Origin of the sequence: Desulfosporosinus sp. FKB (genome assembly GCF_002196705.1) — a bacterium.
Lineage (GTDB): Bacteria > Bacillota > Desulfitobacteriia > Desulfitobacteriales > Desulfitobacteriaceae > Desulfosporosinus.
The window spans coordinates 346029-461371 of the sequence record NZ_NADJ01000040.1; the positions used below are offsets into that span (position 1 = coordinate 346029).

At 44.2% G+C, this 115343-nt stretch carries 105 protein-coding genes, 1 riboswitch and 1 other annotated feature (2 of these 107 cut by a window edge); of the genes, 18 read left to right on the forward strand and 87 right to left on the reverse strand.

Features of this window, described 5'->3' with window-relative positions:
* The 25 genes from glyS to lepA all read right to left on the reverse strand — a co-directional run.
* Positions 1-1342: the 5' portion of a glycine--tRNA ligase subunit beta gene (glyS, locus tag B5Y67_RS23170; RefSeq protein WP_088228743.1), read on the reverse strand. Its footprint begins 734 nt before the window's first position; only the first 1342 of its 2076 coding nucleotides appear in the window; its start codon is at positions 1340-1342; its stop codon lies beyond the left edge, outside the window.
* Between the two features lies 1 nt (position 1343).
* Positions 1344-2234 (reverse strand): glycine--tRNA ligase subunit alpha, encoded by an 891-nt coding sequence (glyQ, locus tag B5Y67_RS23175; RefSeq protein WP_088228744.1) that lies wholly within the window; start codon positions 2232-2234, stop codon positions 1344-1346.
* 332 nt (positions 2235-2566) lie between these two features.
* Positions 2567-3031, reverse strand: coding sequence for a DUF4342 domain-containing protein (locus B5Y67_RS23180; RefSeq protein WP_242976093.1), 465 nt, complete (start codon positions 3029-3031; stop codon positions 2567-2569).
* A complete protein-coding gene (recO, locus tag B5Y67_RS23185; RefSeq protein WP_088228745.1) occupies positions 3024-3818 on the reverse strand; it encodes a DNA repair protein RecO in 795 nt (264 codons plus the stop codon). Before recO ends, B5Y67_RS23180 begins: the two co-directional genes overlap by 8 nt.
* A gap of 226 nt (positions 3819-4044) precedes the next feature.
* Complete coding sequence (locus B5Y67_RS23190) at positions 4045-4353, reverse strand: hypothetical protein (RefSeq protein ID WP_088228746.1); 309 nt, start codon at positions 4351-4353, stop codon at positions 4045-4047.
* Positions 4354-4847: 494 nt separating this feature from the next.
* Positions 4848-5492 carry a deoxyribose-phosphate aldolase gene (deoC, locus tag B5Y67_RS23195; RefSeq protein WP_088229060.1) on the reverse strand — a complete coding sequence of 215 codons (645 nt, stop codon included), beginning with the start codon at positions 5490-5492 and terminating at the stop codon, positions 4848-4850.
* Between the two features lies 1 nt (position 5493).
* Positions 5494-6408 (reverse strand): GTPase Era, encoded by a 915-nt coding sequence (gene era, locus B5Y67_RS23200; protein WP_088228747.1) that lies wholly within the window; start codon positions 6406-6408, stop codon positions 5494-5496.
* 624 nt (positions 6409-7032) lie between these two features.
* The gene (locus B5Y67_RS23210; RefSeq protein WP_088228749.1) at positions 7033-7494 is read right to left on the reverse strand and encodes a cytidine deaminase; all 462 of its coding nucleotides are present in this window, start codon (positions 7492-7494) and stop codon (positions 7033-7035) included.
* A 105-nt stretch (positions 7495-7599) separates the two neighbouring features.
* The gene (locus B5Y67_RS23215) at positions 7600-7983 is read right to left on the reverse strand and encodes a diacylglycerol kinase family protein (RefSeq protein WP_088228750.1); all 384 of its coding nucleotides are present in this window, start codon (positions 7981-7983) and stop codon (positions 7600-7602) included.
* 36 nt (positions 7984-8019) lie between these two features.
* Positions 8020-8490, reverse strand: coding sequence for an rRNA maturation RNase YbeY (gene ybeY, locus B5Y67_RS23220; RefSeq protein WP_088228751.1), 471 nt, complete (start codon positions 8488-8490; stop codon positions 8020-8022).
* A gap of 65 nt (positions 8491-8555) precedes the next feature.
* Positions 8556-10799 carry an HDIG domain-containing metalloprotein gene (locus B5Y67_RS23225; protein WP_088229061.1) on the reverse strand — a complete coding sequence of 748 codons (2244 nt, stop codon included), beginning with the start codon at positions 10797-10799 and terminating at the stop codon, positions 8556-8558.
* 166 nt (positions 10800-10965) lie between these two features.
* The gene (locus B5Y67_RS23230; protein ID WP_088228752.1) at positions 10966-12186 is read right to left on the reverse strand and encodes a sporulation protein YqfD; all 1221 of its coding nucleotides are present in this window, start codon (positions 12184-12186) and stop codon (positions 10966-10968) included.
* Complete coding sequence (locus B5Y67_RS23235) at positions 12179-12466, reverse strand: YabP/YqfC family sporulation protein (RefSeq protein ID WP_088228753.1); 288 nt, start codon at positions 12464-12466, stop codon at positions 12179-12181. Before B5Y67_RS23235 ends, B5Y67_RS23230 begins: the two co-directional genes overlap by 8 nt.
* Positions 12467-12619: 153 nt before the next feature.
* Positions 12620-13072: a GatB/YqeY domain-containing protein gene (locus B5Y67_RS23240; RefSeq protein WP_088228754.1), complete on the reverse strand. Its 453-nt coding sequence runs from the start codon at positions 13070-13072 to the stop codon at positions 12620-12622.
* A 13-nt stretch (positions 13073-13085) separates the two neighbouring features.
* Complete coding sequence (rpsU, locus tag B5Y67_RS23245) at positions 13086-13262, reverse strand: 30S ribosomal protein S21 (protein ID WP_014828857.1); 177 nt, start codon at positions 13260-13262, stop codon at positions 13086-13088.
* 137 nt (positions 13263-13399) lie between these two features.
* Positions 13400-13750: a histidine triad nucleotide-binding protein gene (locus B5Y67_RS23250; RefSeq protein WP_088228755.1), complete on the reverse strand. Its 351-nt coding sequence runs from the start codon at positions 13748-13750 to the stop codon at positions 13400-13402.
* A gap of 198 nt (positions 13751-13948) precedes the next feature.
* Positions 13949-15310, reverse strand: coding sequence for a tRNA (N(6)-L-threonylcarbamoyladenosine(37)-C(2))-methylthiotransferase MtaB (gene mtaB / locus B5Y67_RS23255; protein WP_088228756.1), 1362 nt, complete (start codon positions 15308-15310; stop codon positions 13949-13951).
* Positions 15311-16225: 915 nt separating this feature from the next.
* The gene (locus B5Y67_RS23260) at positions 16226-16963 is read right to left on the reverse strand and encodes a 16S rRNA (uracil(1498)-N(3))-methyltransferase (RefSeq protein WP_088228757.1); all 738 of its coding nucleotides are present in this window, start codon (positions 16961-16963) and stop codon (positions 16226-16228) included.
* A complete protein-coding gene (gene prmA, locus B5Y67_RS23265; protein ID WP_088228758.1) occupies positions 16950-17891 on the reverse strand; it encodes a 50S ribosomal protein L11 methyltransferase in 942 nt (313 codons plus the stop codon). The genes B5Y67_RS23260 and prmA overlap by 14 nt, the downstream gene beginning before the upstream one ends.
* 34 nt (positions 17892-17925) lie before the next feature.
* A complete protein-coding gene (dnaJ, locus tag B5Y67_RS23270; protein ID WP_088228759.1) occupies positions 17926-19044 on the reverse strand; it encodes a molecular chaperone DnaJ in 1119 nt (372 codons plus the stop codon).
* Positions 19045-19455: 411 nt separating this feature from the next.
* The gene (gene dnaK / locus B5Y67_RS23275; RefSeq protein WP_088228760.1) at positions 19456-21294 is read right to left on the reverse strand and encodes a molecular chaperone DnaK; all 1839 of its coding nucleotides are present in this window, start codon (positions 21292-21294) and stop codon (positions 19456-19458) included.
* A 31-nt stretch (positions 21295-21325) separates the two neighbouring features.
* Positions 21326-21928: a nucleotide exchange factor GrpE gene (gene grpE / locus B5Y67_RS23280; RefSeq protein ID WP_088228761.1), complete on the reverse strand. Its 603-nt coding sequence runs from the start codon at positions 21926-21928 to the stop codon at positions 21326-21328.
* Positions 21929-21988: 60 nt separating this feature from the next.
* Positions 21989-23032, reverse strand: a complete 1044-nt coding sequence (gene hrcA / locus B5Y67_RS23285) for a heat-inducible transcriptional repressor HrcA (protein ID WP_088228762.1) — start codon at positions 23030-23032, stop codon at positions 21989-21991.
* Between the two features lie 1092 nt (positions 23033-24124).
* Positions 24125-25354: a radical SAM family heme chaperone HemW gene (gene hemW / locus B5Y67_RS23295; RefSeq protein WP_088228764.1), complete on the reverse strand. Its 1230-nt coding sequence runs from the start codon at positions 25352-25354 to the stop codon at positions 24125-24127.
* A 33-nt stretch (positions 25355-25387) separates the two neighbouring features.
* Positions 25388-27193 carry a translation elongation factor 4 gene (gene lepA, locus B5Y67_RS23300; protein ID WP_088228765.1) on the reverse strand — a complete coding sequence of 602 codons (1806 nt, stop codon included), beginning with the start codon at positions 27191-27193 and terminating at the stop codon, positions 25388-25390.
* A 195-nt stretch (positions 27194-27388) separates the two neighbouring features.
* Here lepA and B5Y67_RS23305 point away from each other — a divergent pair, with 195 nt between their 5' ends.
* Positions 27389-27739 carry a carboxymuconolactone decarboxylase family protein gene (locus tag B5Y67_RS23305; RefSeq protein ID WP_088228766.1) on the forward strand — a complete coding sequence of 117 codons (351 nt, stop codon included), beginning with the start codon at positions 27389-27391 and terminating at the stop codon, positions 27737-27739.
* A 386-nt stretch (positions 27740-28125) separates the two neighbouring features.
* Here B5Y67_RS23305 and B5Y67_RS23310 read toward each other — a convergent pair whose 3' ends face one another.
* From B5Y67_RS23310 to B5Y67_RS23355, 9 genes are all read right to left on the reverse strand, one after another.
* Complete coding sequence (locus B5Y67_RS23310; RefSeq protein WP_088228767.1) at positions 28126-29055, reverse strand: 2Fe-2S iron-sulfur cluster-binding protein; 930 nt, start codon at positions 29053-29055, stop codon at positions 28126-28128.
* A gap of 55 nt (positions 29056-29110) precedes the next feature.
* Entirely contained in the window at positions 29111-29959 is an 849-nt protein-coding gene (modD, locus tag B5Y67_RS23315; protein ID WP_088228768.1) for a ModD protein, read from the reverse strand.
* A gap of 23 nt (positions 29960-29982) precedes the next feature.
* Positions 29983-30828, reverse strand: a complete 846-nt coding sequence (modA, locus tag B5Y67_RS23320) for a molybdate ABC transporter substrate-binding protein (protein WP_088228769.1) — start codon at positions 30826-30828, stop codon at positions 29983-29985.
* Positions 30829-30867: 39 nt separating this feature from the next.
* The gene (locus B5Y67_RS23325; RefSeq protein WP_088228770.1) at positions 30868-31929 is read right to left on the reverse strand and encodes an ATP-binding cassette domain-containing protein; all 1062 of its coding nucleotides are present in this window, start codon (positions 31927-31929) and stop codon (positions 30868-30870) included.
* A gap of 1 nt (position 31930) precedes the next feature.
* On the reverse strand, positions 31931-32632 hold the full coding sequence (modB, locus tag B5Y67_RS23330) for a molybdate ABC transporter permease subunit (RefSeq protein WP_242976094.1): 702 nt from the start codon (positions 32630-32632) through the stop codon (positions 31931-31933).
* Positions 32633-32829: 197 nt separating this feature from the next.
* Positions 32830-32972: riboswitch (molybdenum cofactor riboswitch) on the reverse strand.
* Positions 32973-33072: 100 nt separating this feature from the next.
* A complete protein-coding gene (locus tag B5Y67_RS23335) occupies positions 33073-33774 on the reverse strand; it encodes an ATP-binding cassette domain-containing protein (RefSeq protein ID WP_088228771.1) in 702 nt (233 codons plus the stop codon).
* Positions 33767-34459 carry a molybdate ABC transporter permease subunit gene (gene modB, locus B5Y67_RS23340; protein ID WP_088228772.1) on the reverse strand — a complete coding sequence of 231 codons (693 nt, stop codon included), beginning with the start codon at positions 34457-34459 and terminating at the stop codon, positions 33767-33769. The genes B5Y67_RS23335 and modB (B5Y67_RS23340) overlap by 8 nt, the downstream gene beginning before the upstream one ends.
* Positions 34460-34479: 20 nt before the next feature.
* Entirely contained in the window at positions 34480-35298 is an 819-nt protein-coding gene (modA, locus tag B5Y67_RS23345) for a molybdate ABC transporter substrate-binding protein (RefSeq protein WP_088228773.1), read from the reverse strand.
* Between the two features lie 483 nt (positions 35299-35781).
* Entirely contained in the window at positions 35782-37257 is a 1476-nt protein-coding gene (locus tag B5Y67_RS23355; RefSeq protein WP_088228775.1) for an aldehyde dehydrogenase family protein, read from the reverse strand.
* 480 nt (positions 37258-37737) lie between these two features.
* Here B5Y67_RS23355 and B5Y67_RS23360 point away from each other — a divergent pair, with 480 nt between their 5' ends.
* Positions 37738-39786: a sigma-54-dependent Fis family transcriptional regulator gene (locus B5Y67_RS23360; RefSeq protein WP_088228776.1), complete on the forward strand. Its 2049-nt coding sequence runs from the start codon at positions 37738-37740 to the stop codon at positions 39784-39786.
* Here B5Y67_RS23360 and B5Y67_RS23365 read toward each other — a convergent pair.
* The 16 genes from B5Y67_RS23365 to B5Y67_RS23440 form a co-directional block, all read right to left on the reverse strand.
* The gene (locus B5Y67_RS23365) at positions 39778-40251 is read right to left on the reverse strand and encodes a GNAT family N-acetyltransferase (RefSeq protein ID WP_088228777.1); all 474 of its coding nucleotides are present in this window, start codon (positions 40249-40251) and stop codon (positions 39778-39780) included. The genes B5Y67_RS23360 and B5Y67_RS23365 overlap by 9 nt on opposite strands.
* A 106-nt stretch (positions 40252-40357) precedes the next feature.
* The gene (locus B5Y67_RS23370) at positions 40358-41473 is read right to left on the reverse strand and encodes a citramalate synthase (RefSeq protein WP_088228778.1); all 1116 of its coding nucleotides are present in this window, start codon (positions 41471-41473) and stop codon (positions 40358-40360) included.
* 21 nt (positions 41474-41494) lie between these two features.
* Positions 41495-42331, reverse strand: a complete 837-nt coding sequence (locus B5Y67_RS23375) for a radical SAM protein (protein WP_088228779.1) — start codon at positions 42329-42331, stop codon at positions 41495-41497.
* Positions 42332-42503: 172 nt separating this feature from the next.
* Complete coding sequence (locus tag B5Y67_RS23380) at positions 42504-42764, reverse strand: 4Fe-4S dicluster domain-containing protein (protein ID WP_088228780.1); 261 nt, start codon at positions 42762-42764, stop codon at positions 42504-42506.
* A complete protein-coding gene (locus B5Y67_RS23385) occupies positions 42757-43155 on the reverse strand; it encodes a NifB/NifX family molybdenum-iron cluster-binding protein (RefSeq protein WP_088229063.1) in 399 nt (132 codons plus the stop codon). Before B5Y67_RS23385 ends, B5Y67_RS23380 begins: the two co-directional genes overlap by 8 nt.
* 35 nt (positions 43156-43190) lie before the next feature.
* Entirely contained in the window at positions 43191-44516 is a 1326-nt protein-coding gene (gene nifN / locus B5Y67_RS23390) for a nitrogenase iron-molybdenum cofactor biosynthesis protein NifN (RefSeq protein ID WP_088228781.1), read from the reverse strand.
* 4 nt (positions 44517-44520) lie between these two features.
* On the reverse strand, positions 44521-45876 hold the full coding sequence (nifE, locus tag B5Y67_RS23395) for a nitrogenase iron-molybdenum cofactor biosynthesis protein NifE (protein ID WP_088228782.1): 1356 nt from the start codon (positions 45874-45876) through the stop codon (positions 44521-44523).
* 26 nt (positions 45877-45902) lie between these two features.
* Positions 45903-47330 carry a nitrogenase molybdenum-iron protein subunit beta gene (gene nifK / locus B5Y67_RS23400; RefSeq protein WP_088228783.1) on the reverse strand — a complete coding sequence of 476 codons (1428 nt, stop codon included), beginning with the start codon at positions 47328-47330 and terminating at the stop codon, positions 45903-45905.
* A 14-nt stretch (positions 47331-47344) separates the two neighbouring features.
* Positions 47345-48781: a nitrogenase molybdenum-iron protein alpha chain gene (gene nifD, locus B5Y67_RS23405; protein WP_170932788.1), complete on the reverse strand. Its 1437-nt coding sequence runs from the start codon at positions 48779-48781 to the stop codon at positions 47345-47347.
* 36 nt (positions 48782-48817) lie between these two features.
* Complete coding sequence (nifH, locus tag B5Y67_RS23410; protein ID WP_088228785.1) at positions 48818-49645, reverse strand: nitrogenase iron protein; 828 nt, start codon at positions 49643-49645, stop codon at positions 48818-48820.
* A 206-nt stretch (positions 49646-49851) separates the two neighbouring features.
* Positions 49852-50235, reverse strand: coding sequence for a P-II family nitrogen regulator (locus B5Y67_RS23415; RefSeq protein WP_088228786.1), 384 nt, complete (start codon positions 50233-50235; stop codon positions 49852-49854).
* 3 nt (positions 50236-50238) lie between these two features.
* Entirely contained in the window at positions 50239-50556 is a 318-nt protein-coding gene (locus B5Y67_RS23420; protein WP_088228787.1) for a P-II family nitrogen regulator, read from the reverse strand.
* A gap of 498 nt (positions 50557-51054) precedes the next feature.
* Positions 51055-51483: a HutP family protein gene (locus B5Y67_RS23425; protein ID WP_088228788.1), complete on the reverse strand. Its 429-nt coding sequence runs from the start codon at positions 51481-51483 to the stop codon at positions 51055-51057.
* Positions 51484-51723: 240 nt separating this feature from the next.
* On the reverse strand, positions 51724-53295 hold the full coding sequence (gene murJ, locus B5Y67_RS23430; RefSeq protein ID WP_088228789.1) for a murein biosynthesis integral membrane protein MurJ: 1572 nt from the start codon (positions 53293-53295) through the stop codon (positions 51724-51726).
* A gap of 226 nt (positions 53296-53521) precedes the next feature.
* Positions 53522-54625, reverse strand: coding sequence for a stage II sporulation protein P (locus B5Y67_RS23435; protein ID WP_088228790.1), 1104 nt, complete (start codon positions 54623-54625; stop codon positions 53522-53524).
* Between the two features lie 107 nt (positions 54626-54732).
* Positions 54733-55062 carry a phage holin family protein gene (locus B5Y67_RS23440; RefSeq protein WP_088228791.1) on the reverse strand — a complete coding sequence of 110 codons (330 nt, stop codon included), beginning with the start codon at positions 55060-55062 and terminating at the stop codon, positions 54733-54735.
* Positions 55063-55254: 192 nt separating this feature from the next.
* Here B5Y67_RS23440 and rpsT point away from each other — a divergent pair, with 192 nt between their 5' ends.
* A complete protein-coding gene (rpsT, locus tag B5Y67_RS23445; protein WP_088228792.1) occupies positions 55255-55527 on the forward strand; it encodes a 30S ribosomal protein S20 in 273 nt (90 codons plus the stop codon).
* A gap of 94 nt (positions 55528-55621) precedes the next feature.
* Here the strand turns inward: rpsT and holA are convergent, their stop codons facing one another.
* From holA to B5Y67_RS23470, 6 genes are all read right to left on the reverse strand, one after another.
* The gene (gene holA, locus B5Y67_RS23450; protein WP_088228793.1) at positions 55622-56620 is read right to left on the reverse strand and encodes a DNA polymerase III subunit delta; all 999 of its coding nucleotides are present in this window, start codon (positions 56618-56620) and stop codon (positions 55622-55624) included.
* Positions 56621-56824: 204 nt separating this feature from the next.
* Positions 56825-59329: a DNA internalization-related competence protein ComEC/Rec2 gene (locus B5Y67_RS23455; protein ID WP_088228794.1), complete on the reverse strand. Its 2505-nt coding sequence runs from the start codon at positions 59327-59329 to the stop codon at positions 56825-56827.
* Positions 59326-59985, reverse strand: coding sequence for a ComEA family DNA-binding protein (locus tag B5Y67_RS23460; RefSeq protein WP_088228795.1), 660 nt, complete (start codon positions 59983-59985; stop codon positions 59326-59328). The genes B5Y67_RS23455 and B5Y67_RS23460 overlap by 4 nt, the downstream gene beginning before the upstream one ends.
* Before the next feature lie 726 nt (positions 59986-60711).
* Complete coding sequence (locus tag B5Y67_RS25090) at positions 60712-61026, reverse strand: hypothetical protein (RefSeq protein ID WP_170932789.1); 315 nt, start codon at positions 61024-61026, stop codon at positions 60712-60714.
* Positions 60992-62317 carry a PhoH family protein gene (locus tag B5Y67_RS23465; protein WP_088229064.1) on the reverse strand — a complete coding sequence of 442 codons (1326 nt, stop codon included), beginning with the start codon at positions 62315-62317 and terminating at the stop codon, positions 60992-60994. Before B5Y67_RS23465 ends, B5Y67_RS25090 begins: the two co-directional genes overlap by 35 nt.
* Positions 62318-62536: 219 nt before the next feature.
* Positions 62537-63244: an ion channel gene (locus B5Y67_RS23470; RefSeq protein WP_088228796.1), complete on the reverse strand. Its 708-nt coding sequence runs from the start codon at positions 63242-63244 to the stop codon at positions 62537-62539.
* 119 nt (positions 63245-63363) lie between these two features.
* Between B5Y67_RS23470 and B5Y67_RS23475 the strand changes: the two genes are divergently transcribed.
* Positions 63364-63684 carry an AbrB/MazE/SpoVT family DNA-binding domain-containing protein gene (locus tag B5Y67_RS23475; RefSeq protein WP_088228797.1) on the forward strand — a complete coding sequence of 107 codons (321 nt, stop codon included), beginning with the start codon at positions 63364-63366 and terminating at the stop codon, positions 63682-63684.
* 21 nt (positions 63685-63705) lie between these two features.
* Here the strand turns inward: B5Y67_RS23475 and leuS are convergent, their stop codons facing one another.
* From leuS to B5Y67_RS23540, 12 genes are all read right to left on the reverse strand, one after another.
* Complete coding sequence (gene leuS, locus B5Y67_RS23480) at positions 63706-66210, reverse strand: leucine--tRNA ligase (protein ID WP_088228798.1); 2505 nt, start codon at positions 66208-66210, stop codon at positions 63706-63708.
* A gap of 50 nt (positions 66211-66260) precedes the next feature.
* Positions 66261-66459: a binding site (T-box leader), on the reverse strand.
* A gap of 101 nt (positions 66460-66560) precedes the next feature.
* On the reverse strand, positions 66561-66917 hold the full coding sequence (gene rsfS, locus B5Y67_RS23485; protein ID WP_088228799.1) for a ribosome silencing factor: 357 nt from the start codon (positions 66915-66917) through the stop codon (positions 66561-66563).
* The gene (yqeK, locus tag B5Y67_RS23490; RefSeq protein ID WP_170932790.1) at positions 66907-67488 is read right to left on the reverse strand and encodes a bis(5'-nucleosyl)-tetraphosphatase (symmetrical) YqeK; all 582 of its coding nucleotides are present in this window, start codon (positions 67486-67488) and stop codon (positions 66907-66909) included. The genes rsfS and yqeK overlap by 11 nt, the downstream gene beginning before the upstream one ends.
* Positions 67489-67745: 257 nt before the next feature.
* Complete coding sequence (locus B5Y67_RS23495; protein ID WP_348982318.1) at positions 67746-67994, reverse strand: RNA-binding protein; 249 nt, start codon at positions 67992-67994, stop codon at positions 67746-67748.
* A gap of 73 nt (positions 67995-68067) precedes the next feature.
* On the reverse strand, positions 68068-68670 hold the full coding sequence (gene nadD / locus B5Y67_RS23500; RefSeq protein ID WP_088228800.1) for a nicotinate-nucleotide adenylyltransferase: 603 nt from the start codon (positions 68668-68670) through the stop codon (positions 68068-68070).
* 780 nt (positions 68671-69450) lie between these two features.
* Positions 69451-71499, reverse strand: coding sequence for a cell wall-binding repeat-containing protein (locus tag B5Y67_RS23505; RefSeq protein WP_170932791.1), 2049 nt, complete (start codon positions 71497-71499; stop codon positions 69451-69453).
* 534 nt (positions 71500-72033) lie between these two features.
* Positions 72034-72459 (reverse strand): hypothetical protein, encoded by a 426-nt coding sequence (locus B5Y67_RS23510; protein WP_170932792.1) that lies wholly within the window; start codon positions 72457-72459, stop codon positions 72034-72036.
* 1024 nt (positions 72460-73483) lie between these two features.
* Positions 73484-73888 carry a hypothetical protein gene (locus B5Y67_RS23515; protein WP_088228803.1) on the reverse strand — a complete coding sequence of 135 codons (405 nt, stop codon included), beginning with the start codon at positions 73886-73888 and terminating at the stop codon, positions 73484-73486.
* Between the two features lie 229 nt (positions 73889-74117).
* On the reverse strand, positions 74118-74684 hold the full coding sequence (locus B5Y67_RS23520; RefSeq protein WP_242976096.1) for a hypothetical protein: 567 nt from the start codon (positions 74682-74684) through the stop codon (positions 74118-74120).
* 814 nt (positions 74685-75498) lie between these two features.
* Positions 75499-75942, reverse strand: coding sequence for a YcxB family protein (locus tag B5Y67_RS23530; protein ID WP_348982320.1), 444 nt, complete (start codon positions 75940-75942; stop codon positions 75499-75501).
* A gap of 406 nt (positions 75943-76348) precedes the next feature.
* Positions 76349-76744: a hypothetical protein gene (locus tag B5Y67_RS23535; protein WP_088228806.1), complete on the reverse strand. Its 396-nt coding sequence runs from the start codon at positions 76742-76744 to the stop codon at positions 76349-76351.
* Between the two features lie 107 nt (positions 76745-76851).
* Complete coding sequence (locus B5Y67_RS23540) at positions 76852-77970, reverse strand: hypothetical protein (RefSeq protein WP_088228807.1); 1119 nt, start codon at positions 77968-77970, stop codon at positions 76852-76854.
* Positions 77971-78798: 828 nt separating this feature from the next.
* Here B5Y67_RS23540 and B5Y67_RS23545 point away from each other — a divergent pair.
* The 7 genes from B5Y67_RS23545 to B5Y67_RS23575 all read left to right on the forward strand — a co-directional run bounded on the left by B5Y67_RS23545 (position 78799) and on the right by B5Y67_RS23575 (position 86180).
* Complete coding sequence (locus B5Y67_RS23545) at positions 78799-79656, forward strand: YitT family protein (RefSeq protein ID WP_088228808.1); 858 nt, start codon at positions 78799-78801, stop codon at positions 79654-79656.
* Positions 79657-79773: 117 nt separating this feature from the next.
* Positions 79774-80247, forward strand: coding sequence for an ion channel (locus B5Y67_RS23550; RefSeq protein WP_088228809.1), 474 nt, complete (start codon positions 79774-79776; stop codon positions 80245-80247).
* 213 nt (positions 80248-80460) lie between these two features.
* Positions 80461-81501: a hypothetical protein gene (locus B5Y67_RS23555; RefSeq protein WP_088228810.1), complete on the forward strand. Its 1041-nt coding sequence runs from the start codon at positions 80461-80463 to the stop codon at positions 81499-81501.
* A 337-nt stretch (positions 81502-81838) separates the two neighbouring features.
* Positions 81839-83002 carry a UDP-galactopyranose mutase gene (gene glf, locus B5Y67_RS23560; RefSeq protein ID WP_088228811.1) on the forward strand — a complete coding sequence of 388 codons (1164 nt, stop codon included), beginning with the start codon at positions 81839-81841 and terminating at the stop codon, positions 83000-83002.
* A 121-nt stretch (positions 83003-83123) separates the two neighbouring features.
* Entirely contained in the window at positions 83124-84143 is a 1020-nt protein-coding gene (locus tag B5Y67_RS23565; RefSeq protein WP_088228812.1) for a glycosyltransferase family 2 protein, read from the forward strand.
* A 45-nt stretch (positions 84144-84188) separates the two neighbouring features.
* Positions 84189-85121 (forward strand): lysylphosphatidylglycerol synthase domain-containing protein, encoded by a 933-nt coding sequence (locus B5Y67_RS23570; RefSeq protein ID WP_088228813.1) that lies wholly within the window; start codon positions 84189-84191, stop codon positions 85119-85121.
* A 69-nt stretch (positions 85122-85190) separates the two neighbouring features.
* Positions 85191-86180 (forward strand): glycosyltransferase family A protein, encoded by a 990-nt coding sequence (locus tag B5Y67_RS23575; protein WP_242976097.1) that lies wholly within the window; start codon positions 85191-85193, stop codon positions 86178-86180.
* Positions 86181-86246: 66 nt separating this feature from the next.
* On the opposite strand, the gene B5Y67_RS23580 is transcribed toward B5Y67_RS23575, so the two are convergent.
* From B5Y67_RS23580 to B5Y67_RS23620, 9 genes are all read right to left on the reverse strand, one after another.
* Positions 86247-86903, reverse strand: a complete 657-nt coding sequence (locus B5Y67_RS23580; RefSeq protein ID WP_242976098.1) for a hypothetical protein — start codon at positions 86901-86903, stop codon at positions 86247-86249.
* Positions 86904-87043: 140 nt separating this feature from the next.
* Entirely contained in the window at positions 87044-87751 is a 708-nt protein-coding gene (locus B5Y67_RS23585) for a zinc dependent phospholipase C family protein (RefSeq protein WP_088228815.1), read from the reverse strand.
* Positions 87752-87972: 221 nt separating this feature from the next.
* Positions 87973-88161, reverse strand: a complete 189-nt coding sequence (locus tag B5Y67_RS23590) for a hypothetical protein (protein ID WP_088228816.1) — start codon at positions 88159-88161, stop codon at positions 87973-87975.
* The gene (locus B5Y67_RS23595) at positions 88161-88937 is read right to left on the reverse strand and encodes a hypothetical protein (protein ID WP_088228817.1); all 777 of its coding nucleotides are present in this window, start codon (positions 88935-88937) and stop codon (positions 88161-88163) included. Before B5Y67_RS23595 ends, B5Y67_RS23590 begins: the two co-directional genes overlap by 1 nt.
* Before the next feature lie 205 nt (positions 88938-89142).
* A complete protein-coding gene (locus B5Y67_RS23600) occupies positions 89143-90240 on the reverse strand; it encodes an ABC transporter ATP-binding protein (RefSeq protein WP_088228818.1) in 1098 nt (365 codons plus the stop codon).
* A complete protein-coding gene (locus B5Y67_RS23605) occupies positions 90237-92018 on the reverse strand; it encodes an iron ABC transporter permease (protein WP_242976099.1) in 1782 nt (593 codons plus the stop codon). The genes B5Y67_RS23600 and B5Y67_RS23605 overlap by 4 nt, the downstream gene beginning before the upstream one ends.
* On the reverse strand, positions 92002-93081 hold the full coding sequence (locus tag B5Y67_RS23610; protein WP_088228820.1) for an extracellular solute-binding protein: 1080 nt from the start codon (positions 93079-93081) through the stop codon (positions 92002-92004). Before B5Y67_RS23610 ends, B5Y67_RS23605 begins: the two co-directional genes overlap by 17 nt.
* A 441-nt stretch (positions 93082-93522) precedes the next feature.
* Positions 93523-94086, reverse strand: coding sequence for a Chromate resistance protein ChrB (locus B5Y67_RS23615; protein WP_242976100.1), 564 nt, complete (start codon positions 94084-94086; stop codon positions 93523-93525).
* Between the two features lie 359 nt (positions 94087-94445).
* Entirely contained in the window at positions 94446-96203 is a 1758-nt protein-coding gene (locus tag B5Y67_RS23620) for a methyl-accepting chemotaxis protein (RefSeq protein WP_088228822.1), read from the reverse strand.
* A gap of 404 nt (positions 96204-96607) precedes the next feature.
* On the opposite strand from B5Y67_RS23620, the gene B5Y67_RS23625 reads away from it, so the two are divergent.
* Together B5Y67_RS23625 and asnB are read left to right on the forward strand one after the other, a co-directional pair.
* Positions 96608-97816 (forward strand): MFS transporter, encoded by a 1209-nt coding sequence (locus tag B5Y67_RS23625; protein ID WP_170932793.1) that lies wholly within the window; start codon positions 96608-96610, stop codon positions 97814-97816.
* A 172-nt stretch (positions 97817-97988) separates the two neighbouring features.
* Positions 97989-99908 (forward strand): asparagine synthase (glutamine-hydrolyzing), encoded by a 1920-nt coding sequence (gene asnB / locus B5Y67_RS23630; protein ID WP_088228824.1) that lies wholly within the window; start codon positions 97989-97991, stop codon positions 99906-99908.
* Positions 99909-100142: 234 nt separating this feature from the next.
* Here asnB and B5Y67_RS23635 read toward each other — a convergent pair whose 3' ends face one another.
* The 9 genes from B5Y67_RS23635 to B5Y67_RS23675 all read right to left on the reverse strand — a co-directional run bounded on the left by B5Y67_RS23635 (position 100143) and on the right by B5Y67_RS23675 (position 109963).
* Positions 100143-102797: an ABC transporter permease gene (locus tag B5Y67_RS23635; RefSeq protein WP_088228825.1), complete on the reverse strand. Its 2655-nt coding sequence runs from the start codon at positions 102795-102797 to the stop codon at positions 100143-100145.
* Positions 102791-103456 carry an ABC transporter ATP-binding protein gene (locus B5Y67_RS23640; RefSeq protein WP_088228826.1) on the reverse strand — a complete coding sequence of 222 codons (666 nt, stop codon included), beginning with the start codon at positions 103454-103456 and terminating at the stop codon, positions 102791-102793. The genes B5Y67_RS23635 and B5Y67_RS23640 overlap by 7 nt, the downstream gene beginning before the upstream one ends.
* The gene (locus B5Y67_RS23645; RefSeq protein WP_088228827.1) at positions 103449-104114 is read right to left on the reverse strand and encodes an ABC transporter ATP-binding protein; all 666 of its coding nucleotides are present in this window, start codon (positions 104112-104114) and stop codon (positions 103449-103451) included. Before B5Y67_RS23645 ends, B5Y67_RS23640 begins: the two co-directional genes overlap by 8 nt.
* Before the next feature lies 1 nt (position 104115).
* Positions 104116-104787, reverse strand: coding sequence for a PsbP-related protein (locus tag B5Y67_RS23650; RefSeq protein WP_088228828.1), 672 nt, complete (start codon positions 104785-104787; stop codon positions 104116-104118).
* Between the two features lie 261 nt (positions 104788-105048).
* Positions 105049-106461, reverse strand: a complete 1413-nt coding sequence (locus B5Y67_RS23655; RefSeq protein ID WP_088228829.1) for a HAMP domain-containing sensor histidine kinase — start codon at positions 106459-106461, stop codon at positions 105049-105051.
* On the reverse strand, positions 106439-107134 hold the full coding sequence (locus tag B5Y67_RS23660) for a response regulator transcription factor (protein ID WP_088228830.1): 696 nt from the start codon (positions 107132-107134) through the stop codon (positions 106439-106441). Before B5Y67_RS23660 ends, B5Y67_RS23655 begins: the two co-directional genes overlap by 23 nt.
* A gap of 220 nt (positions 107135-107354) precedes the next feature.
* Positions 107355-107567 carry a hypothetical protein gene (locus B5Y67_RS23665; protein ID WP_088228831.1) on the reverse strand — a complete coding sequence of 71 codons (213 nt, stop codon included), beginning with the start codon at positions 107565-107567 and terminating at the stop codon, positions 107355-107357.
* A 64-nt stretch (positions 107568-107631) separates the two neighbouring features.
* Positions 107632-108900: a hypothetical protein gene (locus B5Y67_RS23670; RefSeq protein ID WP_088228832.1), complete on the reverse strand. Its 1269-nt coding sequence runs from the start codon at positions 108898-108900 to the stop codon at positions 107632-107634.
* Between the two features lie 97 nt (positions 108901-108997).
* Positions 108998-109963 (reverse strand): phosphodiester glycosidase family protein, encoded by a 966-nt coding sequence (locus B5Y67_RS23675; protein ID WP_088228833.1) that lies wholly within the window; start codon positions 109961-109963, stop codon positions 108998-109000.
* Positions 109964-110157: 194 nt separating this feature from the next.
* On the opposite strand from B5Y67_RS23675, the gene B5Y67_RS23680 reads away from it, so the two are divergent.
* A complete protein-coding gene (locus B5Y67_RS23680) occupies positions 110158-110931 on the forward strand; it encodes a hypothetical protein (protein WP_088228834.1) in 774 nt (257 codons plus the stop codon).
* A gap of 6 nt (positions 110932-110937) precedes the next feature.
* Here B5Y67_RS23680 and B5Y67_RS23685 read toward each other — a convergent pair whose 3' ends face one another.
* Positions 110938-112155, reverse strand: a complete 1218-nt coding sequence (locus tag B5Y67_RS23685) for an ABC transporter permease (RefSeq protein ID WP_088228835.1) — start codon at positions 112153-112155, stop codon at positions 110938-110940.
* 466 nt (positions 112156-112621) lie between these two features.
* On the opposite strand from B5Y67_RS23685, the gene B5Y67_RS23690 reads away from it, so the two are divergent.
* The 4 genes from B5Y67_RS23690 to B5Y67_RS23705 all read left to right on the forward strand — a co-directional run.
* Positions 112622-113242, forward strand: a complete 621-nt coding sequence (locus B5Y67_RS23690) for a DedA family protein (protein ID WP_088228836.1) — start codon at positions 112622-112624, stop codon at positions 113240-113242.
* Between the two features lie 107 nt (positions 113243-113349).
* Entirely contained in the window at positions 113350-114228 is an 879-nt protein-coding gene (locus B5Y67_RS23695; protein ID WP_088228837.1) for a hypothetical protein, read from the forward strand.
* A gap of 90 nt (positions 114229-114318) precedes the next feature.
* Entirely contained in the window at positions 114319-115047 is a 729-nt protein-coding gene (locus B5Y67_RS23700; protein ID WP_088228838.1) for an ABC transporter ATP-binding protein, read from the forward strand.
* On the forward strand, positions 115047-115343 hold the start of the coding sequence (locus tag B5Y67_RS23705) for an ABC transporter permease subunit (RefSeq protein ID WP_088228839.1). Its footprint extends 447 nt past the window's final position; only the first 297 of its 744 coding nucleotides appear in the window; it begins with the start codon at positions 115047-115049; its stop codon lies beyond the right edge, outside the window. Before B5Y67_RS23700 ends, B5Y67_RS23705 begins: the two co-directional genes overlap by 1 nt.

Here is a 115343-nt window from a genome sequence, read left to right on the forward strand (position 1 = left end):
CAGATACCGGCAAACTGTCACCGGCAAAGCGAGGTTGATAATGTTCGAAAATTCCCTGACATACCACTGAATTCTCACCGTTCGCCCTTGCATAATCCGCGCCCATAATACCCTGAAGTTCAGGAAAATCGCTGACCATTAAGGTAACAAGGTCGGCCTTTGCCAAATAGGCCGTGCGGTCAATATCCCCCGTAAGGGGTTTGGCATAGCCTAATGTTTCGGCGATAAAACGAGACAGCCTGCGCAAACGTTCTACCCTTTGCTCGACGGTACCCAGTTTTTCATGATAGACAACTTTCTTCAGCTTAGAAACAAGCTCACTCAGCGGCACCTTCTGATCTTCTCGATAATAAAACGCGGCATCCTCCAAACGAGCTTTTAAAACTTTTTCATTGCCGGCCTTAACGACATCCAAAGCAAAAGCATCACCATTACGCACTGTAATAAAGTAAGGCAATAGTTTCCCTTCCTTGGATCGAACAGGAAAATAACGCTGATGTTCGCGCATAGGCGTCGTAATGACTGCTTCAGGCAAATGCATGTAACGATCCGCGACTTCACCCAACAAAGCGGTAGGATATTCTACGATATGGATGACTTCCTCGAGAAGCTCTTCATCGTCAGGAACCTCCCCGCCCACCTTTTCCGCAAGGGCTTTGATTTGTGTTTGTATTGTCTCTTTTCGTTCTGCAGGGTCTACAATGACATAAGCCTTGCGCAAAACCTCGCCGTAATCTGAAGCATTCTCTATTAGAACAGAGTCTTTTGCTAAAGTGCGATGTCCCCGTGTACTGCGGCCGGACTCCAGACCCACAAATTCAAAATTAACGATCTCGGTGCCATAAAGCGCCACGAGCCAGCGTATCGGACGTGCAAAACGGAAATCCAAGTCTCCCCAGCGCATAGGTTTCGGAAAATGCAGGGCATGAATCATGTCTTGAGCTAATTGAGGCAAAAGTGTCGCGGTTTCCACACCTATTTCAGACTTGCGGGCAAATACATAAGGCACACCGTTAACCTCTTGGACAAACAAATCTTCCACCGTTACACCCTGGCCTTTAGCAAAACCTTGAGCAGCTTTTGTGGAATCCCCCTTGGCATCATAGGCAGCCTTCACAGCAGGGCCTTTAACCTCTGTCAACAAATCTTCCTGCTTATCCTGAAGATCCCTTGCTAAAAGGGCCAGCCGCCGCGGTGTGGCATAAATCTCCAGTTTGCTATAGCTTAAGCGAAGTTCCTCTAAACGCTTACTTGCTTGTTCTTCTAATTGTTTCATAGCACCCGGGGAAAATTTAGCCGGGATTTCTTCTGTTCCGATTTCCAGCAAAAAGTCCTTTGCCACTTTATTTCACCTCTTTCTGGGAATTATTCTTAAGCAAAGGGAAGCCCAGTTTTTCTCGCTGTTCCACATAAGCCTGTGCACAAAGACGGGCAAGGGCTCGTACCCGCCCGATATAGCTGGTGCGCTCAGTAACACTGACGGCTCCGCGGGCATCTAAAAGATTAAAGGTATGCGAACATTTTAAAACATAGTCATAGGCAGGCAGAACCAGCCCTTTCTCCACGACTCTCTTAGCTTCACGTTCATACATATCAAACCAAGTCTGTAACGCTTCAATATCCGCCACTTCGAAATTGTAATGGGAATAATCAATCTCATTCTGCAAATAAATATCTCCATAGGTTACGTCTCCGACCCATTCGATATCGTAGACACTGTCTTTATCCTGGATATAGGTAGCCAGCCGCTCTAAGCCATAGGTGATTTCAGCACAGACAGGTTTACAGTCAATCCCCCCGCACTGCTGAAAATAGGTAAATTGGGACACTTCCATGCCGTCAAGCCAGACTTCCCAGCCCAGGCCCCAAGCACCCATAGTTGGCGACTCCCAGTTGTCCTCCACGAAACGGATATCATGTTCCTTGGGATTAACACCAATACGTTCCAGACTATTCAGGTATAACTCTTGAACATTGTCCGGCGAAGGTTTGAGAATAACTTGGTATTGAAAATAGTGTTGCAAACGATTCGGATTTTCGCCATAGCGTCCGTCCGTCGGCCGACGGGATGGCTCAACATAGGCCACATTCCAGGGTTCAGGCCCAAGGGCACGTAAGAAAGTAGAAGGGTTCATCGTGCCAGCCCCTTTTTCCACATCATAGGGCTGAGCAATAATGCAACCTTGTTCCCCCCAGAACTGATTAAGGGTCAGGATTAAATCTTGAAATTTCATAGTCCAGCCTCCTAGGTTAAGAATAAAGTTGTTAAGCTGAAGGAATTTCGGCAAATAAAAAAGCACTCACTCCCGCAGCCATAACGGCTACAGGGACGAGAGCTTGTTCCCGCGGTTCCACCCTGTTTGACCCAAGCAAAGGGTCCTCTTAATTTTCTAACGCTCAGAGCCGCCCCATTTGCCATCTCATTCGGATTCCACCATTCCCGAACTCTCTAAGGAGATTTCCGCAAACTTCCTGCCCATCATCGCATTCTCAGGTTAATTAATCATAATTATATGCTGTAAATAAAATTGTGTCAAACGTTTATGGCATTTTTTACCTAAGGATTTTAATCCTCTCTCGCTACGAAATTATAGCCTTCATCATTATAGATCGAGGGCTTGTCAACAGAATCAATTTCCAAATGAAAATGATTCAACGCTGCTCCGACAGCTCCAACAAGAGCTACCATCCGCAAACTGGGTTTTCTCCAAACCGAGTAGGCTAAAGCCACCCCCAAGGGAGCCGAAAGACTTAAAACCGTCGTGTCATTTCTCTTCAGATTAATCTTCGTCTGATTAAATTCCTTCATTTTAGCCTTAATACTATCCCACAGTTCCTCCCCGCGATCAGGAATCCCCTCACATATCTTTATCCTATCGTGTTCATGTCGTTCTCTCTCTAAAGAATCCAAGGCCTTTACCACATCACCCTGAGCCGAATTCAAAGCAGCACGGGCTTCCTCGTATCCGATGCCCATACGTTCCCGTAAAATATCCATCTTCTCAAGTTCCGACCACAACGCTTCACTCAAATTCTTTTCCTTCCTTTCCGTTAAAAGATCGGATATGACGTTCTAAGCCATCACTAATAGTGTTTCCCAATCTCCAGGATTTAAGAGGCCTTTCAAACTTATGCTCCAAATAATGCCGCAATGTCTCCAGAACCTCCTCCCTCATCCACGCAGCCCAACGCAGCCGGTCAAGCTTAGAAAGATCAACCTGAATCAACTGACGCATAAAGGCAATACTGCCCGCCCGAACCATCCGCCCGGAATAACTCTCCCTGCATCGTCCACAAAGCGTTCCACCTGCTTCAGAACTAAAAAACAAGCGTTCACCTTGTAACATCTCCCCACACTCCACACAATCACCCAAATGAGGCCGATATCCTAATATGACCATCAAACGCAGAGCATAGGCACTAAGCAAAAGAGACGTTTCATACTGTTCAAGAAGAAATAAACAAGTCAGTGTCAGGGTAAAAAGTTCAGTATTAGGCTGCCCCGAAATCGTCGAAATATCTAAAAGCTCCGCCATAACCGAAGCTGCCAAAGAACGATCCAGATCTGACCAAAGGTAAGAAAAACTTTCCTTCGGACTACACTGGCTCACCGTATCTAAGCTCTTGCCCTTATGAATTAAAAAATCCCCATATGTAAACAACTGCGCCCCAGCCCTTTGACGACTCTTAGGTTTTCTCACTCCTTTAGCAACAGCCTGAATCTTCCCCATTTCCCGGGAAAAAAGCGTGAGCACCCGATCCGATTCTCCATATTCTCGGCTCCGAATCACCAACGCGTCCGCATGATAAACGGCCACGCCCTCAACCCTTTCTATTCTTTGTTATCTCTAAGGCAACTATACATGAACACGGGGGACGGTCCTTTTGAACACGGGGGACGGTCCTTTTAACACACTAAGCCAACACCGATTGCAAGACATGACCAAGATAAACCAGCAGGGAATAGCCTCAGGATCAGAATAAACATAACTACCTTTGCAAACTGAAGGCAACTCAACTCCAACAGTGCTTGGGGAGCAGTTATCAAAATACTCCCATCTGTCCTCTGACCCAGCCTAGGATGCTGCATGACGGGAGAACCCTCCAGAAAATTCCCAATTCAGACGGTGCACACATGATGTGCCGTCTCCCTAACATCCCCGTCGTTCCCCCGACCTTAAAGCCCAGGACGCAGTATGACAAGAGAACCATCCGGTAAATCCCCAATTCAGACGGTGCCCACATGATGTGCCGTCTCCCTAACATCCCCGTCGTCCCCCCGCCCTTAAAGCCCAGGACGCTGTATGACGAGAGAACCATCCCGTAAATCCCCAATTCAGCCGGTCCCCACATTATGTGCAGCCGCCCTCACAACCCCCCCGTCCCCCCGACCTTAAAGCCCAGGACGCTGTATGACAAGAGAACCATCCGGTAAATCCCCAACTCAGACGGTGCACACATGATGTGCCGTCTCCCTCACATCCCCGTCGTTCCCCCGCCCTTAAAGCCCAGGACGCAGTATGACAAGAGAACCATCCGGTAAATCCCCAATTCAGACGGTGCACACATGATGTGCCGTCTCCCTAACATCCCCGTCGTTCCCCCGACCTTAAAGCCCAGGACGCAGTATGACAAGAGCGTGAAGTCTTTACGTAAGCAGTTAGCAAACTCCGTTCAAGCGACTGACCCCAGACACGGGGCGGCGCACAGGACGTGCGCCGCCACCATAGCGCCACGGAGGGCGCTTATGGTGGGAACCCCGCTCCCCAAAGCAGTCGCTTGAACGGCTAGTTTGCTCTGCGTCGTATGACTGAGCGCTCTGTCATACAAGTCCCTCATACAAGTCCTCACTGAAGTACCGCGCTCGTCCCCAGCCTCTCCGCGCCGGCCTCTACCAACTGAAGAGCAAACTCCTTGGTCCTTATCCCCCCGGAAGCCTTTACCTTAACATTTTCCCCAACCCAATTTTTGAGATTTCGCACATCCTCAACAGTCGCTCCCCCGCCGGCAAACCCCGTCGAAGTCTTAATATAATCAGCACCAGACCGTTTAACAATCTCCGCCACTGTTTTCTTCTCATCATCCGTTAATAAACAAGTCTCAATAATAACCTTGATTAAAAGCCCGCAGGCATGGGCGGCTTCGACAACACGAACAATATCCCGTTCAACCGCGTCCCACTTGCCGGACTTAGCCCAGCCAACATTAATAACCATATCGACCTCTTTGCCCCCATGAGCTTTAACCATATAAACTTCCGAAACCTTTGCTTCTGTAAAGGTAGCCCCCAGAGGAAAACCAACAACAGCAGCCACACCAATTCCCGTACCAAACAAAAGCTTAGCCGCTGTCTGAACATAGGAAGGATTCACACAAACCGTTGCAAACTTATGCTCCTGCGCTTCATGACATAAAGCAACAATATCTTTTTCAGCAGCCTGCGGCTTTAAAAGCGTATGATCAATCATACTCGCTAAATTAACTTCACTCATTTTATTCATCCCGCTCCTTCCCATACCCATAATTACGCAAACTATCGGTTCGATTACGCCAATCCTTCTTCACTTTAACCCAAAGCTCCAAAAACACTGGACTTCCCAGCAAAGCCTCAATGTCCTGACGGGCTAAACTTCCAATCTCCTTAAGCTGTTTTCCCTTGGCACCGATAATAATGCCTTTTTGAGATTCACGCTCAACAATGATCAAACCCCGAATCTTAACTAAAGTCTTCTTCTCATGAACCTCTTCGATCACCACAGCAATTGAATGAGGAATTTCATCACGAGTCAACTGTAAAACCTTTTCCCGAATCAATTCCGCCATAATAAACCGCTCCGGCTGATCCGTGACCTCGTCCTCAGGATAATACATCGGCCCCTTAGGCAAAAGATCAAAAATAACTTTCAACAGCTCATCCGTATTCTCCCCAGTTTTCGCTGAAATAGGAACTATTGCCTTAAACTCAGCCAAAGAAGAAAACTGCTGAATTTTTTGCAGCAATTGTTCCTTATCCAACAAATCAACCTTATTCAAAACCAGCACAACCGGTGTCTTAGTATGCTTAAGCATCTCAATAATGTACTCTTCCCCAGAACCAAACTCCGAGGAAAGATCAACCATATACAAAATAGCATCCACTTCGCGCATCGATTCCTTCGCTGCGCCGACCATATATTCCCCTAATTTATGCTTAGGCTTATGTATCCCGGGAGTATCCAGAAAAACAATTTGCCCCCGTTCCTCCGTTAAAATACATTGAATACGATTGCGTGTCGTCTGAGGCTTATCAGACATAATCAGCACCTTTTGCCCTAACAAATGATTAAGCAATGTAGATTTTCCCGCATTCGGCCTACCAATTACTGAGACGAAACCGGAACGGAATTCTTTCGAAGTTATTGAAACCAACGGTTAAGTCACTTCCCTATTCTTAAACTTTAGTTCTTTCTTCTATACTTACCATAACCCTTAGATGTAGCATCTATTCAGTTCGTGCTTTGCAATCACAAATTGTAGAATATTCCCTAAAAAGTAAATGTTCTGTTCCAAACCCAAACGGCACTGCAAGAATGCAATCCCTTAATTCATCACTCTGTTCCCAAATTCAAGGCTCAGAGCAGCACAAGCATGAGGTCTTTATGTAGCAGCCCGGGTAAAACCTTATACTAATCGACTAACTTCCTCATCTGAAAAACATCTCCATTTCAGACGGTGCACATGAAATATGCCGTCCCCCAAGCCGTCTCCCCGTTCCCAAGACCAGGACGCAGAGTGACGCAAGCGCGAGGTCTTTCCGTTAGCAGCCCAGCAAACTTCGTGAAAGCGACTGACCCCAGACACGGGGCGGCGCATAGGACGTGCGCCGCCGCCATAGCGCCATGGACGGCGCTTATGGCGCGATAATCTCCGGTGGAGATTATCGCCGTAGGCGGGTTCCTTAAAACATTGCTATCGCCGAAGGATGAACCCCGCTCCCCAAAGCCAGTCGCTTGAACGTTAGTTTGCTCTGCGAACGTACGACCGAGCGCTGTGTCACTCAAGTCCCGCTAAAAAATCCGGCCCAAACGACTCCGGCAGCAGCCTCCCTAAAGTCGTCCAGCGAGTCTCCCTCCGGCCATTGACCAAAATCACCAGACAATCCCTGGCAAATTCACGAATTACCTGCCGGCAAGCACCACAGGGAGATGGGAACTCATCAGTCGGAACTGCAACAACAATCGCCTTCAGCTCACGCTCCCCTTGAGCTGCAGCTTGAAAAACAGCATTTCTCTCAGCGCAGATTGTCAAACCATAACTGGCATTCTCAACATTACAGCCGCTGTAAATCTTTCCTGAAGAAAACAGTGCCGCCGCACCAACGGGATAATGTGAATAAGGAACATAGGCTTGTCTATAGGCTGCTTCAGCCATACTGACAAGCTCTTCTCTTACTTGAGGCGGGATACTTGATTCCTGAATTACTGACGGCTGAGATTCAAACTGATTCAAAGTCATTAACAGCTCCTCGAAAAAGAATCCTCTGTGAACTCATTCAGCTAAAAGTCTTACGATTAGATAAATGCTGAGGCGAGAACTTCCCGCCCCACACTTGGAGAAACTTTAAAAGAAATGGCTCGCCATACAAAAAAAACGCGGGCAAAAAACAATCGCCCCAATGACAATCGCTTGAATTGCTGTCACAAGGACAGCGCCCGCAGCAACATCCTTAGCCATACCGGCAAGAGGATCAAAATTAGGCTGAACCAGATCCACAACAATTTCCAGTGCAGAATTCATAACTTCTGCGCTGATAACGCTGCCAATAGCAAAAATAAGCATCATCCACTCCGAACGGGAAACCTCAATCCACCAAGCTAAACACAAAACAGAAATTCCGGCTGCAATATGAAACTGCATGTGACCCTGTGTTTTACATGTGTACCATATCCCACGTTTCGCTTGATTTAAACTGCGCCAAAACCCCGATCTTTGATATCTCCCCATGCTTTCCTCCGTCTTTTAAGCAAGCATTTTCAATGCCTATCGTTCTAAACCTATAGCAGCCATTACTTCTTCCTCTTTGGCCCGCATCTCTTGCTTGTCCGCATCATCTTCATGATCATAACCTAATAAATGCAACGTGCCATGGACCGCTAAATAGACAATTTCCCGCTCCAAGGAATGCCCATATTCTATCGCTTGTTCTCGTGCTCTCTCAACTGAGATAACAATGTCTCCAAGCATATCGTCTTCGAATTCTGCATCGGGCTCCTCATCTGTTTCCTCTTGAAGAGCAAAGGAGAGAACATCTGTTGGACGATCAACTCCTCGATAGTCTCGATTCAATTCGTGAATCCGTTGGTTATCAACCAATATCAAACTTACCTCCGCCTCTTCCGGTCCCGCGGCGGAACGTATTCCTTCCTGAATTGCCCGTTCTAACAACCCAGTTAATTTATCTCGTACTTCGACACTAACAGAGTCTTCTTCCCAAGAAATATCTAAAATCACATTTATCGGGCATCAGTCAATAATTAGTCTCATGATGCCCTTCCTCCCTCCATAAAAAACGTTAGCTACGAATTCTGCACAGGATGCTCTGGAGTTGTCTGTGGTGCTGCCTGTGATTCTTCCGGCTGTGGCTGTGGTTCTGATTCTGCCTTATCCTTAGCGACAGTTTTCTCCGAACTCTCATGTTGTTCTTGAGAAGCCCCATCTTCATTACCTTTTCCGGCTGCTTTACTGGCATCAGTCACGAGCTTCTTTGGAGAGTGATCTTTCCCCGATGGCAGTTCCGGATACTCCACCCGAGAATGGAAGATTCCGCTTAGAACTCTAACGAAGGCCATAGCGATTCGATCCAGATCCTGAAATGTTAAATCGCATTGATCAAGCTGCCCGTCATTGAGCTTGTCCTTAATTATTTTCCTGACAAAGCCTTCAACTCGTCCCGGTGTAGGATGTTTCATAGAACGCACAGCCGCTTCAACCGTATCGGCAAGACTGACCAGAGCTGATTCTTTCGTTTGTGGTCTGGGACCTTCATAATGGAAGGCTTCCTCAGGAACATCGTCTTTTTCCTCAAGAGCCTTATGATAGAAATAGCTGACTAAACCGTCCCCATGGTGCTGAGCTATAATATCCTGAATCTGCTGCGGAAGTTTATTTTCCTTGGCGAATTCCAGTCCGTCTTTAATATGGGAAATAATAATCAATGCACTTAAAGTCGGGGCGATCTTATCATGAGGATTGTCTTGGGTAAACTGATTTTCAATAAAGAAATAAGGGCGTTTTAGTTTCCCAATGTCGTGATATAACGCTGCTACCCTGACCAACGTGGCATCAGCCTGAACTGCCTCTGCAGCAGCTTCTGCCAAATTCCCTACAAGTATACTGTGATGATAAGTTCCCGGCGCCTCCATTAATAAACGTTTCAACAGTGGGCGGTTTGGATTGGATAATTCCAAAAGCCGAACCGAGGATGTAATATGAAATCCCGATTCAAACCAATGCAAGGCGCCGACGGTCAAGAATGATGACGCCAAGCCATTGACAATGCCTAAGATTAACCCCACAATCCAAACAGCTAAGCTTGCTCCAGTAGTCAAAGCTATGGAACTCACCATTAAAGCGTTAGCTGCTGAAACGAAAAGACCGGCGCGGGCCAAATCTGACCGCTGGCTTAGATGGGACACACTGTAAACTCCCACCACCCCTCCAAAAAGAGCTACGAGCCCCATTTGAAGGCCAATTGCCGTGGATAGAGTCGGATCAACTAAAATTGTTACAAAAACCGCTAAAACTACGGAAACAAGCAAGGCTACATCTGCATCAATTAATATTGCCACTGACATAGTCGCCCAGGCAACAGGGATCAGGATTCCAGCCATGGCATTAAAATCGTTTCCGCCTAAATTAATGGAAACAACACCTCTGCCCATCACCAGCACTAAAACCATCGTGAGCCCAATCAGAACCAAGCGGTTCGTCAAGCGTAAAATATCCCGCTTATATTGATACAAATACCCTATAATCGCTGCCAGGCCAAAAAACACTAACAAAGCTATCCCTGCGGCAGCCTCCCAAGTATTGCGGCTGTTAATCAACCCGTACTGAGATAATACATTGTAAATATCCTTAGTAACAATCTCACCGGGGCCCACAATTTTTTGATTAGCCTTATACTGGGTAATGTCCCGTTTAACAGACGCACGGGCAGCATTACGCAGCTTTTGTGTTGTTTGCGCATCCACAACCAGAGTCGGGCGAGTTAATTCCTGATCGATAAAGGCTTTGAAAAAGGCTTTAGCGTCATCATGCAAAGCCGACTGATCAATATCCGTTTTTGTTCGTTCGCGCAGCGGAGCAACATCTGTATCCGTACGAGCCCCGGTAACCACATTGCGGGCTCTCGTCAGGATAATATCCCCGCCGACCTGTTCTTCGGTGTCCAAAGCATCGGAGGACGTTTTGAGCAAGGATAATAAGATCCCTTGGGATAACGTATTAAAGGGCTGGGTTTGCTTTAATTTTGCAACACGGGCACTATCATCTCCTGCCACAGCCGCGGCATTATGCAGAGCTGTAAAGTCATCGCCCAGATCTCTGGTCAGACTATTAAAAAAGTCTTCATCCGGTTTATAAACCGGTTGAACAGCGTTCGCCGCAGCATCCTGGTCCTGAGCATACTTTTCTGTATCTTCAATATCTTTGGTCCATGGAGCGGTAATAAGCTGGGGGCTTGGTTCATTAACCTCCAGATGAAGCTTGGAAACAAACAAATTTGAAGATAACAAAACGGTAAACAACAGAAAATACATCACCGCAATAATGGCACGCAGCCAAAACGTGTGATGTCTAAACCAATCCAGACGGTTGGAAATCTCTCTCCAAGTCCTTTTGAATCTTTTAATCTTCAAAAACCATCATCCTTACTTTTCAGTCCATCCAGACCTCAAAGACCGAAAAATCTTATTCTGGTCACTCTTAAGGATTTGCATAAACTGCAAGATCCTCGTAAGTTTCTACTTCTACCCTGACTCGTTCAACTCCGGTATTACCGGGAAGAACTTTCACAGTTTCTTCGATTATCTGAGTCCCAGGCGAAATTTTCTTCATGACTTCACCCCGAGCAGTCTCTTCCGCTAATTGACGAGCTTCTTGAACCGACCGTTGAATATGAACGTTTTGCAGTTCCTTATAGTTGACTTGTATAACTTCGACAGGAAAACGCCAATTCCTCCAGACCTGTAAAGAATGGCTAAGGACTTCTTTATCTGCTTGTGCAAAGGGAGAATTCTGCATTGTTACCATTATGACGCGAGATCCAAATTTTATACCCCATCCGTTTGCAGCTCTTCCACTTTCTTGATTTTTATCTTCAACTAAAGGTATTATCTCCTCAGCGCTATACCATACACGTCCTCGCACAAATCCTTTGGCAGCAGATGTCGGAAGATCCGGAGTAGTACTCTTAGCAGGGTTTGGCTTGACCTTGGAAACGCTTGGCGTTGTTGGTGCGCCAAGGTTTGGGGCCTTGGCTATCAAAACTTGACCGGCTCGCACCAGTTCCCCTTCATGAACCTGAGGAACCCCTTGAATCACCATGATTTCCTTAACAAGGCCGGCATGACTGGCAACCAAATTGCCTGCCTCTTTAGGAATCGACGGCCGAATCTTTTCCGAAATCTTAATTTGGATCTCAGTTCCATTGCGTTCCAAGCCGACCCAAGCCGCATCCGGCAATTCCTCCTGCAGGGTTTTGGCAATCTTGTTTAAGTCCAATCCTTTCGAATAGGTCCAGGTTCTCAAGCCTAGTTTTTCTGCCCGCTGTATAATTTCCGAAGTCTCAATCCTTCGATTGCCTGTTACAGAGATGACAAGGACAAGCTGGGATAAAACTGTCAATCCCACAGCAATAACAGCTATCCCGGCCAGCAGCCCTTTTCTTCTCCACCAACGCGCCGCTACAAAAGGCCAGCCATATTTGGCAATAATATGCACCCTTGTATGAGTCCTCCGGGCGGCCCTTTTCAAACGCCGAAAATCATCAAGACGGACTTGAGCCCGCATTCCCCGCTCAGAGCGCTGAGTATGGTAAAGGACCACACCCTCTTGCAAGACGTAGTTGAGAAAGCGCGGCAGCTGTTCTCCCCGAGCAATAAAAAAAACTCTTCCTTGCCAAAATGCCCTCAACCGGTCAAACATTTTTTTCTGCCCCTTCCTCAAAGCTCAAAGCGTTTAATTTCCCTTCAATCCGCAGCTCCGTGGCTAAAATAGTTTTCAGGACAAACCCCTTGCCACTAAGAAAAATCTCTCCATCGGCCGTTTCCAGACGGATTTCTTCCTCTGAAAAATTAATAATGCTCTGGTAATTCTCAACTAAAATTTCTTGTCTTCCCGTTATCGTAATTTTCGGACCCTCTCCAGCTACATCCGGCGGGAAATCCAAAATATCTCCGACACTTGTTTGGATTTTTTTAAACACAAAAAGCTCCTCCCTTCTGTAAAAATCTATGAAGGGAAGAGCCAGAATAGTCCAAGCCCACGATTTATTATGCAAAGAAAACTGAAACGTCGTCTTGATAAGGCAAAAAGACCCAGAGGCTTACGCCACCGAGTCTTTTCTCATCTTCAAATATTATGCCCCGAGCACTTCACGTACAATAAGATTGACAAATTTGCCATCTGCCCGACCTTTCGTCTTTGGTGACAAAGCACCCATGACTTTGCCGAGATCCTTAGGGCCTTGCGCCCCCACTGCGGCAATGGTCTCTTGTACGAGTTGGCGAATTTCCCCTTCGGAAAGCTGTTGAGGAAGGTATTCTTTCAGGATGGCAATTTCCTCTTCCAAAGCATTTACCTTTTCAGGGCGATCCGCTTTACCAAATACTTCCAACGCATCTCGACGCAATTTTAATTCTCGTGCCAAAACTTCAACAACCTGGTCATCATTGAATTCGATGTGCTTATCAATCTCAGCATTTTTTATAGCAGCCCTGACCATTCGGATGACGGAAAGTCTTACCTTCCCCTCCTCTTTGGCCTTCATGGCAACCTTCATATCCTCAACGAGGCGATCTTTCAGGGACAATTCAAGACACTCCTTACTTGAACTTGCGTTTACGTGCAGCTTCAGACTTTTTCTTTCTTCTCACGCTCGGCTTTTCATAGGCCTCATGTTTACGAGCTTCTGCACTGACCCCTGCCTTTTGACAAGAACGCTTGAACCTGCGGAGTGCGGCATCAAGGGATTCGTTTTTACCAACTCTGACTTCACTCATTGTCTTATCCCTCCCTCCACTGGATCATCACAAATATACCTTATAATTATAATGGAATAACTGGATTGCGTCAAGCTGACTTGATGATCATAATAACAGCATTGTAATATCCTGATATCCTCGTGCGAGCAAGGCATCTAGCCGATTTTAGCCTCAAGAGCCTGCCCGCCGAGCAAATGAAAATGAATATGTCCCACGACTTGGCCACCATCAGCTCCGGTATTGGTCACAACTCGGTAGCCTGTCTCTGCTACTCCGAACTCTTGAGCTAATCGACGTATTACCCCGAAAAGATGACCGATCAGCCCCTCATACTCAGATGTAACCTCATTAACGCTGCTCAAATGATTCTTAGGAATTACTAACAAGTGTACAGGCGCTAAAGGCTGAATATCTTTAAAAGCCACCACTTGATCATCTTCGTAAATTATATCACTGGGTATTTTGCGTTGGGCAATTTTACAGAAAATACAATCGTCACTATACATTTTCTTTGCCTCCTTATCATAATCCAAAATATCCTTTTGAATACTTCCCTAACAACGACATGTTTTGGCATTAAAGGTTAAGATTTACCTCTGAGTGAACTCGTTCAGCTAAAGCTGAATATCGGGACTTCGGTGGGGGATTCTACCCCCACCGAAGCAGGGTACGAAAGCCCCACTCCCACTTAAGAAGTGGGAGTCTTACGATTGGATAAAATCTTCTTCTAAAACAACTTGAACAAATTGGCGTGAAAACCAGGGCTTACTTTGCTGTCTCGGCAAATGAACCTCAATATAATGGGGCGTGTGGCCAACAGCATTGCCCTCGGGATCAACCCGTTCCACCAGTACTTCTACCCGTTTCCCGATAAATCTGCGCATAAACGCTTCCTGACTTTCACGAGCAGCCGCCATTAACGCCTTAACCCTTTGATCCTTAACTTTCTTGAGAATTTGATCAGGATAATCAGCAGCGGGAGTACCCTGACGTTTGGAATAAGGAAACACATGCACACCCGCAAAACCACATTCCCTCACAAAATTCAACGTTGAAGCATGATCCTCCTCTGTCTCCCCCGGAAAGCCTACAATAATATCCGTCGTAACCGCAAGTCCAGGAATCCTTTGTCGTAAACGAAGCAATAACTCCCGATAATCCTGTAACGTATAAGGACGGTGCATACGGACTAACACCCTATCACTGCCGCTTTGTAAAGGCATATGTACATGAGGACAAACAATATCCGAAGAAGCAATACAATCAATCAGCTCAGGCGTATATTCCATCGGCTCAATCGAACTCAGCCGCAAACGGCGCAGCCCCGGAATTCCAACCAGCTCACGAATCAAACGCGCTAAATTCCAACCCGAGTTCAAATCCTGACCATAAAACCCCGTATGAATCCCTGTCAGAACAATTTCCGGGTAACCCTCCTCCGCCAACCTCCTGGCCTCAGCAAGAGCCTTATCCGGCTGACGGCTCCGTAAAGGACCCCGCGCATAAGGAATAATACAATATGTACAAAACTGATTGCACCCCTCCTGGATTTTCAGAAACGCCCTCGTCCTATTTTCCTCATTGAGCTGAGGAAGCTCCTCAAACTCACCCGCATCCTCAATCCCACGCACAGCATTCTGCGGCCTGCGCTCCTGCTTAACCCGCTCTATCCACTCTAAGATTTTCCCACGATCCTGAGTCCCTAGAACCAGATCCACCCCTTCAATATCAAGAACATCCCCAGGAGCAGTTTGGGCATAACACCCCGTCACCACAACAATACTCTCCGGATGGACCTTAATCATCCTGCGAATCGCCTGACGCGACTTACTGCCTCCAGTATTCGTCACAGTACAAGTATTAACAACCACCACATCCGCTTCCTCCGAGACACTTACCACATCATAATCAGCCTCACGAAAAAGCTGAGCCAACGCTTCACTTTCTGCTTGGTTCACTTTACAACCAAGGGTCAGAAAACAAACAGCGGACCGTGGTTCGTGGTTCGGAGTTCGTGATTCGAACTCAGCAGCGGTCGTTTTAACTTGTCCAATTTCTATAGCCATTAATACTCACCTTTTTCGTGGCTTATGATTCCCAGTTCCGGTCATATTCAAAATTTCCACGTTCTTCTAATTCGCAGCATATCACGAATTAACACAAATAGGCAACAGACGGTGCACATGAAATGTGCCGTCTCCCAAGAAAGGGCTCAAAATGGAACCTACCTTCTCCAAAGAACAGCCCCAACATTCCCCGAAGCCCAGAACGTAGCGTGACACGGGCCCGAGGTCTTTACGGGAGCAGCCCAGCAAACTTCCGTTCAGGAGACCGACCCCAGACGCGGGCAGCGTACAGGACGTGCCCCCCATCCCCTCAAAAGCGTGTCAAAAGGACCGTCCCCCCGTCTCGCTTATCGCCCACTACAGACGGCGCACATGAAATGTGCCGTCCCCCGGAAAAACTCAAAATGGGACCTACCTTCTCCAAAGAACAACCCCAACATCCCCCGAAGCCCAGAACGTAGCGTGACACGGGCCCGAGGTCTTTACGGGAGCAGCCCAGCAAACTTCCGCTCAGGAGACCGACCCCAGACGCGGGCAGCGCACAGGACGTGCCCCCCATCCCCTCAAAAGCGGGTCAAAAGGACCGTCCCCCCGTCTCGCTTCTCGCCCCCTACAGACGGCGCCCATGAAATGTGCCGTCCCCCGGAAAAAACTCCAAATGGGACTTACCTTCCCACCAGAGAACAGCCCCGACATCCCCCGAAGCCCCGGACGTAGCGTGACACGGGCCCGAGGCCTTTACGGGAGCAGCCCAGCAAACTTCCGTTCAGGAGACGCCCCCAGACGCGGGGCGGCGCACAGGACGGGCGCCGCCGCCATAGCGCCAGGGATGGCGCTTATGGCGGGAACCCCGCCCCCCAAAGCAGTCTCCTGAACGGTTAGTTTGCTCTGCGAACGTACGACCCGAGGGCTGGGTCACCCTACGTCCCCGAAATGCCCCAGCACCAGCGTCAACGCCGCCAACGCCGCCGTTTCCGCCCGCAAAATCCGCGGCCCCAGCGAAACGCTTTGCGCCCCCAGCTCTTCACAGGCCCTGTCCACCTCGGCCGCCTCAAACCCACCCTCCGGACCGATCAAAATAGCAATCGGCAGGTCCGGATCAAAGGTACTCAGCACAGAAGTCAAACGCCGGGTCTTCTCCTCCTCATAAGGAATCAGCCATTGAGTTCCCTCAGGCAGCTTGTCTTTCAGGTCTCCCCAATTACAAACTTCCCCGATCCGAGGCTCCTTTACCCGGTGAGACTGCTTGGAAGCTTCCCCAGCAATCTTTTGCCAGCGAACAACCCGTTCCTGAGCCTTACTTCCCTCAAGCTGCATCACTGAGCGTTTTGCCCGCAGGGGGAAAAGGCCTTTCATGCCAAGCTCTGTACCTTTTTGAATAACCCATTCCATCTTTTCCCCTTTAGAAAGTCCGGCCACCACAAAAACAGAGGTATGGGCCTCAACCTCCGGATAATCACTGCTGAGAATCCGACAAGTTACGCTTTTATCTTCGATTTTCAGAATCACACCCGTATATTCCATGCCGCTGTTATCATAGCCCAAAACCTTATCACCCGGAGTTAAGCGCAGCACACGAACCAGATGATCCCGTTCCGTTCCGCGCAGCCAAAAAGCATTTTTTCCAAGTTCCGTAATCTTAAAGCGATTCATGCTTAGCCCACCTTGCTCGAATTAGAATCCAGCCGGAATCTTCGACTCGTTCTAAGATTTCCAAACCGGCCTTTTTCATACCTTCCTCAACATCAGAAGCCCGGTGTTCAATAATTCCGGAGGCCAGAAATTCTCCTTCAGGGCTTAAGATTCTCTTGAGGTCTTCGAGCAGCATAAGGATAATATCAGCAATGATGTTGGCAATAACAACCTGGGCTTGACCGCTGAGCACTGTCCCTAAATCCCCCCGCAAGACACGAACTTTATCACTAACATGATTTAAATCCACATTTTCTTGCGCTACCCGAACAGCCACTGAATCCAGATCTACAGCCTCAACCTCAGCCCCGAGCTTGGCAGCCGCAATGGCCAAAATTCCCGAACCAGTCCCTAAATCAAAAACCTTCTGTCCCGGTTTAACAATGTTCTCCAAAGCTTTGAGGCAAAGAGTCGTTGTCGGATGAGTCCCTGTCCCAAAAGCCATGCCCGGATCAAGTTCGAGTATAATATCTTCCGGCGCCGGATCCACGTGCTCCCAGCTCGGCTTAATTAAAAACCGCCTGCCAATTCGGGCAGGCTTAAAATAAGCCTTCCAGGCCGTTGCCCAATCTTCTTCTTTTAGAGAAATCCCTTTAACTTGAACGACCCAGTTCGGAAAACGCTCCAACAAATCCCGAATTCCCCGATCAAGTCTTTGCAGTTTGGCAGAGAGTTCATTGTCCTCAGGAAAATAGCCTTTAATTACTGTAGTTCCCGTAGCTTCAACTTCACCAAAATCGTGGAAATCCCAAGCCCCCGATTCTATGTATGCCCGTAAAATTTCCGGATCATCGACACTCACACCCGGACATCCTAACTGATAAAAAAGATCGGCAACAATTTCTTCCCCTTCTGCCGAAATTGTCACCGCTACTTCACGCCAATCCATGTTATGCTCCTTTTATCTCTATTAACCAAAATTTTTAACCCATTGCATCCCGGAGGTTTTCTTTAAATTTCTCAAATAAGGACTTCTTGCCCATTTGTTGGTGATCAGGAGTAGCCTCACCAAATTGACGCAGAAGTTGTTTTTGCTTCTCATTCAGCTTTGTCGGTGTGGTCAAAATTACCCGCACATGCTGATCTCCGCGACCGTTGCCCCGGCGATAAGGAATGCCATGCCCTTTAAGACGAAAGACCGTTGAAGTCTGAGTACCCTCAGGCACCTTCATCTTCACAACTCCATCCAGGGTCGGCACATCAATTTCCGCGCCCAAAGCAGCCTGAATAAAGGTAATCGGAATTTCACAATAGACATCGTTGCCTTCACGATCAAAGAATTTATGAGGTTTAACCTGCAGAACGATATAAAGGTCTCCCGAAGGTCCGCCCTTAGCTCCAGCCTCGCCGTCTCCGCTCAGCCTTAAATTCAGGCCGTCTTCAGAACCAGCAGGAACATTGATTTTAATCGTTTTAACCTTACGAACTTTTCCTTTTCCGTGGCAAGTGGAACAGGGAGTACTGATTGTCCGGCCTTCTCCTTGACAAGTCGGACAGGTTCGTGCCGTCTGTATCTGCCCAAAGGGTGTGCGTTGGGTCATTTTGACTTGCCCGCTTCCATGACACTGAGTGCAAGTCGTCGGATGAGTACCCGGAGCTGCACCGGAGCCCTGACATTCCGTACATGTCTCGTCCCTCGGAATCTGGATTTCCTTTTCCACACCAAAAACAGCCTCTTCAAAGGTTAACGACATGGCATAACGCAAATCAGCGCCTCGCTGCGGGCCATTGCGTCGTTGTCCGCCGCCGCCTCCAAAGAACATATCAAAAATATCGCCAAAGCCTCCCATATCCCCAAAGCCTCCGCCGCCTTGGCTGGGATCAAATCCGGCATGGCCGAATTGGTCATACCGCGCTTTTTTGTCGGGATCATTTAAAACATCATAGGCCTCGGCAACTTCTTTAAACTTTTCCTCAGCAGTTTTATCGCCTGGGTTAGCATCAGGGTGATACTGACGGGCTAATTTTCGGTAGGCCTTCTTAATTTCCTGGTCATTGGCCGACCGTTCAACCCCGAGCACCTCATAGTAATCGCGTTTCATGGTTTCCTCCATCACTCCTATAGCCATTCGCACTTTCCAACCATTTTAACCTGTTTAAGAGTTTCATTATTCTCTCAGGTTTCTAAATTAACCTGTTAAAGAAATAAATACTTTAAGGCCTTTAAAGGACACCATAAAGAAAAAATTTCCCCATATTAAGGTTAAAATAAAGTCCTCTAGTATTATATGATCCTTCGTGTTTAAGCACAAGGCAATATCCTTATCTTAGAAAATCTAAATTTATCCAATACAAACAAAGGCGGGCACAAAAGTCCGGAAAACCCTTGCGCCCAATTATTTTTGCGCAGCGAACCATTCGGCTCGGCAGCCTCTCAGTCCGCTGCGCATCTATTATAAGGGGGCTGCCCGGTAATGGCTTACCCAGGATTCTGCCGCGTACCTCTCGACTCCCTATTTATCCTTATCAACCTCTGTAAATTCAGCATCTACAACATCATCGTCTTTTTTGGCGGCCCCTTCTTGGCCGGGCTGAGCTCCAGCATTTTGTGCATTAGCAGCCTGCTGTTGATACATTTTCTCAATATAAGGATGCAGAACTTTGGTCAAAGCCTCTGACTTAGCATTGATCTCAGCAACGTCTTCCGTAGCGGCTGCAGTCTTAAGTTCTTCGAGAGCTTTCTTGATACTATCAAGTTCTCCCGCATCGCCCTTACCTTCGAAATCCTTAAGGGTTTTTTCGGTTTGATAAATCATTGAATCGGCTTGGTTCTTAGCATCAATTAATTCTTTACGTTTTTTGTCCTCATCAGCATGAAGCTCGGCATCTTGTTTCATTTTTTCAATATCATCTTTGGAGAGACCTGTGGAAGACGTAATGGTAACTTTCTGCTCGTTGCCCGTTGCCATGTCTTTAGCGGAAACGTGGACGATCCCATTAGCATCAATGTCAAATTTAACTTCAACTTGAGGAATACCGCGGGGTGCAGGTGGAATACCTGTGAGCTGGAAGCGGCCTAAAGTTTTGTTATAACTGGCCATCTCACGTTCCCCTTGCAGTACATGAATATCAACAGAAGTCTGATTATCCGCTGCAGTGGAGAAGATTTGGGATTTGGTCGTCGGAATAGTCGTGTTACGGTCAATAATCCTGGTAAATACTCCGCCAAGGGTCTCAATTCCCAAGGACAGCGGGGTAACATCCAATAAGATCATGTCTTTAACTTCACCGCTGAGCACACCGCCTTGAATAGCAGCACCCATAGCAACAACTTCGTCCGGGTTAACACCTTTGTGAGGTTCTTTGCTGCTTAATTTGCGAATAGCCTCTTGGACAGAAGGAACCCGAGTCGAACCACCGACTAAAATAATTTGATCAATGTCTTTCCAACTGAGTTTAGCATCTTCAATAGCTTGACGAGTAGGTCCAAGAGTTGCTTCGACCAGATCAGCGATGATCTCTTCGAATTTAGCCCGTGAAATGTTCATATCTAAGTGCTGCGGACCTTGCTCAGTCATTGTGATAAAGGGAAGATTAACGTTAGAGGTTGTCACACCGGAAAGCTCAATTTTCGCCTTTTCAGCAGCTTCTTTTAAACGCTGCAGGGCAACACGGTCCTTCGCTAGATCAACGCCATTGGTTTTTTTATACTCGGCCACCATATAATCAATGAGACGTTGGTCGAAGTCGTCACCGCCTAAGTGGTTGTTACCGCTGGTTGCTTTAACTTCTACCATACCTTGACTTAATTCAAGGATTGAAACATCGAAGGTTCCGCCTCCAAGGTCATAGACCAAAACAGTTTGATCCTGTTCTTTATCCAAGCCATAGGCCAAAGCAGCAGCTGTCGGTTCATTAATAATCCGTAATACTTCCAGACCGGCGATAGAACCGGCATCTTTTGTCGCTTGACGCTGAGCATCTGTGAAATAGGCCGGAACAGTAATTACTGCTTTATCTACGGTTTGACCTAGGTAAGCTTCGGCATCCGTTTTGAGTTTCTGCAGAATCATTGCCGAAATTTCTTGCGGACTGTAGGGCTTATCATCAATTTTCACTTTATAGTCAGAACCCATATGACGTTTAATAGAAATAACGGTCTTCTCAGGATTTGAGACCGACTGACGTTTAGCAACTTGACCCACCAAACGTTCTCCGGTTTTAGAAAAACCCACTACTGAGGGGGTTGTACGATTTCCTTCAGCATTAGGAATAACAACAGCCTCTCCGCCTTCCATAACGGCTACGCAAGAGTTTGTAGTTCCTAAGTCAATACCAATAACTTTACTCATGACTAATTTCCTCCTTCAATTCAGTAACACACTAATTCGAAACTTTAACCATCGAGGGACGCAGTACTTTTTCTTTCAGAAAATAACCCTTTTGCAATTCTTCTACCACGGTATTTTCCGGATGATCTTCAGATTCAACTCTCATAACAGCCTCATGAAGATTAGGATCAAAAGGTTGGCCAACAGCTTCCATCGGTTTCAAACCAACTTTACTCAAAGCCGTCTGCAACTGGCGGAGAATCATATCGACACCCTGTGAAAAGACCGTTATATCAGGATTACTTTGGGCAGAACTCGTCGCCCGTTCAAAATTGTCTAGAACCGGCAGCAACTCGCTCACAAGTTGTTCAGAGGCATATTTAACAATTTCAGTCTTTTCTTTTTGAGTCCGTCTCCTATAGTTATCAAACTCCGCCTGCAAACGCAAGAATCGATCATAGTTTTCATCTGCCTTAGCTTTGGCCTGAGTAAGCTCAGCTTCCAGGGCCAAAATTTTCTCGGCAGGAGTCATTTCTTTGCTATTTGAATTATCGTTTTGAGTATCAGATTCCTTAGAACCATCTGATTCGCTGGTTGTATATTCCTCGTTCACATCGGACGTTTGATCCTTAAAAGTCTCTTCCTTCTTTTCCACTATTCACAATCACCTCACGTACTCTAAATTTTATATGGAATGAACCAAAAGGTTCAAACATCACTTATATCCGCGCGGCTTACCCCGCGCCAGCACCTCAGTCAAACTTTTCGTCATAAAATCGACAATGGCAATCACCTTACCATAATCCATTCTCGTCGGTCCCAAGACTCCCACAGCACCAATAGTCTTCCCATTCACCTTGTAAGTTGCCGAAATCACACTGCAATCCCGGAATTCCTTCAAAGTATTCTCCCCACCGATAGTAACATTTAGTCCTTCCTGACGCGGCAGCAGAAGTTTCTTCAGAGGCTCATTTTCCTCAAACACCTTGAACAAGCTTTTAACCTTATCTAAATCCCGAAATTCGGGCTGATTTAACATATTAAGAGTTCCGCCCAAATAAATAGGCTCATCTTCTTCACTGCCATCCAAGATAGCATCAAGCATTTCCAAAGCATTATCAATCAAATGCCTTTGCCGGGACAATTCACTATAGATCTCATGCAGAATACTTCGCTTAACTTGGTTTAACGAATACCCCTTCATTTTTTGATTAAAAACATCAGCAACCTTTTGCAGATCTTCCGCCGTTATAGTCTCGCCCACATCAACGATATGATTTTCAACAACACCATTTTCCTTTACAATCACCATAATAACCTGACCCGGCCGATAAGGCAGAAAATGCATCTTGCCAAAAGCACTCTTTCCCTTTTGCGGACCAAGAACTAAACTAGTCAAGCTCGTTAACTCCGAAAGTAACCTGCTGGTATGGGAAACAACCTCTTGAATCTCACAAATCTTCTTTGTACTTTCCCGTTCAATAATTTCCTTATCCTCATCACTTAGAGTTTGGGCATCCATCAAACAATCAACAAAATATCGATAACCAGCATCCGAAGGAATTCGTCCCGCCGACGTATAGGGCTGTTCAATAAAGCCCAACTCCTCCAAATCCGCCATCTCGTTGCGAATTGTAGCCGGAGAAACTCCCAAATCAAACTTTCGAGCAATAGTTCGCGAACCAACCGGTTCAGCGGTAGCAATATAATCCTGAACAATCGCTCGAAGTATTTTTCGTTTACGCTCATCCATTTGCATTCATGCTCCCCGCCTTTCACTGTTACCTCAAGTTGTTAGCACTCTCCTCTGATGAGTGCTAACATTTTATGTCTTCACATTACCACGCTCTAATATCTTTGTCAAGAATCATTTTCTCATATAATATGCCCAATTTTGAGAAACATTTTAAGCAATTCACAGTCAAAAATCAGACATCAACAAGCCTTACCCACTAAGCAAACACATATCCTCCCAAGCCCCCAAAGCCCAGGGCGCAGCGTAACACAAGCACGCAGTCTTTACGGAAGCAGCCCAGCAAACTCCCGTTCTTGCGGCATCCCCCCAGATAAAGCGTGTCAAAAGAACCGTCCCCCCAACACACCCGTCCACGGCTCATACCCAAGCCGGACGGCGCACATGAAATGTGCCGTCTCCCAAACTCTCAAGATCAAACCCAAACATCCCTCAAAGAATTACTCTCACACCCCCCAAAGCCAGGGCGCAGCCTGATACAAGCACGAGGTCTTAGTGTCAAAGAGTGTCAAAGGAGTGTCAAAGGGACGGTCCCGCTGACACGCCTTGAATCCGCTTGCGCCCGTCTCACACCCAAGCCTGACGGCGCACATGAAATGTGCCGTCTCCCAAACTCTTAAGACAAAACCCGCACATCCCTCAAAAAATTATTCTCACACCCCCAAAGCCCAGGGCGCAGTGTGACACGAGCACGAGGTCTTTACGGGAGCAGCCCAGTAAACTTCCGTTCCTGCGGCCGACCCCCAGATAAATCGTGTCAAAAGGACCGTCCCCCCGACACACCCCAGCAAGCCCAAGACAGACGGCGCACATGAAATGTGCCGTCTCCCAACCTCTCAAGATCCAAACCACACATCCCTCAAAGAATTACTCTCACACCTCCAAAGCCCAGGGCGCAGTGTGACACGAGCACGAGGTCTTTACGGAAGCAGCCCAGCAAACTTCCGTTCCAGCGACCGACCCCAGATACGGGGCGGCGCACAGGACGTGCGCCGCAGCCATAGCGCCACGGAGGGCGCTTATGGCTGGAACCCCGCTCCCCAAACCAGTCGCTGGAACGGTTAGTTTGCTCTGCGAGCGTACGACCCGAGGGCTGGGTCACCCTGCGCCCCCTACGAACTCCCGCAATATCCCATTCGCCACAAACGCATACTTCTCATTCAAACACAAACGATCACCCTGAATCACAAAGCAATCCCTATACCGATAGCGTTCCAAGACATCCCCATAAATATCCCTAAGATCGACGCCAAAATCCTCGCGAAACTTCGTAAAGCTAACACCCTCACGCAGCCGCAGTCCCAAAATCATCCGTTCAGCCATACATTCCTCGAGAGACAATATCTCTTTCCCTTCTTCATCAAGAGGTTCCTTCTCCTCATGAAGACTTGCCCAATAAGCCCGCACATCTTCCACATTCTTTTGCCGAACACGTTTAAGACAAGATACTCCGCCAGGGCCTAAGCCCAAATACTCCTCTCCGCGCCAATAACCCAAATTATGCTGACACTCAAAGCCGGGAAGAGCAAAATTAGACGTCTCATAATGAATGTAACCGGCCTTCTCCAAACGTTCCACAGCCCACTCCTGCATATCCGCTTGAAGGTCATCGTCAGGCAAACCTTGATCCCTATCGCCATCGCAATAAGATTCACCCGCTTCTTCTCTTCTTACTTCCTCTGCGCCGGTTGATTCCGCCCTGTCTAAGCCTTCTCCAATGCGGTCATACAATGGAGTCCCTTCCTCCAGCATTAACCCATAGAGAGAAAGATGTTCCGGCCTGTACGACAAGGCTTCTTCAACAGACGTCTTCCATAAACTCATAGTTTGACCGGGAAGTCCAAACATCAAGTCCAAATTTATGTTCGTGAATCCCAGGGTTCTTAAAAGCAGAACACCATCACGTGCCTGCTGAGCGCTGTGTATCCGTCCGACATTGCTCAAAAGCTTATCGTCAAAGGCTTGGACCCCCAGAGAAAAGCGATTGATTCCGTATTCCCGCAGCAAAATCAGCTTCTCTCGCGTAAGAGTCCCCGGATTCCCTTCTGTCGTCTTCTCCGCCCGCTCAGCAAAAGAGAAATTACGGGTAATAAGCTTCAGAAGATGTTCCAAATTATCAAGGGGCAGCGCTGTCGGAGTGCCTCCTCCGATAAAAAGAGAAGACACTCCTTGCGGAGCATCTTTTTGACGATTGGCCAGTTCAATTTCAAGGCCCTCTAAATATAAGGGGATAAGTTCCTTAGAGTAATTTGTCAGTCCATGAGAATAGAAAGCGCAATAATCACACTTCTGAATACAAAAAGGAACATGAACATATAGAGAAGGCATAACTGGTACCTCTCTCCTTATAAATTTAGCCATTTAATCTTCAATCTTTAACACGGCCATAAAGGCATCTTGGGGAATTTCAACATTTCCAACCTGTTTCATGCGCTTTTTCCCCGCTTTTTGCTTCTCGAGGAGTTTTCGTTTACGGGAAATATCTCCTCCGTAACATTTCGCCAGGACATCTTTGCGCATAGCCCGGACCGTTTCGCGGGCAATAACCCGATTTCCGATGACGGACTGGATGGGAATTTCAAACATTTGTCTCGGAATGATCCCTTGCAGCTTTTCCACCAGTTTTCTGCCCCGGTTATAGGATTTCGACCGGTGAACAATAAAGGAAAGGGCATCCACCAACTCGCCATTTAAAAGAACATCGATTTTAACTAAATCCGACTCCTTATAGCCTGCTAACTCATAATCAAGAGAAGCATACCCTTTGGTCCGGGATTTTAATTCATCAAAATAATCGAAGACGATTTCACTGAGGGGAAGTTCATAGACCAGTCTCACCCGGCTCTTGGACACATAATCCATAGCCAAATAAGTCCCGCGTTTTTCCTGGTTAAGTTCCATGATCGGCCCGACAAAATCAGCGGGAACCAGAATCGTCGCTTTAACTACCGGTTCCGCAATCGTCTCAATCTGATCGACAACCGGCAGATTGGAAGGATTGTCAATATCCAGGACTTCTCCAAGGATATTCTTCACTTTATAGATAACACTTGGCGCCGTAGTTATGAGATTCAAATCATATTCTCTCTCTAAACGTTCCTGGATAATCTCCATGTGGAGCAGACCTAAAAATCCGCAGCGAAAACCAAAACCCAGGGCAGCCGAAGTCTCCGGTTCAAACACTAAGCTGGCGTCATTTAGATGAAGCTTCTCCAAAGAATCCCGCAAGCGGTTATAATCATTGGTTTCAACAGGGTAAAGCCCGCAAAAGACCATCGGGGTGGATTTCCGATATCCCGGCAGTGGTTCGGCAGCAGGACGTTCAGCATCGGTAATTGTATCCCCAACTTGAGTGTCCTTTACATTCTTAATGCTGGCCGCGATAAAACCAACTTGCCCGGCTTTCAGTTCTTCGACGATTTTCATAGCAGGCGTGAATACACCCACTTCCGTCACTTCAAATTCCTTTCCCGTGGACATCATCTTCATGGTAGTACCTTTGGCTACCCGTCCTTCAACCACCCTTACATAGGAGATTGCTCCTTTATAAGCATCGAACTTCGAGTCAAAAATCAAGGCTTGCAAAGGAGCCTCATCGTCTCCTTGAGGAGGTGGAACCATGGTCACGATTCTTTCTAAGATTTCTTCAACACCGGTTCCCACTTTAGCCGAAGCAAGAATAGCATCACTGGCATCCAGCCCAATGACATCTTCGATTTCTTGCTGCACCCGCTCAGGTTCAGCACTGGGAAGATCAATTTTATTAATTACCGGAATAATCTCCAGATTGTTCTCCAACGCTAAATAAACATTAGCCAGGGTTTGGGCTTCAATTCCCTGAACAGCATCAACCACCAGCAAGGCTCCTTCACAAGCTGCCAAGCTCCTGGACACCTCATAAGTAAAATCGACATGCCCAGGTGTATCAATAAGGTTCAACTCGTAAACCTCACCATCATTAGCCTGATAACTGAGGCGTACCGCCTGAAGCTTAATCGTTATCCCCCGCTCACGCTCCAAGTCCATGGAATCAAGGACCTGTTCCTCCATTTCACGCTTGCTGAGGGCTCCCGTATATTCAATTAAGCGATCCGCCAGCGTGGATTTACCGTGATCAATATGCGCAATAATAGAAAAGTTACGAATACGTTGCGAAGCCTGTGCCAAGGTCTTCCCCCTCATTTCTATATCCAGAAATAATAGTTCAAAATTTCAGCTGATCCATCCTAAACATAAAGTATATCAGATAGTGAGGGGACTCCGCAAGAATCGTGTAAGACATCAGTAAAACATCGCTGCAAGGAGAATAAATTTGTCCATCTATTGCCAAATTAACACTAAACTTACGAGGGGGAAAATAGTTTGGACGATTACTTTGACAATCTGGACGCCATTGAGAAAAATTTAAAGTATTTTACAGCCAACCACGAGCAAATCTATCAGGCTTACGAAACCTATGGTAAATTAGTTCATGAAACAGGTCCTCTTGATCAAAAAACATGTTGGTTAATTAAAGTCGCTTTGTCTACTGAATGCCAATACCCCTACGCTTTACGAACGCATATCCTCAAGGCGTTAACGGGCGGATGTACGAAAGAGGAAATTGAGCATGCCATGATGTTGGTAGCTCCCACAGCTGGGTTTCCTAAAACAATGTTTGGCATATTAACCTTGCGAGAAGTCGTCGACGAGCTTAACAGAAACATACAATAATCATTAATCAGTAATCATCGCCCCAGCAACATTTCAATAGCCAGAAGAGCCAGATTCACGGCTTTTTATACGGCAATTGCATATAGTTGCCGGCCTTACCAAGATGATGTAACCCCTATCCTACTGTGAAAACAGTGTTTTCGTTCTTAACGAAGTACAAATAGGGGCGGTTCACTGAATATCCGCAGTAGGTGTTCAATTAATCAGTCACAAGGGTGGTAACTCGAGTTCATTCTAGCAGTGAAGCATAGTTACGTAATTGTCTCACCGGGGAAGCGATCATTTTCCTAATTGGAGAAAATGACCGCCTCTTTTATTATTATTTAAATAAGTCTCGCATAGTCGTTAGTTTAAGACCAAACCCATTTCTCGAAAGCAGTTAAACTCTAGGCCAGAGAATTAATCTTTTCCAGAATGTCGCCAAGGCCTAAAAATTCTCCCCAAGTCACCTGCACAAATTCCCCGTTCTGTTTCACAAAAGGCCTTGCCGTGCGCTCAGGATTGTACCTTAAATCAGAACCAATTCGGCCCTTCAGACAAAGAGGGCGGCCCGCAGCGGCTGCTTTGGCTGTGACTCCCACCATCTTACCGTCCTTAAAGTTAAGGTTGAATTTGCAGCCTGACTCACAAAACGTACACGTCACTTCTTCTGTTGTTAATTCCCACTCTCTGCCTTTACCGATCGTGCTCCTATCCATAAGAGCCCCTACAGGGCAGACAGAGACACACCGGTTGCAATAAACACAAGCCGAATCTTTCAAATCCGTATCCATAAATGTAGCGACTTTAGTCTTAAATCCCCGATAGGCGAACCCGATCACATTGCGCTCTGCAACCGCCTCACAGGTGGCAATACATTTTCCACAGAGGATACATTTATTCAAGTCCCTTAAAATGTAGGGATTGGTGTCATCAATGGGAAGGTCGTGTTTTTCACCCTGAAAGACATTCCCTTTGACACCATATTCATAAGCATACTTAGCCAGGAGACAGCTGCCGAGCTTTTGACAGGTCATGCAATCCAAGGGGTGACTGGCAACTAACAATTCCAAAATCATTTTACGGGCATTTCTTACCTTGGTAGTCTGAGTTTCTACATTCATCCCCTGGGTAACTTGGGTAGCACATGCCGGGGGAAGATTACGCATTCCTTCAATTTGAACCACACACAAACGACAGGAACCGGAAGGTGTTAATTCCGGGTTATGACACAAGGTGGGAATCAGAATATTATTCAGACGGCAGGCTTCGAGTACCGTCGTGCCTTTAGGAACGCAGACTTCCCGCCCGTCAATCGTTAAGGTAAACCATTCCATGGCTTTCTCGCTCCTTTCAAATTCTCCAAGGTCCAATCTCATCTCATTTAAGTTCTCAAATTATCTTTTCCATGGTGACTCCGATATCGGAAGGTTTTCCGAAATACACCGACGTGGTTACAAGACCATTAATTCCCGTACGAGCGTACTCTTCAATATTTCCTTCATTAATACCGCCCGCTCCCAGCAGAGTAATCCGGGGATTAATCTGCCGGACTTGCTCCACAATAGTTTTTAGCTCTAAGGCTGGAATTTTATCGAACTGCAATCCGTCAACGCCGGCTTCAGCCAGAAGACGTGCATCCTCAATGGTTTCTACCTCCACAATAAATTTTTTCTCACAGGCCTGGGCTTTAATTTCATTTACCCTTTGCGCTAAATCATGAACATCGCCGAGAAAAACCATATGCTGCTTAAACACCAAAATTGTCTCCGACAATCCTAAGCGATGAGGCAAAGCACCTCCTGCGATAATTGCCTTGATTGAAAGCTCTTTAGTACCCGGAAATGATTTGCGGGTAGCTAAAAGAGCAGCCTTGGGATTCACGGCTTGAATCTTATCCACCATCTTCCTGGTTCTGGTGGCAATACCTGAAGAATATTCAAGGATATTCAGCGACACCTTCCAAGCCATATGCAGGCTTGAGGCTAACCCTTCGGCTTCAATGAAAACATCCCCTTTATTAACAACGGTTCCCGAAGGCAGGGATCGAACCGGCGTGATTCCCAGCTTGGCAAAGATCCTTAATACCTCCTCAACTCCGGACAACACTGTAAATTCTCTCGCCTTAAACGTTATTCTTCCTTTCAAGGCGCCAATACCAAGAGACTGGGTTGTTAAATCAAGATAGGGAACATCTTCCTTGAGCCAACGCTCAATCGTTTCATCACTAATATAAAGCATTTCCATCCACCTCGAGATTTCAATTATTTTCCCTTCACAAAACCATGCTTATTGAAAATTTTCATAGCCTCGTCACTTTGTAAATAGGCTAAGAATTTGGCAGCCGCCTCGCTGTTTTTAGAAGATGCGACAATGGCAGCCGGTAAGACGATGGGAGAATGGTAAGCGGCAGGTGCAGTTGCCACAACGTTCACCTTATCCGAAGTGATAGCTATAGTATCCCAGACAAAGCCGGCATCAGCATTGCCCGTTTCGACGTAGGCCATAATTTGCATCAGATCCTTACCTATGACCATCTTAGGTTTTAATTTATCCCACAATTTGAGACTTTCAAGAGTTTCCTGAGTCGTCTTAGCCGCCGGAACAGTTTTAGCTTCGCCGATCCCGATTTTCTTAACCTCCGGTTTGCATAAATCTTCAAAACTTTTAATAGAAGTATTGTCTTTATTGACAATTAAGACCAGTTCATCACCTAACAAATTGACCCTTGAATCTTTCTGAATAAGCCCTTTTTGTTCCAGAGCATCCATCTGGGGCTTACCCTGAGAAATATAAATGTCCGTGTCTGCCCCTTGCTCGATTTGACTTTGCAGTGAACCAGAGGGTCCGTAATTAAACGTCAAGGCTGCTTGGGGATTTTTAGCCTCATACAGAGTTTTTATTTCATCAAAGGAACCTTTTAGACTAGGGGCTGTAGAAATGACAAGTTTAACTTGCTTGCTTTGGCCGGCACCGCTGCCTGCCGTGGTTGAAGCATCCTTGACACTGCTTGAACACCCGGAAACGGATACTAACAGGAGCAGAATAATGCAGCTAAGCACTCCTAAGATTACTCGACTTCCTTTTGGGTTCTTAATTCCGGAAAACATCTTATTTTCCTCCCTCTCTTTTTAAAATCAAAAGAATATTTAGAAAATAATCAGGTCTTCGGGGGCAATTCGTAAACTCCAGGGCTGCGGCTGATCTTTCATTGCCCGCCACATTTGCGGAGTCATTTCCCATTCCAGCAGCTGGCTGCCCTGCCTCCAATGGTCTTGTTCTACCGCCAGATAAACCGATATTCTGGAAGGCCCTTCGCTTAGCGAATTAAGCCGGCAGCGAACGACGTTATCCTTCATTTCCCCGGCGGCAGCTCCGATCAAATGGGCACGAACACCTACATGGGTAACTTGTCGTGAGAGCTGAATATTAGTTTTTAAGGTAATGCCCCAAGCTAAGGCTTCCAGCTTAAAAGGCGATATGTAATTGGCAGGAGAAATATTTTTGCACCCCGTTAATTGGGCCGCCGCCAGCGACGAGGGAGCTTTAAATACCTCCTCTGTCCCTCCTTTCCCTTCGATTTTCCCTCGTGCCAAGAGAATCAAACGTTGGCATACCCGATAGACTTCCTCTATATTATGGCTCACAAACAGAGTTGCCCCGGAATACCCGGCCAAAGTCTCCGTTAATTGTTTGACCATGTGGTTTCTCAGATAATCATCCAGAGCGGAAAAGGGTTCATCTAAAAGCAAGGCTTCAGGCTTTGCTGCCAAGGCCCTGGCCAGGGCAACTCGCTGCTGTTGGCCTCCTGAGAGCTGGCTGGGGTATCTCTTTTCTAAACCCTCCAACTTTATCATCGTAACCATTTCTTTGATGATCGCCTGGCGATCTTCCCGCTTCCGCTCTCCAATTCCGAAGCCAATATTTTCTTCCACCGTCAGATGGGGAAACAGGGCGTAATTTTGAAAGACATAGCCGACTTTCCTGCGCTGGCAAGGCAGATTAATGCCTTTTTGAGAATCAAACAAAACGCGGCCATTGAGGACAATTCGCCCCTGATCAGGGGATTCTATACCGGCAATACAGCGTAACGTTATGCTTTTGCCTGAACCGGAAGCCCCCAAAAGGCCTAATACCTCTCCCTGAGTTTCAAAGTTAACCTTGAGTTCAAAACCCGCTAATTCTTTGCGGATATCAACAATCAATCCCATGTTATTCCCTGCCGCCTGCAATAATAGTCTTACGTTGGTAATCTGACCAATAATTCATTAACGTCATGACGATCAGCGAAATGATAAAAATCAGGATCACCCATAACAGGGCCTTTTCCATATCTCCTCCTTCGGCGGCAAAAAAGATAGCCGCGGGAATCGTCAGTGTTTCTCCCGGAATATTGCCGCCGATCATCAGCGTAGCGCCAAAGTCACCTAAGGCCCTGGCGAAAGCTAATACTGTCCCGGCGGCTACCCCCGGCCAGGCCAAAGGAATAGTTATCTTCCAGAAAATCTTCCATTCCGAGACACCCAAAGTACGGGCGGCATAAATAAGGGTGGGGTCTATTTGCTCAAAAGCACTGCGCACAGTCCGATACATTAAAGGAAATGCCACAACAGAAGCTGCAATAACTGTGGCCGGCCAGGAAAAAATCACCGTCATTCCAAGGGCCAGCAGGAGTTTGCCCAAAGGACCGTTCCTGCCCAAAATCAACAGCAGCAGAAAACCAACGACAGTGGGCGGCAGAACCAGAGGCAATGTAAGAAGGCCGTCAATCACACCCTTAAATTTGCCCCGATAAGCTGAGACAAAACTTGCAGCCGCCAGGCCGAAAAAGAAGGTCACAAGAGTAGCCAAAGTTGCCGCCCTGAGGGAAATCCATAAGGGGGAAAAATCTATTCCGTGTATAAAGCTAAACAAAGTATCCCCCTTTCCTTTTTCTTTGCTTGAACCTGCAGCTAACCTGCTGCTTTCGCCAGAGACTAATACGTGCGGAGACAGTGCCTTCGAGGATTAGCTGCACTGATGCTCAAAGAAAGGTGCCGCTTCGCGGTATGTGTCTGAGCGTAAATAATGGCTCCCTAAAAAGGGAGCCATTATTAATAAACCGATATTTAACCGGTATTCCGTGCTGCTCCTTTTCAAAACGTGAAGGCGTACCCGTTTCCAGAGACACCCTGAGGATCAAAAATCCTGTCCAGCGACCTTGGATGCGCTCATTTGCCCTTTAGGTCCTTCTGGCTCGGAGATACATTATTAAATTTTCAGAAACATCACCTGAGGATTTTCTCCCCCTCTGTCCACCATTATGGCTTCACATTATAAGCATGCACATTATTATTGATGAACGATAGAACCGCTCACCGGGCATTATTAAGTCCCCTGACTAGTTCCAGTTTTTCATGTTCTACCTGTTCCTTGATTATCTCCTGTTGGCCATGATCAATTTTAATAATTTGATTGCCTAACATTTCGGCTTCCTGAAGATCATGGGTCACGAGAACAAAAGGAATCTTCCATTGTGCTTGAAGCTTAAGCAGCTCTTGTTGGAGGGTGCTGCGAGTGTTTTGATCAAGAGCCGAGAGAGGTTCATCGAGCAGCAATAATTCCGGTTCCGTCATTAAAGCCCGGGCAAGGGCAACTCTTTGTTTCTCTCCCCCTGAAATCTGACTGGGATAGCGATTCCGCAGATGTCCAATTTTGAGCATCTCCAGCACATCTCCGGCGGTGAGAACTTTTTCGGAAGCATTCCCTTTTTTCGGCTTACCATACAGGACATTTTTCTCAACCGTCATGTGGGGAAATAAAGCATAATCTTGAAAAAGATAGCCGATACGCCGTTTGCGGATAGGAACATTTGTCCCTAATTCGGAAGAGAAGACTGCCTTGTTGGAAATCGTGATTTCTCCCCAAGATGGGGTCTGAAGACCTGCCACACATTGCAGAATTGTCGTCTTGCCGGCACCGGAATGCCCGACGAGAGCGAGAATACCATTACTGATGGAAACATCAACCTCCAGCTCAAAGGAGGGTAATTTCTTTTTAAAATGAGCCTTAAGCATTTGTCCCGCCTCCCCGCGCATCTCGTCGTTTTCCTTTTCCCCAGCGATTCAAGCCATAGATCACCAGGAAGCTAAAGGCAGTCATGATAATAACCAGGATACTCGCCGTACGCATATCTCCCGATTCATTGGCAAAGTAGATAGCCAGAGGCATGGTTTGAGTTCTGCCGGGGATATTGCCGGCAATCATCAAGGTCGCCCCGAATTCCCCCAGAGACCGGGCGAAGGCCAGAACCAAACCGGCAATAATACCATTCCAAGCCAGCGGCAAAGTAATGGTGAAAAAGACCCTTACTTCCCTCGCTCCTAGAGTGCGGGCAGCCTTCTCCAGGTTTTGGTCAACATTTTCCATGGCAACCCTTACAGATTGGTACATTAAAGGGAAGGAAACCACAACTGCTGCGATCACCGCTCCCTCGATGGTAAAAACAACTCTGGTATGAAAGAACTGTTCAAGAAACACGCCTAAGGGACCGTTCTTCCCGAAAACAACCAAGAGCATAAAACCGATAACGGAAGGCGGGAGTACTAAGGGTAAGGTAATAATTGACTCCACAACATCTTTGCCCCAGAACTCCCGCCGTGCCATGAGTCCTGCTATGGGAATGGAAAAACAGGTGACAATGATAACAGCCGCCAAAGCAACTTTGAGAGATAATATAATCGGCACAAAGCTAAAATCCATAGGACTCACCCGGCTATCAATTATTTTGCTAAGGTTTTAAATCCATAGTTTTGAAAAACTTTTTGAGCATCGGCACTTTGTAAGTATTTGAAGAAATCTTGAGCAGCTTGCTGATTTTTCGTTGCGGCAATAATAGCTGCCGGGTAAACGATGGGAGTGTGAGTGTTATCGGGAACAACGGCTACTACTTTTACTTTCTTTGATTGTTGAGCATCCGAGCGATAAACAAAACCTGCATCTGCATTCCCTGTTTCAACGTAATTAAGGACCTGAGTCACATCTTTGGCTTGTACCAGTTTGGACTGGACAGCATCCCAAAGTTTGAGGTTCTTCAAAGATTCCTGGGCATATTTGCCTGCAGGCACTGATTCAGGAGTACCAATACTGACCTGACTAACATCCGCTTTCGCCACATCTTGTACGGCAGTAATCTTGCTGTTATCTTTCCCGGCAACGAGAACTAAATCATTGCCCAGTAAGTTGATTCTGCTGTCTTTAAGCAATAAATTCTTTTTCTCTAGGGCATCCATCTGACTCTTTCCGGCAGAAATAAATAAGTCCACGGGAGCACCCTGTTCGATTTGCTGCTGAAGGGTACCGGAAGCCGCAAAATTAAAGGTAAGTTTTACACCGGGTTTTACTTTTGCATAATCGCTTTGAAGTTCCGTCAAGGAATCTTTTAAACTTGCGGCAGCGGCGATCATGATTTCAGTGGGTTTCGCTTGAGTCTGTGAAGTGTTTGCAGTGTTTTCTGAGGATTGGGCAGTATTTCCTGTGCCGCAACCCACTAAAGTGAAAATCAAGAGCAGACTGGATACCAATAAAACGATCTTTTTCACATTTACTCCCCCTCTATGTAAGACTTATTTTGTTTGTTTAAGTTAGTTTGTATTTGGTCATTTCCTAACGACACATTACTATAACTATCTAAAACTAACAAAACTTAACTAAAGTCATTATACTATGCCTTAAGCAAATTGCACAAGACAGTAGAGAATTTTATACTTAATACAATTTCCTTACAATTTACTAGCGCATCGCCTTCTACCGCAGCGTAAAAAATTACCCCCGAGGCACCTGAGTATTTCCCCACAAACAAAGCATTAGGGACTAATGTGAATTTTACGCATTTAGCCCCTAATTTATTAGAGTTATCAGACATTTTTCTGTGGCCTTCGATTTTGCACCTAATTATGGAACCCATTACTCTGCAAGTACAACGCTTAAATTTTTCAACCACATAGTTTAGCACACGACCGCGCTTTGAATATTGGCTACCCTTTTGGAAAGTCCCCTTGTTCTGTCAGGTCGCTCCCCATTGTCTAATAAAGCCCGACTTTGTCTTCACTCAGACTCATAAAGATATTTTTCATCTGAGTGTAATGATCAAGGATCACTTTATGAGTTTCACGGCCGATGCCGGACTTTTTGTAACCGCCAAAGGGCGCATGGGCAGGCAGGTTGTTATAGTTGTTAATCCACATACGGCCGGTCTGGATACTGTTGGCCACGCGGAAGGCCCGATTGATGTCTCTGGTCCATACCGCTCCGCCCAGACCGAACTCGCTGTCATTAGCCATGGCAATGACTTCTTCTTCAGTCTTAAATTTAATCACCACGGCAACAGGGCCGAAGATTTCCTCCTGAGCAACCCGCATCTTATTGTTAACATCAACGAGAAGCGTCGGAGCCATAAAGCACCCTTTATCCAAGCCCTTGTCTTCAATTCTGTAGCCGCCGCAGGCAACTTTAGCCCCTTCCTGCTTGCCAATCTCAATATAGTTTAAGACGTCCTGCAAATGGGATTCATAGATCAAGGAACCTAATTGAGTATCCTTTTCCCAAGGCAAACCAACCTTCACCTTATTAAAGGCCGTGATGGCTTCGGCGACAAACTTGTCATAAATATCTTCATGGACGAAAACACGGGAACCGGCGCAGCATACTTGACCCTGATTAAATAAGATGCCGATCTGCAAGCCTTCGATGGCTTTCTCCCAGGGACAATCGGGGAAGTAGATATTGGCAGACTTTCCGCCCAATTCCAACGTGGAGGGAATTAGCTTTTTGGCCGCAGCATCAGCAATCGTATAACCAACCTCAGTGGAACCGGTAAAGGCCAGTTTGCGGAAGCCCTGATTCTCCAACATATAATTGCCGGCTCCTGAACCTCGGCCCGTAATCACATTCACCACTCCGGGAGGAAGAACCTGATCAAAAATCTTAGCCAGTTCTAAGAGACTCAAAGAAGTACTGCTTGACGGCTTAATAACGGTACAGCAGCCGGCGGCTAAGACAGGAGCAATTTTCCAGGCCCCCATGAGCAGGGGGAAATTCCAGGGGATAATCTGTCCGACGACACCGATAGGCTCTCTGAGAATAAGACTCATGGTATTTTTGTCAATCATCACTGCTTCGCCCTCTTCAGTCCGGATGGCAGAAGCAAAATAGCGAAAATGATCTGAAGAGAGAGGAACGTCGATTCCCGAGGTTTCCCGGATCGGCTTGCCGTTATCGAGAGTTTCAATCATGGCCAGTCGCTCAGCGTTTTGGTCAATTAAATCGGCGATTTTCAATAACATAGCGGCTCGATCCTGAGGGCTGATATCTTTCCACGTCTCCCATGCCTTCCAGGCTGCCCTAACCGCTTTATCGACATCGTCCTTGCCGGCATCAGCACATGTGGCCAAAACTTCACCATTGGCAGGGCAAATAGATTTGAAGCGTTTCCCATCTTGAGATTCAACCCATTGACCATCGATATAAAGTTTGTACTCCTGATCGGCAATATTTTTCATCAAAATCCCACTCCTCTTTAATAATAATTTCAGAATTCACGGATTTTCTCTCATTGTCTCAATTTTCTATCCAAAACTTAACAATCACCTCCCGCTATTTGATATTCACAAATTTTCCAAATACTTAGATTGCATTTTCTATGCCAAATGACTACGATATAAGTAAGATAACTTAGCCAACACGCGAAGACACTGTCTTCGCACTTGTCAGCCTGCGGTGAAAGCGACAGGTTAGTTACCCATGTCGCCCCTTTGTCACCCATTTGTCATACTATTGTGTAAATAACAGGGTGACAATCCGTAAACACTCCTCGATTTTTCGGGCTGACTAGCTAAAGGAGGTGCATCGGCATTTAAAACATGACCTACAACAGAAATTTCCTCAGAGAAATGTTGAGCTTAGTCAAAGTAATTGTCTGGATTCTATGATAATAGGATGTTAGAAAACGATTATCCTTTCCCAAGAAGGAAGGCTTACGTATGACCAAAGATACCGCTCCGGAAATTACCCGGGCATGGACTAAATTTGTCTCAAATTCCGCCATCGATGACGGTATTGTGCGTGCGGAAGTGGCCGCCTCATGGCAGCGCTGTTCTGCAGCCAGCGTTAACCCTTACCACAACGGTGTCAGTCAACTGCTTTTAGACCAGAAGCAGTTGAAGGATTTACGGGCAAAAAAAAGAAGCCTGCTGCATATCGCCAGACTTTTTATGGCCAACCTCTACCGGTTTGTCGCCGGATCAGGTTTCATTGTCATGCTCTCCGACGAACACGGCTATATCCTGGAGGTCATCGGGGACCGCGAAACAATGGACATCGCTACACAGCTCAATTTAAGACAAGGGGCCAGCTGGGTTGAAGAAGAAGTCGGCACAAACGGTATTGGTACAGCCCTGGCAACTCAGAAACCTGTCCAGATCTCCGGCGCAGAACATTATTGTCAAAAAGTTCATTTCTGGACTTGTTCCGCCGCTCCCATTTTGGATTCTCAGGGAAAAATCATGGGCGTATTACAAATGTCCGGACCTAACTGGAAAACTCATGAACACACCCTAGGCATGGTCGTAGCTGCTGTGGAAGCCTTTAAAATTCAAATCCGCGTGCACCTTAAAAATAGAGATTTAAGTTTGCTCAATAATCGCTTGAAGAATGTAATTCTAACTGTTTCCGAAGGAATCATCGTTCTCAATAAGGGAGGACTGATAGAACAAATAAATCCGATAGCCGAAACCATCCTTCACCAACCTGAAGCAGAAATCAAAGGAAACCCCATCACGAAGTACCTCGGCAAGTCAGCGCTTATACAAGAGATGCTGGCAGAGGGAAAATCCTTTAAGAGTTCCGAAATTACAACCTATACTCCCAAGGGCAGCACCAATTGTCTTTCTTCCGGAAAACCGATTAGAGATGATAAGGGAGACCTCTCGGGAGGCGTTTTATTTATCAACCCAATTCCCCAAAACAAACATTGCGCAAATCGCGGCAACGGAGCACCGGCAGCCTTTGAATTTTCAGCCATCATTGGCGTGAACAAAGAGCTCCAAAAGGGCATCGAATTAGCCAAAATTGCCGCCGCAAGCAAAAGCCATGTCCTGATCCAAGGAGAAAGCGGCACAGGCAAAGAAGTATTCGCTCAGGCGATCCATAATTCCAGCAGCCGCAGGAACGGACCCTTCGTGCCCATCAACTGCGGTGCTATCCCGAGGGAATTGATTGGCAGCGAGCTTTTTGGTTATGAAGGCGGTGCTTTTACCGGAGCCAAGTCCGGCGGCAGGCCTGGCAAATTCGAGCTGGCCGCAGGGGGAACCCTCTTTTTGGATGAAATCGGCGATATGCCCCTGGAACAACAAGTCGCCCTCCTCAGGGTCCTGCAAGATAAGCGTGTCATGAGAATTGGCGGTTATCAATCGGTGCTGATGGATGTCCGCATCATCTGTGCTACAAATAAGAATCTCCGCGAAGAAGTCAGAAAAGGAAATTTCCGGCAGGATCTTTTCTTTCGCCTTAATGTCCTCAATATCTCCCTTCCTCCTTTGCGGGAACGGAGGGAAGACATCCCTTTATTATTCAGAGCATTTTATAAAGAAATATGCACCAAGCTGGGCGTAGATCTCCTGCCTGTTGATTCGCGGGTTGTCACCTATTTAAGTCAATATCATTGGCCGGGAAATGTTCGCGAATTGCAAAATGTTATCGAGAGAATGGTGAATTTAGCTCAAGGACAAGGTATACGCCCGCAACACCTTCCGGATGAAATTCTCTTGCCCGATCCATCTGCTTCACAACCGGAAAGGGAACGTTTCTCAGATTCCGCCAAGAGGTTAAATGAGTTAAATAAGGTGAATACATTAACCAATGACCAGGATAAACTCTCCATTAAAAAGCTCTTAGCCAGGAACGAGCGGCAGGAAATAATCAACAAACTGTTAACATGTCAGGGCAATATCAGCCATACCGCCAAAGAAATGGGGATTTCCCGTAATTCCCTTTATAAAAAACTAAAAAAATTAGAGATTCCTTTAAGATAATTTTCCCCCTTTCCGCAGACATATCATCTCTGTAGTTTTCCAATTCAGTGCCTGATAAAAAGCCAAAGCCTGGGTGTTATTGCGATCCGCTAAGAGCTGTAATCGGGCAGCGCCTCTCTCCAGGGCCCAGGCTTCTATCGACGACAACAATTCTTTTCCCAAGCCCTGCCCTCTCCAGGCTTCCTCAACAACTACATCTTCAATCATGGCCACGCTTCCGCCCTCGGCTGTCGAAACCAACATCTGGGCCGTGCACATTCCTATGATTTGCTGCTGCGATTCTGCCACCATGAGGCAACGTTCCTTAGTATCAGCGAGCATCATCTGCAATCCCCGCTGCTGCGTCAACTCATCAAAGAAAAAATCGCTTTCCAGGGAAAATAAGAGTTTGAGAAGATTGGTCATCCCTCCGATATCCCCTTGATTTGCCCTTCTTATCCTATAGCGGGGACTCCGATCTGTCATAATCTGTCCACTTCCATTCTGTCATGAATCTTACTACTCCGGATTACACTAAAGGCCTTCTTTGAGCTAGCTGCAGCAAAGAAGGCCTTAGTCTTTGATTTCCCATCTAACATGAGCTCACGACAATTTCCATAATATCATCTTCTCTCAAGACCCTCTTAATTTCGCAGGCACGCCGCAAAATTTTGGCCAGAAGCTTATCAATGGTTTCCTGATCAAGTTCTATCCCTTTAGTCTTCAACAAGCGCAGGATACTCTTGCGGCCGGAGTATTTGCCGAAGGACGTCGTGTGTTGTCTGCCCACCGTTTCGGGAGGAAAGGTTTGATAGTTGTGAAAATCCTTTTTGAGACCGTCGATATGAATTGACGAGGTATGCGTAAAGACATCGTGCCCGATGATCGGTTTCGCTCTGGGAATTGGCCGGCCCGTTGCCAGACTTACCAAGGAACCAAGCGTATTTAAGCACTTCAAATCAATGCCTGTCTCCTCAGACAGGATGTACCTCAGAGCAACTGCCACTTCTTCCAAAGGTGCATTTCCTGCCCGCTCGCCCAATCCCCCTACCGTTACACTCAAAGCCTTAAAGCCTGCCTGAACAGCTGCAAGAGAGTTCGCCGTGGCCATGCCCAGGTCGTTATGTGCATGAAATTCCAAAGGAATGCCGGACATCCTGCCCAGGTCTTGGAGGGTAAAAAATACTTTTAAGGGCTCTAAAATACCGATGGTATCGGCAAAGCGCACGCGATTGACGCCCAGTCGTTCTGCTTCGGCCAAAATTTCCGCCAGGAAGATAAAATCTGCTCGACTGGCATCTTCCAAACCCAAAACAATATAGTCGACTTCTTTTTTGGCATTTAAAATGCATTGTCCCATTTGTTCGAGAACCCAAGCCCGATCTTTTCTCAATTTGTTGCGGATCTGCTGTTCTGAAGCAGGGATAGAGATAGCGACTCCTTCAACCCCCGTACGATAACTTGCTTGCAGGTCTGTCAGCACAGCTCGGTTCCAGGTTATGAGACGAACCGGTAAATGCAAAGCTGCCAGCTGGGAAATCGTCTTAATTTCCGAGTCCCCAACCGCCGGAACTCCTACTTCCAGTTCGTCGATGCCGGCATCTGCCAAAGCCCGGGCAATCATTTCCTTCTCCCGGAACCCTAAGGCGACGCCAGGTGCTTGCTCACCATCCCTTAAGGTCGTATCACATAACATAATCCTTTCCATAGCTAGCACCCCTTTTCGTTCTTAAAGTATACCAATAGCGTCCGCACGACATTGCTGACAATGCTGCATTTGCGGAAGAATTCCGTTCATACTGCTCCGGCAGCCGGCGATCATTTCTTTGGAGGGAGCTTTGATATGAGACAGTTTGGCCTGAGGGATCAAAGGAACGATATTATGAATGTGGGCACCTCGCTTTTTAATTTCTTGAGCTAAGCTGTAGAGCAGCTTATCATTAATCCCCGGGATAATCACTGTGTTGATCTTTACCGTCATACCGGCCTGAGCTGCCATTTGCAGACCTAAAAGTTGATTTTCAAGCAGAACCCTTGCTCCCCTGGGCCCAATGAGAGTTTTCCCTTTCCAGCGTACATAACTGTAAATCTTAGCTCCCACGTCCTCATCAAGGGTATTAATCGTAATCGTGATGTGGGATACTCCAATCTCTGTTAACTCATCAATTTTTTCCGGCAAGAGCAGTCCATTGCTGCTTAAACATAGAATCATGTCCGGAAATTCCCGTTTTACCCCTCGGAAGGTCGCAAAGGTTGCACTGTTGGCTAAAGGTTCGCCGGGACCGGCAATTCCCACGACCCTATACTTCGGTCCCATCTCCGAACCCTTCGCCTTACGGACAGTTTCCAAAGCTTCTTCAGGTGTTTGCACCTTACTGGTTACTCCCGGCCGGGATTCATTAGCACAATCGAATTTACGGACGCAATAATTGCAGGAGATATTACACCCCGGCGCCACGGCAAGATGAATACGTCCTGTTTTGCCATGTCCGTGAGTGGCAAAACAAGGGTGTCCTAAATCTAAGCGAGAACTGGTTTGATTTCTTTGCAGACATTCAATTTGCATCTTAATCCCTCCTATCACGGTTATCTACATGCTTCATGAGTTTCTCTGAAACTCAAAACCGTTGAATGTATAAATAAATGCTCTTTACATCAATGTCATCCAATGGGAGATACCTGATATTTATTGTCTGAAGTACTGTTTTACGGACGAAAGGCTTATTATGCTTCTTAACTCAGGCGGATTTTGCTTTAAAGGTATGGGCTTTCCGGACACAGACACTGCCGCAGGACTGACAGCCAATGCACTGATCCTTGCTGACAATGACAGCAACATGGCGTTCTGTCCCCTCATCATCCTCGAAGCTTTCCAGTCCCAAACACTTTTGCACACACAATTTAACACATCTCCCACAGCCAAAGCATTTGTCCTTATCGATGGTTTCTACATATAAAGGGGTCCAGGAAAATCCCCCAAATGTCTTGCAGTCAATCAATGTTAGTTCCCCTCTTTCCCTGAGCCAGTTTCTTTCTTAACCAAGGCGGCAGTTTGCCGGAATTAAACAATTGCACCAGTTTACCCAACTCGTCGTAAATTTTTGTCCCTTCCGGCACCTTCAAGGGATGAATACCGCTCTGAACGAGGCGGGCGGCGGCCGGTCCGCCAATCTGAGTGCAATAGATAATGGCGCATTCTTTTAACTGCTTGATCCGAGCATCAACTTTATCCTCCGCATCTTCGCCGCCGGCAGCCTTTTCCATATGAACTTGCGCAGAATGGACAAAGCCCCGGCTTTTGCCTCCGAACTCATAGACTTCAAAGGCTGGCGAAGAAGCAAAGTGCGAATCTATGGCTTCTCCGTTACTGCTGGCAAAAGCTATTAACATTCCAATACCTCCCCGCATAATTAATTTAGTTCCTCCTAATTTTGTGAGTTTAACGCATCAAAGAGAAACTGTTGAGTTCCTTCATAACCGATCCAGCGTTTTTGCGGATAACCAACCCGGTCAAACACCGGCAATCCTGCTCTTAAATGGGGTTTCTTCAGCATATCTGCAGCTTGACGGCCATTGGAATTAGCAATGATCAACGTACTGGCCTTAGCTCCCTCTTCGAGGGCCTCTAAGTCTCCTACTTCAATGGGAACAGGCAGTGAAAGCCTGTGAATTCCCGCTTGGGAGGCCGCTAAAGCCAAGGTGATTTCCGCACCCACCTCAGCCAGGCAGGACGCCAAACTATACAAAAGATCCATTTCCAGGGCAGCAGCAACTCTGAGCTTGCCTAATTGATCATGAAAATCAACCAGTGTATCCAACAACCGGGCTCTTTGGCGCAGAAGTTTTTCGGGGATCGGTTTACCTGTTAGCCGCGCCAGAGTCAAAATAAAGGAGTCCGTTGCCGCCAGGCCGGTCAGGGAGGGAAAGTTGGTGTGGGAAATTCCATAAGTGCGTTTTAAAAATTCTCCGGCTTTTTCCATACTTAAGCCAAAGGAAAAACAAGCACTGCACTTGGCCAAACGCCGGAAATCTTCCAGCAATGTCCCGCCCTGTACCAGAGGAGCTGCTTCCAGCTCAGCATGCCCGTCCAGGGAGATCGACAAGTCAGGAATCGTAATCGCCTGAAAACCGAATAAGCTGACAATCTCTTTTAGTTCATCCACATCCCCCGGCGTTAAATGACATCCAGGCAGTAAGACAACAGCAGGGAGGGATTCAGCTTGACCTCTGGCCTTGCCATCTCCTTCAGCCTCGAGGCTGCCGGAAACTTCCTCAATTTCGGAATTAACGGCCAAGGTGGTCAAGAGCGACTCCACCGTCCGCTGATAGCCTTCTTGCATAGAGCCGATATAATCCGGAGTACTGGCTAAAACAACCGGCAGATCCAGTAAGTCCGTCCGTTCCGAGCGAAGACTGGACAGTGCACTCACCATATCATCGCCAAAGGTTTCCGTCAGACCGGTACTCATTACCCCGATAATTTGCGGTTTGTACTTATCGGCTGCTACGGCAATCCCTTTTTTGAGATATTCCCAACCGCCAAAAATCGCCGAATCTTCTAAAAGAGCGGTGGAATTCAAGGGAATCGGTTCTCTAAAATGGCGGGACAGCTGCAGACGGATAAAGGAAGAACATCCCTGCGAACCATGGAGTAAGGCTAAAAGTCCATTCACTCCGAGAAAAGCCAAGGTCGCTCCCAAGGCAGGACTATTTTTTTGAGGATTACCCTGATACGATCTTGCATTCATCATGCTCCTACCCTCCCACCGGGGGAAATTCTGCTCTTAAATACCCCCAAACCGGACTGAAGACAGTTCGTGTTAAAGACTCTGCAAAGGTAACCATTCCCTCATAACCGGCATAAGGAAGTTTTCGGCCATGGTTAATATCGAGAAAGGGCGTTCGCGTTTTATGAGCCAAATACTTTGTCTTGCCTCCGGCAACAATCAAATCCGGCTTCTTCTCGGCAATAATCTTTAAAAATCCAGCTGAACTGGTGTCTTCGATAATCTGAGCCGTGGGATCCATAAGTTCTTTCATCCGTTGAAAATCCTCCGGAGTGGAGTTTTGCGTCCCTCCTGCCAGAATATTGATCCCTAATTCCGCCAAGGTGGAAACCATCGACCAGGTCTTAACCCCTCCAGTAAACAAAATAGCCTGTTTATTCTCCAAGCGCTTTTTATGTTGAGCAATGATGGCCCGCGTTTCCTTTTCCCGCTTCTGCACATAAGCCTGAGTTCTCGTTAATAAGTCAGGGTCCTTAAGGGCTTTAGCGATAGCAATCAGAGTTGCGGAAGTATCATGAATTCCGTAAAAAGAGCCTTCAATGAATGGTATCCCATAGCGAATTTCCATTTTCCGCACCAAGTTGGTCAGGCTTTTGGAACAAATCAGGACATTCAGGCAGGCTCGGTGGGCCAAGCGCAGATCATCAAACCTGGCGTCTCCCGTAATTGCCGTTTGCAGTGTAATCCCCAGGTTTTTTAGGTCAGGCAGGATTCCCCAAAGGTCCCCGGCGATGTTATATTCGCCAATCAGATTAATGGACAAGGGAATTTTCTCCGCCGAAACATCGCCGGTGCCGATAACCCGTTCAAACAAAACTTCGCCGGCAATGCGATTCCCGATATTCTTATCACCCAAAAAGCCCGGAGCGTTGACAGGAATGACGGGAATCGGCAGTTCTGCCTCAGCCTCGGCACAAATTTTGCTCATATCATCGCCGATCAGGGCAGAAACACAGGTTGCGTAGACAAAGATTGCTTTCGGCTGATGCTTGGCAGCAATTTCCAAGATAGCTTCTTTCAGCTTCAACTCTCCGCCGTAAATCACATCGTTTTCCAGGAGATCAGTGGTCAGCCCTCGGCGGTAGAGCTGGGAACCGGAGGAGCGAGCTCCCCGGTTATCCCATGAGTTCCCAGCACAGGCAATGGGACCGTGCACAAGATGTGCAACATCGGTAATGGGCATCAGCACAACTCTGGCTCCATCATAAGCACAACTCCGCTCTGCGCCTTCACCGGGCAGGGCCTTCATGCACAATTTCGGCGAACCGGCCTCCGCCAGGGAAGGTTTATCTTTGAGGTCCAATTTTGATAGATTGGTAAACATGAATGACCCCTCCGTTCTCAACGCATCTAACGCATTAATTCAAAATAAGTATCTGTGGAATTCCTGTCCTTTTCCTCCAGAAAGGTGTTGGCAATCATGGTAATCAGATTAATAACTCCGTTATAACCAATGATCGGATAGCGGTGGAGATTCACCCGGTCATAAATGGGCAGGCCGATGCGAATTAAGGGAATATCAGCATCGCGGGCTGCATATTTGCCGTGGCCGTCGCCGATCAACATGTCAACCGGTTCCGTCACCAACAAAGACCGCAGGTGCCAGAGATCTTTGCCGGGATAGAGTGTCGCGCCTTGACCATAGGGACTGGAAGCAAGCAGCTTCTCCATCGCCTTTTTAAAGGCGGGGGTGGAGTTGGTGCAAACGATATGAACAGGCTCTCCGCCCATTTCCAAGAGGAAGGAGACGATTCCGATCAGAATATCCGGATCACCAAAGAGAGCAAACTTCTTGCCATGAATATATTGATGAGCATCTGTCATAGCATCGACAGCACGCCCTCGCTCACGGGTAATTTCCTCGGGAACATCCTGGCCCGTGAACTTGGCGATGGCTTCAATGAATCTGTCCGTTCCCCCAACACCGATAGGCATGGGAATCGTTTCGACGGGGACTCCTTTACCTTCCAAGTACTTACTGGTCGCCGGAGTGGAATAAGACTGTAAACATAAATAACTCTTGGCATTTAAGGATTCCTTCATTTCCTGTATGGGGGTTCCTCCGGGGAAGAGCTCATAGGTGCCTAAATTCGGGGAATCTAAGACCTCGCTGTAATCGGGGATAAGGGTGAAGGGAGCACCCATGCTTTTGAGATAGCGCTTATATTCCCGAAGATTCGAAGGATAGGTATCAAATCCAGGGACAACATAGAGCCTATCGTTAAGTTTATCCTCCTCTCTCGGCTCACCCAAACAATCAATAAGACCTTTAAGCATGGAGTCATACCCCATAATGTGCGACCCCTTAAAGCTTGGGGTGTTGGCCAAAGCAACGGGAAATTCTTTGGGAATTGAACCTTGCTTTTTGGCATTCCCTAAATAAGCCTTAATATCATCGCCAATAACTTCAGCCATACAGCTGGTGAAAACCGCGATCAGTTGGGGCTTGTAAACGGTATATGCATTCTTCAAACCTTCATGAAAGTTATTCTGTCCGCCAAAAACAGCCGAGTCCTCAGTCATGGAATCAGATACCGCTGCTACCGGCTCCCGGAAATGCCGGGCCAAGGTGCTGCGGAAATAAGCGGCACATCCTTGAGAACCATGAACAAAAGGCAGACATCCTTCAATTCCCAGGGAACAAAGCAGGGCACCGAGGGGTTGGCAGGCTTTAGCCGGATTAATCACCAATTTTTCACGGGCAAAATTCTTTTCCCGATATTCCATCGTATTAAGCCAATCTTTTGTGACCTTAGTACAAGTCTCCATATGCGACATCCTTTCTGCCCAACTTATTTAGCCCAAGGAGCTTTAATTGATTTCCAGGTAGGGCTGTTAATGGCCATATCCATATCCCGGGCGAAAATGGGAAACCCTTGGTAACCATGATAAGGCCCTGAATAATCCCAGGAATGCATTTGCCGGAAAGGCAGACCCATCTTCTCAAAAACATATTTCTCTTTGATCCCTGATCCAACGAGATCAGGCTTAAGTCTATTAACAAATTCTTCAAGCTCATAGGCTGTCACATCATCATAAATGAGGGTCCCGTCTTTAATATTGGCCATAGTTTTGTCATAATCTTCGCCGTGGGCGAATTCGTAGCCCGTCCCGATAACCTCCATGCCCAAGTCCTCATAGGCTCCTACCACGTGTCTGGGGCGAAGCCCTCCTACATATAGCATGACCTTTTTCCCTTCCAAACGCGGGCGATAAGTCTCGACAACCTTCTGCATCTCTGCTTCATACTTTTCCAGAACGGCATGAGCCTTTTCCATAATGTAGTCATCAAACATGGCAGCAATTTTAAGAACCGATTCTCTGATCTTCGTCGGGCCGAAGAAGTTGAACTCCAGCCAGGGAGTGCCGTAAGTTTCCTCCATGTGACGGGCCATATAATTCATACTGCGATAACAGTGAATTAAATTCAGCTTGACAAGATGCCCGTTTTGCAGCATTTCCACAGTAGAATCCCCGGTCCAGATATTAACAACGTTTAAGCCGATTTCTTCCAGAATTTTTTTACTGGCCCAAGCATCGCCGCCGATATTGTAATCCCCGATAATCCCGACATCGTAGGGACCGACGTCTCGTTTCGGACCTTTGCCAATGAGATGATCGCGGATGGCGTCATTGGCAATATGATGACCCAGCGACTGACTGATGCCCCTAAATCCCTCACAGCGAACGGGAATGACCGGCATCTTCAGCTTCTCAGTCATGCGCCGCGCCACGCTCTCAATGTCATCACCGATCAGCCCTACAGGACATTCCGAGAGGACAGAAACCCCTTTGGTATTGGGAAATAGCTCCACAACCTCTTCAATAACTTTCTCCAGCTTTTTGTCGCCGCCGTAGATAATATCGCTCTCCTGAAAGTCTGTGGTGAATAAAAAAGGAACAAAGTTGTCAACGCCGATCTCACCTTCCGCCAGATTCCTGCGGTTAGCCCAAGAGTAAAATCCGCACCCCACGGGCCCGTGGGAAATATGGGTAATGTCTTTTACCGGCCCCCAAACAACTCCCTTGGCTCCTGCATAGGCGCACCCCCGGGCAGTCATCAGCCCAGGAACTGTTTTGGCGTTCGATTTAACAGCACAGCTGGAACACTCATTATTTTCTTTGACGGTGATATGTTTTCTCCGATTCTTTTGGGCCTTCTCCGGATAAACCTCCAATACTTCCTCCACAACCTGTTTCCGGAAATCCGTTGTCTCTAATACGCTCATAAGGCTGTCCTCCCTTATTTCCATCGCTGCCCGTTATTACATTTCCATAATGCCGAATTCCATCATTAAGGCTTCTAATTCATCCATGCTGAGCGGAGTCGGGATGGTCAGCTCTGTATTATTCTCGATTTTTCTGGCCAATTCCCGATATTGATCTGCCTGAGGATGGCTGGGATTATATTGAATTACTGTTTGTTTGCGCACTTCAGCCCGCTGAACCTCATTATCCCGGGGCATAAAGTGAATCATTTGGGTATTTAACGCTTTAGCCAAGGCCTCAATCAATTCCTGTTCTTTGTCCACAACACGGCTGTTGCAGATCAAACCACCCAAACGCACCGTTCCGGTCAGGGCATATTTGAGAATCCCCTTCGAAATATTGTTGGCTGCATACATCGCCATCATCTCGCCGGAAGTTACAATATAAATCTCCTTTGCCTTATTTTCACGGATCGGCATAGCAAACCCGCCGCAAACAACGTCCCCTAAAACATCATAAAAAACATAATCGGTATCCGCGGTATAGGCTCCGTTTTCCTCCAGGAAGTTAATCGCCGTGATAACCCCTCGGCCTGCGCAGCCTACCCCTGGTTCCGGCCCCCCTGATTCCGAACAGCGAATACCTAAAAAACCTTCAACTAAAACATCTTCCAGTTCCAAATCTTCCACAGTCCCCCGCTCACGGGCCAAATCCATCACTGTCGTTTGAGCCTTGCTGTTGAGAATCAAGCGCGTGGAATCCGCTTTAGGGTCACAACCCACGACTGTGACTTTTCTTCCCATTTCAGCCAGAGCGACCACTGTATTTTGGGTGGTCGTTGATTTGCCGATACCACCTTTTCCGTAAATTGCAATTTGCCTCATGACAATACATCTCCTTTATCTCTAACCTTCCAACAGGAAATTTGCACCTTTTATCCTAACCGTTATTTTTCACCCTTCTCTAATGACTACTTGATTTAAACTCTTAACTCTTAACTCTTGACTCTTGACTCTTGATTTTTGACTCTTGATTTTTGACTTTACCTCTTAACGCTCGACTCTTGACCCCAGAACTGAACGCTTAATACTTAAACCACCGCTTCGCTTCCGGTTTCTCCGGTACGCACCCGCACAACTTCTTTCAGCGGACAGACGAAGATTTTTCCGTCTCCCATATGCCCCGTCTGGTTTGCTTTAATAATTAAATCCACAACCTCCTGAACCTGATCATCCTGTACCACGATGGTTAACAGCCGTTTGGGAATCCAGTGGAATTGGGACTCATCCGGGTGTACCTGATCAATCACATTATTCAATTCCGGATCAATCTCAGCGGCCCATCCTCCAATTCCACCTTGTTTGCCGCGGCCCTCGACGCTTTGAATGGTAAGGGCGGGAAATCCGGCATCTTCGAAGACTTTCTTAGTGGCGGGAACTTGATGCCGCCGTATAAATGTCATAATTTCTTTCATAAATTACAACCCCTTTGTTCCAGAACTTACGGTATAAGCCTCTTCCACTTCCGTCACAAAAATTTTTCCATCCCCCATGGTTCCCGTTTTTGCTTTTTCCAGGATAATGGAAATGGCCTCTTCCAGTTTGTAATCTTCGATCACTAACAACAGAAGCGTCTTGGGAAACTCATCGTAAACAACGTCGCCAATTCGGATTCCTTTCGTTCTGCCGCGCCCAAAGACATGCATTTTCGTTAAGGAAGGCATCCCTGCCTGAGCCAGGGACTCAGCGACCTCCTCCGTTTTATCCGGCCTGACAATTGCTCTAATCATTTTCATAGAAATCATCCTCCTTCAAGTTTTGGCTTCCGTGATTTTCTTGCTTAAGTCCGCTGAGACTTAGGTAAACGATCAATCGCATCACCTCCTGCAACGAATCTTCCGCGGCTAACACCCTTGGAATTGTGATGTAAACAAATATCCTTGAGATAAGTCTTTAGAAAAAGACAAAGAGAGCCCTAATTCTTAAAATTAAGGGCTCTCTAAAACACTTTACCGCTCCAAACCATTCCTTGATTTGGTGCCCGGTTATTCAATTATCCCAATAGTCTCTGGGCAAAATCACTGTTTCACTGTTTCTCTGCTACACTGTTACACAACTCAATACATTTTTAGAAAACCAAACATTTTAGACAACTACACATTTTACATACTCTTACACTCAGGATTTTTAAACAGACTCAGTCATAAGATTTCAGTTTCCCCAGTTTGAACCCATCTTTAATACATTCTCAAACTCTAAAGTCAATTCTTACTGAACAGGAAACCCTCTTAAAATCAAAGATGCATAAATCCCAAACCCACACGGGAATGTTCCAATAGAGGGTGTAAAGACGAGCGGCCGAAAATTGCTACCGCAATCCACTCCGTATCTGTTGTTAAACCGATTTTCAGGGCAAAACTGGCATTGCTGTTCGTATGAATAAAAATACTGTTGCTGGCTTCCAGCGTTGCATGGATCAGAGCGTGAATTTTACGGCCTTCTTTGGGAATTACTCCTGTGTTAAAAGCGGCCGAGATCACTGAATTAGTCAGTTTCCCCGTATGCTGCAGGGTCGAGACCGTTCCTCCAAGTTCAGTCACCCCGCAGCGAATACCTGTAGATTCCTGAAGAGCTTTCTTGAGCCTTTCTTCTTCCTCTCTCGTTTCAGTCATAGCTAAAAGGATCGCGGAACGTTCCAAGGAAGGCTTCGTTTTAACTTTCACAGAACATGCCCTCTCCCTTTAACGACAAAAAAAGCCGCCAGATATCATTAAGATATCTCGACGGCTCCATTGCCTATTCGTTAACTAATAATAGATATCATACCTAAGAATCAGGTTTTTGTCACAACTGATATGTATCTATTTTTGAGGAAATAGCGATATTTAACGAGCATTTCATAATGGCAGCGTTTAAATCCATTGATTTACTAAAAGTTTCGTTCACTAAAACAAATCATAGCCTTAATGGGCTCTCTTAAACCTCCGCTGCAGTAAGCCAACGGTCTGCTCAAACTCCTCCATTTTCAAGAGCTTTGCCGAAATGCCAAAGACTACAGCCCCCAGAACCGTGCCGGAAATCAAGACAATCAGCGAAGAAATAGTTTTTATCCCCAAAAACCGCGTTGTCCACTGGCTCCAAATCCAAATAACAAAGGCCATAAGCAGAGAAGAAAACAGCGTCTTTAAGCCGGTTATCAGCATACTTCTCCCATCCATTTTGCCCAATTTCTTACGCAGGACATAGAACAGCAACAACATATTGACAACAGCTGAGACCGTATCGGCCAGAGCAAGTCCTCCAGCAGCGAGAGGATGAACCAGCAAAAACATGCATAAAATATCAATGGCCATGGAAATCAGGCCCAAAATCACCGGTGTCCATGTATCCTGCAGCGCATAGAAAGCCCGGGGCAAAATCTGAATCACAGACTGAGCCGAAATTCCTAAACAGAAATAAAGCAGCGGGACTGTTGTCCGCGCTGTATCCTCAGCCGTAAAATGCCCGTGTTGAAAGAGTGCTCGTATGAGAGGAAAGCGCAGAACAATCATGCCTACGGAAACCGGAAGGGTAATAAAAACCACCATGCGGATCGTCCGGGAAATCGTTTCACGCAGACTGTCCCATTGCTTTAACGCTGCTTGCTCTGTCATCGTTGGGAAAGCGGCCACTGCAATTGCTAAAGCAAAGATGCCAACGGGCATTTGGAAGAGACGGGACGAATACCAAATAGCGGAAATACTTCCCGGAAAAAGAGTTGAGCCAAAGTTATTATTCACAGCAATCTGAATTTGATTTAAGGAATAACTCAAAATAATCGGCACAGCCAAGGCAGCAATCCGGCGCACACCGGGATGATGCCAATCAATAATAGGGTGATAACGTACCCCTACTTTACGCAGGGCGGGAATCTGGATCGCAAAATTGACCAAAGCACCGACAACTACCCCTACGGCAAACCCGGAAATACTTTCTGGTTTCGCTGGGTTCGCCAAGATTGTTCCAAAAAATATAACACTGGCATTGTAAAAAACTGTGCCTAAGGCCGAGGGCCAAAAGATTTTATAAGAATTCAGAACGCCCATCGTCAAGCCGCTAAAAGCCATAAACAAAGGCTGCATCAGCAAAATTCGCGTTAAGTGGGTTGTCATCGCAATATCTTTGGCTTGAAACCCCGGAACCATAAGCTTTAAGAACTCCGGTGTGAAAAAAAGCCCAAACAAGACGAATACCCCAAGAACAAGAAAAATGATATTCACAACAGAGCTGACGACACGCCAGCCCTCATCTTCGTTTCCTTGAGCAATATATTCGGAGAAAACAGGAATAAAAGCAGCACTCAAAACCCCGCCTACCAATAACCAATAGAGCAAGTCAGGGAGAATAAACGCCGTATTATAGGCATCCGTAACTCGACTCTGCCCAAAAAACCCTGCAATTAACGTTTCCCGCAAAAAACCTAGGAGTCGCGAAGCCATTTGCGCTGCCATTAAAAATCCGGCGGCTTTTAAAAGTGTACGGTTCGTTGATGACATCTCTAACCTCTTCTCCCCATCATCCTAGTCTTACCTTCCGCATTATAGCATTTTTCAGGGGATAAAGAAAACGGCAGTTAGTTGCACAGATGTAGAGAACGAAGACACTGTCTTCGCTCGAACTAACCCTTCTTGGGCCTCGAGTGAAAGCGCGTGCTTCCGCTTGCGGCATGTGAGTTAACAGTTCGATAAAAGCTAGAGTGATTCTTCCTTCGTATCCTTTAAGTTATCCTTTAGTCGCTCCCTTAAGATAATCCGCCAAAATATCAGCGACGGCTTCAGCTGTGCCGTTGGCTTCATCTAAAGTGTTGAGCTGGCTTCCAAATTCCAGCAATATGCCGCCGTTGGAAAGGTGTTGATTGTAGCGAGCATCGTCAGCGTAACTAATATTACCTATGAAAAGCCCGGGATATTTCTTATTCCCTAAAGCAATAAGTTCTTTAGCCAAAGCATCATTGATTTGCCAATGGGGATTTTTCTTGCCAATAACAACCATTGCCGGACTGACGTCTTTACCATTAACGCTGACTGTCTCTTTGGACACCCCCGGCGGGAAGCCATCCCGATGAAGGTCTATTAAGATTTTAATGGTTGGATAATCTTTAAGTAGTTTCGCTGCCGTATTAACAGAGCGGGAATATGCCGTCATAAAATTTTCTCCATCATGGATGGTTAAAGAATGAGCCGCTCCAATGCCATGTTGCTCTAAGGCCTTTTTCAAAGTCTCTCCTACCGTAACAACGTCTCCATTTTCTCCTTGCCTGCGGTCGGGACCTCCATCTCCGGAATAACATTCACTATTATGCGTATTGTAAATTCCTACAAGAACGTCCTTGGCTCCGGAGACCGGCGGCGCAGGAGTCGCAGCCGCATTATTATTCACTTTAGGAGGACTTTCAATAGGTTCCAGTATTGGTCCCTCAAACTCCGGATCTTTAGGATTATAAGCCCACCCCAACCAAGTCGGCCCTTCAGGGGGCGGAGAAAAATAACTAAGAAAAAATGTGCGAGGATCGGCAACATTAACACCTGTCAATAAATACATTCCTGTTGCTAAACTCTGACTCCTAACCTCATCTAAGCGTGCACGCTGCGGTTGAGAGTAGCCCGGAATTCCTTCCAACATGATCGCCTCAAAAGGAAAGGATTGCTGTGTTAAAAATTGGACAAATTGTACCGAACTTTCATTTTTAATGGAATATATAAAGCTTAGCAGGACGAGGCAGCTAACCAGGCCAAAAAACAATCCTCTAATCCATTCTTTAAATTTCCAGACCTTTACTTTTTTATTATTGTAATGATTATAATGATAATAATTTTCCCGCAACAAAGAACTTGTCCCCCTTTCTCCTATTGAAGAAATATGAGGGACAAGTCTTAAGTAGAACTAAAAAGTAATTCTGTTTAGACGTTTATCGTCTTGTTAGCCCCAAATAATTAACGGAGTGTTGTCGGTACAAAACTATCCACAATTCCAATAACCAGGGAAGCTAACAGAGCCCCAATAATGGAAACTGAAATGGAACCGGGAACGATAAACTGGCTCAAATAAATAACTACAGCTGCAGTTATAAAGCCAATAGAACCTCGTCCCATCCGTGAAACCTTGTTCCCAAAGGCCAATTCAACCAAATACCCTATAACAGCAATCACCACCGCTGCAATTAGGGCACCTGTGAAACCGGCGACTCGCAAGCCGGGAACAATATAGCTTACTAATAACAAAACCAAAGCAGATACGATAAACCTTACGATCATACCTATCATTGATAGACCCCTCCTTATTTATTTTCTCGCTTTTTTAAAAGCAATTTTAAACTACGAAACTAGTTTTAACAAAAAACAAGAAATTTATTTATTCCATTCTCATCCTAATTTACCTTGATAATTATAAATCAAAATGTTAAAATGTAGTTTGTGTACAACTGAGGATATCGCAACCAAAGGGGGTGACTATTAGTGCCAAACATTAAATCTGCCATCAAAAGAGTCGAGTTGGGAAAAGCTCGCATGATTAAGAATGCTGCTGCGAAATCAGCTTTACGTACGACCATTCGACGTTTTGAAGAGTCAATCAGCACAGATTCTGAGACTGCAGCACTCGCTTTGAAAAAGGCTACTCGTGCTTTGGATAAAGCCTCCTCCAAGGGTTTAATTCATAAGAACCTGGCAGCTCGCAAAAAGTCCCGTCTGACTAAGAGATTCAAAACCCAATTTTCTAAAGTAGGTTAAGTTTATATTTCTTACGATGACACAAAAAGAGAGCGACGATTAATCGTCGCTTTCTTTTTGCGTTTTTTTCGCCTCGAAAAATAATTTGCATTTTTTACTCGCAAAATTTCACAATCATGACTTCCAATAAAAGCCCTGAATCCCCGCCGCTTGTTTTAAGGGCCAGATCTGTCTTCAAACATTCTTGCAGCCCTCGGGTTAATTTCTCCGTCGAGAGATGAAGGGATTGCTGCCATAACTTTTGAGCTTCAAAGGGTGAAATCCCCAAAGAAGAAGGAGCCTCAGAAACACTTCCGCCCCGTTCTCGTAAAGCATTACAGCCTAAGAGCAGCCGTACTTGACGAACCAGCAATGTTAGCACCTTCAGTGGATGTTCCTTGCGCAGAACTTCATGCAAGGCCATAATTGCCTCCTTGACGGAGCGCTTCGCCACCGCATCAAGAAGTTGAAAGACACTCGCCTCAATGGTTTGGGTCGTCACTGCTTTAAAGTCGTCTACTGTGATCGTCTTCCGATCTCCCGTATAAATCTCAAGTTTATCTAATTCTCGGCTTAGGACACCCGTATTGTGCCCGGCCCATTCAATAAATTGAGAAACGGTCTGACGACTCATTGTTTTTCCGCGAAGTTTTACTTCATCTTGAAGCCATTCAATCCATTCCTGCGGTCGTTTGGGAGAGCGAAACTCCAGAATTTCCCCGGCTCGGTCGAGAGCCTTATAAAGCTTCCTCCCTTTATGGACATTTTCCGCCAGAAACAGAAGACAAGTCGAAGGATTAGGATTCGTGAGATAGCCCAGCAAAGGCTCGAGATCAGCAGTCTGTCCGTCTTGAAAATAAGTAACTTCTTCAACCACAACTAAACGATTGGCAAAAAAAGACATAGAATTAGCCGCTTCACAAATATCACCAGGAGCAACAGTCTTCGCCGAAACACGCTCGATCCCGCTCCCGGAAGGATCTGTCTGAAGATAGAAGGACTTAAGAACATCATAGGCCTCTTGCATTAAAAAACGGTCTTCACCATACCATAAACAAACGGGTGGAATCTTACCCTTTGCAACACTCGCCTTAACTTGCTCAATTTCTTTCATGAAATCCACCCCCCCTTTGCTCATTTTAATCGAGACCTCAAAAAAAAGCCAGATTTTACTCCTCAGACTTGTACGAAAAAAAGCCCTCCACGACTCATGATCGCGAAGGGGCAAAAGAAAGAGGAGGAGAAAAGAGATGTTCCTTGTTATTCTTACCCAATATTTCCTTTTTATACATAAAAGTCTGGCTCAGGAGAACTTTTTTCACGATGCTTGTCTGCCAGGAATAATTTCTATCGTTCCTGCCTTAAATATAACTTTTAACGTACCCTGCTCATCCGTGCGATATACCGGAATATGACGATCATCCCAGTACTGCAAAACCTCAGGAGCCGGATGGCCAAAAGTATTTTTACCAACTGAAATAATCACAGCACTTGGATGGAGCCTATCAAGCCAGGGTTTGTCCAGAGAAAAACGGCTTCCATGGTGAGGCTCCTTGAAAACGTCTGCTTCAAAAGTCTCTCCCGCAGCTGCGATCTCTTCCATTTCTTCTTGCTCCATATCCCCAGTTAAAAATACCTTCTGTCCTGAATAATTGAGCATCATCACCAAAGAATTATTGTTGGGATCCGAATGAGTGTTAGCAAGCACTTCTTGGGGGCCAAAAACCTCCAAGAAAGCTCCGGAATCCAACTCAATACGATCTCCCCTTTGTAATGTCTTCAATGCTGGGGAATGGTCAGTCAAACCTGCAGGAAGTCCCCCTTCCCATTCTTCATTCTCTAAACGCTCTCCCACGTTGGGTACCCCAATCCAATCAGTAGGAATCACATTTAAGACGGCTCGAATTCCCCCGATGTGATCCTGATCTTCATGAGTAATCAATACAGCATCTAAATGACCGATTCCCCTTTGCAGTAAATAGGGCAAAACGATCCGCTCCCCAGTATCAAAACTCTGACTGCGCGGACCGGCATCAATTAAGAGGGCATGTTTTTCAGGAGTTCGAATTAAGATAGAATCGCCTTGTCCTACATCAATCAAATCCACTTCCAACTCCTTTGAAAAATTCCAAGGACTCCAAAGCAGAACGAACATGAGCAAAAGACCGCTAAAACTCCAAAAATATAAACGTTGTCTTTTAACTGCTAAACCGCTTTGAGAAATACCTTCACGCAAAGCCCTTAATCCATGACTAATTTCAGCGCATCGCAACGTCATAAGCTTTGGTGCGGCCGCTTCCAGTCGTCGTTTCAAAAGGAGCAACCCGACATTAAAACTAAAAAACGTCCGCTCCTTTCCCCAGAGAAGAACACCAATAGTTCCGTACCAGACCAAGCCAAAAAGCGGTCCCGGACTAACAATCCAGACATCTGCCCAAGGAACGCCGGCCAGTACCTTCAAAACCTCGTTCGCCCCGCCCAAAAGCCAGAGACTAACCTGGAAAAACGGAGCACACAGACGCCAGGAGAATGAGGCAATAACTCCAATCAAGCCTATCTCCAGCACACTCCCTAGCAGAAAAAGAATCAGCACATTGGCCAGGAACCCAATGAGAGACAAACGGTGAAAAGCCGCAATGAGCAGAGGCAGCGTAGCCACTTGAGCCCCTATGGTGCTTGCCAAAACCGTTCGCAATAAAGCAGGAACCCGTTGCAAGCAAGCTGTTTGCAAAAACCTGGGCACAAGAACGGCCAACCCCCAGGCCGCACTAAAAGACAGCTGAAAGCCAAGATCCCGAATCAGCAAAGGATTAAGGATAAATAACCCAACCCCGCTAAAAAACAACCAGCGAAGAGCTGCCACCCGTCCCCGGCCAAAACGTCCTAAAAGAACAGCAACTCCTAAGACAGTTGCCCGGATAATGGGAGCATTTCCCCCGCATAAAGCACCATAAAGAATCAGAGCCAGAATTGACCCAATAATCCGCAGCCGTTTCGGCAGGAAACCCAAAACCAGCCAAGCCAATCCCATGACAAAAGCAACATTTGATCCCGAGGCGGCAAAAACATGCAGAACACCAGTCACCTTATAACGCTCTTGGATTTCAGACGGAATATGACTGGAATCACCAAAGAAAATCCCCTCGAGAACTCCAGTTTCCTGAGGATCCCATGATTCTAGCCGTCTATGAACGTTTTGGCGTATTTTCCAAGTCAAAGACGGCTCTCCAAGAGCAACCAGCTTAGCATCCCCCTGCGCTGTCAACGTTCCGCTAAGCCCCCTGACCGCATTGTACAAGCGCAAATCAAAACCACCCGGTGTACCTACCGGCTTCGGTCTCTCCAAACGGCCAAAAAATTCAACCCGATCTCCCGGCTGAACCCTTTGCCATTGTCCAGCTACTTTCCCCTCTTTATCCGCATAGACAACTAAGCGATAAGACTGACCTCCCAGCTCTTCCCTTAGCTCACCGTTCGCCACAGCCCTTTCAACCAAGAGTACCCCGACGCTCTTATCACTCCCCACATCCCAATCCCTGAGAGTCCCGGTGATTTCAACCCTATTTAAAGTCAGCGGCTCCAAAAGCATTCTATCAGCCAAAGCCCCATACATATAACCCAACAAAAGAGTAACAGCCAACAGCAAGAACTCCGGCCGATAAACTTTGCCCAAAAAATCACGGGGCCGCCAAAAAAAGACCAAGCGCAGCCCCAATAAGCAGAGAACACCAAACATCCAAAAGCGCAGAGACTCAGGCGTCAAAGCAGCGCAAAGCCCCCCGCCTAATAGAGCAGCCGAACGTCCAACCCAGTGATCTCTCATGGCCCTACCGTTACTTGCGCAGCCATTTTTTCATAGGTCTTCGCACCAATACCCGAAACATTCTGCAGATCTTCCGGCTGGGAAAAGAGCCCATGCTCCGTCCGATACTGAACAATCCTCCCTGCCAAGGCCGGTCCCACACCAGGCAGCTTGTCCAGCTCAGTAACCCCGGCCGTATTAATATTTATCTTACCCTCAGCAGACCCCGCACTAACCTTCCCCGTACTCATCCCCCCGGCGCTCACCGCACCACCACTTCCGGAAACCTCACCCGCCCCCTTCGTCACACTACCGTTTTCCGTACTGCCTCCCGTCGAGGAATTTCCGACACCTCCGTTTAACGAAGCAGAAAGATTCTTATAATGCACCGTAATCTTCTGCCCATCCTTGAGCCGTTCTGCCGGATTCATACTCTCCAAATTAGCCTCCGGCAAAAGATGAACCTGTTTCAAAGCATCATCCAAACGTGCATCCGGCGCTAAATGAACAAGCCCCGGGGTTTCAACGGCTCCGGCAACGTAAACTATAATTTCGCGGTTGGCAGCAGATTTTTGCAAATAGGCATTTGTGCCATGAGGCAAAAACAGCTTCCAGATGGCTAAAACCACCAGCACAAAAAGGACAAACCACCAAACCTTGCGCAGCTTACGCTCCATACACCGTACCCCCATTCATGTTACCGACGGTTACCATTAGTTCTGTTCTCATATCTTCTAAAACGGCATAATTCCCGCTCTAACTCAACAACAAGTCCCAAGCCCTTAAAAACGATAAATCGAAGCATGCAACTCCTATTTGATTTTGTTTTCGGTAAATTCCTTCTTTTTCCTGCTGCAAAGTAGTTCTTATCCTGTCGAATCAGATTGCTTTAAGGAATGTTGAAGAATTAGGATCATGAAATAAGAAAGACGGTGCACCTTAAAGTACCGTCTCCTAAAATCACCTTATAAGACTATCCTCACCGTTCCTCGACCCCCTAGCCAGGGACGCAGTGTCAGACAGCGCGAGATCTTTACGTAAGCAGAATAAAACAATCGTTTATTATAACCCCAAATGACGGTGCACCTCTTGGTGCCGTCTCCCAAATCACCTTATAAGACTATCCTCACCGTTCCTCGACCCCCTAAGCCAGGGACGTAGTGTCAGCCAGCGCGAGGTCTTTACGTAAGCAGAATAAAACCACCGTGTATGAGAACCCCACATAACCGCGCACCTCCGGATGGCGCCTCCACAATCACCTTATAACACAATCCGCACCGTTCCTCGACCCCCTAACCCAGCGACGCAGTGTCAGGCAGCGCGAGGTCTTTACGTAAGCAGACTAAAACAATCGTTTATTATAACCCCAAATGACGGTGCACCTCTTGGTGCCGTCTCCCAAATCACCTTATAAGACTATCCTCACCGTTCCTCGACCCCCTAAGCCAGGGACGCAGTGTCAGGCAGCGCGAGGTCTTTACGTAAGCAGTCAGCAAACTCCGTGAAAGCGACTTGACCCCAAACACGGGGCGGCGCACAGGACGTGCACCGCCGCCATAGCGCCAAGGATGGCGCTTATGGCGGGAACCCCGCTCCCCAAAGCAAGTCGCTTGAACGGTTAGTTTGCTCTGCGTCGTATGCACCGAGCGAGGCCTGACACAAGTCCCCTCACAAGTCCCCCCTCTAAAGCAAGCTCGCCGCCCTTGTCGCCAAATCACTCCGCTCCCCATGAATCAACCGCACCTGGCCATAGAACGGCTGCCCCTTCAGTCGGGAGGCAATATACGCCAACCCATTACTTTCCCTATCCAAATACGGATGATCAATCTGATCCGTATCCCCGCAAAGAACAATTTTCGTCCCCTCACCGGCACGCGTTATAATCGTCTTAACCTCATGGGCCGTCAGATTCTGGGCCTCATCAATAATCAAAAATTGATTAGGAATACTCCGTCCCCGAATATATGTGAGCACTTCAATTTCCAACTGCTTTTTCTTAATCAGCAGATCAATGGCACTCTCCACAATAGACTCGCCGTTTCGCTCCCGTTCCTTATCCCGCTTTGACCTTAACAAAAACTCCAGATTGTCATAAATAGGCTGCATATAGGGACGTACCTTTTGTTCCTTTTCCCCGGGAAGAAAACCAATATCTTTGCCAAAAGGAATTATTGGCCGGGCACAAAGCAGCCGAACATATTTCTCAGCATGAACCGTCTGTTCCAAACCACTCGCTAAAGCAAGCAGAGTCTTCCCCGTCCCCGCCGGACCCATCAGATTGACCAACTTTATTTCCGGATTGTGGAGCATCTCCAAAGCCCAGGACTGTTCCATATTTTTGGGCCGAATATCCCAGGAAGCCCGTCCTTGCCCCAGGCAATAAATAAGCTTATTGCCATCAGGCGACGCAACAAGCGGGAGGATACAATGATCACTCAAAACCGTCTTAATACAGCCATTGGCTGGTAAAGGCTCTTGCCAATAAATAAAGTTATTCCGGTATAGTTCATCGATCTGCTTATCTTCCAGGGATACAGTCAAAACTTCATCCGTAATCTGAGTCATAGCCACCTTGTCATTATAATAATCCTCCGTCAAAATTCCCAAAGCATCAGCTTTAACACGCATAGCAATATCCTTCGTAACCAATATCACGCTGCGCTCATCCTCATGGGCCAAACTTAAGGAAACTGCCAAAATTCTATTATCCGCTAAACCCATATCGGACTTAAGCGGAAGAATTTCCTTTGAATAATGATTAAGTTCAATTCGAATTATTCCCCCGCCCGGTAAAGGGACTCCTTGAGAAAGCTGACCGGAATTCCGCAAATAATCCAGATTTCGAACAGCCTCCCGAGCCGCTCGGCCAACATTATCCTGCTGACGTTTTTTGCCTTCGATTTCCTCTAAAACAACAAACGGAATAATGACCTCATTATCCTGGAATTGAAAAATCGCTCTCGGGTCATGCAATAATACACTTGAATCGAGCACATAGACCTTTTGCAAACTAACACATCCTTTTTGCCCCTCTTCTAATAACATATTCCATAACTTCCCAAATATCTTTAAAAATCCATTACTGCATGTAAACTTATCTCATTTAATCTATATTCCATAATGAAATAACCATGACCGGCATACAGAAACCAACAAAAAAAGTCATGCTCTGAAAAAGCATGACAAAAATTCTTATCCATCACAGGTACATCTATAATTCCACACGTTTTAGGGATCAGCAAAAAAGACGATCCCCATTGTAAAGATATATATAAAGAATAGAACTTCGAGAGTTACTAAAATCCTTGAGGCATTACTTATTGGCGAAAAGTCTCCCATGCTTGCAGTAGCAAACGTTGTAATACTAAAATAGACAAAAGTAAATAATTCGGAGACAATGTCATTTCCGAAATTGCTTCCTGTAAAACTTCCTGGAACCATGTGATATTCAAGGTCATAAGCAACTGCAAAATAAATTAGCAAAAGAGTAATGGCTGAGACCGTAGGAATAAATCCACTAAGCAAATGCCCGTTAGTACTTGTTAACACCTTAAACACATAGTAAGAAACACCCGCAGTTGCGACTATCGAATAAATAACGACTACAGCTGAGCCTACCGGAGTATTTTGAGGCTCAGGATATCCTTTAAAACCCTCATTATCGTTCTCATCATTCCATTGCTTATGGTTTACCATAAGCAGCAATAAGATCGCAGCTCCATCCCCAACAGCCGCGGGCAGCAAAGGCCAAATTTCAGCAACTGCAATATCTCGTTCCGATAATCCGCCAGACTCATGTTCAGGTTTTGGGAAAGGCTTAGAATAGGTGAAGGATCCCTCTCCCTCCTCGACATTTGGTGAACTTATAGGGCATGGATGTGGCGGATACCAAATATGCGGAGGCCATTGACCCTTTACTTTATCCTGCTGACCCATTCCATCACCTCCTCATGACACCATATTATTCCAAACAGTCCATTTCTGTGTTACTTATCCCTAACGTCCACGAAAAAAGACGGCGCACATTTATCAACGGGTTAACCTAGTAATGAATTATAGCGAAACAACTTCTTTCTGGAAAGTTAACAAGCAAAGGACAAATGACTATTCCAGTAGAATTGAGAACTCTTTTAAAACTAAATGAAGGAGATAGATTAGTCTTCATCTTAGATGAAAAAGAAGGAATTATTGAAGTCCAGCCTAAAACCAAGAAGTCAGTTCGAGGGGCTACGGGGACACTCGGCCATCCATGGCCTTCGGACGTGCGCCGCCGCCATAGCGCCATGAATGGCGCTTATGGTGGGAACCCCGCTCCCCAAAGCAAGTCGCTTGAACGGCTAGTTTGCTCTGCGTCGTATGCACTGAGCGAGGCCTGACACAAGTCCCCTCAAGTCCCCCTATTTAACCACCAAATTCACCAATTTCCCAGGCACCGTAATCACCTTAACAACAGTTTTCCCTTGGGTCCATTCAACCACTTTCGGCTGAGAAACAACGATCTTTTCCAACTCCGCAGCCGATATCTCAGCGGGAACCTGAATCCGATCCCGAACCTTCCCATTGACCTGCAGAACAACCGTCACTTCATCCTGAACAAGGGCTTTTTCATCTGCCTCTGGCCATGGCTGTTCATGAATACTGTTCGTATGCCCAATGCCTTGCCAGAGTTCCTCCGTAATATGCGGCGCAAAAGGAGCCAGAAGAAGGAGAATTCCTTCAATAGCCTCTCTGCCGACTAAAGCATTGGCCGTTGGCTGCTCCTTATAGAGATAGAGAGCGTTGACCCACTCCATAATCGTACTGATGGCAGTATTAAAGTTATAGCGCGTGCCAACATCCACTGTCACTCTCTGGATCGCCAAGTGAGTTTGCCGTCTCATCTCTTTGCCTGCCGAATCCAGATTAGCCCACTCTTTTTCCAAATCAGCCTTAGACGAAGGAACCTTTCTCGTCTCCTTAATAATAGACTCATATTGAGCAACTAAGCGCCAAATCCGATTGAGGAAGCGATAGCACCCTTCAACCCCCTGATCGCTCCATTCCAGATCTCTTTCCGGCGGAGCGGCGAAAAGAATAAATAATCTCGCTGTATCGGCGCCATATTTTCCGATAATGGCCTCGGGGCTGACGATATTCCCCTTCGATTTGGACATTTTCGAACCGTCCATACAAACCATGCCTTGAGTCAGTAAGTTTTGGAAGGGTTCGTTAGCTTTCAGATAACCAAAATCCCGCAGGCCTTTGGTAAAGAAGCGAGCGTATAAAAGGTGAAGAATAGCATGTTCAACCCCGCCCACATACTGGTCAACATTCATCCACTGATCCACAGCATCCTTAGTAAAAGGTGCCTCAGTATTTCGAGGATCGGTATATCTGAGGAAATACCAGGAGGAACAAGCAAAGGTATCCATGGTATCTGTTTCACGGTGCGCAGGACCGCCGCACTTCGGACACGTCGTTTCTATAAAGGACTTCGAAGTCGCCAAAGGATTTTCTCCCGTTTTAAACACCACATCTTCAGGGAGCATTACCGGCAGCTGCTCTTCCGGGACAGGAACAGTACCACAAGCTTCACAATATACCATCGGAATCGGTGCACCCCAATACCGCTGTCGGGATATGAGCCAGTCACGCAAGCGGAAATTGACCTTGCGCTGGCCAACACCACAACGCTCTACTTCATCAGCAATCTTATCCCAGCCCTCGTCACTGCTCAGACCGTCAAAGGAACCGGAATTAACCAGAATACCATCGTCCGTATAAGCAGCTTTAAGGGGGTTGTCCTTCTCGCCAGGCTCACTATCGTTAGGCACAATGACTGTTTTAATGGGTAATTGATACTTCGTGGCAAACTCAAAGTCCCGTTCATCGTGGGCAGGAACTCCCATAACCGCACCAGTGCCATATTCCACAAGAACATAATTGGCAATCCAAATAGGCAGCTTCTCACCGCTTAAGGGATTGAGGCAATAAGCCCCGATAAACAAGCCTTCTTTTTCAGCTTCTGTCGAGGTTCGAGCGATTTCATTCAACCCGTTCATTTTATTGATGAAGGCCAAAACGTCAGCCTCATACTTCGTTCCCTTCACTAATTCCAGAACCAGGGGATGTTCAGGCGCTAGAACAACATAACTTACTCCGAACAGAGTATCAACGCGAGTTGTATAAACCGAAAATTTCTCTGATCGCCCCTCTAAAGCAAATTGAACCTCGACACCTTCCGAACGCCCAATCCAATTGCGCTGCATGGTTTTAACCTTCTCAGGCCAGCCGGGCAGATCATCCAAATCCCGCAGCAGAGTCTCAGCATAATCCGTAATTTTGAAAAACCACTGTTCGAGGTTTTTCTTCGTCACAGGCGTATCACACCGCTCACAGGCCCCGTCGACAACTTGCTCATTTGCTAAAACCGTGGTGCAGGAAGGACACCAATTAACCGCAGCCTTTTTCTTATACACCAAGCCATGCTTATAAAACTCCAAAAACATCCACTGTGTCCACTTGTAATATCCCGGATGGCAAGTTGCAACTTCCCGATCCCAATCATAGGAAAGCCCCATTCCCTTAAGCTGGCGCTGCATGTTGGCAATGTTTTTCCAAGTCCAATCTGCCGGTGGAGTCTGGTGCTTAATGGCAGCATTTTCTGCAGGCAAGCCAAAAGAGTCCCAGCCAATGGGATGAAGAACATTAAAACCCTGCATCCGCTTAAAACGGGCTATAACATCAGCAATGGAATAGTTTCTCACATGACCCATATGCAAATCCCCGGAGGGATAAGGGAACATGGCTAAAGCATAATACTTTGGCTTGTCGGAAGATTCTTCTGTCTTATAAGCCTTTTCTTCCAGCCATTTCTTCTGCCACTTGGGTTCAATTTCTATAAACGAATATTTCTCTTGCATTAAAACCTTCCCCCTTATTATTTACGGCTTATAGCAAAAATCCCCCCGTCCCAAGGGACGAGAGGCCTGCTCCCGTGATACCACCCAAATTCCTAAATACACTCAAAGATTGTAACGGTTCTCACCGATGTTCATTATTACCTGAACACAGCTCCAGGACGAGTTCCAACAATCCCCTTCAACGGCTTTCACCAACCGCCGCTTCTCTGAAGAAGGGTTTCGAGTACTATTCCCTATCACAGCTTTTAATTATAGAAGTCGTTTTTCCTTAGTGAACTCGTATGGGAGCCACTCCCACTTGTAGAAGTGGGAGTCTTACGATCGGATAAAAAATACTTTTTTAAAAACCCTTAAACCAAACTGGCGAAAGAAACCTCCTGAGCATCCTTCCAAAGGCGCTCAAGCTGGTAAAACTCACGTTGTTCCGGAGTCATGATATGTATGACCAAGTCCCCGCCGCAATCCATCAAAACCCACTTAGCATCAGGCAATCCTTCAACGTGCATTACTGAAATTCCGATCTCTGGCAATTTTTCCTCCAAGTGATTCGTGATCGCTTTCACCTGGATTGATGAATTTCCCGTCACGATCAGACAATAATCTGTAACCATAGAAATTCCCTTTAGGTTGAGAAGGGTAAGATCACCACCCTTTTTATCTTCGGCCAGATGAACAACTTCGGTGAGTTTTTTTTGATCAAGTTCCAATAGATATCCTCCTTTTCAAATCATCATAGGTTAGTTGCGTTAAAGGATGAATTGGATGGTTGCTTTCCTTTAAATATAGTAAAGTGCCTTCAACACAGTCAAACGTACCCTTTTCTAAATCATCATACAGGGATTGACGCAACTTGTCCACTTCCGGAAAAGTTCGGCCTGGTTCTGTTAAATCAGCGCTGTAAATCAGCATCTCTAAGGGGGACATTCCTGGTCTCCCTAAAGTATGACTGGCAATTGCCGCCAACAAGTCTTTATCCTCAACCTTAAAATAATGTTCCAGCCAATAGGCCGAAAGACGGCCGTGCAAAACATAAGGATACTTCTCATCTTCGGGGTATTCCAGCAGATTCCAATAGCGTGCTAAACCCACCTGTACCTTTGCTGGAAGTTCCTTTGCCAAATCATGAGCTAACCCCGCACATCGTGCTTTCACAGGATCGACCCCGTGGCGTTTGGCTAACATTTCCGCGTGATCAGCAACGCCCAAAGTATGCTTGAACCTTGACTCTGAAATCATATGCCTGGCAAGACTCATTACCTCTTCAACCTGCAGCTCCACGTTCCCGCTCCCCCTTAAACGCCAATTATCTATCTCTTTTGCATTATCTTACATTCTATCAATTTAGGCCATCAACTGCAAAATTTTTTATAAATTAACCTTAATTTTAGTATTGTCCGTGATCTGTGACTTAAAACATTAACGTAAGTATGATTGCTCAACAAGAGGTACAGGAAGCAGTTGAAATATATTTAGTCATTTTAGAAGGGAGACCCCCACAAGCATGTCAGAGGGCCTCCCTTCCAGTCCGCGGGATATTACATTTGTTTCGGTTTAGCTTCATTCACCGTTAGAGGTCTTCCGCCAAAATCTTTGCCATTTAACTCCTGCGTCATACGTTCAGCGTCCTCTTCGCCAACCTCAATAAATCCAAATCCTCTGGAGCGGCCTGTCTCACGATCAGTAATAATTCGGCTGCTTTCCACATGGCCATAGGTAGAGAAGAATTCCCCGAGTTCATCCGCTGTAGTATTCCACGGGAGATTTCCGACGTATAGAGTTGTCATTATAATACTCACCTCTTTGATATTGATTCATTTTTAGTATGGTCAAATCCCAGCAGAGTATGTAATGACAAGTTCACCGATAAAGATTTTTTTGCTCAATAAACAAACGTACCGCTTCGGGCAGTAAATAGCGAATAGGTTTTTGTTGTTTTACCCGCATTCTAATATCCGTAGAAGAAATCGCCAGAGCCGGGACTTCCAAATAATGAATTTTATCAACAATTTCCGGATGGTCCTGTCGTACAGACTGCAAAAAATCTTTAGCATCGAAGCCGGGGCGGGCTGCCCCAATAAATTGAATCATGGTCAAAATCTCTTCAGCCTCCCGCCAAGAAAAAATCTCACGCAGGGCATCTGTTCCCGTAATAAAATACAGCTCATGCTCAGGCCAAATTTTGCTCAAAAGACGCAGTGTCTCCACCGTATAGGAAGGCCCCTGACGCTCAATTTCCATGGCAGAACATTCGAAGGCTGGATTGTCTTTAATAGCGCGTTCAACCATTTCCAAGCGGGATTTCCCCGCCGAAATATCGAGCCGGTCTTTGTGAGGCGGTATCCCCGTTGGGATAAATAAAACCTTACTCAGATTAAATTCACTGCGCGCCATTTCTGCAGCAACTAAATGTCCATAATGGATGGGATCGAAGGTTCCACCCATAACGCCAATTTTTACCATAATTTCCTCTATACCCCATGATTATAATTTATTTGTTTCAGTTAAAAAAACATTAGTGATAGATCCTAGGTCCCTTTTCCCATTAAGTTTTCTATAGATAAACTTTCATCATTAGATAATGACATCGTTATTTTACCTCAAAATACTATAATCGAAAACTCATTCGCACTTAAAATGATTATTTAAATTTTTGAAGCATTAAGAGTTCTAACAACTCAATAAATTTTTATTAGCACCTTCCTATGGGCTTCCGATTTACAGCCACGGAATATCTAATCAAGAATCGGCAGTACTATGTTTAAACAAAGGAATCCCTACATGCCGGTTTCCTGGGGGATCTTTTCTAAGAGTTTTAAGGAAGCATAACTTTTTCAAAACAAAAATTTATACGCATTGATGGTAGTTATAACTTACCATTACTTGTAATTATTAGAGACGGCGAAGTGACACTATTTGTAACCCTGTTATGTTAAATTTCACTTTCTTAGGTGACAGCATCCTTATTAAATGCTGGACGCCCCCTAGGAAATAATTTGTAGCTTCCGACATGAAATCGAAAGAAAGATAGGCTATTATCCGTTAATGAAAGGGAGGATTGTTTATAATTAGTTAACTGGTGTAAAAAATCAAGATGCCAGTATATGGATAACCTGAAGTTATATGAAAATCCCCATCCACCATATCGACTACTTGAAATAAGATTACTTATAACATACACATTATAATTAAAAGAAACTACTAGAAGAAGAATAGTCTAGCAGTTTCTTTTATTTTAAATTTTCATTTATTTGAAGGATTGTTTATCATCCCGCCTCTATTTTCGCCATCAAAGTAGAACATGAGCGAGAGGTGCATTAAAACATATTTTCCGGACGCTGTAATATGAATCTCATCTTCTGGAAAGTCCGTAGGGCGTTGGTCAAATTCATCAAAGTAATAAAGCCCACCGAGATATGTCTTACTAGAAAAGTTTGTTTTCATAAATGTATTCATTGCATCCGCAAAATTTCTAAATGGTGTATGGTTCTCCGATAGCAATTTCTGCCAGTCATGAAATTCCTCTTTTTTAATACTTCCAAATATAAAATAATCTTCTCCTTTTGTACCAGGTTCTACTTGCCATGTAATATGAAATTTATAATTGCTATATTCAAGCGTTCCATAAACAGTATTCAAGTAATTTTGAAAATTCTGATAAGATGAAGAAGCTGTTGGTGCTGCTAATGATGAAGATGTTGGCACAGGAACGAGAATATTCTGGGCATAAACACCGTCCAGAGAGAGGTTTAAATTCTGGGTAAAGATTTGTTTGCAATCATTGATCGGAATGGCTAAGTTTATATTCTGACCGTTTTCTAAATAAGCTGTGGTAACCCCAATTACCTGACCGGCCTCGTTGATCAATGCGCCTCCGCTGGAACCAGGAGATATAGGCGCAGTAAATTGGATATAACTTTGAGTATTAAAAGTTCTTTTTGTACTGCCTATAATACCATCGGATATCGAATTAACAAGACCTTCTGGGTTTCCAATGGCATAGACCTTGTCTCCGTTGTTTATTTTATCAGAGTCGCCAAGAACCGCCGATGTCAAGTTATCGGCATTGATTTTGAGCAAGGCATCATCACGAGCTGAGTCGTACCCAACGACCTTTGACACTTGGTATTTAGTTCCGTCGGTCAGCGTCACAGTCGCACTATTGCCCCCATTGATGACATGATAATTAGTTAGGATATAACCATCAGAACCGACAATTATTCCGGATGCAGTGCCAATGTTGTTCCCATTTTTATCGTTGACAGTGATATAAACAACAGATGGATTCAACTTTTTGGAGATGTCCGATGCCGAAAGTGTCCCACTAGCTTGTTCAGGCAGATCAAACAATGAATCTGCGACAACGCTTGTGCCACCAAGGATAAACAAGTTCTTGAACCTTAGATTCTGCTGCAGGTAGTTTTTGGTTGCTCCACTCAAGTTTTGATCTGTCAGAACGATCGGAGATTTGTTGGTAGCCGCCAAAGTAGTTCCCGTCAACGCATCTGCAAAATTATTCCCTGTGGCAGCATAGAGATTAGCACCACTCAGATCTCCGGCGAATTGATTGATAATAGCTATATTACGTTCAAATTTATCATCACCGGTAATTCGTACGGGATTGGGGAAATAGTTCATGACACTGTCGCTTATCATGTCCTGGGTACCAATGACATACGTTTTATCAACTGTCAAGGTGGAAATATAATTTTCAACTGAATCTGGTAAGTAATTTTTAGGCACAAGAATGATTGGGCATTGTTTAGCAGCCGCTATCGGAGCCACAGATAATGCGTCGGCATAATCCTCGCCGGTAGTCACGAATAGCGTTGAAGGCGGTTTTAGTTGTTCGGCGACCTGGATGGCAGTATCATACCTATCCACCCCCGCTAGGCGAGTAACACTAATTCCCATGGCAGTAAGACTATCGGCCACGTTTTGAGAAATCACCGCTTGACCACCAACCAAATATACAGTCTTGACCTTTAATGAAGTCAAGGTTTGCTTCGTGCTTTCGGGGATGCTGTTGGTTGTCGTTAGAAGGATGGGCGCATTCAATGATTTTGCTAAAGGAGCGGCTGCTAGTGCATCAGGGAAATTCTCTCCATAAGTTATGACGGCGTTGTCTGATTGAACCCAACCATTTCCGGCTATTTGGGCCGCAGTGGCATACCTGTCCACTCCTGCCAGCCTGGTTGAGGTTTTCGTTAGCGCAGAACACTGCGATGGTAGAAACCAAAACGTCATTATCAAGGCAATTGTCAAAAAGATTTGTGTTCTGTGATTACTCATCGTCATAGTTTTTATCCTCCTATAATAATTTGTGTTCCATCTGGTTACCTAATTTACGAGTAAATCTATTCTTATTTCTTCAAGTAGACGTTAATACCTTTAATTGAATATGCAAAAGAAATCTACATTTTCTGCAATTATCCGACAATTACTTTAATTTCCAAGTGGTTAGATACCTGTCGTCAGTTTTCCAGCACCGTCCGACCTTCAACACTCGCATTTTCAGATCCTATGATCATTTCTTTTATAATGGTTAAGCAATTGAATAAGGGGCCAGTTATAAATCCCCTCATTTCACTAGCTTCCGCTAACAGTCATTTACTTTAATCACATTAATTTTGCATTATTAGCCTTTGGGGAAGTTCGGTATATGGGTCTTTAGCGAAGATACGTATGAATGAAGGTTATAAAAAACGCTGCCTATCAATCGCAGTCCCCTACGTCATTCAAAATATTAACAATAAACTCTTCCTGTTTCTTATAAAACGTTTTACCGATTGTTACTGCTTATTAATTTATACAAAAAGAACTTATCTATTTTTGAGTTAATCTCATTTTACTATTCTTGAGTTCCATTCCTAACCAAAACAATAATGTTGGTAGAAACGATGCAGCAAATAATAAATAACCCGTATTTAAAAAATCTCTATGAAATAAGCTATTTGTAATCCCTAATAAAACCTCATTTATGCTCAATGTTAAATAAGATGTTCCATATGTATAAAGTGCAAATATTATCCATATGCCGCCTTCTGTCGATTCAAAATTTGTATTTTCAGGAGAATTTATCATACAAATAATCCATAATATTAATCCAATTATTGCTGGCAGTGAAATTGATAGTAAGTTCTTTAGTCTATTTTCCTGCAAAGTAAAATGTGCGCCAACACACATATATATAGCTATTGTCAAAATAGAAGTGATGGTTAATGCAAATGTCACAGAATTACTTACAAACATAATTCCCTGCATAATCAAAAACAAAATGAGATTTACTAATATATTCATTAGTAAGTTAATAAAGAATGATTTCAAATTACCAATTACTTAATCTCATTTGTCTCAATCTCCTTACACTATCCTATTAATACAAAGTATTTAGGCTTTCGCCCCCTCAATAATCTTGAAATAATTATAACTAGTTTTTCTAATGAATACTTGAAATTTCCTTCATCCGCGTTAAGGAAAGAACGGCCTTTACTAGAGAATCGTGGCACGTATTATTAATGAATAGATTTGTGTAATCTTAAAATCAAGAGATATTACCGAATTAGTCGCTATATGCCCTAGTTCAATGAAATAAATATCCTTCTGCCTCCCATAAAGAGGCGTTATAAAAGAGCACAAGCGTAATATGGATAGACTAGACTACGGCTCTTTAAAAAAGAGCAGATTCTAAATAGTCTTATTTTTAAACTGTCTTAATTCTTTAAGTTGTTCTCGAAGATAAAACATATGTACAGCCAAAAAAAGAAACGAAATAATATAAGTAAGATTACCTAGTAATACTGATTGTAATTTGATTAGTCCCAAAAAACAATAATCAGGACCTGTATCTCCACCATCTGGAAAAAACAAATTAAATAATATAAATGAAATATTAAAAAAAATAACGTCCTTTGAATTTTTTATTTCAAAATTGTGAAACGGTAAGTTCTTTACGTAGATAACATTTACTTTAGTTAACCAAATAAAGTATGGGACAGATATAATTATAAAGGAGAACCTTATCCACCCAAAATTCAAAATATAAGAAAGTAAAAGAAATAAAAAATTTAATACAATATAGAGATAGAGAGTTGTTAACTTTCTAATCTTTTTACCCTCCTTTTCTTCTTTCGGGTACTTATCCTAGATACACATAATTCGTCAACGATGAAATATTTGCCTTTGTTACACGATACGTCCTACAAGAGAGGTTACGTTAAGCAAAAACGAAACCCTTATTCCAGATTGAAACAAGGGTACTTCAATAAATTGAGGGCTATAACCCCTCAATTTTAATTATTGTATGCGACATTTCTCCATAAAACAGTCTTACCTTATGATTTCTGTACTTCCAAAGGAATTTTATGCTTCTTAATCTGGTTACCTCATCGTAAGCATTCTTAATCAAATAGCTATAATAACCGAACATTCTATTCTCAATATCAAAAGATGTGCTTTTTAAAACACCTTCTGTACTGTTAATATTTTGGAAAATCAAGTCAAGTAAAGTATAAGTAAACGGAAGGGATAACCATATCAAAATACCAAGTAATATTACTACTTTAGGCCAAAATAATCCATCATTAGATAAATGGTTAAATACCCATATAATAAACAATATACCACCCAATTCTGTTAACATATCGGGAAGAATTTTTATTAATATCTCAACTCTTGTCATTCTCACGCTTCATTCCTTCGCCTAATATTTGCTCTATTAGCATTCGCCACAATAAATAATTTACCTTTATTTTACTCCTTGCGTCCTATAAAGAGCGTTATGACAATAGCACCCGTGTCTTGCTGGTGCCATTGTTTATCAACTTCATAAATCTCTAGGAGTTAGGCGACGGATCATGGCCCGTAACTAAGAAGGCACCATTCTTGGTGCCTTCTTAATAATGCCTTTTCTATAAGGCAGAAACTTTTGAAAACATTGGCCTCCCATCACGCCATACATTCGGATTCTTTTTTGCATATTCAATACCTAATTTATATACATAATCCCAATTATCCTCATTTACCATTTCTTTTCGGCTTTGGATTTTCTCGATATCTTCAGAAACAAACTCGGCAATAATTGGATGGAATCCGTACCAATTATTTAACTGGTTTTGTCCAATTATTAAATCCTTTTGATAAGGAGGGTTACTAGTATAGGTGTTAATTGTTATAAGTTTGGTCTTCTCTTCCAGAAAATAATCAATAACAAAACTTTCAGGATAACTAAGCATTGCTATACAATCCAATTCATCTGAATATGCTGCTACTAACAATGGTTTTAAAGAAATCACAATAGCAGGTTGACTATCGCCGTAAAAAATATGCTCTTCAATAATTTCTCTAATTTTTCGCTTAGAAACACCTCTAATACCATATAAATCAGGTCTTAAAATCTTAAGCTTCTTATTAGATAAAGTAATATTGACTGGATCTGACGCAACTGTGTCATTTCGATGATATTTTATTAAAGCCACCCCCTTGAATATTCTTAGATCTATTCTTCTTTTCAGCGCATGGACGCGCCGTTTTCATGATCTGTCACCTAACGTTCTATTAATGAACCAGATTCGTAATATTTATATTTCTTCGTCCTATTGGGATAAATATCCTTCAGCGTCCTATAAAAGACATTACGTCTACTTATTAAAAAATAAATACAACATTTTGGGCCAAATTTGACCGTGAGTGAAAATTTAGGTGTTTCTGATTTCTGCCTTTTTTCAAGCTAGAAACGTGTTTTACTAAAATTTAAAAATTCATCTTACTCTCATTTTCATCGATTTACTGTAATCTTCACACTCACATTATAGACACTCGCTTCCTAGTCTGGACTTCTGCTAATGAGACTAACGTGTATATGGATAATTGTATTAAGTGGTCAATTTTTATGTTAGCACTACTATCTCATGACAACAATGCCCAACGTATTCGACGAAACCAGTACGCAGCTATACCCGCTAAAATTGGAACGGAATAAATAGTTATCAAATCCCAGTTATTAATACCAACGTATGGGCCAAAAAAATAATTACTAATGTTGTCTGGCATAATTCTCCAGAAACATATATATAGAAAACCAATTACAGCCCCTACTAATATTTGAACAAACCTTGAACGCATTTCAATCCCTACCTTCCATTTACCAGACCTTTCCTCCCTCACTTGTTCGCTAATTAGGAGATTAAAATCATTCGATATCAATGAAACTTTACCTTATTTTACTTTGCGTCCTATGAAGAACGTTATGTGATGTGAGCTTATCCTCTTGAGTTTCCCAATTATATATAGCTATTTGTAAACCTTCATTTTCCTACTAAGAATATTCCTAAACTCTTCAATATCTGATTCGCTTTTAAAAGATCGCTTTGGTAATATAGTTAGAGCTTTATTTGTATCCCTTAAGGCAAAACATTTAGATAACTCGAATGCTTTATTAAAAAGGCTCCAATTACATGAACTCTGAATATCTTTACGCTGTATTTCAATCTTCTCAATTGTAAAAATAAATGTGCTATCTCCTCTTAGCTTATAAACATCAATATATCTGTTTATAGGATAGATGTAGAAAAGTACTAAAAATATAAAATAAGTAACGAGAAATACACAAATAAGTCCATTGTAGTAGTTACTAAATCCATTCTTTATTTCCACAAACGATACGCATACAATTACGATTAACATACAAGCGGAAACAACCCACAACCTATTTATTCTGTTAATAATCTCAAACATCGCATTTCTAATATCTTTATCAGAATATTTGATCTCAACAAGAACTTTACTCTCCAAAAGAATTACCTCGCTTTTCTGATTCTCCGCGATTCGATTTTACTTCCTTTCTTGCAAGTCCCTAGACCTATTAAGCGCTCAATGACACATAACTTTTTTATGCAAAATTTGTTAATTGTAATCTATACGGATTTTATTCGAACTAGTTCGCATAAAAATCCTTATTGGCTCATCGGAATCATTCTCCATTAATGAAAATTACCTTTATCTTACTTCTTGCGTCCTGTAAAAGACAAAACTACAGATCTTCTCCATTCTGTAAAATTCCAGTTATTAGCCTAACTGGTATATGAATAACTTGAATTAGCGAGCTATGAAATTTCAAAAACTCTAAGTATTGCTTTATCCGTCAACCCATTTTAAATGCATATCTAGTACTCGTTAGGAAGCAGGCATTTCCTTTGACATTATGATAATATTCTGAAATCTCACCTTTTAAGCGATGACGAGATATTAGATTTAGTTCGAAATCATAAACTTCAATTGTATTTGAACCTTTAAGCATCATAATTCTTTCTTGAGCATCAATGCAACCAAAATATGTTCCTTCGATACGTTTTAATTTAGCGGTAATCTGCAAAGTTTGAATATCGATTGCAATAAATTCTTTTTGAAAGATATATATAAATAATTTTTTATAGCCTAATACTGCTTCAGCACTTACACCGCTTATTTGAATTTCAGATAATTTTTCAAGGTCATTGTTAAAATAATATAATTTTGTCTGTTTAATATTATTGTTCATCGAATTAACAGTGTAAAACAGATTTCCATCATTATCAAATATGAACCTTTTCCAATAGACTCCAAAAGTAGTTAATGAGTATCTTGCTTCAATTATTCCGTTGACATTTACTTTAATATTTCTGATTTATCATCTTTTTTATAATGAAGAAAAACATTATTATTATAAAGTTGGGGATAAATATGTAAATAACCCACCTCCAATTCCCATCTTTTATTGCCGTCGGGTCTATACGCTACTAATCCCTGATTGAGCCCTTTTCTTAATGTTCTTAGACAAAGAACTGTACCATCTGAAAAGAGCAACAAAGGTTTTGATACTTCTATTGGAAAAATAGTTTCAGTAATCAGGTTTCCATTATAATCCAAGAACGACATTTTTGCAGGCATTCTCTTTGTTTCCTCTATTCCGCGTTCATTGGTTGAATATGAAATTGATGAATTATTATAGACCACAATATAACTGTTATTAGATAATATCTCATCAAAAAGGTTGAATTTAATTATATCCTCCTTATAAAGAGTCGAAAGGAAGCCCTCTGGAGTTGTATTATAAATATGCTGCAAATGACTATAATACTTCCCATCAGCAGAAGGGAGATGAACAAGAAACTTACCGCTCTGGGATGAAGATGCTAAAAGACCCTCGAATTCTATTAATAACCTTACTTTCGTTTGACTTTTAATTTTCTTATTTAATTCTTTCTGCTCCCAGATATACTCGTCAATAAAAACTGTATCGCGTTCTCGTTTAAAATTTTCATCTCCGTATTCTATTAACGCTTCCTTATCTATCCATAGCGGGGCGGCTAACAATCTTTCGAGAAGTTCAACTTTCTTTGCCAAATCCTCACATTTAAAGATCCCCTTTAAACGTTCGGTATCGCTATCGGGTAGTTCTAGTTCACTTACAAATTTTGAAGGGTTACCAATCTTTTTCTTATATCCATAGGCATATTCTGATATATGACATGTTACACACTTCCCGTTTCTAAAAATATGAAGGGCAATAACATCATCATCAAAATACCCTACCGTTAAAATAGTTTTTTCAATTTTCTTAGATAATACTTTTCCTACTTGTTCAATCATTCCAATTTGAAACTCTTCATGTAATATAGTTGTCCAGTTCGCGGATAGTTTTTTTGCGATACAACCCGGCAATAAATTCTCAACATCACAAATTGGTAAATCCAGAACTTGTATATTCGCAAATTTTGTTCCCATAAAAGCCTCCAACAAAATTACCTCATTATGGATACAGAGAAATTTCTCTTATAGGCGATTACCATATTATACCGGATTCACATTATAGACTAAAAAATCCCTATTGAAGTAAGTTTAATAAAATAACTTGAAAGCCAACATAATCATCTCATAAGATTCTCACGAAGTAAGGGGAATCTTGTCTAATTAGATAAAAAAGTAACTTCTGCATTTACAGCAGAAGGTTTTGCTTTCCAATTACTTATTTAACTTATATTACCTAATAGACATAATGACCCTCCAACGTTGAACTGACATTGGTGGGCCATTGTGTAGGTCATATAATATAATTTTGCTAATAAAAATTAATCATAAAATATAAGAAAAATAGCTACTCACATACTAAAGCAGCCTAGGGAAAGTAGATAATATTGAACTGATAACATAAGATGCTATTTGAGGGCTTACTCGTAATGTAGTAAATCACCTTGTAGAAATGTATCGGTTGTATATTAAGGTTCCGCCCATAATTCCAATTTTTTTCATACCAACCTCTATAATTCATAATCATAATTTATTTGTTCAGTTAGAGAAACAGCAATGATAGATCCTAGGCAGTTTTCCTCTTTAAGTTTTCCATAGATTAACTTCATCATTAGTTAATAACATCGTTATTTTACCTCAAAATACTAATAATCGTAAACTTATTAGTTACAAACGTTTTGACTATTTTTTTCTTATACACCGTTATATGGTATTTTTGTATTAGCATTGGCCAAATTTGAGATAAATTGGGTCGATTTGATTTTCAGAATATGTTAGTATAACTACAGAAGGAGGAGTTTAACAATACAAAAAAGGAAAAATATAGTTAGAAGCCTAAAAAAGTTCGTATTCTTGTTTCTCGGTTCAGTACTAGCAGCAATCGGCCTTGAAATATTTCTTGTCCCCAATGACATTATAGATGGGGGCATTACTGGAATCTCTATCATGGCCAGCCATCTTACAAAACTGCCTTTGGGAGCATTTATTTTCACTTTTAATATTCCTTTTCTCATTTTTAGGTACTATCAAATTGGAAAAAAATTTGTGCTCTCGACGTTATTTTCTATCACAATATTGTCTTTAGGAGTAAGCATTTTGAATCCTGTCCCTGGATTAACAAATGATACTTTATTGGCAGCAGTATTTGGCGGAATTATCCTTGGCATAGGAGTTGGGTTAGTGGTCCGATATGGAGGTTCAATGGACGGAACAGAGATTGTGGCTATTGTCACATCAAAACGGATTGGATTTTCAGTTGGAGAAATAGTAATGGTTTTTAATATTTTTATTTTGAGCAGCGCAGGAATATTGTTTGGCTGGGATAGAGCTATGTACTCACTGATTGCTTATTTCATTGCCTTTAAAGTAATTGACTTGACTATACAGGGATTGGATGAATCCAAAGCAGCTATGATTGTCTCTGAGCATCCAGAAGAAATTGCAAACGTTCTATTTACTCGATTAGGTAGAGGTGTGACGTTCTTGGAAGGTAAGGGTGGGTTTTCTGGGCGGCCCAAAAGCGTTCTATACTCGGTTATAACTCGTTTGGAGATTGCTGAGCTAAAATCAATTATCGATGAAATAGATGAAAATGCTTTCGTAACAATCCACGATGTTCACGATGTTATTGGCGGGAAATCAAAAAAAAGAGCAATTCATTAATTTCAAATTATGAAGCCGCATTTTTTATAATAGATAATTAGTCGTGAAGCTTATTATATGATGATTACCTACATTTTTATAATATACGCTAGAAAAGTAGTTATTAGGAGGTAATCAATGAGATTTTTTGCAATTGTAAAGGATCCCCTTTTCCTAAGCTTATTAATAATATTAATTATTATTGGAGATTTTTTTATAAACTATATTCCTCTTGATTTAATGTTTGTTTTAATATTGTATTTTATTATTGATTTTAGTTTTTTATTTAGAAAGATACTTCAAAGAGACCAAATAAAGTTCCCTTTAGCAAAGGTAGTTTCATTTGGCATTATTTTAATTGTAGGCTATGGCGATTTATACTTAAAACTATCAAGAAGTTATTCTCATTTCTTTAAAAACGATAGAATTTTGACGACGATTGATAGTATTTATTTTAGTATTACAACCTTTACAACTACGGGTTATGGAGATATATATCCTATATCAAACACTGCCAAAATATTTGTTGCAAGTGAAATGATTTTTGGATATATTTTGGGTTTGTTAGCTATTGCCATATTGGTCATCAAGTTTATAGATGCAGATGAATAAATGTTTTATTAAAAAAACAATCTATTTAGAGAGGTGATACACCTCTCTTTTATTGTTTTGAGAGTAAATTGCGATGACCAGCGGAGTACCGGGTTTAACTCCCAAGGTTTGTACCCCGAAAAATCAATAACTAAACATAGTTAATCGAGTGCAAACTAGACGTTGAAATTACTTGTTATCAATCAGGTATCAACTAAGTATGGGAGGGGTTTAATGTCTGGTGAAACAATTGGTCTGCTGTTGGCAATTAACTCAGGGATACTTTCTGTTGTTGGTCTGATTACCATCTTTATATCCATGAACAGCCAGCACAGCGTGCAGTATAGTCGTGAAATTCTCTGGGGAATTTTTACCTTGCCTTATAAAAAGAACCTATTTCTTGATAAACAGGCTATCGGCCAGGAAGTCTTTCGAAAATTTATTTTGTACGAACAAATTATCAAGGACAAAAATGCCTTCTTGATCAAGATTATTACCTTTTCCCAAATGGTCTTAACCTTTTCAATGATAATATGGACGACAATAGTGCTAAACCTCCTAATTAGGAACCCTTCTCTGGCGGACAAAATTATTCTGCTCCTCGGTCTAAGTCTGGCCCTTTGTTTTATCTTTTATTTCATCGTTAAGATCTTAGGAGATTTGAAAAATGTCAGTAAGGTCGGACAACTGCCAACGGTTGAAGAATTACTGGATGCTGACTTTCTTGCGAATAACTTGAATGTTATAACCCTTGCGGCTGTTTCGTCACGCTTGAAAATTCTTGATTCTAACATTTACCTTGGCTTCCCAATTCCATTTAAGAATCTAAGAGTAAAGATAACACTCCAACAGCCTCAAGAAAATGAAGACGATGATACAACAAATTTAAATGGCGGCCAAACACTGACAGCTCAGTTAGATAGCTTCAGGAAACTTGACCTTAAAGATTTTAAATTGCTGGATGATGATTATTGCTATTATTTAATGTCCGATCTCCATTCTTTGGGGGTAAGCGGAAATAGTTTTTTGGTGACAATTGATTTACTAAGCAGGCAAGGACTTGTCGCTGCTGAATTTTATTGTGAAAGCCTTAATAACCATCATAAATTAATCTTCCCCTATTCGTTTGTCGAACGATTCATTAATCGCCAAAGTGATTTAGATCCCTTCAGCCGATATCGAAAGAACCTCGAAAACGGTGGTCCAGATCGCCCGGCGGAAAGAGTCAATCTAGGACAGAGCCTTATAGAATTAATGGAGAATGAGGTTAAATAGTTGTTGAGCAACCAAAGCATATGATTATTCTATATAGAAGACTATATTTCCAGGATAAACCAGGTTATAAATCGAATTGGATTGGATTCAATTCGATTGTTTGAATTGTTGGATTAATTTTGACTGCGATATTAGATTAGATTAATTCGAATTGAATTATTCTTTAAGGTGAATTTAAGTTTCGGTATATATAATACCTTTTGTGCCTAATCGATAATGGAGAATTTTCCCTAACTAATTGCAATAATTTCAGACCATGGTAATATGAAATTAATAAAACATCACAGGGGACACAAATACTATTAAAAAATACTTTAGAATGTAGGATAAAATCAACATGAACGACAAGAAACTATATGATTGCCTCGTGATCGGCTGTGGTATGGCAGGATCAGTTATTGCGCGGGAATTGGCTGAACGAGCAGGTAAAAAAGTATTGATTCTGGAAATGCGCGGTCATATCGGAGGCAATACTTATGATTTTAAGGATAAAAACGGAATTCTTATCCATGGGTATGGTCCTCACATCTTTCATACGAACAGTAAAAGAGTCTTTGATTATCTCTCCCGCTTCACAACTTGGCGAAATTACTCCCACGAGGTAGTAGGCGATATCCACGGACAGCTGATGCCTATTCCTTTTAACCTTAATTCCCTTCACTTAGCCTATGAGCCAAGCAAAGCAGGCAGAATTGAGCAAAAGCTGATCGACACCTTTGGCTTCGGCAGCAAGGTACCCATCTTGGATTTACGACAGCAACATGATCCTGAACTTGCCGAAATCGCAGATTTCATCTACAAGAACGTGTTTTTGTATTACACCCAAAAGCAATGGGGGCTCGCTCCGGATGAAATTGATTCCTTAGTTACAGCACGCGTGCCTGTCTTTATTTCCTATGACAACCGCTACTTTCAAGATACTTATCAAGGTATCCCCGCTCAAAGCTATACCTCACTCTTTGCAGGCATGCTCGAGCATCCTAATATTGAGCTTAGTCTTAATTCCGACGCCCGCAAACGGCTTCGTCTCGAATCCGGGAAAGTATTCCTTGATGGTAACCTTTTTAACGGGTCGGTCATCTACTCCGGACCGCTCGACGAATTGTTTGACTGCCGCTACGGACGCCTGCCTTACCGAACGTTAGATTTTGTTTTCGAGACACATGAAATGACCTGGTACCAACCCAAAGGGACCGTAAATTATCCGGTTGATCAAGACTATACTCGTATCACTGAATTCAAGCACCTTACGGGACAGGTTCTGAACGAACGAACAACGATAGTCAAAGAATATCCCCGGGCATATACGGGAACAGACGGCGAGACTCCCTATTACCCAATCCAAAACCCTGAAAATTCAACCCTCTATGAACGCTATCGAACGCTTACTGATGAATTCCCGAATTTTTATGTCCTAGGCAGACTTGCAGAGTACAAATACTATAATATGGACGCAATAGCTGCTAAAGCTTTAGAACTTGCAGATACCATAATAGGTTAAGGGAATTTCAATTTATCCAATCATAAGACTCCCATTCTACAAGTGGGAGTGGTTCGCTAACGAGTTCACTTCCCAAGATCGGGAAAATTAACGCAAAACGTTGCAGAACGGAGCATTTAGTTTGAGAACAATTTCATTTGCCATCCCCTGTTACAATTCAGCCTCTTATATGGAACGCTGCATCGATACACTTCTTCCCTTCGGAAATGATGTGGAGATTATTATTGTCGACGACGGTTCTACCGATAACACCGGAAAAATTGCCGATCATTATGCCGAACAATACCCTGATTTTGTACGGGTAATTCATCAAGAAAACGGCGGGCATGGTGAAGCGGTTAATACAGGTATAAAAAACGCCTCCGGTCTTTATTTTAAAGTTGTAGACTCTGATGACTGGATCGACGAACAAGGCTTGGCTAAGGTTCTGCAGACCCTCAAAACCTTAGTTGCTGACAACTCTGCTCCAGACATGATGGTCTGTAACTATATCTATGAAAAACTGGCTGAAGGGACCAGACACGTCATTAACTATAGCAATGTCTTCCCGCGTCAGCAGATATTCGGTTGGGATGACATGAAGAGATTCCATCCCTGGAAGTACCTTTTAATGCATTCCTTAATTTACAAAACACAGCTCTTGCACGAATGTGGTCTTAAACTGCCTAAACACACGTTTTATGTGGACAATATATTTGCATACCAACCGCTGCCTTTTGTCAAAACTATATATTATCTCGATGTGGATCTTTATCATTACTTTATTGGCCGCCAGGATCAGTCAGTCAACGAAAGCGTGATGCTCAAGAGAATTGATCAACAGCTTTTGGTAACCCGCATCATGATAGGCTGTCACCGCTTGCCTGGAAGCATCGCCAGTAAAAAGCTATCCAGCTATATGCTGGGCTATTTGGCAATTATGATGACCATTTGCACCGTGTTCCTAAGAATTTCCGGAACACAGGAAGACATTAAGAAGGAAAAGGAGCTTTGGTCCTTCCTGATCAATTGTGACAATGGCCTATACCGGCATGCCCTCATAAGGTTTCTCAGAATGGTGACAACCCTGCCCGGAAATTCCGGCAATAAAATCACCGTTGGCTTATATAACATCGCACGAAAAGTCTATAAATTTAACTGACCTTTCTTCAAATTCACAAGAATCTTTAATCAAGGGAGCAAATGAATGCCCAATGCTACAAAACTAAAGCTCATTTCAGGTATGCTGATCACTGTTGTTGTTATTTACTACTCAATCGGAGCAATCAAAGATCTGCATGTCGAACAAGTATTCAGTTCAAATATCAGCTGGAGCCTGACAATTTTTTCAATCGCTGTTTATATCTATGCCAACTATATTCGCGGACTTGCCTATACACGGGGTATTGACCGGGACATGGACAGAATGACCGCTTTACAAATTGTGGGTTTAGGTCACGCCGCTAACATGGTTTTACCTTTCCATGTCGGCGAAGGACTGCGGGCTGCCTTTTTCCCGGCAAGCTACAATGCCCTGCGGCGGACAAAACTCTTAATCATACCGGCTTTCGCCGATTTTGCCGCAATTATGTTGGTTTCGATTCCTGCGGTTCCCTTTGCAGGGTTCAAGGATCAAAATTTGCTCAAAGCCCTCTGGATTCTGACTTTTCTCTGTATTGCCGTCTTTATTGTTTTTGGTATCCTGATCGCTCTTCTTCCACGGCTGCGCAGTTATTTCAACGAATATTTAAATTTTGATTCAGTCAAAATGATGGCTTGGGTTGTTCTTTCCTGGGTTCTGCTGCTTGTGTCGACATGGATCGGACTTGTGGCCTTTGGCTTTCCCTGGGGAGCATCCATTCGCATGTCCCTGGCTGTTTTCGCTGCAACCAATATCATTAATTTCATACCGGCTACCCCGGGAGCAATCGGTCTTTTCGAATATGGAACAATTTTAGGCCTCGGGGGCTTGGGAATCGACCAGACGACAGCACTCACAGCAAGCTTGTTATTGCATCTGATCCAGTACGCGGCACTCCTGCCCTTAGGTATCTTCCTTTACATTGTTGCTCTTCGCGGGCAATACGGAGAAACGCTCAGTAATATGAGACGCACAAGTCTCCAAAAGAATCCCAAATAAGCACGTAATAAGCATATAAAACAAAATGATAATAAGTGGAGATGAACAAAAATTAAACTCTTATCAATTGTGGTACCGTCCTATAATTCACAGGATTATCTTCATCTCTGTCTGGATACTGTTGTCCAAGGCGGACCAGAAGTAGAGGTTATCGTCGTTGATGATGGTTCTACAGACAACACGGCGGCTATTGCCCGCAAATACTGTGATCGCTATCCTGACATTGTCCGTCTTGAACAGAAAGAAAACGGCGGGCATGGTTCAGCAGTCAACCGCGGCTTAGAGGTTGCCACAGGGGCATATTTCAAAGTTGTTGATAGTGACGACTGGTTAGATCCTACGGACTACTTGTCGGTGCTTTCCTTCTTACGCAGCAATTCTTCCGTGGACCTGCTGATCACCAATTATGTTTACGAATATTCCTATAACGGCAAACATAAAGTGATGCGCTACAACAATGTTTTTCCCGAGGGTAAGGTTATTTCCTGGGACAACATGCGTTCTTTTCGCTTCGACCAATTGATGCTCATGCATTCCATGTTTTACCGCACAAAATTATTAAGACAGTGCGGCTTAAAACTGCCGGAACACACCTTTTACGTGGACAACCTCGTTGCCTATTTACCTCTTCCCTATGTCAAAAGCTTAATATACCTGGATTGTTCTCCCTATCACTATTTCATTGGCCGACCAGACCAATCCGTCAACACGCAGATCATGATCAAACGAATCGACCAACAGATCAAAGTAACACGCATGATGATTGAAGCCTACGATGTTTATAACAACATCAACTATAAAAGCCTTAGACAATATATGCTTTTTTATCTTTCGATGATGGTAGCTACCACCGTGACTCATCTCTATATAGCGGAGGATAAAACACTCAGCAGCAAGGCAGACGAGCTTTGGGATTATATCAAACAAAGCAATAAAAAACTGTATGCTGAACTGCGGGGCAGCTTTATCAATCTGTGTATAGACCTTGCTCAGAAAATTAACCCGCGCATTCTGGCCCATAGTCTGAAGCTCATTAAGCGTATTTATAAGTTCAGTTAAACTTACAATAGCTGTAATTAAACTCAGCCCCGGCACAATTCGACACGTGCCGTGGGCTGAGTTTTTTTATTGCAAAGTTACGGCAGAGTTTAATTTTCCTACAGTACTATTTGCCAGAACATAATCCACTTCCAGGGTAAACGTGTCATCCTTAGCAAAGGCTAAAGTATCCCGATTATTTTCACCGTTTAACTCCGAGATATATAAATCCAAATCAACGGCACCATTTACAGGAGTTGCTATGTAACCTATATCTCCTTGAGGTAATATCTGAGTTCCTTGAGAATCAAAAACCGCCATAACATAACCATCACTAGGCAGTGAAAGATTTTTATTATAGATCCAACCCCATTTAAACCACTTGCCGAATTCATTGTAACGTATCCAGATCGATTTTAGGCTTATTTGCTGGTTGATTGGAATCGTTATGTGAAAATGTCCATCCTTTTTCCCATCGGGCTTTAAAGCCGATGGGCTTAATTTATCCGCATCCAACCCTTTATAGGTGAAAGCAACAGAAGACTGTGTTAAAACATTAACCGCAGGAACTTGTGCTTGGGTAGTCTGCCCGGCCGAGAGGCCTTGAGAAGCCTGTGCAGAGGGCGATTGGGATGTCTTGGATTGTGAATTAGATACCGGTTGTTTATTAAAAGTATTGCATCCTGAAAGAGTTATCAGCAAGAATAAGAGCAGCGGTAACTTCATTAGCTTCATTAGCTTCATTAGCTTCACCTCAATCATTATCTTCAAGCCCATCAAGAAGACTATATAGCGATAGAATCCAAAATCTAATGCTAATAACATAACCTATTAATTATGGAACATAGAACATAAAACATAATATAAACCATCGAACATTGAAATTAGATAGTATTGCCGCCGCATAGGATATTTTGGGAAAAATCCAAAAAACCGGCAGTCGTATAAACCGTAATCGCAAGAAGCTTTTCAGCTGCAATAAAATAGTTTTCTTCTTTTATCCCTTTTTCTACTGAAACAAGAGGATAATAAGGTGCTGACAATTCCACATTATGTCTTATCCATTGGCTGGGGTGTGTAAACGCCTTATATAGTCCACTTTGTTTGAATGTAAATTTATCAAGATTATTGCTTGTCCAGCGTTCAAACTCTTGATGTCCGTCAAAAAGAACCCCCAACGCATGGTGAGGTACGCACATATCCTGTACAAGATGTAAAGCCGCACCCAAGTAAAACATGCCTTTAGATACATTCTGCTGACTCATAATAATAGCCTTGTTGAAGTAGTATTGACATTCCGCATCAGCTCCGGGCCAATGCAACCCCCCCTGTTTTTGGGGATCAGAGAAATAGTGGCAGACATTTTTCCAACGCTTATCTGCCCAAAACAATCCTTTTATTAGCATATCGTCATAAGGACGGAAATAGGTCAGTACATCGTTTTTGCCATCTCGTTCCAAAACATGGTAGGCTTCATGCAGACAGTGCCCATGAGTCTTAAGGGGAGCATCTAAAAATATCTGTAATGGCCCGACCGGAACCAGTAAAGCCTTCGTCACTATATTTAAGGTTTGTTCTGATAAAATCCGCAACTTATAAACACCCCTACTCTATTTTGAATAACTTTTACAAATGACATTGTCCGATTCACCTAGCGCGAATCGGACAATGAGTTGTATGAAACCATTTCGTGCTCTCAGTACTGAGAATACATCACAAACCTTTAACTATCCTTAAGAAATAAATAAATTTAAAAATCTATTCGTTAACATTTAACAAAGTGTTTGAACGAGTTCACTTGGTTAATGAGATATCATAGTGTTTCTCGTCCGAGAGAAAATCCCAAACTCAGCGAAATACCCAACAAAAAAATGACAATCGAAACCAGGTTAGGTGACTTCCAGTTTTCTAAAAGTTTGACAATGATAATCGTTATGGCTATGCCCCAGAAAATTCTCCAATCACCACAGAAAAAATCAAATATCTTCCTAAATATATTCATCAGCTGTTTCCCCCTGCCGCTAGTTTTCTCTTCTGCTCAATTCCATAAGGTTTTAACCATTTCATAATTATTAAACTTAAGGCTAAATAAAACATGATCAAAACGAACAAGAACCAATCCGCGTATGGCCACTGAACACCTAAACCCTCTCCAGTCCAGAAAGTGCCAAAGGTAACCAGCATTATCCCTACAGAAAATTTCAGGGTGTTTTCCGGAATCTTCGTCAACGGCCCTCGAATTAACAATCCCAGGATCACAACCATGATTAATGCCAATAAAGCTCCCTCTGCAGCTGTCCAAATCCCGCTGAGCCTATCCGCAGAAACTGTAGAACCGAAGGTAATAACAATGAATGCTACTTCCAACCCCTCTAAGAGAACACTTTTATAGGAAGTAAGAAAACCAAAGCCATTAAACTTCCGAGGTTCGGCTTCCCCGTGGGCCCGAAGTTCTCGCATCCGCTCTTCATAAATTGCTGCTTCATCATGCATGGATTTCAAACCACTATAACGGAGCAAAGCTTTTTTAAGCCATTGCATGCCAAAGAGGATCAGAATAATTCCAATGACTTGTCTCAATACCTCAATGGGAATAAACATGACTAAGGTTGAGCCGAAAACAGCCACCAAAACTGCCAGGGTCAAAGCCGCAGCACCGGCACCAAGCAAACTGCTCCTCCAATTAATTGTCACACCAACAACCAATACAATAGTAAGCGCTTCCACAAATTCGACCATAGAAGCTAGAAAAGGCGGTAAGATTGAAGACCAGAACATTTTCATTCTCCTTTCAATAGATCCACAACACAAGTTTATTCTTTAGAATCGTTATGGACGGCACTAGTGTAAAATAGTAATGTAACGAATGTTACATTACTATTTTACTATGCCTAATAAACAGTGACAATATCTTTAAAATATATTCAAGCGTAAGACTCCCATTTCTATAAGTGGGAGAGGTTCCGAATTCACTGACCGCCATTCAGCATATGGCAGCCATCTTACCATTATCCGACATCTCTCTTAGAATCCGACATCGTTCTGCCGACAGCCATAATTGGATAGGATCAGAAACCTCGATTTCTTGAGTACTCCATACCTCTAGCTGAATATCAGGTGCTTTTTCTAATGCTGCTCTGTATTGCCATGTGACCCCCTGAAAGGATCGTTGGAGAACTATGGCCCCCAGAAGCGCCCCAGGGTCCTGACCTTGAGTATTGATTAATATATCTCCCGAACGTATCATTACTTTTGCCTCTTGCCCCAGTGTGAGCTTTCCCAAGGTATAGATATTAAGTCCCTGACAATTGACTAAAGAATAGTCACCGCATCGTTCAATAACCCGACCGTGTAGTATATTGGAACAACCCAGGAAATTGGCAGCAAAAACCGTAGCCGGTTCACGATAGAGCTTGGTGGGGCTATTTGCTTGTTCGATCCTCCCCTGGTTCAGGAGAATCACCTGATCAGCCAGACTTAAGGCCTCGGCTTGATCATGGGTAACATAAACAGTTGTTATACCAGCCCCACGTACAATGCGCATAATCTCCCAGCGCATTTTCTCCCTCAGCTGAGCATCTAAACTGGACAAAGGTTCATCCATAAGCATTAAGGAAGGATGAGTTACTAAGGCTCGAGCAATTGCCACCCGCTGACGCTGTCCTCCTGACAATTGATTCGGGTATCGCTTTTCAAAACCATTCATCTGTACGGCATCAAGAACTTCAGCCACCTGTTCTCTGATCTTCTTAAGCGGACACTTTTTTAACCGCAGACTAAAAGCAATATTTTCAAAAACATTCATATGAGGCCAAAGAGCGAAGTCCTGAAAGACCATGCCTATATTTCGCTCTTCAGGAACCATAGTATAGCCCTTAGATGACCAAGTCAGCTCATCATAGCGAATTATACCGCCATCAATAGTCGTTAAACCGGCTAAAGCATTTAAGAGAGTGGTTTTACCGCAGCCTGAAGGACCCAGCAGGGCAACACAGCTGCCTTCAGGAATCGTTAGTGAGAGCTTATCAAGTACCAATTTGTTTCCGTAATGTTTTGTGACATCTTCAAGTACTATGTTCATATGGTTACCTCCCCATTAGCGAGCAGGACCGGCTCCTGGTTCAATTCCAAGTCTGAGTTTTCTTCGTACCCTTTTCCTTTGCCGAAATACTCCATCAAATAACGGCCAAGGCTATAAGCTGCCAGCAAGATAATTAACCCGATCACAGACAAGGCACTTCCCTTTGACCAGTGAGATTCACTAAAGTAATGCTGAATGGTTACTGAAAAGGTTGGACTTCCAGGCGGGTAGAGAAGCATTGAGGCCGGCAGCTCAAAAATAATCTTAGTAAAGGTCATGAAAAAGGGGGAAATAGCCGTTCCAGCTACCAAGGGAAGAATAATTTTGCGAAGGACAATGATCTCGCCCGCCCCTTGTACGCGTGCGGCCTTAATCAGATTGAGGGGCAGCTGTCCCATAGCCCCTAACTGCAGCCTGATCGAGTAAGGTAAATAGGTTGCCATAAAGGCTAAGCCGAGACAAATAGGAGTGCCATACAGAACGAGGTTCAAAGGAATAAGCCAAACACCATTCCAGGCAAAGACAAAGGCTGCCGCTAGGACAATACCGGGAACCGCAATAACCGACATGGTTAAAATATTGAGGAAGGAATTGAGAGCGGACTTTTTAAAGGACATCTGGTAAGCCAAAATCACACCCAAAATCATGGTCAGGACGGCCACAACAAACGCGTATTCCAGAGAACGCCCGAGAGCATTTACTCCTTCACTGCCTATCTTAAGTGCTTTGCTATAATTTGCGAAAGTCCAATTGCCTAGGCTTAGTCCATTGGCCCAAACTTTCCAAAGAGAAGCGATAATTGTACTTCCAAGGGGAACGAGCAAGGAGACAGACAAGATAAAAAACGATCCCAAAGTCAACAGCGGATTCTTCTTTGTCTTCGCAAAAATAACGGAATCTTTGCGAGCTAAAACGGTGCTGTAGTCTTTCTTCCGCATCCAGAAAAACTGAAGAAGAATCGCTCCTGCCGAAATCAGGATGACCAAAAAGGACAAACATGCTGCTGCCGGATAATTAACCGGAGACTGGCCAAGGGAAACATAAATTTGGTAGGGAAGCAACGATAATTGGGTCTGGTCCATAATGGCAGCAGGCAGGCCAAAATCACCGAAGGCCTCAGCAAAGGCAATAGAAGCACCGGCAAGCAAGGATGGCGTCAGCAAGGGCAAAACAATTTTGCGAAAGACTTGAGCACGACTGCCGCCTGACAAACGGCCGGCCTTGATCAAATCACTATTCACGTTTCTGATACCCTGCCGCAAGCTGAAATAGACATAGGGGAAATAGCTAAAGCCCATAATCAAGATCACGCCCCAACGAGAGAAGAACCAAGAAGACCAGCCGTTAGGCAGTTTCAGCAACTGGGCAAGAATGCCGCCATCCTGCATAAACATCACCCAGCCTTCAGCAACAATATAGGAAGGGAGGAAGAAGATCAGCCAGACCAGAGCGTCTATTAAAGTATGCATAAAACCGGAGTGTTCTTCCGCGGCAAAGGCAATAATGGTACCTAAAATTGAAGCTGCAATGGTTCCCGCGGCTCCTATAAAAATAGAGTTAAGCACTGCATTAAGATTTTCTTTATCGGCAAAAACTCCCTGCAATGAAGTCAAGGAAGGCACCAGGCTCATAGGCACACTATACAAATTGGGAAAGACAATTTGTAATAAGAGGGCTAATAGCGGATAACCAATGAGGATGGCGAGGAACGCCACCCCCGAAATATCGCAAAATGATGTTTTCATTTTTTGGGACTTAATTTTAGTGAATAATTGCATCGTTGAACCACTTCTTAATATCATTTTCATTTTGAGAGGATTTAACAGGATCAACCTTAAGCCAATTGATGCCATCGTTTTGACGGACAGAACTGCCCTCAACGCCGGTTATGACAGGATCAAAATAGGAGTCGCCGCCGCCATTCTTAGGATCAAGCATAACTTTTTGCCCTTCCGATGAAAGCACAAATTCCACAAATTGTTTGGCAGCCTCTGCATTGGGAGCTTTTTTGTTAATAGCAATGACGCCGGGTAACGTGAACACTCCAGAAGAGGGATAAATAATATCAATGGGATTGCCTTCTGCTTTCGCTGCAACCAGAGCCGAGTCCTGAATCGTTACAGCCTTTACCTGCCCGTTCAATAAAGATTTGATTTCCACATCATTAGTTTCCCCCACCTTCATACCATTGCCTTTCAATGAGGTGAAGAACTGTTTACCCTGGGCATCGCCCATCAGATTAAGTAAACCCGCTACATAAGGAAAAGTAGGCCCTGAAACGCTGGGATTGTTCATAGCCAAAGCATTCTTGAAGGTTGGCTTAAGAAGATCATTCCAATCCTTCGGATACTCTGAACGAGGCAGCAATTTTGAATTAACACCGATAGCTGCTGCAGCTGTGACACCTGTCGGATAATACGCTTTATCGGCGGGAACCAGTGATTGCCCAAGCTGCGTCAGGTTAGAAGTATCATTTGGAGTCCAGCCCTGCAGAAGTAACCCTTGATTATCGAGAGCCTGCATGGTAGCGTCACCGTCAAACCAGGCTATATCCCAATGAGAGTTGGACTTCTCAGCTTCAATCTTAGCCGCCAATGGGCCTGTAGACATGTCGACAAGCTTAACTTTGATGCCGGTTTTAGCCTGAAAGGCCTTTGCCACAGCATCATCGTAGCCCTGGGCGGAGTAAAATACGAGTTCTTTGGGTGAAGCAGCCGCAGCATTTGTCGAGGAAGTGTTGGCGGATACCTTGGAAGAAGTACCGCACCCTGTTAATGCACTGCCTATCACCGCAATTGAGACTAGTATGGCAGATAATTTCTGATAGCTATATCGATTCATGGTCTAAACCTTCCTTTCAATTATTAATTATTAAATAATTGCACCTAAATAAGTGCTGAAATTATCTACTTTTTTAGAAACATTCATCGTCACATACGCATACCGCCTTTTCAAAAAACTTTATAAATGTAATAACGGTTACATGAATTATAATTTAATGTGACAGGTGTTACAATTCATTTTCTGTAAAGCAAATGTTAAATTTCGGTAAAATGCTAATTCAATCCTCTGCTCCACAACTATTGTTTATCCAGTTTTTAAGACCCCCACTTCTATAAGTGGGGGAGCACAAAAAGAAGGGGACTGTTGCAAAATGCATAAACGCTCCCCATTAAACAAAACCCTGCATAATTGTGGTTTAAATCCTCCACTTATATGCAGGGTATTATTTATAAAAACGTATAAATGCTCATTATGCAACGGCCCCTGAAATTCCTTATTTCAATCATCAACAATCTTTATTTCCGACGGCGGATCGCTCTTTTCATTTTCGAAGGTTTTACTGTTAAAATCCTCAAAACACTTCCGACATTCTTCAAGTTTCTTCTCTGTTACTTCACGCAATGGGGATACAAAAACATCTCTTAATTTCACTTTTTCAAACCAGGATAGAAGTTTTTCTAATTCTTCTTCATTCTCTTCAGCTTCAGCAAAGGTAAAATTTTTCCGTTCTATTTCCTTATTAATTTCAGCAAAATAATCATTGCATTTGTCAATGATTTCTTCATATTCAATTTCTCTTGCTTTATTAAAACGTGAGATCATTGCCTTTTCATAGCTTTCTTCCATGGCAATGGTCTGCATCAAGAGAACTTCTCCATGATTCTCGCTGATATTTGAAGCAACCAATGACAACGCCGTATAATTCTCATCGTTCAATGGCAGCAGCCATAACGATTGATGAATATTGACAGCCCCCAACTTCTTCAAACTTCTCCAAGTACCTACTCTTAATCTTGATGGCTCTGACGGCAAATTGTAACTCATGATAAGCCATTTCAGCAAAATATCACCCTCCTATTATTGGGCCCTTTGTCACTTGATGTATTAAAGAAATCCTGCAGAGAACTATATCATTAATTCTTAGAATTTAATTCGTTACCTAAAATTATACTTTTTTGATTATACTTCTTACAATGTAAAGGGTTCTACAAGTTTCCTGAATTTCCTTTTATCCAGTTTTTAAGACCCCCACTTCTATAAGTGGGGTGGGTCCTTCGTTAACTTCAGGTGGGGTAAAGTCCTCCTTCGCCGCTAAGTATTCCTATTGGGAAAGGCAGCTCGGCAATAATGTTCACTGGACATTATTGTATCTGAAGCACCGATGTTCAGCTTTAGCGTAAGCGAGTTCACTATTCTTTAACCTACTTTTCCACAGAACCATCCGTTGATGAATTGTGACCTTCAATCTCAAAACCAGCCACTAAACTAGTTAGCTTTTGAGCGTGATTCGATAAGTTATCAGAGATCGCCCGCATTTCCTCAATTGAAGCATTCTGCTCTTCCGCAGCAGCAGCAGTGGTTTGAGTCTTTGCGGCAGCTTCCTCGGCTTCATTGCCTATGAGCTGCATACTTTTCATAATCGCTTGACTAGAACTTTCCACTTCTTGAACAAACTGCTCAATGTCCAGACTTTGACCGACACTCTGCTCAACCGCTGAGAGAATCTTACCAAATTGCTGTGAGATTTCAGAGAGAAAAGCGCTGCCGCATCCAACACTTTCCTTGCTCATTTCCATACTCTTCTCTGCCTGACCTGCAGTATTCTGTAATGTTTCCACACTAAGGGCTATTTCCGTCAGACTCATTTTCACTTGTTCAGCTAATTTACGTACTTCTTCAGCAACGACGGCAAACCCCCGTCCGTTCTCGCCTGCCCTGGCGGCTTCTATAGCCGCATTTAATGCCAGGAGGTTAGTCTGTTGAGCGATACTCTCAATAATTTGAACTGTAGAAGCAATACTTTGAGACTGACTTTTGACATCAAAAACCACTTGCCCAAGATCGGATATGCGATTTTCTATCTCATCCATCTGAGTTACTGTCTGATCAAGTGTATTTCGCCCACTGCGTGCCAAATCAGCTGAAAGAGAGATTGCTTCGCTTACCCCTTGACTCTTGCTGCCGGCTGCCTCAACTTGGTTCATCATCATATTAACATGATCTTGATTTTCTTTGATTGCTTCGGTCTGATGAACACTAACTGCAGCGATTTCGCCTGCAGCTGATGCCACCTGCTCTGCTGCTTTACTTGACTGCGCCATTCCCAAGTTTACATCAATTGCCATCCCTTCTAATTCTGTCGATGTGTCCCTTACTTCAATTATCACACGCTGCAGTTGATTTGTCATTTCATCCAAAGCGTCAGCCAGTTCTTCCCCTTCACGATTAAATCCCTTCATCCGCTGGTTTGTCTCATTGGACAATTTCCCGTCGGCGATGGCTTCGGCACGAGATACTAACTTTTGCATGAGATCACGCAGGCCTCGTCCCAACCAAAGGCCCAATATGACAGCAATAAAAATACTGAACAGCATTGCCCCTAAGACCATTAAAATTGCATTTCGATAGGTCACTGTATGCTGTTCCAATCGCGTCTTCGTAACCATCTGAAGCTTAATATCATACATTTGATCAGCCAAGGCTGCTGCCTGAACGCTCAATTGGCTCAACTCCGGCGGAATTAGGGCTTTGCTCCCCTTATTCTGGGGATTTTCGACAGCTGCTGCTTTTGAAGAGATTTGAACATAGTTCTGCCAGATTTTCTTGAATTGCCCCAAAAGCTCACCCTCTTGGCTCTTTCCCTGAAAAGTTTTTTCCAGAACATTGATGTTACTTTGCACACGTTGATCAATTGTTTTCATTTCTTGATAATGCTTGGGCTGATCGACAGGATTACTCTCCAAGAACATAAAAATCTCTGCCTGATAGGCTTGCGTATCATGACGCAAATCCTGCAAATGATCCATGGGTATAATTTCCATCTGATTAATATCAACCATGTCTGCATACAACTTATTCATTCCATTTAGCCCTATTACACCCGTTAAACTAGCAGCTAAAGCAATAATAATAAAAAGCACTATGACCTGAGTAGTAACCGAAATTTTATGTTTTGACATCTCTTGTCTGCTCCTCTCATCTAATGTTAAATTCAGGGCTATCCAATCCTAACGGTCTTTTAGTATCTTGGGCCAACAACTCCCTATTATTTTTACGTAAAATGTAATGATAGCCGATGAGTTAAGAAGTAAGAAGGGTGAGTTTATTAGGCTTCGTAGATTATACCATTTGAAGATTAAAAGCATATTAAACACCAACAAGTTAAAGATACAAAATGTAAGGTATGGAATATGAATGACGATTTCATACTTCATACCTTAAGAGTTTCCAAAAGATCCACCCAATTATTGTTCAATCATTATTTTAAAAGTTTTGATCATTCATTTTTAATCATTCTTTAATATAGCTAACAAAATTAACGGACATATTAACTTCATCTAAAATACCCAAGGGGGAATTTCTCTTGAATTTAAATTCCGGTGAAACTTATCTGATTGGATTAACGCGCAAACAAAAAATAGCTCTCTTTTTTTCAACCCTATTTGTATTTGCTAATATCTATAGTCCACAGCCGATTCTTCCCTCTTTAACTCAAGTTTATCATCAACCACCTCAAACAATCAGTTTGATAATATCTTTGCCCTTAATTTTAATTGCTTTATTTTCTCTTCTGTACGGATGTGTTTCAGACCGATATGGACGATGGATTGTTATGCGTTGGAGTACTGTAGGATTAATCATTCCTACTCTCCTATTAACTATCGCTCCGAATTTCAGCGTTCTGCTCCTTTTACGCGCATTGCAGGGGCTTTTATTGCCAGGGTACATGACAACCGTTATTTCTTATGTCAATGATATTTTCCTGCCAACGGAACGTGGTGCAGGTATGGGGATTTTTGCCGCTGCATCTGCCATAGCGGGGCCGCTTGGCAGAATCGAGATCGGTACATTCAGCCAGTTCTTAGATTGGAAAGCCGGCTTCTTCAGTGCCGCTTTCGACACATTAATAGCGTGGATTCTCATTGACAGAATCCTGCCCAACGAAATAAATCCAGCTGCAAACATCTCCTTAGTTGTCAGGGACTCGTCTCCCAAAGAAAACTTCAAAAATACTCTTAACTCCTTTTATAATCACCTGCGTAACCGCCATTTGGTGGGAGCTTATCTAGTAGGAGCTGCAATGCATGCCAGTTTTATAAGTGTGTTAACGTATTTGCCATTTAGACTGAGCAAAGCACCCTACTGCCTGAATCCTTCACAAATAAGTCTCATCTATGTGCTTTATTTACTGGGGGCAGTGGCAGCTCCGCGAGCCGGTCGTTTATCCGATTCCATGGGACGGCGTTTCGTTCTCGCTTTAGCACTATCTCTAATGCTTATAGGGCTATGGATCACGATATCATCATCCTTAATCCTTATCCTTATCGGTATCACCCTAACAATTTTGGGACTTTTTTCGGTACAATCTACTGCTACTTCATTAATTGGGGATTGGGCCAGAAAAAATCGGGGAACGGCTACATCCTTATATACTTTTTTTTATTATATCGGTGCCGGAGTAGGAACTTCTGTCAATGCTATGATTTGGATTCAAGCATCTTGGACCGGTATCATCATCGTCTGTATTTTCTCTCTGCTAATAGCTCTCCTATCCGTTGCTTTTCTTTGTTAAAACCTCCGCTCGAAAAACTCCTAATCTTGACAGCATCCCGTCTTTATGGACTTAAAGCGAGAAGGAGGAAGGTTCTGCGGCAAGCTGGGAATGAATAATCGGGGTTTAAGCTTATGAAAATTGGGAATTCTAATTGTGTGGATTATAAAAATCCAGGGAGGATTAAAATTTTATGTGTGGTATATGCGGGCAATTCGGCCCAGCAAAATATATCGATGTTCCTCGGCTCAAGCAAATGACGCGGTTGATGAAGCATAGAGGCCCGGATGAGGAAGCCTTTTATGTTTCGCCGACTCTTGCCTTCGGGTTTCGCCGGTTAGCTATTGTAGATTTAAAAGGAGGGCAGCAACCCCTGACGAACGAGGATAAGCGTATCCGTGTTATTTTTAACGGTGAAATCTATAATTACAAGGAATTGCGAGAACATCTCATCAGCCACGGACATTCCTTACAGCAGGCGGGCGATGGTGAGGTTCTGGCACACCTCTATGAAGAATATGGTTTAGATTTTCCCTCTAAATTAAGGGGAACTTTCGCCATTGCGCTTTGGGATGAGCGGCTTCGCCGCTTATTACTCATCCGTGATCGTTTAGGAGTAAAACCGTTATATGTTCGTTATAATTCTCAGGGTTTGGCATTTGCTTCAGAACTAGGTGCCTTGCTCATAGGAGCGGAGAGACCGGATATCAATCTTCAAGCCTTAGATCAATACTTAAGTTATCGGTATGTTCCGGCACCTAATACCATTTTTAAGGGTATTTGCAAGGTTCCGCCGGGGACAGCTTTATTGGTGACTTATAAAAAAGGCGAACTTCAAGTACGAACAAAAACCTTTTGGCTGGTACCAAACGCAAAAAAAGAAATTTCCTTAAAAGAGGCAAGTGAGCTCGTCCACACCACCTTAAAGGAAGCCCTGCAAATTCGCTGGCCGGATGAAGTCCCGGCAGCCTATTTTTTCAGCGGCGGTTTAGATTCGAGCGGCTTGATCGCAATGCATCAGATTCTCTGCAATGAGCGGGCACGAACTTACGCCATTGGCTTTGAACGTCCTCATCACACGCGGGACTTTCGTTATTATTCGGAATTAGATCAAGCTCGGAATGCGGCCAGAGCTTTACAGACGCAGCATTACGAAAGAGTTGTCCCTTTCGCTGAGGTTCAGCAGCGCCTTGGGCAAATCTTAACCGCTATGGATGAGCCAATTGCCGATCCAACGGCAATTCCCCTCTATTTCCTGAGTGAATTCGCCTCCTCGCGAGGAGAAAAGGTTGTCTTTTCAGGAGAAGGTGCCGATGAGTTATTTGGCGGATACACCACATATCTAGAGCCTTCAAACTTCCGCCGCTATCATCAGCTTCCAGGCTGGACTCGAAATGTTCTGGAACATACTTTTCCTCAGAAGACAGAACGATTCTCCCTCTCGCTGAGCGAGCGTTACTTTGGGGTTGGCGGACTTCTGCGATTCTCGCAAAAACAATCCCTTTATTCGGCAAAGATGCTCTCCGCACTGGCGGAAGAAAAATCCTATTTTCCGACTCAACACCTTCTGGACGACGAAATAATGTCTGAGGAAGAACGAATGCTGCAATTTGATATGTGTTCATGGCTGCCGGAAAATACCCTGATGAAATCAGATAAAATGACCATGCAGCACGGTTTGGAAATACGGCTGCCCTATTTGGATCATGAACTTGTTGAATTGGGCATGAGTTTTCCCCTTCCTTACAAAGTCACTTCCAAGGAAAGCAAGGTTGTCTTGCGCAGGGCCTTGGCCAGCTGCTTACCCAGGGAAATGGTAACCCTGCCGAAAAACGGGTTTCCTGTTCCCCTCACTGCCTGGTTAATGGACGAATTGAAACCGGATGTAAAGGATGTGTTATTAGACCCTGGAGCCCGCCTGCGGGAATTTTTCCTGCCGCAAAAAATTGAAGAGATGCTTCAAGCTGATTCTTCCCATTCATCCCGCCTCATCTGGGCGCTCTACGTGTTGGAAGTTTACTTAACGTTTTGGCAGCAAGCACAGGGTAACATCTGTATGAAACCGAGTCTGGGGATAAATAGAATTCCCAAAATAGGGGGAGGATCACTTTGAGAGGCCCTTTATTCGAGTTAGCAGTTCGAAGACACTGTCTTCGCACGAATTAGCGCTTCTTGCAGCCCCTAGCGAAAGCGCCGGCTAAGCTGCACTTATGCTGCAGAAAGTATTCAACGAAGTTATACTTTCTGACAGTAAAACAAAACCTACAGCTAAGATTTAATCATCTTTGTCTGTAGGTTTTGTTTTTTTATAAATCGCGACTACGATTGTTCGTTCTCTTTAAATCAGTTAGAGGCTGCGCATCTCCTCGATCGCCGGCCGGTGAAATAGGTGATTTGTACCGAAAATTGCAACCACCGTAGAAGAAATGGACGCTGCCGCCAATACTGCCAGATAACCCCAAGGTATAGAAAGAACCTCAGGCGGAGGGTCGAAAACTCCCGTTAGCACCTTGATCAACATTTCGGCCACTCCGAAACCCAACATGACACCCAAAAGGCTGCCCCCTGTTAAGACAACAAGACCTTCACTCCAAACAAATGCCCCGAGCTGTCTCTTCTTAGCTCCCAAAGCGGCGAGTACGGCCAAAGTCCGCCGCCGTTCAGCCAGACCGAGTGCTAAAATCAGACCCGTCGAGGCAGCAGCCAACAGAACGGCAAATCCCAATTCCAGCCGCGTAAGTCCATGCAGATCCACGGCCGTCAAGCCGGAACTGATCGTACGTTGGGTGGAATTAATATCAGTCACCTTGGCGCCGGCCAATGAACTCACTACGGTTTTTGCCTGGGAAGCAAGAGCCTCAGGATGACCCTTCGCCCGCATCAACACAATTTCTGAGGCGTCTGATCCGGTTTGCTGCCCAATGTAACTCCTATTGGCCACCAAAAAAGAGTCTTTCGGCGCCGTGGGAAATTCCCGGACAATACCGATAAAATGAAACGGTACCACATGATACTGATGGTCTTTATTATTCTGGAGACGAAGATTAATTTTATCACCAAGTTTAAGCTGGTAATCCTTCACCGTTTCTTCCGAGACCAAAACACCATCCGGTTGTTTTGCTAACTCCGCCAAAGTCCCCCGGGCATTTCCTCCAACAAAATAAGCATTGGCAATATTCGTTGCTTGACCAATAGTTTGCGGATCAATACCGTACATATCCTGTAAATCGTTGCCTACATAGACCAAGCGATGCTGCATCGGCTGTATAGCGGCAACCCCGGGCAGCGCTTTCAATTCCCTGTATCGCGTACTGGGAGCGGACATTATAGATCCGGTAACGGTTACATCAGCACCATTCGTCAATTCAGCATCAACATGAGACTGAGCGTTGTACGTTGTATTGAAAACCGCCGTCGATACGGCAAAAGATACCGCTAACGCTACTAAGATAATCCCGCGGACAATGAGTAATCTTTGCCGGGATAATGATGACGACACCACTCCGGAAAGCTCACGGGCAACAGGATTAAGCATCCGGGCCAGCATCTTGCGTCCTCCGGACATCCATCCTTCCAGAAAGCGAGTAGAAAACAAAACTGCGCCAAGCCAAAGACACAAGGGAGCTACAAAGGCTTCATAATTCACCGATGTTGTAGTGATCCCTTCCGGAGCCAGGACGACCTGATAACCTGTACTTGCCGTTCGCCAAAACTCAATCCCTGAGATAACCAACAGAATAATATCCAAATAGGCTTTCTGCCATAGAGCTTTGCGCCCCCGGCCTACTGTCGCTTGCGCCGACACTACTGTGGAATGGTTTATCTCTTTCCAAGCAGGATATAGAATGGCAGCGATGGCTAAGAGGAAACCCATAAGGGATGCACTTACTGTCCAGAACAGAGCACTCTTGCCTATTAGTTCATTTCCCGGCATGAACATCCTATTAATCCCAAGGGTCAGAACATTACCGAACACCACACCTCCAATCGCCACAATCAGAGCTTCAATAGCCTCCAGCCCTATGATGGTCTGCACAGAGGCTCCTCTAATCCGCAGCAGGGCTTGTTCCTTGCGCCGCCGATTCGTTCCTGATGATGCAATAGCCATAGTTAGCAGAACTGCCAGAATAGCCCCCGGCAAACCTAAAAACAAAAAGAGTACGTTGCCATAAGCTGCATCCGCTTGAACACTCCCGAGGCGGGTCGCCAAAATATCTCCTACGATGCCCCGGCCGGCAATTCTGGCTTCCAGATTGTGCGCCAATTGCTGCACAAATTGATTGGCAGCAGCGGGATCAGACGGTAAAACATGGCCAATCCGGACATGAAATTGGGTATGTACTGAATCGGGCCGCACTGTGGCTTGCGGTCCAAAAATCCCTTGCCACAGAGCATCGGGAAGCAGAAGTACATTATCCGGGGGAGCTTGTGGTGCTGCTCCCGCCGGTAAACCAATGGCTTGAAAGAGGGAATCTGCGTTAGGGAGATCCACAACACCATCCACAATTACCTCACTGGGAGGCAGCCCGACTCTTTCAATGGTCACCCGATCACCCGGCTTGACATGTAAGTTGGCTGCTGTTTGCTGGGCAACAAGCACGCCCTGGCTCGCCCCCACGAGCTGCCGAAATTCCAGGGGAAAGTTAGCGCGGTAGGCTGCACTGATTCCCAGCACTTTGCCTGGTCCTGTTGTTTGCACAGTCCCGCCGGTATTGGCAATTAACCCCTTGACATCAGCATATCCCACTTGTTCTAAGGCCGTATAAGGCGTTGACTTGCCGATAGCCGCTTTAACGGCATTGGCATCCGAAGGATGGGAAAGTTGAATTTGCCAGTCTGCAGGAACTTCTTGGACAGCTCGCTGGGTCATCGAAGCACCGGCAGAAGCAACAAAAGCTCCCAGAGACGCCAGCAAGGCGACGGTAAGCGCAACACCGCTGACAGCCCCCAGCAAACGTCCTTGACGATAGGTTAAAATCCCCTTAAACCATGTTCTTAACATTCCACTACCTCCATAACACCATGATGCATCTGCCAGATTGTGTTCATCCGCTCGGCAATGGCCTGATCATGAGTTGCTACCACCAAGGCCGTATCAGATCCTTCCAGTGAGTCAAGCAGTACATCAAACAAATGCTGGGCCGTGGGATGATCCAACTGACCCGTTGGTTCATCGGCCAGAATAAGCTGCGGCCGGGAGGCCAAGGCCCGGGCCACCGCTACGCGCTGGGCCTGACCGCCGGAAAGTTCCTCGGGAAGCTTATCGGCAATGGTATTCAGCCTCATCCTATTCAGAGTTTCTAAGGCAGTATTGCGAGCTTTGATCGCTTCTATTTGTCCCAGAAGCAGCGGCAGTTCAACATTTTCCACCACGGTCAGCGGGGGCAGTAAACTCTGCATCTGAAAAATAAAACTGATTTTCTGCGGACGAAGATTCCCGCAAGTTCCTAACCTTGGCCAGGAGATACTCCCTGTGCTTGGGTGATCCAACCCTCCCATCAGATGCAGCAACGTGGACTTGCCGCTGCCGGAAGGCCCTACCAAGGCAATTCGATCCCCTGGCTTTACGAAACAGGTTGCCGACACTAAGGCCGTCTCCCGCACCTCTCCACGATAATAAATCTTACCAACGTTTTGCATTTCAACGAGGGGCTCAATCATACTTAACAATCCTCCCGTCAAATACTCTGAGAATACGATTAGCGTGAGCTGCCAAGGCTTCACTGTGAGTTGCTATGATAGCGGCACCGCCGTTCCGGCGGTAATTTTCGAAGAGATCCAGAATTTTTCCCTCCGTCTCTGCATCCACTTCACCAGTCGGCTCATCAGCCATGAGTACCTTCGGGCTGTTGGCAAGAGCAACAGCCAGAGCAGCTCTGGCAAGTTCCCCGCCAGAAATCCGAGAAGGGCGGGCCTCCCGCCGTTTATCTAAGCCAACCTGATTCAAAAGCAAGGTCAGACGTTCTTCATCGACTTTGTGTCCCAATTGCATTTGTAAACGAATATTCTCTTCCACAGACAGATGATTGAATAGATTTCCTGACTGAAGAACGATTCCTATCTCTTGAGCACGAATAGCAGCCCGTTCTGCTTCCGGTCTTCTGGTCATACGTTTGCCCAATAACTCTACATATCCGCCGTCCGGTTCATCCAAACCGGCCAGGCAAGCCATTAAGGTCGATTTTCCGCTCCCTGAAGGTCCCATCACAGCCACAATTTCACCGGAATCCACATGGATATTTGCTCCGCGTAAGGCCAGGGTTTCTTCCTCTCCGGTATGATAAAAGCGATAGAGATCAAAAGCTTCAATGACTCGCATATTACCTCCACGTAAAGCTTGCAGACATCCTGTTCCACTGGTCCACGTTATCAGCGCCCAGCGGTGCCCAAAGGGTTAAAGCTGCCAGCTTTCCATTTTTATAAAAGAGATACCGACTGTTCTCCAATCTTGCCTGCTTACCGGTTACCGGATCGGGTTCGGAATTTGAGTCATAAGTGATTAAAATCGCCGTACCGCCGGACAAATGCACTTGTTTCACGCTTTTAATAGTAACGGCCCTTCCTGTTTTCTGCAGTTCCGCCGCCTGATTCTTATTCACGCCGGCCAAAGTAGGTTGGGATGATTCTTGGCTGAGGGCAACCTGCACACCATTTAATTTATCCTGGAATAAAACATCACTGCCCTTAATCGTGCGCCCCCATCCTTCCGGCACCACAAGATCATACCCGCCCGAGGCAGAAGTATAGTTTACAAAGGCTTGCGTATCCGGAATATCGCCGGTCGGATTTTTTTCCGGTGCCACGGGTTTTTCTGAACTTGATCCTGTCACAGCAGCCGTTTGCGACGGCTGAGTTGTACTGGTGTTATTTGCAGAAGACATGGCTTTTGGGGCCATGTGAGGAGCCGGAGAACTATTCGTTCCGCAGCCGCCGAGTAACGCAGTAATCGAAATCATAGTAACAGCAATGAGCAATCCTATTGGTTTAGACATGTATGTACCTCCTTGCTTCTCGATAGATTTCCATAGTTTTTCATTGTTAACATCGTCTCCTTTCGGCTTTAATTTATCACTGCTAGATTAAAGAAAAATGAACAAAGGATTTAAAATTGTATAAAAAAAAGACTGGACTCCACTAGAAATCCAGTTAAATACTCCTGATCCAGATCGTTTGTACCTTTAGACAACGTCTTGATCGACATTCGAAGCCCAATTATAGGTTATAAACGTAATGCTATTGACTAACCTCACAGGTCATACTTTGGCATCCCTATTGTACGGCAGATCCACGCAAAACCGAGCTCCATGGGGTTTCAGATTTTCTGCCCAAATCTTTCCTCCGTGGGCGTAAACAATCCTTTTGGCAATACTTAACCCAAGACCATGTCCCGGAATTTCGCGGGAACGGGCCTCATCAACCCGGTAGAATCGGTCGAAAATCAACTTCAGAGCATCAGGCGGAAAACCGGGCCCATTATCTTCGATAATAATCCTTACATTATCTTCGACATTCTGTAAACATATCCTGATCAGCCCGCCTGTCGGCACATATTTGCCGGCGTTTTCCAGAATGATTCTGATCAGCTGTTTAAGATAGAGAACATCTCCCTTTAACTCGATATCCGGAAGCAGGTCATATTTAACTGTAAAGGAGCGCAGAAAAGGCAGATCTCTGGCGCTTTCAATAATAAGCTCACTCAAATTATGAGGAACCAAATTCAGATACAGTTCTTCCCGAGCCAACGTCAAGAGATTTTCCACTAATTTCGTCATCATTGTTGTCTCTTCAATCATAGCGGTGGCAGAATCACGCACAATGACGGGGTCTTCAGCTCCCCAGCGCTGTAAAATATCTGCATGCCCGCGAATGACCATCAACGGAGTGCGAAGTTCATGGGAAGCGTTAGCTACAAATTGCTTTTGCTGTTGAAATGAAGTTTCTAACCTCTGCAGCATATGATTGAAATTTTGGCCTAACAAATCGAGTTCATCCCCGCTTCCCCGCAGCGGCAGACGCCGGTTAAGATCATTAGCTGTTAAGAGCGAAATCTCCCGATTCAGCTCAGCCAGTGGGGTCAGTACTTTCCGGGATAAAAACAAACCTCCGAGGGAAGCCAACAACAAGGCAGAACCGCCCAGCCACAGCAACTGGCGTAAGAGCACAGTTTCGGCGAGTTCTACATCTTCCAAATCGGCCGCGCCTTGAAGCGTACCTATTAGTTTCCCGCCGGACATTATCGGCCGGGCCATATAATAGACATCTTTGCCGTCAAGGTTCCTGACTTCAGGACCAGCCTGTTGTTCAATTGGCAGCAGAATCTGAACATTACCTCTTTTTTGGACTACCTTTCCCTGCAAGGAAGTCAGTTGTATTGTCACACCTTTGGGGACATTGTCATTTAATGCCTCAGGATCACGAATATCTCCCGCCTGCCCGTCCGCGGAATCATCCAGTGAGCCGAGAACACGAGAAACGGTAGTCTCAAGAACTTGCTTTTTTTCTCTATGTAAATCCTGGCTATTACCCCAATATGTGATTGTCGAGAGAATAAACACTGTCAAAAGAAGCAGGAGAATATACCAAAGTGTTATCTTCCAGGCTAAACCCCATTTCAATCCAGGCAGCCGTAATTTCCCAATCAACCTAGTCCTCGGCTCGTAGGACATAGCCCACTCCCCTCACCGTATGAAAATAATGAACTCCAAAGCGTTCATCAATCTTGCCGCGTAAAAAGCGTACATATACATCAACGGCATTCGATTCCCCATAAAAATCGAACCCCCAAACATTTTCCAGAATATGCTCCCTGGACAAAACACGGTTCGGATGCTCTAAAAACATGGTCAATAATTCAAATTCCTTTTTTGTCAAACTAATTTCCTCACCTCGAAAATAAACCTGATAGGCTTGAGTATCAAGTTCAAGTTCGCGAAAGGTTAATTGGCCTGAATTTTTCTTAAGCGGCGGATTTTTACGCCTTAATACGGCGCGAATCCGAGCCATTAATTCATCCATGGCAAAAGGTTTTGTCAAATAATCATCAGCGCCAAGATCCAAACCAAAGACTTTATCCTGAACTTCATCTTTGGCAGTCAAGAGCAGAATTGGAGTATCCTTGCGTGCTCGAATTTCTTTGCAAATTTCATAGCCATTGAGAAAAGGCAGCATAAGGTCCAAAAGGATGACGTCCCATTCCTGCGTTAAGGCCATATCAAGCCCCATCCTGCCATCCGCTGCCAGCCCAACCCGATGTCCATGATGTTCTAATTCTAAAGCGATGACTTTAGCAATAGCACGATCATCTTCAACCAATAATATACTGAGAGTTGTTTCCAGCATAATATCCGACAATCTCCTTCGTATCGCCATTTCCATGGCAACTATTATTCTGCGCTCTCTGATTTCTACTCTTAATTTCTAAGATAAAGCATACTGAATCTATCTTAAATTCGCAACCCAACCATTAATTTTCCATTACTCGGATTGGAATCGCACTATTCAACTTCGGCGAGGGTTCAAAGCAGACAACGCTGCTGCCTTGAACCCCCGACATAGCAAGTTATGCTAGATGATCGATCTTGTTTCCTAAATGGCTTGGACTTGCCATATTTGCCGTCTTAGCTGATGTAGATTGAGATTGAGATTGAGCTTCAGCCATCCGCTCACTTATGCTTTCCCTGGCTTCTTCGCTGGCGCCTGTTCTCGCTGGAACACTTTGGTTAACCATTGCCATTCTGGGCAACATACTGTTGCTGCCGATTCCTGTGATCATTTAATCCACCTCCTTTCATTCTTAATCTTAATCTTAATCTTAATCCTTTAACATTAAAGGAAGATTAAGACTGAAGTGGTTGTAACTCTACCAAAGTGGAGGCTCCTTGCTTGGTCAGTTGAATGAGCTCAGCACCATCTGCCGAGATATAATTCTCATCCCCGTGCAATTTAACCTCATTTAAATGACCTGAAGTTTCAATATAGGCCGTCTGCTGATTACAGATTATCATTTGTCCTTTAGCACCAATCAGGGTACTCGTACTGCTGCTATACGGAATCGTGCCTTGCCATTCAGTCGTCAGTGAGGGCCTGTTCGTCATGTGACTAAGGTCAGGTGTAGTTTTGATCTTTAGCAGTTGATTGTCTTGTACCTCTCCGATATACACTTTTCCATCTTTAATTCCTAGTATTCGATCATTATTATTTTCAGAGATAATTTGCCGTTTGCTGCCGTCGAGAGCGATAATCTGATGAACACCGCCTTGGTTACTGTCCATGAAAAGAGTCCCATACCGATCCGAAGCTGCCATATTGTCAATCGTCTCTCCTGTTCTGCTTAAAGTACGGACATTTTTCATTACATCTATTTCTAAAAGCAATTCTTTCGAGGAACTCTTAACAGTAAGGTACATCAAATTGGTGGATGTAGAGACAACAAGGTTTTCAATTTTGCCTCCTGCAGGGAACGAGTTTATCGTTTGATTAAACCGGTCGTCAGGAGCAGTAGTTTCATCACTATTAGGGAGATCCAGGGAGTAAAGCTCAGTAATTTGCGAATTACCATAGCGCTTTACAAGCTGAGGTGCCCCAGTTATCTCTTTAGTGACCGTTTTGGGAACTTCCCGAACAAGCTTTTGATTGGGATCGTCTGTTTTCGGCATTACCTGAATAGAACCAGACGTTGAAGCCGGTACTTGAATCGTTCTTTTGGAAGGATAAACAGTACTATAGGTGACCGGATGAGGATTTTTTTTGGCATAAAAATAGAGTAACATGTTGCGGTCCGGCAGCCATTGATACATAAGAACGCCTAAACTTTTATCATTGACAGGCGGTGCCTTTTGAAAGACTACTTTATTCTGTTTGAGATTAAAAACCTTCAAGGTACCGTTTTCCGTATAAGCCAAATAATCCTTGGCATATGAAATTTTAATATTTGTAAGATTGGCGGCAGGAATAGTAGCCTTAAGCTGAGTAGTAATCGGTTGAGCAGTAACCCCAAGCGGCGATATAACACTTTGAACTTGGTTATTTAAGATATAGTAACCACCAAATTGCAGCAACACTGAAATCAATGTCCAAATAAAAATAATGCGTATTCTCTTCCTCATTCGAGATTTCTCCTTTTTTATTATGCGGAAACTGCCTTAACGTTAGCAGGCCGAGCCTTTCTGTAAAACATAGCTGACAGTAGAACTGCAGTGGACCCTAGGGAGTTACAACAAAGGCAGTGGGAATATAGCGTTCCCCGAAAATATCCCAGAGCTTGTTCTCGACTTGTCCATTATAGACAAGTTCAGATGAAGAGCCGCCGTCAAGATTGACTGCATTGACTGCATGATAATTTTCGAAAACATTCATCAAGTCCCGTAAGGTCGCTCCAATGCTCCAAGTTGGCTGTCTGCCGTCAATCACCACAAAAATAACCGTTCCATCAGCCATTTGCCCGATTCCGGTGCGGGGTGCAATCCCCCAGCCACCATCTCCTGAAATAACAGGGTTTCCATCGACAATTAAATTCGGTCCAAAGGTGACCGCTTCAAGGATATGTTTCTCGGCTACTTGTGCTGCAGTCATATTGCCAATGATCAATTTGCCCTGATCATTAAACCCTACAATGTTAACCGCCTGATTGCCCACATTATTATGGACTATTTTTCCGTTTTGCACTGTGAGTCCGTCCGGAAATGCTCCGTTTCCTTTGCCATTGGGATCGTAGAATCCACCCGCATTAATACCGGCAACCGCTCCCATGTCCTTTACAAGATCACTGACTCTTTCACCCGTTACCCCAATCTCTTTGGTAACCGCTACCTTCACTCGCTTCGGGTCTTTAATCAGCATTACTTTCCCCTTGAAGCTTGGACCTTGAATATCTTCAATGGTAATACCGGAACTGGCATCAGCCATTACTTCTTTACGCCCAATGGTTTGACTGCTGCTAACTCCTTGGGAATTATTCAGATTCATAATTCGGTCGATTTCTGTTTGGGAGAGAAATGCCTTGACAACCTGAGGATGACGGGAAGTATAAACAGAACCAACCGCCATTACTTTAAGTGCCTGAAAAGGACCCCAGAACAAAATAAACGGAGCTAAGAGCACAAGAAGGATGAGGTTATAGGCTAAAAATGTGATAATTACTTTCACTCGAATTCTACGTTTTCTTTTCATGAAAGAATGTCTTCCCCTTTTCTAAACTAAATCACTGAGAACTGCTCAAATCCAAAAGATATGCTATTTTACCACCCAAAGATTAAAGCAAGATGAAAAATGACGAAAATTGATTAATCCAATAAATATGAGACTTCCTGGGAATACTTCTATTAACAGATTTTGGTTTATTCTGTAATAGGAGAGAAGATACCATGAGAAAAATACCTGAAATTACTCTTTTCTTTTGGATCATGAAAATTTGTGCTACTACTTTAGGAGAAACAGGCGGGGACTTACTATCCCAGACGATCAATGCAGGGTATGCTCTTAGCTCTCTGATTCTGATTAGTTTCTTTATTGTCACTGTGGTCTCCCAGCTTTTAGCAAAAAAATACCGTCCTTGGCTTTATTGGACGGTCATTCTTTCTACCAGTACTGCAGGAACAACCATGTCGGATTACATGGATCGCACCTTAGGTTTAGGGTATGGAAAAGGCTCGTTCATTTTGATTGTCATTTTGCTAAGTATTTTTCTGATATGGCATTATAGCGGTTGTTCCCTCTCGGTTGGGCAAATCAATACGCTTAAAGTTGAGTTTTTATATTGGATCGCAATTCTTTTTTCCAATACGTTAGGTACGGCTTTAGGTGACTTTCTTTCCGATAGTTCAGGCCTTGGTTTTGCAGGAGGAGCTCTTTTGATTGGCGGACTGCTTTTGGGCGTCGTCTTAGCTGTATATTTTTCGAAAATTTCACGTGTCTTTTTGTTTTGGGCGGCCTTTGTTTTGACTCGCCCCTTTGGGGCAACGATGGGCGATTTCCTGGTCAAAACTCATCAAAAAGGCGGGCTTAATTTTGGAACAGTCGGATCTTCTGCGATCCTTGCGGCCATTTTAATGGTTTTTCTCATTTACACAACACTCAGGGCAAAAACAAATCTCTGTACAGATGACCTGGTATTGAATGAGGAGCTTGATGCAGAATAAATTAACTTACTCGAACCTTAAAGCATCAATCGGATCCATTGAGGCAGCTTTCCGTGCAGGGAATACGCCGAAGATAATACCAATAGCGGCGGAAAAACCAAAGGCTACCAATACAGAAGATAAAGAAATACTGGTGCTCATTTTCAGCGCCGTTCCTATCAACAGAGAGCTTGCGGAGCCAAGGACAACCCCGATGCCTCCACCCAAAACACTTAGCACAATAGCTTCAATCAGAAATTGCAATAAGATATCGCTATGCTTTGCTCCGATGGCCTTACGAATCCCAATCTCCCGAGTTCGTTCTGTCACTGAAACTAACATGATATTCATGATACCAATTCCCCCAACCAAGAGGGAAATGCCTGCGATTCCGCCAAGGAGCATGGTCAGAGTTTGAGTTACCCCTTGCATGGAGGCCAAAACATCCGCCTGATTCTGAATAGTGAAATCATCTGCTTCACCATCTTTAATTTTATGAGCTTTGCGCATGTCTAAGGTAATCTCATTTTGTGCGGTTTGCATTAAATCCGGGGAGGCAGCCGAAATCAATATGCTGCGTAAGTTTTTCTTTCCGACTAAACGCTCCTGAACAGTTGTTATCGGTGCAAGAATCATATCATCACTGCTCTGAAAGCCCGTTGACCCTGTACTGGTTGTTACTCCAATGACTTGAAAAGGCACGCCGTTGATCTTGATGTTCTTGCCAATGATATCGGCGTTGGGATCTCCCATAAGATCATTGACTACATTCGGGCCCAGGACAGCAACCCGGGCAAATCTATCTACATCGTTTTGGGTAATAAATCTGCCTCTAGCCATGGTGACGTTTTTAATATATTGGTAACTCTCATTGGTCCCGCTAATTTGAGTTGACGTGTTTCCGGCACCCAATACTACCTGATAATCATTATCCGTATAGGGGGCTGCCGCTTTCACGGCAGCGTCTAATTTGATCTCATCGAGATCACTAATTGTCAGAGTTGTCAAACTGCCGGCTCCCCCGTGAACTCCTCCGAAGTTAGTTCGTGCAGGGCTAACGGTGATAAGATTCGAACCGAGTCCCTGAATTTGCGATGTGATTTGTGCAGTTGCGCCATTACCGATGCCGACCATGGCTATGACAGCTGCTACCCCGATAATCATCCCCAGCATTGTCAAAGCCGACCTTAGCTTATTTGCCCGCAAAGCCCTGAGAGAAATCCTGATACTTTCCAAAAAGTTCAACCCTATTACTCCTCCTTCATCTATAGGCCCTTAAAACAATAAATCTCATGCTTAATTTTGCAAATGTGTACTGCCGTTTCTCCTCAAATTCTGAAACATCTTCTGTTTATAGATTTGTTATGTAAGTCGAAGGATGAATTGTTCCTCCTCCATAACCTTACTATTAATGTCTTAAAAACAGCTTAAAAAATAAAATTTTATTCCCCTTGTCCACTGATAATAATAAGGGCCATTTAAAAATTTTTAATTCAGAGATAAATTCTAAGAAAAATTAAAGGTTGGTACTTTATCATAGGGATGAACAAGGTAAATCAAACATAAATTTGCCTTACAGATTTTAGAGGTTCGAAACTTGTTATTCAACATTTGTTACGACGGCAAACTCTTTTTTGGAGGTGAAGGCGATATCATAGGACATTTGACATTTAGTTAAAGAGCCTAAGAAATTGAATTTAGGAGAATCGAAGTGGAAACTATTCTATCCCACCTTGGGCAATTTGTTGTCAGTGTTATATCTTTATTCGGTTATCTAGGCGTTTTTCTGGCCATGGCCATTGAAAGTGCCTGTATTCCCTTACCCAGTGAGATTATTCTTCCTTTCACCGGTTATATGGTCTTTCTCGGCCGTTTCACTCTATGGCAGGCAACCCTGGCTGCTACTTTAGGCAACCTCTTTGGAGCACTTATTGCCTATTATATCGGACTGTGGGGAGGCAGACCGTTCATTAAGAAGTTTGGACGCTATATTTTTATCCGCGAGCGGGAATTGTCCAAGACCGAAGAATTATTTGAACGACGCGGCGAATTAACCGTATTTATTGGCAGGCTCTTGCCGGTAGTACGAACCTTTATCTCCCTACCCGCGGGAATCGCAGGAATGAACGCATTCAAAATGGCTGTCTACACTGTTGCCGGAGCCCTGCCCTGGTGCTTAATGCTGATTATTACCGGCCAGAAACTGGGGGAAAATTGGAATACCCTTAAACCACTGTTTCATCGTCTCGATTTAATCGTTGCTATTCTGATTTTGATGCTGGTAGGTTTCTGGATTATCCGAAAGAGAAAATCGCCGAAGTCTAAAAGATAGTCTATGGAGAATTAAAGGATCACCATACTCTCACGTTCTGAACATAACATAACAGATCAATCTTCCTTGATTAAATCTATTTACGCTAATTAACTGGAGGCAAAAAAATGAACAAAAAAACTATTGCCATGGCTGCGAGTCTAGCCATTGGCGGATCCCTGCTTTTTGGAGCTGTGTTAACAAACGCTTCTCAATTATCCGGCTATGAAACCTATAAAAATGCTGTAAAGGATACAAAAAATCTCCAGAATGAAACCATCGATTTGAAAGCTTCCCTTACGGATAATGGCGAGAGCTTGCTAAACGTTACTTCAAATTTAAAGCTTAATGAAAGCTCTAATGCCATGAGTAAAGTAACTGCCATAACTTCGGGTAATACGACCCAAACCGAAAGCAGTTATGAACAGGACGGAAAACGAATCACCAAAAACAGTAATAGTGATCAATACTTTGAACGAGACGACAGCCATTTTAATTCAAGCACTATGAAAGAAAGCCAAAATCCTGTGGTTGAACAAAGTATGGAAGTTGTGGTCGATACCTTGGCAGGAAGCATGCAAAGTAACGTAAACACTACCGCCAACCCAGACGGAACAAAAACCGTCGCCATCAACCTGGGGGAAAATGATGTAACACCTCTCGTCAACGCCTTAACTTCGTTAGCTTTCACGACAGAAAATCACAGAGGTTCCTATCATAACGAAAGCAATAATGCGAATGACACTAAAAATTTAAAGAACGTTATTCCTCAGCTGCAAAGCAATATCAAAGTTGTGAGCGTTACTTCTACCGGGAGTATCAATAAAGACGATATTATTACAAACCAGACTGCAACGATCGTGGTTTCAGGAACAGATGCTCAGGGAACTCAGCATGAACTGACCTTTAATCTTAATTTGAATCTGTCCAATATTAACAACACTACACCTGATAAAATTGATTTAACAGGAAAACAAGTAACAACCATGTCATTTCACAAAGAGTAACTCACCATCTAGTTATAAACAAGAATGACAGAAAATGAGCAATCTTATTTGCTCATTTTCTGCTAAATTAACAAAAAATGGGTGAAAATAATGGAAAAGGTATTAGAAGTGGCTGGGCTCACGAAGATTTACAAGAATGGACGCGGAGTGAAGGATATTACTTTTGACGTTTGCACGGGTGATATCTTCGGCTTTTTAGGTCCCAATGGGGCAGGCAAAACCACGGTCATGAAAGGAATTACAGGATTAAATACAATCCAAAAGGGACACGTTAAAATATTAGGCTATAACTTGGACTCCCAGTTTGAAAACGCCATGAGAAATGTCGGTGCAATCATTGAAACCGCTGACGTTTATGAATATATGAGTGCCTATGAAAACCTAAAATTTATTGCTCGTTTCTATCAAAATATTCATGAAGAAGATATCGATAACATTCTTGAATTGGTGAATCTGACAAACTATAAACAAGAAAAGGCAAGCAAATTTTCCCTTGGTATGAAACAAAGACTGGCCCTTGCCAGGGCTTTACTGCCAAATCCTAAGCTGATAATTTTAGACGAACCCACCAATGGCTTGGACATTGAAGGTACGGTCCAAATGCGGAATCTTATCAAGGAACTCGCCGCGAAAAGAAAAATGACTTTCTTCATTTCTAGCCATTTGGTTCATGAAGTTGAACTCATGTGCAACAAAGTTGCCATCATTCATGAAGGAAAGCTTGTTAACAACGGCGTATCCATCGAGAGCATTAAAGAATCTTATCATTCCTTAGAGGACTTCTATTTGAATCAAGTGACGGAAGGAGGAACGGTCTGATGGATAGCCTGAAAGCAAATATCATCAACGAAGTTCGAAAATTATTCCTGAAGAAAAAGACGATAGTATACCTGGTGCTCATGGCTATAATGAGCTTTTTAACAGCCTTCTTTATAGCAACCATTCAAGCTAAACTCATTTTTATTGCTGTCAATTCCTTCAGCTATCCCTTAATGCTTTTAGCCATCTTTACGAATATTTTTCTGCCTTTATTTGTTTTTATGGCGGCCTCAGATTTATTCTCCGGCGAAGTAGCAGATAGAACGTTAAAGCTGGTTCTAACCATGCCGGTCAGC

What these genes read in the sequence shown, in the direction of transcription:
- glyQ (WP_088228744.1), bottom strand. Translation starts at nt 2,234, where the DNA reads ATGAAATTTCAAGATTTAATCCTGACCCTTAATCAGTTCTGGGGGGAA.
- B5Y67_RS23190 (WP_088228746.1), bottom strand. Translation starts at nt 4,353, where the DNA reads ATGTGGGGACCGGCTGAATTGGGGATTTACGGGATGGTTCTCTCGTCA.
- deoC (WP_088229060.1), bottom strand. Translation starts at nt 5,492, where the DNA reads ATGAGTGAAGTTAATTTAGCGAGTATGATTGATCATACGCTTTTAAAG.
- B5Y67_RS23210 (WP_088228749.1), bottom strand. Translation starts at nt 7,494, where the DNA reads ATGACTTTGAATCAGTTTGAATCTCAGCCGTCAGTAATTCAGGAATCA.
- B5Y67_RS23215 (WP_088228750.1), bottom strand. Translation starts at nt 7,983, where the DNA reads ATGGGGAGATATCAAAGATCGGGGTTTTGGCGCAGTTTAAATCAAGCG.
- B5Y67_RS23225 (WP_088229061.1), bottom strand. Translation starts at nt 10,799, where the DNA reads ATGTATTTTCTGTTGTTTACCGTTTTGTTATCTTCAAATTTGTTTGTT.
- B5Y67_RS23230 (WP_088228752.1), bottom strand. Translation starts at nt 12,186, where the DNA reads ATGTTTGACCGGTTGAGGGCATTTTGGCAAGGAAGAGTTTTTTTTATT.
- rpsU (WP_014828857.1), bottom strand. Translation starts at nt 13,262, where the DNA reads ATGAGTGAAGTCAGAGTTGGTAAAAACGAATCCCTTGATGCCGCACTC.
- B5Y67_RS23250 (WP_088228755.1), bottom strand. Translation starts at nt 13,750, where the DNA reads ATGTATAGTGACGATTGTATTTTCTGTAAAATTGCCCAACGCAAAATA.
- mtaB (WP_088228756.1), bottom strand. Translation starts at nt 15,310, where the DNA reads ATGGCTATAGAAATTGGACAAGTTAAAACGACCGCTGCTGAGTTCGAA.
- B5Y67_RS23260 (WP_088228757.1), bottom strand. Translation starts at nt 16,963, where the DNA reads ATGAATCGCTTTAAGATTACGGAACTTGGAAAAAATGCTTTTTGGCTG.
- prmA (WP_088228758.1), bottom strand. Translation starts at nt 17,891, where the DNA reads ATGGATTGGCGTGAAGTAGCGGTGACAATTTCGGCAGAAGGGGAAGAA.
- dnaJ (WP_088228759.1), bottom strand. Translation starts at nt 19,044, where the DNA reads ATGAAACGCGATTACTATGAGGTGCTCGGGGTTGAACGGTCGGCCAAT.
- dnaK (WP_088228760.1), bottom strand. Translation starts at nt 21,294, where the DNA reads ATGAGTAAAGTTATTGGTATTGACTTAGGAACTACAAACTCTTGCGTA.
- hrcA (WP_088228762.1), bottom strand. Translation starts at nt 23,032, where the DNA reads ATGCAAATGGATGAGCGTAAACGAAAAATACTTCGAGCGATTGTTCAG.
- hemW (WP_088228764.1), bottom strand. Translation starts at nt 25,354, where the DNA reads ATGCCTTCTCTATATGTTCATGTTCCTTTTTGTATTCAGAAGTGTGAT.
- B5Y67_RS23310 (WP_088228767.1), bottom strand. Translation starts at nt 29,055, where the DNA reads ATGGAATGGTTTACCTTAACGATTGACGGGCGGGAAGTCTGCGTTCCT.
- modD (WP_088228768.1), bottom strand. Translation starts at nt 29,959, where the DNA reads ATGCTTTATATTAGTGATGAAACGATTGAGCGTTGGCTCAAGGAAGAT.
- modA (WP_088228769.1), bottom strand. Translation starts at nt 30,828, where the DNA reads ATGTTTTCCGGAATTAAGAACCCAAAAGGAAGTCGAGTAATCTTAGGA.
- B5Y67_RS23325 (WP_088228770.1), bottom strand. Translation starts at nt 31,929, where the DNA reads ATGGGATTGATTGTTGATATCCGCAAAGAATTAGCGGGTTTTGAACTC.
- B5Y67_RS23335 (WP_088228771.1), bottom strand. Translation starts at nt 33,774, where the DNA reads ATGCTTAAGGCTCATTTTAAAAAGAAATTACCCTCCTTTGAGCTGGAG.
- modB (WP_088228772.1), bottom strand. Translation starts at nt 34,459, where the DNA reads ATGGATTTTAGCTTTGTGCCGATTATATTATCTCTCAAAGTTGCTTTG.
- B5Y67_RS23355 (WP_088228775.1), bottom strand. Translation starts at nt 37,257, where the DNA reads ATGAAAAATATTGCCGATCAGGAGTACAAACTTTATATCGATGGTCAA.
- B5Y67_RS23360 (WP_088228776.1), top strand. Translation starts at nt 37,738, where the DNA reads ATGACCAAAGATACCGCTCCGGAAATTACCCGGGCATGGACTAAATTT.
- B5Y67_RS23365 (WP_088228777.1), bottom strand. Translation starts at nt 40,251, where the DNA reads ATGACAGATCGGAGTCCCCGCTATAGGATAAGAAGGGCAAATCAAGGG.
- B5Y67_RS23370 (WP_088228778.1), bottom strand. Translation starts at nt 41,473, where the DNA reads ATGGAAAGGATTATGTTATGTGATACGACCTTAAGGGATGGTGAGCAA.
- B5Y67_RS23375 (WP_088228779.1), bottom strand. Translation starts at nt 42,331, where the DNA reads ATGCAAATTGAATGTCTGCAAAGAAATCAAACCAGTTCTCGCTTAGAT.
- B5Y67_RS23385 (WP_088229063.1), bottom strand. Translation starts at nt 43,155, where the DNA reads ATGTTAATAGCTTTTGCCAGCAGTAACGGAGAAGCCATAGATTCGCAC.
- nifN (WP_088228781.1), bottom strand. Translation starts at nt 44,516, where the DNA reads ATGATGAATGCAAGATCGTATCAGGGTAATCCTCAAAAAAATAGTCCT.
- nifE (WP_088228782.1), bottom strand. Translation starts at nt 45,876, where the DNA reads ATGTTTACCAATCTATCAAAATTGGACCTCAAAGATAAACCTTCCCTG.
- nifK (WP_088228783.1), bottom strand. Translation starts at nt 47,330, where the DNA reads ATGTCGCATATGGAGACTTGTACTAAGGTCACAAAAGATTGGCTTAAT.
- nifD (WP_170932788.1), bottom strand. Translation starts at nt 48,781, where the DNA reads ATGAGCGTATTAGAGACAACGGATTTCCGGAAACAGGTTGTGGAGGAA.
- nifH (WP_088228785.1), bottom strand. Translation starts at nt 49,645, where the DNA reads ATGAGGCAAATTGCAATTTACGGAAAAGGTGGTATCGGCAAATCAACG.
- B5Y67_RS23415 (WP_088228786.1), bottom strand. Translation starts at nt 50,235, where the DNA reads ATGAAAGAAATTATGACATTTATACGGCGGCATCAAGTTCCCGCCACT.
- B5Y67_RS23420 (WP_088228787.1), bottom strand. Translation starts at nt 50,556, where the DNA reads ATGAAAATGATTAGAGCAATTGTCAGGCCGGATAAAACGGAGGAGGTC.
- murJ (WP_088228789.1), bottom strand. Translation starts at nt 53,295, where the DNA reads ATGTCATCAACGAACCGTACACTTTTAAAAGCCGCCGGATTTTTAATG.
- B5Y67_RS23440 (WP_088228791.1), bottom strand. Translation starts at nt 55,062, where the DNA reads ATGATAGGTATGATCGTAAGGTTTATCGTATCTGCTTTGGTTTTGTTA.
- holA (WP_088228793.1), bottom strand. Translation starts at nt 56,620, where the DNA reads ATGAAAGAAATTGAGCAAGTTAAGGCGAGTGTTGCAAAGGGTAAGATT.
- B5Y67_RS23455 (WP_088228794.1), bottom strand. Translation starts at nt 59,329, where the DNA reads ATGAGAGATCACTGGGTTGGACGTTCGGCTGCTCTATTAGGCGGGGGG.
- B5Y67_RS23460 (WP_088228795.1), bottom strand. Translation starts at nt 59,985, where the DNA reads ATGGAGCGTAAGCTGCGCAAGGTTTGGTGGTTTGTCCTTTTTGTGCTG.
- B5Y67_RS23470 (WP_088228796.1), bottom strand. Translation starts at nt 63,244, where the DNA reads ATGGGTCAGCAGGATAAAGTAAAGGGTCAATGGCCTCCGCATATTTGG.
- leuS (WP_088228798.1), bottom strand. Translation starts at nt 66,210, where the DNA reads ATGCAAGAGAAATATTCGTTTATAGAAATTGAACCCAAGTGGCAGAAG.
- B5Y67_RS23495 (WP_348982318.1), bottom strand. Translation starts at nt 67,994, where the DNA reads ATGACAACTCTATACGTCGGAAATCTCCCGTGGAATACTACAGCGGAT.
- nadD (WP_088228800.1), bottom strand. Translation starts at nt 68,670, where the DNA reads ATGGTAAAAATTGGCGTTATGGGTGGAACCTTCGATCCCATCCATTAT.
- B5Y67_RS23505 (WP_170932791.1), bottom strand. Translation starts at nt 71,499, where the DNA reads ATGAGTAATCACAGAACACAAATCTTTTTGACAATTGCCTTGATAATG.
- B5Y67_RS23510 (WP_170932792.1), bottom strand. Translation starts at nt 72,459, where the DNA reads ATGTTTGTAAGTAATTCTGTGACATTTGCATTAACCATCACTTCTATT.
- B5Y67_RS23515 (WP_088228803.1), bottom strand. Translation starts at nt 73,888, where the DNA reads ATGACAAGAGTTGAGATATTAATAAAAATTCTTCCCGATATGTTAACA.
- B5Y67_RS23530 (WP_348982320.1), bottom strand. Translation starts at nt 75,942, where the DNA reads ATGTTTGAGATTATTAACAGAATAAATAGGTTGTGGGTTGTTTCCGCT.
- B5Y67_RS23535 (WP_088228806.1), bottom strand. Translation starts at nt 76,744, where the DNA reads ATGAACAATAATATTAAACAGACAAAATTATATTATTTTAACAATGAC.
- B5Y67_RS23540 (WP_088228807.1), bottom strand. Translation starts at nt 77,970, where the DNA reads ATGGGAACAAAATTTGCGAATATACAAGTTCTGGATTTACCAATTTGT.
- B5Y67_RS23550 (WP_088228809.1), top strand. Translation starts at nt 79,774, where the DNA reads ATGAGATTTTTTGCAATTGTAAAGGATCCCCTTTTCCTAAGCTTATTA.
- B5Y67_RS23555 (WP_088228810.1), top strand. Translation starts at nt 80,461, where the DNA reads ATGTCTGGTGAAACAATTGGTCTGCTGTTGGCAATTAACTCAGGGATA.
- glf (WP_088228811.1), top strand. Translation starts at nt 81,839, where the DNA reads ATGAACGACAAGAAACTATATGATTGCCTCGTGATCGGCTGTGGTATG.
- B5Y67_RS23570 (WP_088228813.1), top strand. Translation starts at nt 84,189, where the DNA reads ATGCCCAATGCTACAAAACTAAAGCTCATTTCAGGTATGCTGATCACT.
- B5Y67_RS23580 (WP_242976098.1), bottom strand. Translation starts at nt 86,903, where the DNA reads ATGAAGCTAATGAAGCTAATGAAGTTACCGCTGCTCTTATTCTTGCTG.
- B5Y67_RS23590 (WP_088228816.1), bottom strand. Translation starts at nt 88,161, where the DNA reads ATGAATATATTTAGGAAGATATTTGATTTTTTCTGTGGTGATTGGAGA.
- B5Y67_RS23595 (WP_088228817.1), bottom strand. Translation starts at nt 88,937, where the DNA reads ATGTTCTGGTCTTCAATCTTACCGCCTTTTCTAGCTTCTATGGTCGAA.
- B5Y67_RS23600 (WP_088228818.1), bottom strand. Translation starts at nt 90,240, where the DNA reads ATGAACATAGTACTTGAAGATGTCACAAAACATTACGGAAACAAATTG.
- B5Y67_RS23605 (WP_242976099.1), bottom strand. Translation starts at nt 92,018, where the DNA reads ATGCAATTATTCACTAAAATTAAGTCCCAAAAAATGAAAACATCATTT.
- B5Y67_RS23610 (WP_088228820.1), bottom strand. Translation starts at nt 93,081, where the DNA reads ATGAATCGATATAGCTATCAGAAATTATCTGCCATACTAGTCTCAATT.
- B5Y67_RS23620 (WP_088228822.1), bottom strand. Translation starts at nt 96,203, where the DNA reads ATGTCAAAACATAAAATTTCGGTTACTACTCAGGTCATAGTGCTTTTT.
- asnB (WP_088228824.1), top strand. Translation starts at nt 97,989, where the DNA reads ATGTGTGGTATATGCGGGCAATTCGGCCCAGCAAAATATATCGATGTT.
- B5Y67_RS23635 (WP_088228825.1), bottom strand. Translation starts at nt 102,797, where the DNA reads ATGTTAAGAACATGGTTTAAGGGGATTTTAACCTATCGTCAAGGACGT.
- B5Y67_RS23640 (WP_088228826.1), bottom strand. Translation starts at nt 103,456, where the DNA reads ATGATTGAGCCCCTCGTTGAAATGCAAAACGTTGGTAAGATTTATTAT.
- B5Y67_RS23645 (WP_088228827.1), bottom strand. Translation starts at nt 104,114, where the DNA reads ATGCGAGTCATTGAAGCTTTTGATCTCTATCGCTTTTATCATACCGGA.
- B5Y67_RS23650 (WP_088228828.1), bottom strand. Translation starts at nt 104,787, where the DNA reads ATGTCTAAACCAATAGGATTGCTCATTGCTGTTACTATGATTTCGATT.
- B5Y67_RS23655 (WP_088228829.1), bottom strand. Translation starts at nt 106,461, where the DNA reads ATGTCCTACGAGCCGAGGACTAGGTTGATTGGGAAATTACGGCTGCCT.
- B5Y67_RS23660 (WP_088228830.1), bottom strand. Translation starts at nt 107,134, where the DNA reads ATGCTGGAAACAACTCTCAGTATATTATTGGTTGAAGATGATCGTGCT.
- B5Y67_RS23665 (WP_088228831.1), bottom strand. Translation starts at nt 107,567, where the DNA reads ATGATCACAGGAATCGGCAGCAACAGTATGTTGCCCAGAATGGCAATG.
- B5Y67_RS23670 (WP_088228832.1), bottom strand. Translation starts at nt 108,900, where the DNA reads ATGAGGAAGAGAATACGCATTATTTTTATTTGGACATTGATTTCAGTG.
- B5Y67_RS23675 (WP_088228833.1), bottom strand. Translation starts at nt 109,963, where the DNA reads ATGAAAAGAAAACGTAGAATTCGAGTGAAAGTAATTATCACATTTTTA.
- B5Y67_RS23680 (WP_088228834.1), top strand. Translation starts at nt 110,158, where the DNA reads ATGAGAAAAATACCTGAAATTACTCTTTTCTTTTGGATCATGAAAATT.
- B5Y67_RS23695 (WP_088228837.1), top strand. Translation starts at nt 113,350, where the DNA reads ATGAACAAAAAAACTATTGCCATGGCTGCGAGTCTAGCCATTGGCGGA.
- B5Y67_RS23700 (WP_088228838.1), top strand. Translation starts at nt 114,319, where the DNA reads ATGGAAAAGGTATTAGAAGTGGCTGGGCTCACGAAGATTTACAAGAAT.